The sequence below is a fragment of the Dolichospermum heterosporum TAC447 genome (genome assembly GCF_024584745.1).
In the GTDB taxonomy this organism is placed as follows: domain Bacteria; phylum Cyanobacteriota; class Cyanobacteriia; order Cyanobacteriales; family Nostocaceae; genus Dolichospermum; species Dolichospermum heterosporum.
Genome location: NZ_CP099464.1, coordinates 2857057 through 2972399, shown reverse-complemented (window position 1 = coordinate 2972399; position 115343 = coordinate 2857057). Strand labels below are relative to the sequence as shown.

The following is a 115343-nucleotide window of genomic DNA, read 5'->3' as shown; positions in this document are numbered from 1 at the left end:
GGAGAGGGGTTTGTTTATACATTAAAAACTTCTCAAACACCCTCTAAGTAATTGGACAAAAATATTTACAGTCATTGCGAGGGAAGGGAAGCAATCACAACCCTATTTAAGTAATTGGACAAAAATATTTACAGTCATTGCGAGGGAAGGGAAGCAATCACAACCCTATTTAAGTAATTGGACAAAAATATTTACAGTCATTTCGAGGGAAGGGAAGCAATCACAACCCTATTTAAGTAATTGGACAAAAATATTTACAGTCATTTCGATTCGTTCCATTCCCAATCAATACTGTTCGGTTAACGAAAATTTCTACGTAAACAACCTATTGTATAAAACCAACAAATCATTGAAAATGTTGGGTTTCGTTCCTCAACCCAACCTACGTATTTTTGTTTTTTAGTCTTAACCGAACAGTATTGCATTCCCAATGACATTGTGTAATTAATTCTGTCTCACTACTTACTCCTGCTAATGTTGGGTTATGCCTTCGGCTCCCGTAAGGGATACACTTCGTTCAACCCAACCTACATTAAATTAAAAGGTGAAATTAGATGATGATGAAAATGCTGAAATTGATCCTTGTAAATCAAATCAAAGTTTCTAGATTTATCCATAAATCTGGCGGTTTTACGCTCATTGAATTATTGGTAGCTTTGGTAATTGCATTTTTGATTATTGCACCATTATTCAACTTTATGATTAGTATCATAACCGCAGAGAGAGATGAACAAGCTAAGGCAAATTCTGACTTAGAAATTCAAACTGCACTTAATTATATTTCTCGTGATTTACAACAGGCTGTTTATATTTATGATGCTGCTGGTATTAATGCTATAAAAGCTCAAATGGCTTACCAAAGTGATAATACTAAAACTCCTATATTGGTTTTTTGGAAACGGGAATTAGTTAGTGGTGTAGTTCCCACTGTATCAGGAAATGATGATACTTTTGTCTATTCCTTAGTTGTTTATTATTTAATCAAAGATAGTAATACAACTTGGTCAAAAGCGGCTCGTATTGGTAGATGGCAAATTAAAGATGGTGTAGAACTTTCTAGTGGTGTAATTTGTACCGGATATGATAATAAAAAGTATGTTAATAACAAGAATTGTCCCAGTCCAGGTTTTGCTCCATTTCATGATTATTTTCAAGACTCTGATAGTTTAGAAATAGGAATGAACAAATGGAAGAAAAAACCTGAAATTACTTATACTGCTGATGCTATAGTGTTGATTGATTATGTAGATCAAACTACAGATTCGCCACCAGCAGCTACTTGTCCTAGTGATATCGCAGCTACAACTACAACACAGGGAATTACTTGGTCAGCAATTAAGTCAACGAGTATGACTGGTTTTTATGCCTGTGTAGATAGAGCGAATACAACAGTGCAGGTATTTATTCGAGGCAATACCCTGGCTCGTATTTATAATAGTGAAAATGCAATCAAATATACAGAGACTAGAAAAAAATTTTTTCCTACAACCATTGTGAGAGTGCAAGGACGGGGATTTTTATATAAATAAAGATATCAACTAATTAGTAGCTATAAAAAATCAAATATCAGTAAAAAACCGCTATGTAAAAAGGCATTATATATAGCAACATATGTATAGCAATTCCCAAGCTAAAAAATACACCCCACTCGCGCCGTCGGGTATCCTCCCCTTGGTAAGTGGAGGGTTGGTGAGGCAATACTTGTCGGTTAAGGAAATGTAGGTTGGGTTGAGCGACAGCCAAACCCAACAAAATCCTTGATAATGTTGAGTTATGGCTGATGCCTCCGGCGATAGCGAAGCGCTGCTGCAAGCAGTTCGCATGGGATACGTAAACGTTCCCCAACCTACCGGATAATAACTTTTTAGGCTTAACGGAGCAGTATTGGTTGGGGAACGGAATTTTGTATCTCATTAGAGTGGGTTAAACCAGTGCTTTTAAGATAGTTACCGACTTCTAACATTGTCATTCGCGCCAGCGTGCCGGAGGCATCTAGCTAACATTACCCCAGAAATGGGAGGCTCTTCGGAGCAAAATATTATGTCCAAAGTATTTGTTTTAGACACTGAAAAAAGACCACTAGTACCGCAAGGCGGAAGTCAAAAGTCAAAAGTCAAAATGAAGACATCCTGGAGGTTTAGATGATTTATTTATTAAATAGGCGATTTCAGGATGGGTTTACTTTAATAGAAATGATTGCGGTGGTGTTAATGATAGGGATATTATCAGCGATAGTTGCACCAAACTGGTTAGCGTTTATGAAAACTCGCAACTTAAATGTTGCCCAAGATCAAGTTTATCGAGCCATGCGTGAAGCCCAAAGCCAAGCCAGAAAGGAAAAGTTAACTTACCAAGTTAGTTTTCGAGAACAAAATAATATTGTGCAATGGGCAATTCATCCGGCTACAATTAACCCATCTAATGCTCAATGGAACGACTTAGATACTAGTGTGAGTTTAGATTCAGAAACCACATTAGAAGAAGTAGCTAATGGTGTGAGACTAGTCCGATTTGATTACATAGGTAGTGTAAAAGTTCCATTAGGACGAATCACCTTATCTAGTAAATCTGGTGGCAAAGCAAAGCGCTGTGTTATTGTTTCTAATATATTAGGTGCAATGCGAACCGCAAAGGAAAATAGTAAACCTGAAAGTAGTAAATATTGCTATTGATTTAGGAATGATACTCGGATACCCGACTTGTTAAAAAAGTCGGGTATCTATGACACTTCATTAAAAAAACACTAAGTAGGTGAACACAATAAAACCAAACTGTGTAAAGAAACGTAAAATCGCCCAAACCCTCTTCACTCTTGCCTCTTGCATGAGTGCCTTGCCATAACGACAATTTTCAACGCCAACCTACTTATATGATAGAGCAAGTTATTGCGGCTTTTGAACGGAAAGATTATCAAACAGCAGCCAAATTAATCCAACAAATGTTGGTAGAGTCCCCGGATAATCCTTGGGTACAATTGTATTTTGGTAAGTTAAAAGAAGTTTCTCTTCAATTCCCAGAAGCTGAAAAAGTATATCGTCAATTACTCCGCACCACGACTCATAGTAAAATTATTTCTCAAGCTCGTCAAGGTTTACAGCGATTACAAGAAGTTAAACAAGAAGAAAAACAAAGAGCTATAGTTAAATCTATATCTGCACCTCATAACAATGAACTGGGAATATTAGTTTTAGAACCGATTAATAATGAACTCAAAACCAGCGCCGCCAGCAATTTTGCCCAAATTATGCAAGTAGACGTTTACACAGCAAGAATGATATTACCTAGCCAAAATTGGCGAGTTTATCGCATTGCTCAAGTCGGAGAATTAGCATTCTATGGAACACAATTACAACAGGCTGGTATTCCCTGTTTTTGGGTAAGAATTCCCCAAATTCAACAGATTCAAGTATTTCAAGTTAAACATTTATCAATAAATAAATCTCAAATCAAGGTAGTTTGTCAAAATGAAGCAAATCAAACTGGTTCGATGAGATTTGATTTATCAGAAGTTACTAATAGAGTAATGGGACTTTTACCACTTTTTGAGCAAGTTATAGATGTTAATGCTAGAGGTCAACTAGAACGAAAAACTAAAACTCAAGATTATGCTCAATTTTGTGATTTACATCTACCAAATAGACGGAGTATTTTGCGAATTTATGATCAAGGCTATGAATTTCAACAAGGTTTAGACTCTCAGTCTCAAGCTAACCATAATACTATAAGAATAAACTGGAATAATCTAATGGTATGGATTGAGAAACAGTTACCTGAAGTTAAGGTGTGGTCAGATTTTCAACCCTTTGCACAAATAGTTATAGACCAAACGGACATCCTCAAACAAATCCCATCTCAGATTAATCTATTTCGTAGAGAACAAAGTAATTGGGATGCAGCTTTTCATTTATATAGTGGGATTATCTTTACTAAAAATGCTTCGTAGGGTGGTTGACAGTATTGGAGATTATAAATCGCTACTATAAGTAATTGGACAAAAATACTTACAGTCATTGCGAGCGAAGGGAAGCAATCACAACCCTTGGAATTGCTTCATTTCACTTCGTTCCATATGGCTAACGCCACGCAACGCTTACGCAATGACATTGTGTAACTAATTCTATCTCACTACTTACAAACAAAGTCCACGCAGGTGGACTAATGCAAAATTAGTTTTATCTGTATATACTCAAAACGGTTTGATTGTTTGATTCTAAACGTAGGGGTAAAGCAAGAGCTTCATTGGTGTCAACTTAAGCTCAAATCCCTACCACATCTCGTTCCTAGTCTCTGACTAGGAATGCAGTTGATGAGGCTCTGCCTCTAATATCATTGAAGGCAGAGCCTTCTAGAATTCATTCCCAGTCAGAGCAGGGGAATGAGATGACTTGAGTTCTTTGCGGGATAGAGGTTTTACGTTAAGTTGACACCATTAAGCTTTTGCTTTACCCCTACACATCTGGGTTCTTTGTCATTAGACATCTCCGGTAAAGATTGTAGAGACGTTCCATGGAACGTCTCTACAGGGGTTTCATGTCACGCATATTTAATTTTCACCAGATGTCTATTTGGCAAAAGTTTAAATCTCACCCGTGTTTAGCTTAATCAGCAGAAGCCCCACGTCTCACTCTTAGGAGCGTGGGATGAATGCGCGTGAGTTGAGTTGCGTAGCCCAAATTGTATTTAGCGTAGCGAAAACAAAGAAGGCTACAGCGACGAAACGAACAAAATATTGATTTTATGTTATTATAAAAAAGTAGGTGTAGTCCAATTAAATGCAGAAATGCAGCCTACAAAACAAAAAACAAATCTCAAAACCAAAGAACCGTGGGGCGCACGGTCTTAAAGCTCAGTTAATGTCCTCATAGAGGAGTCACTGAGAAGCCCACACTCACCTGAAAGGGAGTGTGTGGAGTACGTCACTATAGCCCCGATTTATGATCGTTTTGATACTTATCCGGGAGTTTTAACTTGACTTGCCATATCTAAAAAGACATTCATATTTACGCCGGGACGACGACGAGGACTATTGGTAGGAATGAGATATTTGGTGGCAAAATTGGTTTCAGTGGGGACTGATATTTTAACAGGTTCGGGCTTAGTCACTTTTACTGCTGCCGGTGTAGCTTTTGGTTCAACTTTTGGTGTAGGTTGTGCTGCTACTGTTGCTGGAGATTGAGTAACATTAGCTTCTTCCTTTAGTTCTAAGTAGTAGCTATTACCCTTGTTGCTAAACAATCCAGTAATAAAACCCACAATACCCGCAATGATATTTTTGATAAAGCCCATAAAAAATGCTCCTGGTTTGAATAGTTGGGACTGTTACCGAAATTGTTAAAAATTACGGTGTAATATTAAATTTGATGGCGTTATCTGCGGTCAATCGTTAAACCTCATGTTTGCTGATGAAAAGCCTATAATTACTACTGGCAAGTATTTGTAGGTCTTTTTTGTCGAAAACAGTTTTTAGTAAATAACGCAAATTAATTATTAAATTTTATTATAACTATAAGATTATGAGAACTTATTTCATAAATCTTAATAATCTAGATTCAGTCACAAAATTCTCATACATTGTATATCAATACTGCTCGGTTAAGCCTAAAAAGTCATCATCCGGTAAGTAATTGGACAAAAATATTTACAGTCATTGCGAGGGAAGGGAAGCAATCACAACCCTTGCGATTGCTTCATTTCACTTCGTTCCATTTGCAATGACATTGTGTAATTAATTCTGTCCCATTACTTAGGTTGGGTTGTGGAACGTAAACGTATCCCTGCGGGACACTGCGTGAACGCGAAACAATCGGAACGTCCACGCAGTGTGGCGTATCCCTGCGGGAGCCGGAGGCATCAGCCATAATCCAACCGAATCCTTGATAATGTTGGGTTTCGCTGTCGCTCAACCCAACCTACATTTCCTTAACCGATAAGTATTGCATTGTATATTTAAGATTGTAATACTGAGTTAAATTATTGATAATATTAACTAATTAAGATGATGGCAACAAAACAGCAAAATCCCGTTTTATTAGTGCATGGTATTAACGATACTGGGGCGGTTTTCAATAAAATGGCGTTTTCTCTGCGACAACAAGGGTTGTCTGTGCATACGGTGGATTTAATCCCTAATAATGGTTCTGAGGTTTTGGAGAAATTAGCCCAGCAAGTAGCTAATTATGTAAATGATACTTTTGCAACAGCGCAACCACTGGATATAGTGGGTTTTAGTATGGGAGGAATTGTCAGCCGTTATTATATTCAGCGGTTGGGGGGAATAAATAGAGTCCAGCGATTTATTACAATTTCTTCACCTCATCATGGAACTATAGTTGCTTATGGTACTTGGCTGGCTGGTGCTTTGCAAATGCGTCCTCATAGTGATTTTCTCAATGATTTAAATTCTGATGTCGAGATGTTAAAGCAGTTGGATTTTACATCTATTTGGACACCTTATGATTTAATGATTATCCCAACAGAAAGTTCACAACTTGGTATAGGCAAAGAAATAACTTTACCAGTGTTATTACATCCTTTAATGTTAACAGATTCTAGAACTTTATCAATAGTGGTAAAGATATTAACAAAATCAGTGAAATCATGAATGTTTCTTTACCAAAAAATACACTTCTTTTGTGATTCTGAAAGGTATTTACTCAATATACTCAAAACGGTTGGAACCTGGACTTTTGTAAAATCACGAAAAACCTAGATTAGTAGGAAAATTGTCGTTATGGCAAGGCAAAAGGCAAGAGTGAAGAGGGTTTGGGCGATTTTACGTTTCTTTACACAGTTTGGTTTTATTGTGTTCACCTACTTTTGTAGGGGTAAAGCAAGAGCTTCATTGGTGTCAACTTAACGTAAAACCTGTAGCCCACCTGGGAATGAATTCCCAGTCTCATAGCAAAAGTTGTCTTTTGATGACTAAAAATCCCTAAAAATCCCTAGTTTACTTTAGTAAACTTTAGCTATTAGCCTGGAACTTCAGTTCCAGGTGGGGCTGTCAGCCAAACAAATAAGCTAGACTGAAAACGGTTCATAGTTTAACTATTATCATCTGTAATTCGTTATGGACAGCTAATTTCTATCACCAATTTGGGTATGTTCAGTATTGCCAAAAATTGCTTCTGGATGACGATAATATTTAAATTCTATTAAATTATAAAAAGGGTCTTCTAAGAAAAAAGTCCGATGCTCTAGAAGGGAATCGGTAAAGCGGTATTTGGGTTCTTCTCTAAATTTTAAATCTTTGTTGTTTGCCCTTTCTAGTAATTCTTGCCAATCTGCTTCTTGGGTGAAAATTAGTCCAAAGTGTCGGGGATAAATTGCTTTTTGAGGTGTGAGGATGTCTTTCGTTGTATGTGCTACTAATTGATGTCCATAGAGGTTGAGAATCAAAGCGTGGGGGTTTTCGCGTCCGGGAATGCAGCCTAAACCGTCAACATAATAGGCTTTGGTGTCGGGGATATTGGTGACGGGGAAGGCGAGGTGAAATGTGGTTTGGTTCATGGTGGAGTAAGATGAATAAAAGAGGGTTTGATAACTAGTTATGGAATTAGTATCAGTTATTTACAAAGATTGAATTTGAATTTCTGTTTGAATTTCTGTTTCAATTTGAGCTTCAACCATTGGTGTATAAATGGGAATATCAGCTTGTATTGCTTCAAAACTTACAACTAGAGAGTATGGAACTTCAGCAAAAGGATCGTTATTCCAGCCTTCGTGTCCTACTACTGCTATGCAAAATGCCTCTCTTAAGTTATAAGATTTTACAACAGCCCAATCTTTTTGGATAGTTCCTATACTTCTGGATACATTTTTAATGCTTCTATAACGTTTTTCTTTACCAAGAGTCCAGGTAAATAATTCGTCTCCTTTTTCAGCATCTTCTGGAATCTTATGATTAGCTAACATTCTACCTAAAAAATGTTTTGAATCTTCACCTGCTTTGCTACAATCCCAATCTAACCAAGTTGATAAATACTTTCTTTTATTACGCCTTGTTCTGCGAGGTTGGGCTTTATATGATAATGTAATTTCCAATAAAATCTCAAATTCTTCTCCTGGTGATCTGAGACTGTCTGGTAATTTTACTTGATAAATGTCAACCTCTCCAGCTTTAATGAATTTCTCTCCTTGTGTGATTAGTGTGATACGATTAGGAGTATTACTAATGGCACGTTCAAGATTAGAAATACCATAGCCTATTTGACGGATTACATTATATTTTTCTTCATTTGTTTTTGCTAATGCCCAATCTGGCCAACGTGCTGATTGAACAATTAATGCTCGATATAGCAAACAACTTTCATTAGGGAACTCAGCAGCAAGTCTGGCCGCAATATGTGTTACTCTTGGTGCTGCAAAGGAAGTTCCAAAGGCATCCGCAGCAACTAAAGGACTAGGAGTAGGACTTAAAGTTGATCTTACTAATTCTGGACTGGTATTGGAATTACAACCCAAGGTTGGGGGTTGATTATCATCTTTCAAAATATCACCGCCATACTCTACTACTTCTGGTTTAACCGTGTCCCATATTCCCAAACCAGAACATGAAAATGGTGAGGGTTCATCTTTTTCTCCTAATGAAGACCAAGATAAATCACGAAAAGAATTTAGGGTAATTGAACCGACTGTTAAGGCTTGAAAACTTTGTGACGGGTTGGCAATTCTACAAGAATTTTCTGTCAGATAATCTGGGTATTCTCTACCAGCTAATAAGTGATATTTAACGGATAATCTTGGTGAAGTTCGATAGCTATCTAAAGGAATATTCCCAGCAGCTACTATAAAAAGAATATCTTTTTCATAACTTAATTGATCTATAGTATATGCCCAAGCACTCATATATCTAGTCCGACAAGGAGCATCACTAGCAAGTGAATGATTAAAGATTCTCGTTGCTGTTTGACTATAGTAATATTCAACTATCCTTTCTAATAAGTCTGGTGGATACAATTTATTTAATAATCTGCAATTTTTATCTAGTATTCTGGCGTTTTGTAACCAACAAACTGCTTTATAGATTCCTTTTCGGGGAATAGTTCTTGGATATAAAACTGCTCCTGCAACCCTTGTTCCATGTCCACCATTAGTAACCATGTCAGCAGTTAAATTGATTTCTGAAGGTATCAAAGATATTGAGTTAGCAGCATCAATAGCATTCTTTAGTAAAGGATGTTCCTGTTGAATGCCACTATCAATAATACACACTTTAGGAGCATTTTTATCAGGAGATTCTAATATAAATGAGTCATTTTCATATTCAGATATTTCATGATTAGGTAAAACTGTTTCATAAATATTCTCTTGTTCTGTTACTTCAAAAACATAAGGAAAATTAAATACTAAATCCTTTAATCCTAAGCCAGAGATTTGAATTAGGCATGAAAAACTATCAGGTACTCTAGAGAATTGAGGAGTAATACCATCTACAATACTTAAAATTTCACCATGATACTTAGGATTTGCCAGAAAATTTGATAAATCTTCTTGCCTTTCTGATGCTAATTCATCCCATTCTTGATAGGTTAGCTTACGATCTTCAATCCATTTATTGATTGCTTTTACATAATTTTCAGGATTTTTGTAGTTTTTTTGCTCAGGATATTCAGGTAATTTTGTTTTAGTTCCTAAACAGGATATACCTACTTCAACTATATAAATTTGGTCATCTCTTATTTGATCCCATTTCTCTAATAAACTGGGAGATAAAATAAATTCTGGATGTTGATTTTTATCAAGAACATTCAAAATTTTGGCGATTACACCGCCACCTTTTTGATTATTTATAAAATTTTCTATTTTCTTTTGTAGTTCACTAAGGTTAGTATCTGCTGATGCACCAATAATATATCCGTCTTCTAATTCGGATATGATCGCTATATCTGAAGTTCTCAAATCATCTAAATCAAAGGTTTCAGGATCAATTTCTAATATTAAACTTATGGCATCGGGAAGAGTAGCTTGCTTATTTTCTTGTTCTTCTTTCTCTTTTTCTTCTTTGAATGTTCGCCAATCATCCACTACGGAAGAAACTATGTTTTTAATTTTGCTTCCATGTCCTTGACGATTGTTTTTATTAATCTCTGTTTGAGTTTCTTTACTACCACCGCCACCACCTAGAGATTTAGCTGTTTCTTTGTGTGTAAGCGTAAGCTGAATATGTGGAAAACCTTGAGAACTTTGAACCATTTTTTTCTCCAAACACCAAAAATTTAACTCTCAAAAAACTAGGAAACCTTGATTTCCGCGATCGCTTCTTCTAAGTGTTCCTGAATCACTAATCCCTCTCGCTCTAAAATCGCTCGTTTAGCTGCATCTTGTGCAACTCTGACAGATTGAGCCGCAGAAAAATCTCTCATCTGCTCAATGATTCTTGTCCAGTTGATAGATCCCACTTCAATTGCAGATAGTGTTTCTTTTAGTATAAATTCTAGCTCCTGTTCTCCCGGTTTGGGTACTGCAATCAAATCATCAAATCTTCTCCATAAAGCTGTATCCAAAGATTTATTCAAATTTGTAGCTGCTACTAACAGACCAGAAGAAGGTTGATACTCATCCAGAATTTGCAAAAATGTATTTACAACTCTCTTAATTTCTCCTACTTCTTGATTGTCCTCTCTTGACTTAGCAATTGAGTCACATTCATCAAGGAACAACAAACATGAACTTTTTGCAGCATCCTCAAATACAAGTCTCAAATTACTGGCAGTCTCCCCTAAAAAAGACGACACCATTGCATCAAACCGCACTTTCAAAAGTGGTAGACCAGTATTCCACGCTAAACGTTCTGCTCCCAGCGTCTTTCCACAGCCAGGAGGTCCATAGAGAAGAATTTTTTGTCTGTAACGCAGTCCATGATGCGCTAGTCTGTCTCTGGCTGCATATTCACGTTCAATTCTTTGAAAACGTTTTTCGATGTTTTCAGGCAATACCATGTAATGACGTAGTTTATCCCTTGGTATAGTCGTTACCAGGGGAAGATTAAAACGCTTACTAGTTGGTAGTTCACTTAAACCTTGTAAGTTTTCTGGTGCAGAATAAGTAGGTTTAATGGAGTTGGGAGATTGATCTTTAGGTTTCTTTTTAGTAATGTTCTCTAACTGATCAGCAAGGAGAGTATGTCCTTTGCTGCGTTCTTCTTCTATAACTAGATATGTTAATTTGTCAATCGCTTCTTGATCTGAACTAGCGATCGCCCTAAAAAACCTTTTGAGAAGCTCTCCTTTCATAAAAATACCCGGTAAGTGGGAAACTCAGACACTTCAGTGCTGAGAGGGAAACGACTCGTGCGGTTTTAACCGCCTTGAATATTTTTTCATTACCGCCTTGGAGTTGGTAAATTCGGTGTACTTTTGTAATGTACTTTCAACGGGACAATTACCGATTCAAAATTCCCAACTCTGTACGCATAATGTGTTGCTCCGAAGAGCCTCCCATTTCTGGGGTAATGTTAGCTGATGCCTACGGCACGCTGCGCGAACGTCAATGTTTTAAGAGCTTTTTAGACTTGCAACACTGTTTCAGGGACTTTAAAACTGTTTAATTGCAAATGACAGAGCAGGGAACTAGCTACGCATTCCGGGGTGTCGTGACTCAAAAAACGTAGTCAGTGAAGACTTAGACTGGTCAGTACAGCTTGCAATTTCTTACAAGCTCAGTCCCTTTAGGGCTGAGTTACTGACATTGTCTCTCTCCGCAAAAATAGCAATTTCTTATTTGTGTAGTACAATTATACTGTTAAACATGGTGCATTGCAAATTATAACGCAATCACAACGTTTATATTAATTATATTAAGTTTTACAAATTCAATTTTGTTGATCTGACCTGACCACAAATGAAGACAGACACGATATTTTACACCCTCCTGCAAAATCTCCCCAGCGTTTTATTTGAACTGCTGGAAAAACCACCCCAACTAGTAGTCTGTCAACCCGAAAATGACGGGTGAAGGCAAGCAGAGGGAGAAGAGAGGCACCGGGGGCAGGGGAGGGAAGAACAGAAGTTTTTTCCGATCATTACCCGTCAAAATAAATTTGACGAACCACTAGCTACACACTACGAATTTTCATCAGTCGAAATCAAGGAACTAGCACGACGCATAAGTAGGTGAACACAATAAAAGCAATCTGTGTAAAGAAAAGTAAAATCGCCCAAACCCTCTTCACTCTTGCCTCTTGCATGAGTGCTTCTTGCCTTGTCATAACGACGATTTTCAATGCTAACCTACTTATAGCCGTCAGGAGTTAGAAGCGATGTTTGGATTAACAGAATGGCAACAAACCAGATTTTATCAAGAAGTTAAGGAAGAAACTAAGTTAGAAGCAATTCCTCGTCTTTTGAAAATGGGTTTGAGTGTAGAACAAATTGCCGAAGCACTGGAATTAAAAATTGAAGTAGTACAACAAGCAATAGAAAAGCAAGGGAGAAAGGAATCTTAATATGAATGTGGTAAAAGAGGATAAAATCATTTCATTAGCATGGAAATCTGAAAATACTCATAATTTATCACAGATGTTATCTTTAATAGGTTCTATTAATCCCTGGTTAATGGGAGTAGGCTTAAATGCAATTTTACTAGGAATAGTCGCAATTATTCCCAAAAAGTTGCTCACCCCGGCAGGTATACTTAATGCTGGATTATTAGGAGTAATCATTTGGGGAACACTAGGTTGGCAGGGATATCTAGTGGTGGTATTTTATTTTATTGTCGGTTCCGGGGTAACGCGCATTGGTATGGCAGAAAAAGAAGCCGCCGGAATTGCGGAAAAACGTGCTGGTGCAAGAGGTCCAGAAAACGTTTGGGGTTCAGCATTAATAGCGGCTTTATGTGCGTTGGGAGTGTTGTTTTTACCTGATTTTAAATATTTGTTATGTTTGGGTTATGTTGCCAGTTTTAGTACCAAACTATCTGATACTACAGCCAGTGAAGTTGGTAAAGCTTATGGTAAAAGGACATTTTTAATTACGACACTACAACCAGTTCCCAGGGGGACAGAAGGGGCGGTAAGTTTAGAAGGGACTTTAGCTGGTATGGTAGCATCAATAGCGATCGCCCTCATTGGTTGGGGAGTAAATTTAATTAATCCCCTTGGCATCTTATGGAGTGTCATAGCCGCATTTATCGCTACAAATTTAGAAAGTGTCATTGGTGCGACTTTGCAATCTAAATATACTTGGCTGACCAATGAGGTTGTCAATATCTTTAATACCCTGATTGGTGCAACTGCGGCGATAATATTGGCATTAATTTACCAAAGTGTTTTTGTTTAACTATTGACTAAAATCACTCCATGTAGGTTGGGTTGACACAAGGAAACCCAGCATAATCATTTTAGTCATATTGCTTACAGATTGAAAAATAGTTATCGCCTAAAATCATTTAGTTCACTATTTATAAAAAATTAGGATATTTTATTACCAGATATTGATTACATATTTAATTTATCGAATCTTTATTATTGCTAGATATAGTTTTCTACTGTTTTCCCCATTATTTAATGGAAAGTCTTATAGATGTTTTAGTATTATCCTGAGAATCACTTCATGGAATCTTCATCTTTTTTAACTGTAAATGATCAGGAAATTACCCTAACTGAAGTAGTCAAATACTTACAAATATCTGGTAGACTAGGAAATTTCATGAGTGACGTACTGCGTCAGCACGTAATTGAAAAAGAAATTAGTGCTAGAACAGATATTGAGATTAGTTCCACCTTAATTGAGCAGACAATTATTGATTTTCGTCTAAAAAATCAACTAACTGATGCCCAAAAATTTCAAGAATGGCTAATAGGCAATGGTACAGATTATACAACTTTTCATACATCTATTACCTTTAGCTTTCAGTTAGAGAAACTCAAAGAATTAGTCACAGAATCAAAATTACCAGAATACTTTATTGAAAAGAAAATTTATTTGGATAGAGTTATCCTGTCGCGGATTCTAGTTGACAGTCGGGAATTAGCAGAAGAACTACAAACTCAAGTTGAAGAAGGAAGTAGTTTTGAACAACTGGCAAAAGAGTATTCATTAGCCGATGAAAGAGTATTTAATGGCATGATGGGACCAATTAGTCGGGGGACGATACCAGACATATTACGTGCGGCTGTAGACTCAACCACCCCTGGAAAATTGATCAATCCCATAGAAATAGAAGGACGTTTTGCTTTATTTAGATTAGAACAAATTCTTCCAGCATCTTTAGAAGATACTCAATTACAACAATCACTAAAAAATGAGTTATTTGAGAAATGGCTAGGGGATAAGATTCAAAATCTGACAGTCAAAATTCAATTGGATTAAAACTTCTAAATAATCAATTTTAACGAATAAATGTGTTAAATAATTTACCCTGGAATGAACCGCCACTATCCTGGCTAAATGCTGAAGAACAAAATGAATTAAAACAGCAAGCAGAAATACATAACTACAAACTTGGCGAAAAAATTTGGTCACAAAAATTAGGTAGTGATGCTTTTGGCAAGCGAAACTATCAATTTTTGATTGTCGCTGGTAAAGTGCGTTTACGAGAGGAAGAAGAAAATAAAACCGTAGCTACTTTACAAACAGGAGATTGGTTTGGCAACTGTCAACCATTATTTGCTGATTGTAAAGCTGTAGCTGCTAGTAAGGAAGTTATAGTTGTGTGTTGGAATTCGGCTTTGTGGAAAAAGGTTTTAAATCCTCAAGTTAATGAATTTTGGAATAATTCAGCAGAGGTAGAAGAAATTGAAACTATTTTACCAGTTCCTAATTCTCCCATTTCTTCACCTTCACATCCTGCGAAATGGGAACAACCCACAATTTCTAATTATCCCTTTGTGGGAAGTGGAAATACAGGTGCAGCTTGTTTAACAATGGTGGCGCAATATTTACAAAATCCTGTGCAATTAGAATGGGTACAACGTCAGTTGCGAGGACAAAAGCCAAAAAATCTGGTAGAAGCAGGGGAGAAATTAGGGTTAGTATTGCGGAAATTACAGGTTAATTGGCATGAATTACGCCAATTAACTTTTCCCGCTGTATTGTTGTGGAATCAAGGTAATCAGGAAGATAAAAATCCCCAATTTAATTGGGTTGTAGCTTATGGCATAAAAGGCAATTTTTTAATTATTGCCAATCCTCAAAATCCTGATTACATTTGTGAACATTTACCTCAATCTGTGGTGGATAATTGTTGGGATGGTACATTATGGCAAACTGAATTAATTTCCCAACAAGAGAAATTTAATTTAGCTTGGTTTACTCCTGCGGTTTGGAAATATCGAGGTTTATTAGGTGAAGTTTTATTAGCTTCCTTTACCTTGCAATTATTGGGTTTAGCTTCTCCATTAATTACTCAAGTCATCATTGATAAGGTGATGGTACAGGAGAGTTTAGCTACTTTGGATGTGATGGCGATCGCCCTCTTGTTTGTGGCGACATTTGAATCTATCCTGGGTATGCTGCGGCTATTCATCTTTACCCACACAGCCCGGCGTTTAGACTTGAGTTTATCGGCTCAACTTTTTCGCCATTTAATGCGTTTACCCTTGGCTTATTTTGAGTCGCGGAGAGTGGGTGATACAGTTGCTAGAGTCCAAGAATTAGAACAAATTCGCCAATTTCTCACAGGTACAGCTTTAACCGTCATTCTTGACAGTATCTTCGCTGTAGTTTACCTGGGATTAATGTTTTATTACAACATTCCTCTAACATTTGTAGCCTTAGCCGTCTTACCATTATTTGCCACATTAACTATTATCGCCACACCGATTTTGCGAACTTGGCTAAATGAAACCTTTAACCGGAGTGCGGACAGTCAATCATTTTTAGTAGAGACAATCACTGGCATTCATTCTGTTAAAGCCCATGCCGCAGAACCAGTAGCGAGAGAACGGTGGGAAGGTTTATTTGCCCGCTTCATTCGTACCAGTTTTAAAGCTTCCACCACATCTAATATTAGTAGTAACATTGGTGACTTTCTCACTAACTTTTCTACCTTAATTATCCTGTGGTTTGGGGCAAAATTAGTAATTAATCATCAACTAACCATTGGTCAATTAATTGCCTTCCAAATGTTATCAGGAAGAGTGACAAGTCCCCTATTACGGTTAGTTCAGTTGTGGCAAAACCTCCAACAAGTGCTATTATCAGTAGATAGAATTGGTGATATTCTCAACGCTGCCCCAGAAACAGAAGCCGGCACAGGATTAGTATTACCACCCCTCAAAGGTGAAGTTGATTTTGATCAAGTTTTCTTTCGTTATCATGCCAATACCGAACCAGTATTAAAAGGCATCTCTTTTAACATTAAACCAGGACAATTTGTAGGCATTGTCGGCAGAAGTGGCTCAGGAAAAAGTACCCTTTCTAAACTTCTCCAAAGACTCTATCAAATTGAGTCAGGACGAATTCTAATTGATGGATTTGATATCAAAAGTGCTGACTTAGCATCTTTAAGACAACAAATAGGCGTAGTTCTCCAAGAAGACTTTTTATTTAATGGTTCAATCTTGGAAAACATTACATTAGGCAATCCAGATATCACCTCCGAACAAGTTGTCGAAGCCGCCAGATTAGCAGTAGCCCATGACTTCATTAGTCAACTACCTTACGGCTATGAAAACAACGTAGGAGAAAGAGGAACAGCATTATCTGGAGGGCAAAGACAACGCATAGCATTAGCCAGATTATTCCTAGCATCTGCACCAATTCTCATCTTAGATGAAGCCACCAGTGCCTTAGATAGTGAAACCGAACAACAAGTATTGCAAAACCTCAAAAATGTTTCCTCTAACCGCACAGTATTCTTAATTGCCCACCGCTTTGCCCCCCTCAAACGAGCCGATTTAATCTTAGTCATGGAAAAAGGAGTCATAGCCGAAAGAGGAACACATTTAGAACTCTTAAAACAAAAAGGGTTGTACTGGTCACTTTATCAAAGACAACAAGCGAATATTTAAGATATCTCTCCGCGTCTCTGCGCCTCTGCGTGAGAAAAAGAGTTTAATCCAAAACATTCAAACCCAAAGCCACAGCCCCCCATAAAGGGGCATCATCACCCAATAATGCCCGCACAACCTCAAAATTTACCTCTGGGAGTGCGGTTTCCCTAGCCACCTTTCGCACCACAGTCCAGAAATTATCCCCAGATTTGGTAACACCACCACCTAAAACAAACCGTTGAGGATTCATGAGGTTGGCGACATTACCAATACCGACCCCCAAAGCCCATGCACCCCTGTATAATACTTCTTGTGCTATTTCATCTCCGTTGGCTGCTGCGGTGCTGACGACTTTGCCTGTAAGTAAGTTGAGATCATTACCAGTCAAATACCTGAGTACGTCTCCTCTGATTTTACCGTTAGTGCTAGGTGGTTCTTTCTCCAACATTTCCCGTGCATTTTGCGCCATGTAGGGACCAGAAGCTAAACGTTCTACACATCCCCGTTTTCCACATAAGCATAAGGGACCTCTAGGATCTACCACAATATGTCCAACTTCTCCCGCCATGCCTAATGCACCTCGCCAGGGCTTACCATCAAGTATCCAGCCTCCACCCACACCTGTACTAATGGTAATGTAAAATAGGCTATCATATCCTTGACCAGCCCCAAAGCGATGTTCACCAACGGCAGCAACGTTAGCATCATTATCTATACTGGCAGGTGCGTGATAATCTTCTTCGAGTATTTGTTTAAGGGGAACATTTTCCCAGCCAGGAACGTGATGAGATAAGCGGACTAACCCGGTGGTGGCATCCACTGGACCACCAAAGCTGACACCAATGGCATCCGGCTTTCTTCCTTTTAGCACGGAATCAATGAGCGATCGCATAATTTCCAAATCAGTCAAAGCATCACCATTTGTAGGAGAAAATCGTGATTCATGATCCAACCACTCCTTACCACCAGCCTTAACTGTTGCTGCTGCCAATTTTGTCCCGCCAAAGTCTAGAGCTAAAATTAATGTCATATAATTAAAAATAGGGAATTTACGAAACAACTATCAAGCATTCACCATTATTACTGAATAAAAATTTTGCTGTAGTTCATTATAAGGAAGAACGCCGAAAACCCTTGAAAATGTAGGTGACTCAGGAAGCCACATTTGGGCTTTAGACAAGGGATGAAGGCTAGTACCGCAAGGCGGAAGTCAAAAGTCAAAAGTCAAAAGTCAAAATGAAGACAGTATAGGCTTTTGGAGGATTTAGAATGGTTGGTTTATTTACGCCGTTTTGTACTAGAGGCAGGATAAATCCTGCATTGATTTTAATCCATATTCGTGATACGATTAAATTGTCACTAAAGACATAAAAAGCTACCGAGGGACTCTCGGAAAGTTACGCTTGTCAGATATGATTTCGCCCGCCAGGGCTAACGAAATCAGGGCAAGAACCCAAATATTTAAGGCAGTGCCTGAAACTGGGATAACTGAGGGATATAGACTGAAACTCTCTATAGAATCTCCGCGTCTAAAGACGCGGAGAGTGTCAAGAAACCGTCTTCACTATTTGGATATAAAATATTTCTATAGGAATCCGGTTTGATTCCTGATAGCGAAGCGTGGCGTTAGCCATATTTACTTGTGTGGTCAGGGAACAGGAAAGACAGAATTGATACCTACTGAGTCTTGTATGGCTACGCCACGCAAGCTATCAAAAATCAAATAGGAGTCCTATATATTAATCATGCTTATTTTTGTAGAATTCACCTAACTAGTAATCTGTCAACCCGAAAATGACGGGTGAGGGCAAGTGGGGGGCAGGAGGTAGGGGAGGTAGGGGAGGTAGGGGAGGTAGGGGAGGTAGATTAGGCTGGAATTGAAATACATGATTAGTTCAAGATAAAGATTTACATCTTTATATTTTTTTATCAGACAATTGAGAATATTTCGCAATATAGATAAATTAAGATATAATTTACTAACTAAGTAGGTGAACACAATAAAACCAAACTGTGTAAAGAAACGTAAAATCGCTGAAAACTTCTTGCCTCTTGCCTCTTGCCTCTTGCCTCTTGCCTCTTGCCTCTTGCCTCTTGCCTCTTGCCTCTTGCCTTGCCATAACAACAATTTTCAACGCCAACCTACTTAGCGAATGTATTTCATTCGGTATCCATCAAATAAGTCATAAATTAGCCGTAACCATTTTAAAAATAACTCCTGTAAATTATAAAATAATGCTGTATTTTTAATTATTGTATATTTTTGAATAGTTTTTGAGATAATTTTTTCAATAGGATTTATTTAAGCAAAAGCAATTTAAAAAATCAGGATTTTATCTAAACATTGACCATTAACTTTCTACTTGAGTAAGTCTAAATGAATAAACTTTTTTGTGCAGATAATTCACGAGAAATCCGAGAAGATATCATTGGTAGTGCTACCAACTACCAAACTTACATTTTAATAGAATGTCCTGCCCCTTGGGTTTATGAAGCCTTTGAATCTAAATGGGTACCAGATAACTTACGCAGTTTAGTAGAAAATATAACCCGCGATCAACTACCAATTCGGTTTCTATTAATTGCCAATGATGAATCCCATAGACGACAAGAAACAACCCTATTAATTTATCAACAGCAACAGGGATTAAGTCAAGGATACCGAAAACAAGAATTTAAATTACCAAATATTGAACAAGTCGCCGGAATTGTCAGTAAATGGTTAGCAGGAATAAGTGTTGATTATGAAATAGAATCTAGTATTACCAGAGATATCTTAATATGTACTCATGGAAGCCATGATCAATGTTGTGCTAGATATGGCAATCCTTTTTACTTTTACTCTCAAAATACAATTGCTGATTTACAGTTAAATCACACCAGAATTTGGAAATCGAGTCACTTTGGAGGACATAGATTTGCTCCCACAGCCATAGATTTTCCCCAAGGAAGATATTATGGCATCCTCGATCAAGATACCTTTAAATCAATTCTTACTCACACTGGGGATATACAATGTTTACATAAAGTTTATCGTGGTTGGGGAATATTGCCAAATCCCCTCCAAATCTTGGAAAGAGAACTCATGCTGCGTTTAGGTTGGGATTGGTTTAACTATCAAGTAACAGGTAAAATCATCGAAAAAAGCTTAGATAATCATACAATTATTGGTGAGTTGAGTTTTGAACAACCTCCCGGTACTCTCTACACTTACCACGCCAAACTTATAAAAGATGATGTGAAAACACAAACAGTTAAGGTTTCTTGTCATGCTTCCAAAGAAACAGTATGTTTGAAATATGCTATATCTAATCTTTGGCTTGTAGCGAAGAAAGTGGCAACTTATAAGTAGGTTAGCATTGAAAATCGTCGTTATGGCAAAGCAAGAGGCAAGAGGCAAGAGGCAAAAGGCAAGAGGCAAGAGGCAAAAGTGAAACAGACTACTAGTAGTCTGTCAAGCTTGAAATTGTGAGTTATTAAATTTTATAACCGTTTGTTAGCAATACTTTCAAACTTCGTTAACACAAATATTGACAGACTACTAGTACCGCAAGGCGGAAGTCAAAAGTCAAAAGTCAAAAGTCAAAAGTCAAAATGAAGACAGTATAGGCTTTTGGAGGATTTAGAATGGTTGGTTTATTTACGCCGTTTTGTACTAGTAGTTCGTCAAATTTATTTCAACGGGTAATGATCGGAAAAAACTTCTGTTCCTGTTCTTCCCTCCCCCACCCCCCTACCTTCCCCACCCCCCCCACCTCCCCTACCTCCCCTACCTCCCCTACCTCCCCCACCCCCTAGTCAAAACGAAGACCGTATAGGCTTTTTAACGATTTAGAATGGGTGGTTTATTTACGCCCTGTGGTACTAGAATCCTGTATAAAATTAAATTTTATGGAGTAGAAAAATAAAAAAATGTCTAATAACCGTTCTGGAATCTTTATTGGTGGTTTGATGTTAGGAACAGCTATCGGCACTTTAGTCGGTTTACTAGTTGCTCCGCGAACAGGACGTGAAACCCGTAAACTGATTAAAAAATCTGCCAATGCTATCCCCGAATTAGCGGAAGATATTTCTACCAGTGTCCAAATTCAGGCAGATCGTCTTTCTAGTAGCACCCTAGATAACTGGGAAGAAACTGTAGATAGATTGCGGGAAGCGATCGCTGTTGGCATAGATGCCACCCAGCGCGAAAGCCAAAGTTTCCACAAACAAAATACTGTTGATATCAGCAGCACCCCAGACGACACCGATTCCCTGACTGAAAAACTAGAACGTTCATAAATGCCATAATCGTGATTGATCCTTTATTTTGGCTGGGACTATCCATCCTCCTAGTTACTGTCAGTCTAACAACCGTTTTAGTGGCAGCCATCCCCGCTTTGCAGGAATTAGCCCGTGCTGCTCGTAGTGCCGAAAAATTCTTTGACACCCTTTCACGGGAGTTACCGCCCACTCTCAACGCTATCCGCGACACCAGCATAGAAATAACAGACTTAACCGAGGATGTCAGTGAAGGTGTCAAAAGTGCCGGTCAAGTTGTTAAACAATTTGATCAAAGCCTGGATAATGCCAAGAAACAAGCAGAAAGTATGCAAATCGGCACTCGTAGCGTCTTCATTGGCTTTAAAGCCGCTTGGAAAAGTTTCACACGCCAAAAAAATCCCAGGAAAAATACAAAAACACTTGCCAATCCGAAAACCGAATGAGAAACTACCGAAACATACAGCAGAAGTCAGGACTCAGGAGTAAAATTGGCTTTGCAGTTATACTCAAAACGGCTAGAAGCTGGACTTTTTTATCATACAAAGAACAAGGTTCAAAGCCTCTCCAGTATTAAATATTATTCCTTTTCCCTCTCCTCTTAGGAGAGGGTTAGGGAGAGGTGCAAAAGAGAGGTTTACCAGAGGGGTTTCATATTTGGTTAAACTATGAACCGTTTCAATTTGCCGTATCAAATTTAACTATGTGCATATTTAAGTGTTGATACCATCAAAAATCAAGCATTTTTGTGGAGTTTATTCCTGACTCCCGACTCCTGTTCCCAATTTCTTGATCAGATTTTGTTAAGATACCTAAATATTAGAGTAAAGTAAAGAAGTGTAAAGAAATATCACTTTTACATTACGCTTTAACAAGCACTTGTTACATTATCCTCTTGATTCTATAGTATAAAAACGTTCATGCACCTGTGTCTTTGGCGACGAATTTTAGTATCAATTGCCGTATTTTGCTTTGTTGGCTCAATTTTAGTAATTGATTCCCCATCAGCCCTAGCTTATGAAAATCCCGATTTACTACCCAGCTTTGTAACACCAGTAGTAGATTTAGCAAAAACTCTCCCTGACCCCCAAGAAGAAAAGCTAGTTAAAGAATTAGAACAGTTTGAAACTGACACCGGTTGGAAACTGCGTGTTTTAACTCAGTACGACCGTACCCCAGGTAGAGCAGTGATTAAATATTGGGGTTTAGATGATAAAAGTATTCTTTTGGTAGCAGATGCCCGTGGTGGTAACATCCTCAGCTTTAGTGTGGGTGATGCAGTTTATGAATTCTTACCTCGCACGTTCTGGATTGAACTACAAACTCGCTTTGGTAATTTATACTTTGTTCGTGAAGAAGGAGAAGATCAAGCCATTCTCCAGGCTCTAAATTCAGTTAAAGGTTGTTTACTCAAAGGTGGTTGTAACGTCGTTCCAGGACTACCTAGAGAACAATGGATACTCACCCTTGTTACCTCCGCTGTTGGCGGGATTATTTGTGGTTTTGCTGGCCAACCCCGTGGCGATAAAAAAATAGTTGCTTGGCAATGGGCATTAATTTTCTCACCTTTATGGGGAATGTTATTTATTGCCTTCGGTATTGCTCCAGTTATTACCCGGACAACCGATTGGTTGCCTCTAGTCCGCAATATTTCCGCTTTTGCCATTGGTGCTTTAGTAGCTTATTTATCTCCCATGCTGAATCGGATTTCTCCCGATGCTGAATCCTGAAAAGTGACTGGGGAATAGGGATTAGGAAGGGAAATTTGCAATTTTACAGTTCAAACTCCAAAATACTGATAAGCTGAAAGCTAATATATAAGAAGCTAAATAGCAATGGAATGGCACGTAACTGATGCTCAAAGTTTGGCAATTATTGATAATGAAATTGGTGATCATATTTTTTCACCAGCAGAGTATGAAATCGTCCGTCGCGTAGTTTACGCTACAGCCGATCTTGAGTATAAATCCTTGATTCGGTTTTCAGAGCAAGCATTACAAGCTGGAGCAGCCGCCTTAGCTACGCGAACTACTATTGTGGTAGATTCGCCAATGGTGCAGGTGGGTATATCCCACGATATTCAAAATACTTTTGCTAATCCAGTGTATTGCAGTATGGAAGCAATAACACGACCCCAAAAGGAAAAAACCCGTGCAGCTTGGGGCATTGAAACTCTGGCTAGGCGTTATCCAGAAGGGATATTTGTAGTTGGTCAAGCACAAACAGCCTTAACTGCACTGGTGGAATTAATTGAAGCGGAAGAAATTAGACCCGCTTTAATAGTTGCTACCCCAGCAGGTTTTATCAATTCAAAAATTGTAAAAGAACGATTACAAGAATCCTTAGTTCCTTATATTACTGTTGAAGGTCGCAAGGGTAACGCTGTCGTAGCTGCTGCTATTGTTGATGGTTTAGTGGATTTGGCTTGGCAAGCCTATGGACAGGATAGAAGTGTAGGCGGATGATCTAGGGCGGGGAGTTGGGGAGTTGGGGGAGTTGGGGGAGTTGGGGGAGTTGGGGGAGTTGGGGGAGTTGGGGGAGTTGGGGGAGTTGGGGGAGTTGGGGGAGTTGGGGGAGTTGGGAGCAATTTTCCTTCTTTCTTCTTTCTTCTTTATTCCGACTCCCTTCTTCTTCTTTCTGACTCCTGACTCCTGACTCCTGACTCCTGACTCCTATTTCCCGAACGACGGCGGGGTCTTCTCTCCTGATTTGCACGCAAGCGCACACTAACCTCGTTGAAAAAGTCTCTGCGGACATAGGGGTAATCACTTACCCATAAATCACGACTAGGAATATATATATCGCTGAATTCTTCAATAGTGCTTAAATCAGAACTATTGGACATAACCACCATTTCAGCTATTTGTCCACGAGCAATGACTTTATGAGCGTTACGTAGTGGAGCTTCAAACTCCACTGTAAATCCTGTATCGTCGCCTATTTCTAAGTTAATCCGCTTTTCGCGGTTTTCGATGATGACTAACTCACCTTTACTATTCACGGTTTCCTGTTTACCCATTAACCGATCCGTAATCCACCAGTCTAACACTCGTCCCCGAAAAAAGCCACTGTATTTGTAACGGCGGCATTTTCTATTGCGTATACTTGCTTGGAATATGGGATACCAAAGCCAAAAGAAAGCACCAAATACCCCAAAAAAGAATATTAATCCAAATTCTAATCTAAACAAGAATTGTATCAGCAGTAGTACAGCTAAGATCACCACAGAAATTAGTATCCGTTGCACAAAACTGCTTACTTTCCCCCAATAGTATTTATATTGTGGTCCAGAGGCAATTAGAGGGATGATTTGTTCAAATTTTTGGCGAGTTAAGGGAACGAGCATATTTTACATTTTGGATTTTGGATTTTAGATTTTGGATTGGAAAATCACCAATCGAAAATTGCTAACAGTTAAAGTATTTTTTCTAGCCCATATACTAATGACTTTAGCTGATTAACTTTGCGAATGGCTAATATTACTCCTGGCATATAACAGGCGCGATCGCTTGTATCATGACGTAAGGTATAAATTTGTCCTGCTGCGCCAAAAATTACTTCTTGGTGGGCAATTAGTCCTGGTAAGCGGATACTATGAATTCTAATCCCTTCGTCTGCTAAACTGCCTCTAGCTCCGGGTATTTTCTCCGTTTCTTCCACAATAGCAGTATTAAAAGTTTTGCCCATTTCCGCTAATAGTTGAGCAGTTTGAATGGCTGTACCGCTAGGAGCATCAGCTTTTTGGTTATGATGGAGTTCGATAATTTCTACATGATCAAAATACTGGGAAGCTCTGAGGGCGGCTTCTTGGAGTAGTACCATACCAATGGAAAAGTTAGGAATAACTAAACAACCGGTACTGGCTTTTTCGGCAAAATCAGCTAATTCTTCGAGTTGTGCCGGACTTAAACCCGTAGTTCCCACAACTGGACGAATTCCATAGGCGATCGCACTGCGAATATTGCTATAAACTGCATCAGGATGAGTAAAATCAACTAATACCCCCGGCTGCATCTGTCTCTCCCCAGCCACATACGCCAACATTGGCTCTAATTGATTCGTAATTGGTACTTCCAAGGGTTCACTTAAACCCGCCAATTCCCCCGCATCTTTACCTTGATGTTCAGGAGTTGTGTCAATTGCACCCATTAAAGTCAAATCAGATGCTGCTGCTACTGCTTTAATTACCTCTCGTCCCATTTTACCAGCCGCACCGTTGACAATAACCGGAATAGAAGTTTGATTGCTCATAGATTTAAGAATTATTTTTAATTCAACAAAGAAATTGTCTCACAAGAGATAACCAACGGCACAGAAGCCACTTAATCTTCTTGATTTTGAGGATTTTCGCTTTGCCAAGCTAGATAATTTAACAAGCTAAGAACCTCTTGTAATTTATCATCAGGGATGACTTCCAAAGGTTGTACTACCTTGTTTCTGAGTTTATTCATCTCTGTAATGCTCTGAATAGTTTTTAGTATGGATTAATCTCAGAACGCTTTTTAGAAATGTAGAATATCACACAAAATATCCACAATTAAGGTTTGAGTCTTTAATGATAATGAGCCTAACTCACGCTGAATAAGTGAGGATCGAAGTGTTACCAAATAATCAAGTCTGATGGTTGATGATTTACGAAGACCACTCATAATAAAATCTGGATTTTCTGGTCTGAGAATAATATCTGTATGAAGGGGATTTTCGGGAATACGGCTGGTGATTAGGGCAAAAATAATGTGCTGATATGCTCAAATTGTATTGGTTAGACAATAGGCAGGACGGACTTTACTGGAAGATAAATCGTCAAAGGGAAATTGAATTAAAACGATTTTACCCTTCATAACCTACAGGTTGTCCATCTTTCAGGGTATAAATATCTTCTTCTGGATCATGCAGAAAAGCAAAACTAGGGTTATTTGCAACAGTATCTAACCAAGTTTGTTCATTAAAAGGACGTTTATAGGGGGGATGTAAACCTAAAATAATATCTGACGCGGGAACTCCTTTTTCAACTAATTCTTGACCAATATCAGCTTCAGTCATATTATGTTGAATCCAGATTTTGCCGTCTTTAATATCTAAATGAATATAACAAGCATAACTACGATTTAGTCCTTGCCAGCCCAGATCGAGAATTTGATAATGATCATGTTCTGTATCAAAAATGAGTTGACATTCAATATTTGGCTCATTTGTGGTGGCATGAGAAATTAGTAACTCGCGGACAATTTGGCGATATTTAGCTAGTTTTTCCATGAGATAATCTCCTCTTTATTTGGTTCGTAAGCTATGATTTTTAGGTCATACTGTAAAATTGCTGCTTGAGTAAAACGTAGTTATTTGACCTTGATTTGATAATTTAGTAATTTCCATTCTGTTTAATTCTCACTTTAAAACATTAATAATAGGATATTGAAGAATTTTTTGATCAACTGTAATGATTGTTAAGTCATGCTGAATCGCTTGACAAATTATCAGACGATCAAACGGGTCACGATGTAGAGGTGGTAATTTAATTAATTGTGCAACACTTTCTTCATCAATAGATAGGCTATCAATTTGATGACGGATACGTTGTTTTGTTAAATAGATTTCTGGAGATTGAGGAAAGAAAAGTTTTCCTATTTGATATTTAATGATGGCTTCCCAAATAGATGCAACGCTTAAAAATATCTTATTGTTAGGGTCTTTAATCTCTGCACAAAATTGATTTGAAAGTTGAGAATCACCATTCAAAAACCAGAGAAAAATATGAGTATCGAGTAAAAGTCGCATAATTTTTATAAAGGGTTTTCAAAGTCCTGTAAGATTTCATCGGGTAAGGGATCATCAAAGTCAGCAGGAACAGTAAATTCTCCCTGACAAAGCGCGTAAGGTCTGGGCGTTTTTTGTTCTTTTTGTTGATTTCTTCGAGTTTGGGTAAACAATAAAAAATCAAGCAATTCTTCGACTATTTCTTCAGGGACTTGGTAGATTTCTTGGATGAGTCTTTCTCTTGTTGTCATTAGATTGTCTCCTGTGATCGTGAGATTCTACGTTTTTGGTTTTTAATTCTGAAAATGATTTTAGCGATCGCACTACTATCATTTTTACCTTTGAAATGTTGGGTTTCCTATTGTCAACCCAACCTACAAGATCGCACTAATCGCTTTTTGATGGGGTTTTAAAGGGGCGCATAAATGACAATTTTAACTCAGTTTGATAATTTTATTATAGCGGTTATCGGTTAAGTGAAATACAAGAACCCCACCCCCAACCCCCTCCCCGCTCTTCGAGAGGGGTCTTATGACTGTATCTCACTCAAGTGCATACCGCTATATAACTTGAAATGTTGGGTTTCCTTTCGTCAACCCAACCTACAAGATCGGCGATCGCACTCGCGGACAATTTGGCGATATTTAGCTACACAAGTATCAAGTAAATATTGCATAAATTCAATTAAAAATATTAAACTGAAAATATGGTTTCATCAGGTGGCAGCAATTCGTTTCGATAGGACTCAAAGGTAATACTATCTGCAAAACCTTGATGTTGCAAAATTAGATTTGACCAAGTTCTAGTTTTGTTTTCTAGAAATGTAACTAATACAGTGCCTTCGTGAATGTCCTTTGGTATTTCAGCAAGTTGGATCTTTCCATCCTTATAAATTCCCTGAACGGTTTTTAGCATGGATTAACCTCTATCAATTGTGCCACAAGAAACCGCTTGTTATTATCCAAGAAAATAAATGTTACTCATAAATCTTACTACGATGAGCGATCAGAATAATATTAACCAAAACTACTTCATCATCAATGGAATAAACAACTCGATAATCTCCAACTCGATAACGATAATAACCTGAATAATTACCTTTTAATGGCTTAATATTAGGATGAAAACTAGGATTTTCTTCAAGTGTTTGAAAACATCTTGCTAATTTTTTCGCTAAGGTTTTATTGCTTTTAGCAAAAACTTTTTCTGCCTCTAATGATAATTGAACTTTATACGTCATCTCTAATCATCCGCCAATCTTTTACCTTCCCTTCTTGAACTTGTTGTTTTGCTTGTTCAAAAGCAGATTCAAACCCAGAAATTTTTAATAATTCTTCTGTTGCATCTTCATTTTCATCATTAAGTAAATCACGTAAAAATTCAGCAATAACTATTAGTTTTTCTGGAGATAATTTATCAATATTTTGTTTGACTTGATTACGCATTTGAGTTGTATTCATAATCTATATGCCTCATGACTATTCTTAGTATATCATGACTCGCTGTAATAATCGTGAATTTCGCTTAACTTGCTGATAATTTAGTAAACTAAACTAAGATTATAAGTATCAGGACAAAGCAATATTAATTTTTCTGATTCTAGGGAAACTAACGCTTAATTTTGTAGCAAATTGGAGACAGGCATAAATATCTTCTCTGGAGAGGGAAGGATATTCTTCTAAAATTTCTTCAATGGAATCTCCTGCTGCCAAAAACTCCATCACTGTTTGTACAGAAATTATTGTGCCAGCTATAATGGGTTTTCCATTGAAAATATCTGGATCAACTGTGATAGAACTTTTCATGGGGTTTTCTTCATTTTGATCTAATAATAATGGAGATAATGAAAAAAGTGATTTCATTCATTTTATTTGACGGAAAATTTTGAAGAAATAATAATTTTAACTCGGTTTAATAGCTTTATTGTAACTTTAATTGACCTTCTGTGGCAAAAATACTAGGACATAATGGTATTATGTCCCTACGATGAGATAACAGGTAATGAAATGATGTAAGCCTTATCCCATTGTACCTTAACTTTTCATAAATAATATTAATTTGACTGAAAATTCTTTATAAGTTATAACTTAGAGAAGAAAAAAGAGTAACGCATCCCAACTACTCGAAAACCCCAGACAACTCACCAAACAAACAGGGAGGTGTCCTTTTTTACTGATACTAAAAGAAAGGTCAGAATAACCCAACCAATCTCCTCCTTTTCTCCAGCCGACTTTATCTCCTAGTTTACAGTAGGTATCGGAATCATAGCTTCCATCGAGTTTACCACCTAATTCAATCCAGATTTGTTTCTGTACAGAAAAACCAAATCTGTTCTGAGAATACTTTAACCACAATTGGTCAATTATGCGTAACTCCTCTTGGGGAAAATTACGATAACTATCAATATCTAACCAACCTTCTTTTTCTCTATTAGTGCATTTGACCATTAATCGTGTGGTTTCTTGATCTGCTTCCTTCCATTTCTTGGCAAAAAGTAAATCCGATAGATTAGTATAATCAATTCCTAAACCTGACTTTAATTCTACCAGTCTTCGGGTAGGTAAAGCGAGGGAAATAGGCGGAAAATCGCTACTATCAACCCGAATATCTTGAGGATTGTTAGCATATTTTGTCGCATTCTCAGCAATTATATCTAATTGATGTTCTAACTGTCTTTTCCCATTTCTCAAAACATCTTCTTCCACACCATGAAACTGCATCGGATTCAAAAGAATCTGGTCAATTTGAGCAATAGTTTGAGATTTTTGTTGAAATATATCAAAAAGGTCTTGCAATGGCCGTTGTTGGCGTTGTAAAGTCATCATATCAATCGCCTTCAACCCCCTCGGAAAAGACAGTAAATCTTGATAAGGCTTACAAATCACTTGCAAAATACTGGGCGACTGCCGTAGGTAAGCCGGAAAATTGAGGGCATAATTAAGGGCATCTTCAGGGTTTGTCACCAACAAACCATCACCGCCTTTACGATAACATCGCGCTTCAATCTGCACCTGGCTGTTTTTTGCCAATTGTGAAAATGTTGATTTTAGCTCAAGATTAGCCTCAAGAGAGCCATTACCAGGAACAGGCGAACTAAAGGACATTTGCGCGTTGAGGGTGGCATCAACTTTTTCCTTAGTTTCCCTGTTACTAGAAACAATCTTAATGGTACTGATAAACTCACCACCAGGAATAATCCCAGCGATATATTCATAACCAGCCACCTGATAAAAGTCATCTAGTCCATTTTCTTTAAGAAAATTACGTATTCTGGGACTTAAATCAACTTCCTCAAGCATTATTGGTGCTTCGCGTACTTTCACATACAACACCGAAAAAGTAGCAAATTCCTCAGTTTTTTCGCTAGATTCCAGAGAAACCTTCGCTTTGAGAGAAGCTTGTCCCGTAAACCAAGAAGCATTCAAACTCGCGCTGGCATCTATGCCCAAAACGCTATTTAATTCAGCAGTAGATGTTACTCTTTTGAATGATAACTCAGCGATCGCACCTTTTTTTTCACCTGCAACAACCTTTCGTTCATAAGTAACATATTTATCGTAAATCTTGCCTGTAAGCGGATTATAGCCGAATCCTTCGATCATTCCCTCACAATAGTCTCTGGTGATTTGCAGCATTTGGTTTTTAATATTTTGTAAGGTTAAAATAGTGCAATATTATGATTACCAATTATCAGCATAACTATGTCCACAGCCTTTTCAAAACTAGGCGTTTCAATATAGCTAGAATTGTGCAAGTGATCAAAATTAGACTGGAAATCAGCACTAGAAAAAAACGCAATCGGAAATAATCTGCCAAACCCTAAATACTGGTAATTATACACAAAAATAACGCTTTAGTCCAGCCCATAGCGATCGCCATTCTTGTCTGTTAGCTTAATAATTCGTTGTCTTCCTTAACATAATCTATAGGAATAATGGTGATCTTTATATTACACTGCAATAATTGGCGATCGCACTAATAACTTTGAGCCTGAAAATTATTGGGAATATCCAACTCGAAAACTTGATCATGAATACGAGCCACATAAAGCCCTTCTTGCAGAATTTTCTCGCGTAATTCGTTAGACAAATCAACAGAGGCTAATATGCCATAAAGTCGTTTGTCTTTGTGTTCAGGAAAAAAGTTACGAAACCGTTGTAAAATACTTTTTAATTGAGTAATAGAATCTTCCCTTGCATGACTTTTAACCTCAACAATATAGGCAGTATTTAGCTCACCATTAGCATAGGCAAGAACATCAATTTCCATGTGTTGTCCTCCCTTACTAACTCGCACACTGGGACTGATAACTTCCATCCCAAATTGTTGTCCCAAAATAGTTTCCATTGAAGGCAGGGCAAGACCTTCTGTAAAACTGCCAAATTTTGCACCAAGTCCCCCAATTTGTTTACCTAATTCTTTGAGTTGGCGGTCAGTTTCTTTTTGAGCAGTAGCTAATTCTGCCAACAGTTGCCATACGTCTTCTGATGTGGTTGCCATAGATGATTTTTCTCCGTAATAATGTTTATATTACCCTGGACTGGCGATCGCACTAATAACTTTGAGCCTGAAAATTATTGGGAATATCCAACTCAAAAACTTGATCATGAATACGAGCCACATAAAGCCCTTCTTGCAGAATTTTCTCGCGTAATTCGTTAGACAAATCAACAGAGGCTAATATGCCATAAAGTCGTTTGTTTTTGTGTTCAGGAAAAAAGTTACGAAACCGTTGTAAAATACTTTTTAATTGAGTAATAGAATCTTCCCTTGCATGACTTTTAACCTCAACAATATAGGCAGTATTTAACTCACCATTAGCATAAGCAAGAACATCAATTTCCATGTGTTGTCCTCCCTTACTAACTCGCACACTGGGACTGATAACTTCCATCCCAAATTGTTGTCCCAAAATAGTTTCCATTGAAGGCAGGGCAAGACCTTCGGTAAAACTGCCAAATTTTGCACCGAGTCCCCCAATTTGTTTACCTAATTCTTTGAGTTGGCGGTCAGTTGCCTTCTGTTGTTCGGCATTCTCCTTCTGTTGCTGACTAACTTCTTTCAATAGTATGTCAGTTTCTTTTTGAGCAGTAGCTAATTCTGCTAACAGTTGCCATACATCTTCTGATGTTGCCATAAACACTTTTTTTCCGTAATAATGTTTATTATAATCTGCCAAATTTAAAAAATCTGGTAAACCCTAAATACTGGTAATTATACACAAAAATAACGCTTCAGTCCACTCCACCACAGCCCCATAAGTATCTCCTGTATGTCCACCTAACTTATAATTAAACCAAGCTGCGGTAACAACAGAGATCACACTTCCAGCTAAAACCATCCCCACAGATAAAACTAACTTTTGGGGATAAATTAACCAAACAACAGCACTCAAACCCAGCAATAAAAAGAAGCTTGGTAATAAATCTAAATAAGAACGTATCGCTTGTTTATGAACCGCACCTTTACCAGTCGGTTTCAGATAAGGGTATTGACAAATAGCCATTTGTTGTCCCCAACGTCCCCACCCACAAGCAGCCATTAATACAAAATAATGGTTTTCAGCTATCTCTGTTAAAGCTGTTGTTTTCAAAATAATAATCACAATAGCAGACATTGCCCCAAACGCACCAGTAGCACTATCCATCATTACCTCTAACCTGCGTTTCGGATCACCTACTGCTAAACCATCAGCCGTATCCATCGCACCATCTAAATGTAACCCTCCCGTAATTGCTATCCACGCACCTACTACCAAAGCATTACGAGTTAGCACGGGGACACCCAAATAATTCATTCCCGTATCTAATCCACCTAAAATCCCCCCAATCATCAACCCAATCACCGGTGCAAAACAAGCAACCTTCTGGAAGTCCAAATTTTGCAGATAGGGTAAGGGAATAGCTGTATAGAAAATCACAGCCGCAACTAAATTTAGCAATTGCTGTTGCCACCAGCGCAAAACATTAGCCATACTTTAGAAAGAGTTCAATTAGCTAAATACTTCCAGTATTCATGAATATAAATGTTCTCATCATAAATCACTCCCAGGCTGACAATCTACCTCAAAAGATGAGACGATCGCCTCCTAAACTTGATATTTTGGAACTATGGGAAATTAACAATCCATCTCATTGATTGTCTGGCTGCGTTGTCACTCACCTTCCATAACCCGCTATTTCTCTGTCAGTAACCCAGCCCTAAAGGGACTGGGCTTGCAAGAGTAATCAAGCAAGCCGTACTGACCAGACCACCCTGAGCGAAGTCGAAGGGTAGCCGTTATTTGAGTCACGACACCCCGGAATGCGAAGCTAGTTCCCTGCTCTGTCGCTTGTGATTAAACAGTTCTAAGGTCACTGGAACAGTGTTGCAAGCCTAACAAGCTCTTATAACAGGTCGAAGCTAACATTACCCCAGAAATGGGAGTTGGTTTCCAGGTTCCAATCAAAAATCTGGCTTCAATTTTAATATCCACAGCGGTTAAAACCGCTCGTGTCGTTTCCCTCTCAGGTCTAAAGACGCGCTTGTTTCCCACTTACCGGGTATTCTTATGAGTCATCATCTACCCCACACCAAAATACCAGCCCCGTGCATAGTCAACATGGGCATAGTTGTTAATAAACTCGATATCCGCCAATTGCTGCGTGATTTAGGTAGAGTCCACTACATTTACACCCAAGAAAACAAGCTACTAAGTGAGGGTGACGGAGATGTAATGGAAGTATTCGCTAATTCCCATCGGTCTACCCTAGTCACTAACCATGCACTATATGTGAATGTGGATAGTTTTGATTATCTGGAATTAAAACAATCTCCACAGCAAGAAACCTACTTTGACTTGATTCAAGAGCAAATGTGTTTACGCTTGATTCCTCTTTCCACACCTTTGCAAGCCCGACGCGATCGCCAATTTAACGTTACGGTTATAGAAGCGATGATGGATCAAGTCTTAGCAGCTAGATGGGATGCGGAAATTGATGACGACTGCTGTGATTCTTTTTAAAGGAGTCAGCACTATGGCTAACGCCACGCTACGCTATCGACTTCGCTCAGTGACCGTCAGGAGAAAGAATGAGGTAGAAGTAGGACTTACGCATAATTCATGGAATAACGAACCACAGAGGCACAGAGAAATGAGGGTTTGAGGGATATTTTGCGTAATTCCTGAGAAGAAAGGCGGTATCACAAAACCTTAACTAAAGAAATCATATCCTCTTTGGGGTCATAGTGGATTGCGGGGTATGACCCTCACAAGACAAAAACCCCCACGAACGCCCTAAGTAACACCAAAAATGTTAAGTTGATGGATAAATTTAGCTAATTAGTATTTTTGCCTTGAGCGCCAATTTTTCCTTTGAAAGTCTCGCTACCTGTAGCCAGACCAAAGCTAGAGCCGGAATATTTTCTACTCCCCACGGAATTGTAGAAACACCCAGGTTTATGCCTGTGGGAACATTAGCTAATGTCAAAACTATCACCCCTGCCCAACTGGGAGCAACAGGAGCGCAGATGGTTTTAGCTAATACCTATCATTTACATCTCCAACCGGGAGAAGCTATTGTTGCTGGTGGTGGTGGATTACATAAGTTCATGGGTTGGTCTGGTCCCATGCTCACCGATTCCGGTGGATTTCAGGTTTTCAGTCTGAGCGAAATGCGGAAAATTACTGAAGAAGGTGTAACTTTCCGTTCTCCTCATGATGGGCAAATCATTAAATTAACGCCAGAACGCTCTATTGAAATTCAGAATATTTTAGGGGCGGATGTGATTATGGCTTTTGATGAATGTCCCCCCTATCCTGCCACTCGTCAAGAAGTAGAAGCCGCAACAGACCGAACCTACCGCTGGTTAAAACGCTCTATATCCGCCCATCAACGCCCTGATCAGGCATTGTTTCCCATTGTCCAGGGGGGAGTATATTTAGACTTACGCGCCCGTGCTGCTCAAGAATTGGCGCAGTTGGATATGCCGGGATATGCCATTGGTGGGGTGAGTGTGGGTGAACCAACGGATTTAATGGCGCAAATTGTCCAAACTACAGCCCCGCTGTTACCAGTGAATAAACCCCGCTATTTGATGGGTGTGGGGACTTATCGAGAAATGGCGATCGCCATCGCTTCTGGTGTAGATTTATTTGATTGCGTTATTCCCACCCGCTGGGCTAGACATGGAACAGCTATTGTGTCCGGTGAACGCTGGAATATCAAAAATGCTAAGTTTCGTGAAGATTTTACACCATTGGATACAACTTGCCCTTGTTATACCTGTGAAAATTTCAGTCGTGCTTATTTATCTCATTTAGTGCGATCGCAGGAAATATTAGCTTATACTTTGTTGACTATTCATAACATCACCGAACTGATTCGCTTTACCCAAAAAATTCGCGCATCTATTTTGAGCGATCGCTTTGTCACAGATTTTGGTCATTGGTTAGAACCATCAGAAATTGAACTAGCAGTCTGTCAATCCGAAGATGATCGGTGAAGGGAAGCAGGGAAGTGGGGGAAGTGGGGGAAGTGGGGGAGGTGGGGAGGGAAGAACAGAAGTTTTTTCCGATCATTACCCGTCAAAATAAATTTGACGAACTACTAGAAAAAACCGATAACTGAATCAACACAATCCCTTTAAAACCCACCTGCGTGGGTTTCGCCTGTGTGTCCGTGACTTCTAGTCGCCCGGATTCTCAATCAATCCAAAATCCAAAATCTAAAATCTAAAATCGGATCACCTAACCATGTTAAAATGGATATCGCATATAAAAGATATTTGATTATTAGGTGGATTTAAACAAACATGGAAGCAGCACTATTACTAGCGAAATTGCCTGAAGCTTACCAAATTTTCGACCCCTTGGTAGATGTATTACCTGTTATTCCCGTCTTCTTCTTGTTACTTGCATTTGTTTGGCAAGCAGCAGTGGGTTTTAGATAAATTACCCATCTCCAATTTTTTGGACAGGTAACATCCACCTGTCCTATTTTTTTGTAAAATTAATATTTCTTAATATTTTGCAATAAATCAATATAATTAATCCAGTTACATCCTCAATTACCAGGAAGCTACGATGGGAAACATCAAATTTGTCAAAGAGAATAAAGAAATAATCGCCGCAGATGGTGCTAATCTCCGACTCAAAGCTGTAGAAAATGGCATTGATATTTATAAATTTTTCGGCAAAATGACCAATTGCGGCGGTGCTGGACAATGTACTACTTGTGTTGTCCAAATTGTCGAAGGACTAGAAAACCTATCTCCCCGCACAGATTTAGAAAACCGCAAATTCAAAAACAAGCCTGACAACTACCGTCTAGCTTGTCAAACCGTAGTGAACGGACCTATTACAGTCATCACCAAACCTTAAGAGCTTTTAAAAAATTTGGCTTCACTCTGTCATCTAAGTAGGTTGGCGTTGAAAATTGTCGTTATGGCAAGGCAAAAGGCAAGAGTGAAGAGGGTTTGGGCGATTTTACGTTTCTTTACACAGTTTGGTTTTATTGTGTTCACCTACTTATAATGCTATTCTGGAATAGTTGACTCGAAATTAAACAAAAGGCTATCTTGCTATGCAAGTTAATGATTTGGGTTTCGTAGCGAGCATTTTGTTCGTACTAGTACCCGCCGTGTTTTTAATCATGCTTTACATCCAAACTTCCAGCCGCGAAAGTTAATTAACAGCTTTGCGAACAGCTATTAGCTTTTGTGAGCAATTTAAAATCGGTGGAAAAGATAGATAAGATAAAAACCCCCCTAAACTAAATATAGTGCAGGGGTTTTTATTTATGAATCGCTAATATAAAGACACTACACAGTAGTACGCGCCAGAAGCACTGGACAGGTAGAGTTAACACGAACATAATCAGATAAAGATGAGCCAATTAGCCGATCTATATCAACAAAACTCTTAGCAATAGATGGGCGACGGTCCGGAGAACCAATCAATAATAAGTCTATATTCAACTCATTAGTTAAACGACAAATTTCTTCTCCTGGTTTACCACTGCTGGTAACACAACGGACTGCTACAGATTGTCTTTGAGCTTCTGCTAAAGCCATTCCCAAAACAGAATTCTTCTCGGGTTTAAGGTCAGTAATACCTGATAATTTACCACCTAAATCTGCATTAATATTAGCTAAAACCAATTGTCCACCCGTAACACCCCGGAGTAAGAACAAAGCTAAATTTAAGCAATTTTTAGCAGCATCAGAATTATCCATTGCCACCATAACGCGCTTAATGTTCTTGACATAAATGTCATCTTTCACCAGCAACATGGGACGAGAAGACAATTGAAAAACGTACTGACTGACGGAATTGGAGAAAATTGATTGTAGTCGCTTCATTCCCCGTGAACCCATAATAATCAAATCAGCTTCCATTTCGTCAGCGACTTGACAAACCACATCCTTGGGATCACCCTGACGTAAAATTGAAGAAACTTGGCTAGGGTCTAAGTTTAAATACTGAATAGCCTTAGCCAGAATTTTGCCCCCTTCTTCCCATTTGTCAGTCATTACAGACGCGGTGCTTTGTGGAGTAACAACGTGGAGAACTGTAACTTTTGTGCCTCGAAATGAAGGTAGTTCTTTCAAGTTCTTGAGCATTTCTTCCGCGTGTCCCAAACCGGAGACAGCCAACAAAATTTTTTGGATCATATTTACGTCTTTGTCGTGAGGGTTTCTGTGGTTTATTGCTGCTAGTATTGAGCCATGGCTGTGCCACGCAAGCTATCAGAATGTTTTTCTGATATGCTGAACAACCAAGTTAAGTAATTAAGCATAAATTAACTGATTAGCAGTCAAACTAATACCAACGAGCAAAAAAGTGATGGAATATTAAGTTTCTTTACGCCTAATTACGTGAAGTTACAACTAGGTTGCCTATCATTAAGCATACTGCTAATTTTGCCTGATAAAATTAATAAAATCTGATGTTAGTTATTATTTGTAATCTATATTAATTTTTTTTAATTTAAGTTAATTATTACTGAAAAATAGTTATATTTATCTTCAGGGTTAGAAAATTACTATATTTTTTATGATGATTAAATATTATTTAATATCAACTCATAGTAAAAAGTTTCTGTTAATACTGTAAAAGCTCAAATTCCCATTCCGTGCAATATATCAGAGAACTTTAACTTTATGTACCCAAATTATAATTCCATAAAAATAATTAGCATTGCCACAATAGTATTATCCTTAATAGCTTGTAACCACAACCCAAATACACCCCAATTAAAAATAAATAGCGAGTCTTTAAAAGTTGCCATTCCTAACAATCAAGTCAATCTCAAATCACAACCACCAGCTAAAGTTGAAACCCTGAATTTTACCGTTCCTGCTAAATATCAGGCAAAAACCGTTTATAAAGTCGCTCCCAGCAACAAAGAAAAAGTCATTGCTTTAACGATTGATGATGGTCCCTGGCCAAAAACTACCGCAGAAATGTTAGATATCCTCAAACAAAATCATGTCAAAGCTACATTCTTTTGGGTAGGAACTGCCTTACAAGAAAATCCTGAAATTGGTAAACGAGTTGTTGCTGAAGGTCATGCTATTGGTAATCATACTTGGCATCATTGGTATCGAAAGATGGATCAAGCTACAGCCAAAAGTGAAATTGAAAAAACGAATGAGTTAATTTATCAAACTACAGGTGTAAAAACATCTTTTTTTCGTCCCCCAGGCGGCTATTTAAACAACGGATTAGCTGCTTATGCTAAAAGCCAAAAAAACTCTGTTGTCATGTGGTCAGTGACTTCAGCAGACACCGATCCTCATGCAAAATATCAAGTATTTATTAAAAATGTTCTCAGAGATGCTAAACCAGGGGCTATTGTCTTAATGCACGATGGTGGGGGGAATCGAGAAAGAACCGTGAAAGCCTTGCCAGAAATCATCAGCGGACTCAAACAACAAGGCTACCGATTTGTTACAGTTCCTGAACTTTTAGAAATGCCGTAATGACGGGGAATTTTAGATTTTGGATTTTAGATTTATTCCCCGAATAAATTCGGGGCTTCAGACCTTTTTAAATTTTGGATTTTGAATCTTCAATCCAAAATTTAAAATCTAAAATTCGGTGACGACAGAAGCACAGACTTGAGACTCTTGCCAAAGTTTATACAAAAAAAACTCCGCACTATAGCTCATAGTGGTGACAAATACACCTACAGCATCATCATTACCATCAGATAACCAAGAACCATCTAGGGTAACTTCTAAGTATTCAGCATCGCACTTACATAAGCCCATAATTTCACTATCATGGCGATTTACTTCCGTCTTCAGTCTTTCTACTCCTGGTAAATTAAGAGGTAGCAAAAAGGAAGCTGTGGTGGGTGCAACACGCAAAGATTGACTGACACGCAGTGCCAAAATCACTCTTTGCGCGACCCATTCTTCGAGAGATTGAGTGAGACACTCTAAATAAAAACTGTTATCGGTGTAAGTTAATTTCAGCATTCCTTTTGCTCTCCTGTTATTCCAGGTTTGCTTGCATATTCATCCAAAACTTCTCAGCAAATGTCACAGTTGGGTGAACAGGTGCTTTAGGTAATTTACGTAGAAGCATCCCAGCTTCAGCGGGTGTTTTATCGCCTTTGCGAGAATTACATTTTTCGCAAGCTATGACTACGTTATCCCAAGTATGTCGGCCACCTTTAGATCGGGGGATGACATGATCTAGGGTGAGATGTTTGTTAGTACCGCAATATTGACAACTGCTATGATCTCGTCGTAAAATCTCCCGACGATTCACTGGGGGAGTGTCAAATTCGTTCCGTCGCAGCAATTTTTAAGCGAATGTGTTTGGGTACAGAGAGGACGAATCTAGATGAGTGAATTAACCAGTCGTCTTCTGTAGAAAATTCCAATGGTTCGGCTTTATTGCTGACTAGCAACACTATCGCCCGTTTAATATTTACTCGACACAGTGGCAAGTAATTCTGGGAAAACACGACCACAGATTGCTCTAATACTTGGATTGCGCTTGTCACAGCCTAACTCCTTATAAAAAAACCCCCGCTTGTTGTCTGAGACACTGCGGGGGTTAATAACTGACCTGATGGTTTTTAGTCTTATTTTGGTACAGCATTTTTTAGCTTGTACCTCCCGCGTTTGATCTCTATTTGTGGTTTTGTATTCAGCAAATTCATGCTGGGATATTTAAAATCATAATTGCCTTGATGTTGGCTATCCTCGCCCATAAATAAATTCTCCACGTCCGCAGCAGCAAATTCCCAACTGCCGAGGCATTTGGTTGCTTGTGAAGAGGTAGAGATGGGATAAATGGATTTCACAGAAAATTTCACCTATTGAACATTCTTTTAAACATACTACACTTGTATTACTATCCTGTCTATATCTATAAGGAGAAAAAATCATGCAGACCATTACACGCACCCCAACAACTGAGATGGAAGTTACTAGTATTCGTCTAGAACGGGAACTGAAGGAAAAGCTCAAAGATATCGCGGGCAATCGGGGATATCAGTCTTTAATTCGGGATATTCTCTGGAATTATATCCAGCAAAAATCAGGTGAATGGAAACCCCGTTTTTCTAAATCTGATATTCGCGCCAGTATTTCTGCTGTGGCACAACAAGATGAGTGCTGTGTACTTACAGGTAAATTAATTGAATCGCAACAATCAATGTTATTAGGACTGACTAGGAATGGTGATATGGTTCCTCTGAGTCTTGAGAGTTTGGTTGATTAGTCGGCAGTTTTAGTTAATTTTACCCGGGAACTACCTTAGTAACTGGGTAAAATCCTAATCTTTAAATTTATTTAAGATAATTGTACTGATTAGGTCAGGTTTCCCGTGTTAATTCGGATGTAAAAGTTGATATTTCTAGGTTAATTATAGAGGGATTACGGTTTATATCTAGTTAGAGACAGGATATCCTAAATGCCAGATTCACACAAGATCAAAATTTCAAATATTATTTTCACCATCACTTAAGTAGGTTGGCGTTGAAAATTGTCGTTATCGCAAGGCAAGAGGCAAGAGTAAAGAAGTTTTCAGGTAACACAACGCCACGCTGCGCTAACGCAATGACATTGTGTAATTAATTCTGTCTCACTACTTAATGTAGAAAAACTACATACAGTTCCTAGTAATCTCATGCAGCAACCAGAAGAAATTGCCCATGTTTATGCCAACTCCTATTTACAGATCCGGGAAAACCAATTATGAGTCATAATTGTGAAGATGAAAATACTAGTAATTCTGCTCCTTTATTTGCCATTAAAGAGGTTACTCATGGGATATTAATGCCATTGGAAAGTCAAGGTAAGGTTTTAGGATTTGTAGTTTTACAGCCAGCAACTACTCGTAACGGGGAAACAACAGACGTAAATTTAATAGAAATACTTTGCGCTCAATTAAGTGATGCTGTTATTCAATCCCAAAGATTGCAACAAGTCCAAACTTTAGTAGATGAACGGACTGAACAACTCCAGCGCAGTTTAGAAGTCCAAGCAAAATTGTATGAAAGAACTAGGCAATACGTAGAACAACTACAACAATTAAATGAACTTAAAGATGAATTTGTCAGCAATATTAGCGATCGCTTGCGCTATCCTCTGACAAATATGCTTATGTCTATCCGTAATTTACGTTTACCAGGAATATCTCCAGAACGTCAAGACCGGTATTTAAACATCTTAGAGTCAGAATGTACTAAAGAAATTAACTTAATTAACGACCTGTTAACCCTGCAAAAACTAGAATCTCATCAAGAATTACCGCAATTTGAAAGTCTAGAGTTAAACACTAAAATTCAAGAACTGCTCACGTCCTTTGATCAACAACTTACAGATAAAGAATTACGTATTGTAGTAGAATTACCGAATCAGCCTTTAAAGTTACAAACAGAAGTCGAGATTTTTGACCGGATTATACAAGAACTATTAACTAATGTCTGTAAATACTCGGAGCATGATACAACCGTCCGCGTACAAGTCACTCCCCAAGTGATAGGGAAACTTGATCAGGTTATTATTAAGGTGACAAATACTGGACGGGGAATATCTCCAGAAGAAGCAGCTTATATCTTCGATAAATTTCGGCGTGGTAAAGGGCGCTGGATTCCCGGAACTGGTTTAGGACTGGCTTTGGTTAAGTCTTTAGTGCAACATCTCAATGGTGTAATTACTGTTGAGAGCATTCCTATCCTCAATTCTCAACTCAGTGAGATTACTTTTACACTCACTCTACCTCTATCTTTCTCACCAATTAACTGATATGTGAGGAGCGTAGGGCCTGCGCCCCTCAGTCACTTTTTGCCCAGTTTTTCTATTTTTTCGATAATTGCTAATTTTATGAGGGATTTAACTAATAAATATAGACAGAAAGCACATATACAAAAAATGGCGATCGCCCAATTATGATACTTAGAGATGATTAAGATTAACCCCGTCAATAGACTAAATCCTGTTAAACAAGCATAAATTAAGGTTTTGATGGCTAGATAAATTTGTCCTAAGATGCGATCGCTTTCAACATTTTTAACTCTTAATTGTAACTCTCCCCTTTCAACTCTTTCTGCTAATTTTTTCACTAAAACTTCAGTTTTATTCGGTTTTGTCAATTGATATTGAATAAAATCCCTAGCTTGATGGCTTAATTGAGCGATAGTATTTCCTTTACTTTTTGTGACTGCTAGACTTTTGATAAATGATTGGGATAATACTGTAGGATTATATTGAGGCTCTAAAGTTCTGGCAATTCCATCTAATGTGGTTATGGATTTTAAAATAAATGTCATTTGAGCAGGTAAGCGAAATGGTTGCTGTTCAAACATTTCATAAAGTTCAATTTTTACCTCACTCAATGCTTTAATATCTAAAGGTTTATCGGTGAATTTATCTAATAAAAATGTGACTAATCTTTTTACTGGAGTCATGTCTGGGATCGGTTCAAGTAATCCCATATTCATCAAAGTATTTACTACCTCATTACTATCCTTTTTTAAAATAGCAAAAAAAGTTTTAATCATCTCCTCTTTGTCCAAAGTTCGGACTTCTGCCATCATGCCAAAATCATAGAAGATAATACTACCATCTGAATTGACTGCCATATTCCCTGGATGGGGATCAACTTGAAAAAACCCATCTTGTAATAGTTGCTTTAAATAACAACAAATTCCCGTTTCATTTACTTTATGAATATTGATTCCGCAAGCTTCCAAAGCCGCCTTATCATTGATTTTAATTCCTGGTTTATATTCTAAAGTTAATATCTTCGTTGTCGTATATTGCCAATAGACTTTAGGGACAATAATTCGCGGATATCCACGAAAATTTTCTCTAAATTTATCAGAATTTTTACCCTCTTGAATATAATCAATTTCTTGAAACAACAAATCAAAAAACTCATTATAAATTGATTGTAAATTATACTTTCTTAATCCAGCAAAATATTTATTACAAAATTTAATTAACTGTAATAATATTTTAAAATCTAAATTAAATAAAGCATCTAAACCCGGACGTTGGACCTTAACAACCACCTCTTCATTAGAGTATAATGTCGCCTTATGAACTTGACCTAAACTAGCAGCAGCCAAAGGATTAAAATCAAATTCTTTATAGATAAATTGGACAGGTTTACCTAATTCTAATTCAATCATCTGAATTGCTTCTTGACTACTAAAAGCCGGAACCTGATCCTGTAAAGTTCCCAAAGCTTCTATATATTCTAAGGGCAATAAATCGGCACGAGTGGACAAAGTTTGACCAATTTTAACAAAAGTGGGACCTAAATCAATTAAAGTATTCACCAGCCAAGTAGCGCGGGTTTTCTTATGTTCTAAAGAATCTTGAGGAAAAATGCTATCCCACCACAGAAATGACATAAATTTAGCCGCAGCCCTGAAAATGTCCATTTTTCGGGCTAAGGTAGAATATTTAGTTTTTTGCCAACGAAACTTTTTAGACTTTGCCATCATAAATATAAACGAAAATTGATGTCTGCATGATTGATTTTTTATAATAACTTTTTTTAAACCATACGGACTTCCGTTCCATATCACTTAATTTATTCGGCGTTGCTGAATTGAGGTATGAAATTCCCAAATTGAACCTTTAAAACTCAAACCTCAGTGCGTCTACTCTTCGAGATCACGAAGCGTGATTGCGCCTTTGCGTGAGACTAAAATTCATACCCTTAATCAGCAACGCCATTTATTCTTATATCAGTAGGGTGCGTCAGATAGAGGAAATTTGTTTTTTGTCAAATTATCGGGTCTGACGCACCCTACAAGAGATAAAATCCACATTACATAAGTAATTGGACAAAAATATTTACAGTCATTGCGAGGGAAGGGAAGCAATCACAACCCTTGGAATTGCTTCATCTCACTTCGTTCCATATGGCTAACGCCACGCAACGCTCACGCAATGACATTGTGTAATTAATTCTATCTCAATACTTAAAAGGGATAGAAAAAAACTATTGTTCTTTTTCTATCCCTTTCATAATACCCCCAAGGGAATTCGAATCCCTGTTACCTCCGTGAAAGGGAGGTGTCCTAGGCCTCTAGACGATGGGGGCTTGTTTCTCTTCACTTTTAAGAATATAGCGGTTTTTTTTGAGAATGTCAATAGGGTTAGGAAAAATTTTTTTAGCCGTAGGATCAAGGGGTACAAACAGGTAGGACGAATATCTAGTAGTTCGTCAAATTTATTTTGACAGGTAATGGGAAAAAACTTCCCCCTCTACCCCCCTACCTCCCCTACCTCCCCTACCTCCCCTACCTCCCCTACCCCCTCCACCTCCCCTACCCCCCCACCTCCCCTACCCCCTCCACCTCCCCTCACCCGTCATTTTCAGGTTGACAGACTACTAGCCATTACCTCTTGCCTTTTGCCAAAAAAAATAATCAGACTACAATTTTTGTAAACTTAATGTTTATGATTCTTTAGAGAGGATTTTGAAATCAATGGCTCAAAATCTACAACATGGAAGCACCTTTTGAAATCACCCTCCAGATGGTGATCACTGTTTTTGCAGGCATTAGCGCCCAGGTAATGGCTGCATATTTCAAATTACCTAGCATCGTGTTACTACTCTTATTAGGCATCCTGTTAGGTAAAGACGGGCTGGGAATATTGCAACCCCATTTACTAGGAACAGGATTAGAAGTGATTGTTTCCCTAGCAACAGCAATCATTTTGTTTGAAGGAGGACTCAAATTAGATCGACAGGAGTTAGGCAAAGTTTCCCTCAGTCTCCAGTTACTCGTCACCTTGGGAACTCTGATCACCCTACTAGGGGGAAGTCTTGCCGCACACTGGCTAGGGGAGTTTCCCTGGAATATAGCAGTGCTGTATGCGTCCATTGTTGTTGTCACCGGACCGACCGTAATTGGTCCTTTAATTCAACAAATAAACGTAGATAGACAAGTCGCAACGCTATTAGAAGGCGAAGGAATTTTAATAGATCCCGTGGGAGCTATCCTGGCTTACGTTGTCTTGGATACAATTTTAAACGGTGATACAGACCCAATTAATGCCATTATTGGTCTAATTTTACGTTTCGCTGTGGGTGCGGGCATTGGTGGCGTTGGTGGATATTTAATGAGTTGGATGTTCAAACGCGCCAATTTCATCTCTTTTGAACTGAAAAATCTGGTTGTACTGGCAGTTTTATGGGTGTTATTTGCCCTAGCGCAAATGATTCGCTCTGAATCAGGAATCATGACCACAGTAGTAGCAGGTGCGGTATTTGCTAACTCTTCAGTTCCCGAAGAGCGGTTATTGCGAAGCTTTAAAAATCAACTGACAATTCTCAGCGTTTCTGTATTATTCATCCTCCTAGCGGCTGATTTATCCATTGCCAGTGTCTTGGCTTTAGGTTGGGGGAGTTTATTCACCGTTTTGGTGTTAATGTTTGTGGTTCGCCCCATTAACATTATTTTGTGTACTTGGAATAGTGATCTAAATTGGCGACAGAAACTATTTTTAAGTTGGGTTGCACCCAGAGGCATAGTTTCCGCCTCTGTAGCGTCTTTATTTGCGATTTTACTGACCCAGAGGGGCGTTAATGGTGGTGATTCGATTAAAGCCTTAGTCTTTTTGACAATTATCATGACAGTTTTTTGTCAAGGTTTAACCGCTGGCTGGTTGGTTAAATGGTTGCGAATTACTTCTAAAGATGCAACTGGGGCGGTAATTGTCGGCTGTAATCCCCTGGGTTTATTAATTGCCCGCTTTTTTCAAGAACGGGGAGAAAGTGTAGTGATGATTGATACTGACCCGGAACGTTTAGCCCAAGCTGAAGCCCAAAATCTGCGAGTGATTGCTAGTAGTGCTTTAGATGGGGAAATACTGGAAGAAGCTGGTATTGGTTCGCTGGGGACTTTTTTAGCTATTACTAGCAATGGTGAAGTGAATTTTGTCTTAGCTCAACGGGCTGCTGAGGAATTTAATCCTCCCCGGGTTTTAGCTATATTTCCCCATCATCCCCAAGGTTCTCCCTTGGTTAATAGTAAGGTTGAGCAAGCCTTTGTCTCTGATTTCCCGGTAAAAACTTGGAATGAATATTTGATAAATGGACAGGTGAAATTAGGAACAACTACATTAAATGCGGCGGAATTTGACTCTCAACATGAACATATCCAAGAAAAAATTCGAGAGGGGATCTTAGTACCACTATTGTTAGAACGAGAAGAACGGTTACAGGTGATGTCTGCAAGCCAACAGTGGGAAATGGGCGATCGCATTATCTATCTATTATATGATGCCCGTCCTAATTTGTTAAAACTTCTCTCTGGTGCTAGTCAATCTACACCCCTAACTATGGAAACATTGGCAGAAGTTGAGGAAGTAAGAGTTAAAGAAGCTTAGATTTTTGGCAAATATGAATATGTCAGGCTTCGCCCCGCTTCGCTAACACGCAAAGGCGCAAAGAATCAAGGTTAAATTTTCAATTTATCCCCATAATCTTCTTCCTGCTTTCCCCTCCAATCTTTTATGGGTATCTTTTAGCAAAGTAGGAATATCTAAATTTTCTGGACATTTGGGCAAACAATCACCACATTCTGTACAACGGTTAGCTTTCATTCCTGGAAACCAATGACCGGCATTTTCAAACATTCCATAACGATATTTACCATAATCTGTCATATCATAAGCTACGGCTAGATTTCGTAATCTTAAAACTTCGGGAATATGAATATTTTCCGGGCAAGGTAAACAGGCATAACATTGACTACATTTATCGGTTAATAACACATTATTTTGCTGATTTTCTAATTTTTCAAAAATATCAATTTCGGCTTTTGTTAATTCATTTTTCTTCTCAAAAAGTTCTGGAGATATTACTAATTCTTCCTGGTTTGCCGGTCCTATACTCAAAGTATGAATGTGGTTATCACTCAGCAAAAACCGATAATTTAAGTCTAATGGTGTCAATGGGTGACAAAGTTCCTTTAAAGTTTGGGGTGGAGTATATAATTTTCCGCCCTTATCCGCAGGAGAAATAATAAAAACGCCCATATCTTTCTCTTTTGCTAACTTAATAGCGGGGGCATTATGTTGAAAAAAATAGTAATAATGGAGATTAACAAATTCAAAAAGATTTGTATTTATCGCTGCTAAAATTACATCTAATGAACCGTGAGTAGAAAACCCAAGATGTCGCACTCTCCCATCATTAATAGCTTCCTCAACAGCTTGCATACAGCCATTTTTAGCTTGTACCCATTCTAAATGTTGCCAAGTATTTAATCCATGAATTCCTAAACAATCCAGATAATCTAAATTCAAGCGATTTAAAGATTCATCAATATACCGACGCATAGAATCAGCATCAGGTGTTGGGGGAATTTTGGTAGTAATGTGAATTTGACTGCGAGGTACTGATAAACCAGCTTTTATAGCCTTACCTAAATATGCTTCACTGTCACCGTAACCTCTAGCAGTTTCTAAATGATTAATTCCTAAAGATAAAGCTTTTTCCAGAAGTTGTTGGACATTCTCCCTATCAATTAAACAGCGCATTGTTCCCAAAGAAAAAACAGAAAGATATAAATTAGTTTTACCAAAACGACGATATTGCATATAGTAACGTAAGTTGCTAGTTAGAGAAATTGTCAGAATCAGGATGTCCAGGATTTAAGGATGTACAGGATGAGAACTGGAATTTTATCACCTATTACCAGCCTCAACTAGATAACTATACTCAAAACGGCTAGTACCGCAAGGCGGAAGTCAAAAGTCAAAAGTCAAAAGTCAAAATGAAGACAGTATAGGCTTTTGGAGGATTTAGAATGGTTGGTTTATTTACGCCGTTTTGTACTAGAAGCTGGACTTTTTTATCATACAAACTTTTTTATAACAAGTTCAAAGCCTCTCCCCGTTGCGGGGAGAGGTTTGGAGAGGGGTTTCATATTTAGTTAAACTATGAACCGTTTTCAGATAAGTAATTGGACAAAAATATTTACAGTCATTGCGAGCGAAGGGAAGCAATCACAACCCTTAGAATTGCTTCATTTAACTTCGTTCCATATGGCTAACGCCACGCTGCGCTAACGCAATGACATTGTGTAATTAATTCTATATCACTACTTAGCAACTTGAGTTAGTAGGTAACAAAGCAACAATTATTTGTCTATTTACTCCGTAAAAATAGCACAGAAAACAGATTTCTGTGCATAACCGGGAAACGCTATAATTAACCTGGAGGCCAGGACATAGGACGACGACCAAGGATGTGTATATGTAGATGATGGACTGTTTGACCGCCATCAGCGCCAGTATTCATAACGACTCGATAACCGTTTTCTAGTCCCGCTGCTGCTGCAACTTTCTGGACTGTTAATAATAGATGTCCTAAAAGTGCTGCGTCTTCAGGTTCTGCGGTAGCTAGACTAACTATGGGTTTTTTGGGAATAACGAGGATATGAACTGGTGCTTGGGGGTTAACATCTGTAAAGGCTAGGGCTAAATCGTCTTCATAAACAATATTCGCGGGAATTTCTTTACGAATGATTTTACTGAAAATGGTTTCTGTGTTCGGACTCATGCAGTTTTTACTTACTCATCTGTTAAAGATTTTAAGCGATCGCTCGAACAAGCGATAAAAAGTTAAGCTATTGTGTAGTTAGTGCATCTATAGTTTTATGGCCAAGCCTGCGGATGTTAGTACCAAACGCTTAATTAGTCTTGCACCCAATAATTGGGTAAAATGGGTAACGCAAATCCCAGATGTGATTGCTGGAGAAATTCTCAATTCTGAATTTCAATGGATTAGTAGAGAAAGTGATGTACTTATCCGTGCTGAAAGTAAAGAATATGGGCAATTTATGGTTCTTAATGAATTGCAATTGCGGTACAAATCAGAACTGCCGCGAAGGATGCGAGCTTATACAGGATTAGCTGAAGAAAAATATAAATTACCCACATATCCTGTATTAATTAACATTCTCAAAACAGGTGATGCTGAAATCCCCACGCGATTTGAATCTAATCTTGCTGGTTTACAAGTTCGTCAAGATTACCGTGTAATTAACCTGTGGGAAGTAGATGTTAACATTGCCTTAGAACAACCTTTAGCATCTTTACTGCCTTTTGTGCCGATTCTCAAAGGTGGTGAAGATGAATCTATAATTCGGGAAGCATTGCGTTTATTGCAAGCTGATGAACAATTAAATCAACTAGAAACGGTTCTTGCTTTTTTTGCTACGTTTGTATTAGATAGTTCCTTAGTTCAAGAAATTATGAGGTGGGATATGACAGTTTTACGCGAATCACCTTGGTATCAGGAAATATTGCAACAAGGAATGCAACAAGGAATGCAACAAGGTGAACAACAAGGAGAAAGAAAAGACAGACTCTCTAGCATTGAGTTATGTTTAGAAGTAAAATTTGGTAATGAAGGATTAAGATTCATACCGAAAATATCACAAATATCTGATCTTGAGACACTAAAAACAATTCAACGTTCAATCCTCACGGTTGAAAGTTTAGAGGAATTAAGAGGATGTTTGAAAAGTTTTTAATGTATAAATAAACCCCTCTGGTAAACCTCTCCCCGCACCTCTCCCTAACCCTCTCCTCTTAGGAGAGGGAAGCAGAAAAACTTTTTTTAGCTGGAAGGGGGGTTTCAAAGCAGCAATTCTCATTTTAAGGTTTCATGACATTTTAATCCTTACATTCTTATGGTTTTACAATTCTTAACGAATCCGGCGATGTGCCTCCGGCAAAGTCAGAATCGCGGATTATAGGGATTAAAAGATGGGGCGGATTAGGTTGTTTGCTATGATAAAAGTTACTAAAATCCGTGAAATCAGCGCAATCCGTCTAATCCGTGATTCAGACCAATATTACCAGCTTGAAAAATCTGTTGGGCAGTCAAACTCAAATCTGGAAAAGTTGGTGATATGATCTTTTCATCATTTCTAAACTGCCTTACTTGATACTCACCTTCAATTAATAAGTAAATAGATATAGTAGGTTGTTTAGGACTACCTATATAACGAATACCTCCTAAAGCTAAATAATCAATAATCCAATATTCAGGAATGCCAATCTCTTCATAATCTCGTAATTTAGTTAAGTAGTCATCACGCCAATTTGTACTAACAACCTCAACAATTAAGGGAATAGAAGCAGCTTGAGTTACAGTTGATTGTTTTTGCCACAGAGGTTCATTGACTAAATTAGTTTTGTTTAATAATAGAATATCTGGTACATAACCTGATTCGCTTTTAGGTGGTTTGACTAATGCTTGCTTGGGAATGGAATAAGATAACTTCAGTCTTTTGTATTCAGTTACTAATTCTTCTATCAATAATCCTATGACATCTTCATGTGGTCCTGTTGGTTGTGACATTTCCACAATTACTCCATTATGCAGTTCATAGGGTTCTCCATCTGGTTTCCAGTCTGCAAATTCTGCAAAGGTTACTGGTTTTTGTAAAACTTGAACCATGATTTATATACCTTAACTTCACCGTTATGGTTGATTTAATTATACTTGATAGAAAATGAATTATCCCAACTATCAACACCAGGGCATCACATCATCTAAGCTCAGTTGCAGGGAGTGTAAAAGAGGCTTAACGGGTGACAATGTGGCTAAACAGCTTATTTCATAAGGGATAGAGCCTGAAAGCCCCGTTGAAAAAAGAGGCGTTTATGTGTTCAGTAACTTTATTTACTTATTCTGGAATATATGTAAATGTTTAAGTAAGTAGGTGAACACAATAAAACCAAACTGTGTAAAGAAATGTAAAATCGCCCAAACCCTCTTCACTCTTGCCTCTTGCCTTTTGCCTTGCCATAACGACAATTTTCAACACCAACCTACTTAATTGGACAAAAATATTTACAGTCATTGCGAGCGAAGGGAAGCAATCACAACCCTTGCGAACTGCTTGCAGCAGCGCTTCGCTATCGCTTCATTTCACTTCGTTTCATATGGCTAACGCCACGCAACGCTTACGCAATGACATTGTGTAATTAATTCTGTCTCACTACTTATTTGTAATCAATGCAGCTAAATAAAATTGGAGGTTGCTAGTAATTTAATTAGTGGTGGTTCTAGTCTAACCACTATCCTGCCCTTTGGGGCTTTAGGACTATCCCTAGCCGCCAGTAGTGAATCAGGAATACCGGGGGCTGCGGCTGCTCTGACTTATAGCTATTCTCGTCGTAATATCGGTTTTGGTGGTTCGGTGCGGCTGTTGAGTGACCGATATGCTAATTTAAGTTTGACAGCATTAGATGACAGAGCTAAGTTAGAAAATAATGCTTTTATTTCTATATCTCCTACCCGTAATTTAAGCTTAGGTTTGCAGTATGCGTCCTCTGACTTCCGTGACAAAGGACAGAATAACCGTCTAGGTTTCACTAGTAGTTTGCGTCTCAATTCCCGTGCAGATTTATCTATAAATCTCACCCAGTCTAACCAACCTACACAACCAACCACAAATGCACTATTTATCGGTTTCAATTATACTTTAGGTAATGCTAGAGCCAGTATTAATCGGCAAAATACCAATGGTAAAACTGCAATTAACTCCACTGTATCTGTGCAGAAATCTCCACCGACTGGTAATGGCTTGGGCTACCGTCTTCAGGTTAACCCCAACGGGGAAAAAATTCCCGCCAATGGTAGTATCCAGTATCGCGCTCCCTTTGGTGTTTATGAGTTAAACCTCAACCGCAGTAATGGTACAAATAGTGGCTCTGTTAATGTCTCTGGTAGTATTATCGGCATAGGGAATAATGTCTTCTTTGCCCCTCCTGTTACCCAAAGCTTTGCAATCATGCAAGTTCCAGGGGTGAGGGGTGTGCGTGGTTACAGTAATAATCAGGAAGTTGGACGCACTGGTTCTCAGGGTAATTTAATGATTACTAATCTGCGCCCTTACAATGGGAATAATTTGAAAATCCAAGATGAGGATATTCCTTTAAACTACAAAATTGATGCTAATGAAAAAGTAATTACCCCACCTTTTCGAGGTGGGGCGGTTGTGCGTTTTTCTGTGCAACTAATTCAGAGTCTTGTCGGTACTTTGTCGGTAGAAACATCAGGAAAAACTGTAATTCCGTCCTATGGTCAGTTAAATATAACTGTGAATAATCAAATTATTAACTCACCTATTGGTAAGGAAGGAGATTTTTATTTAGACAGTGTTGCTCCGGGAAAATATGCAGCTAATGTGGACTATGAAGGAGGTATTTGTTATTTTCAGCTAACTATTCCCCAGTCTCAGGAACAAATGGTTAATTTAGGTAATTTAAAGTGTATCATTCCTTAGGGATCACCAAAAAATAAATTACCCAATTTTGTGGGATGGGCATCCTGCCTGTCCTTGGTAATTAGCGGGCAATTCGTCCCGCACCACAAGAAACTTTTGGGGATTTTTTTAATTGGAAGTCCCTTGGAGGTTGTTTTAAAAGTTTTTAATAACATTTTTATTCAGTGATTTCACTCATTGTTAATTTACCTAAAAATCTGCTTTGATATCCTCAAGGTTTATTCATATAGAAAAATGCTGGCAAGAGTTTGGAGTGCATCTATCATCGGGATTGACGCTGTAAAAGTGGGTGTGGAAGTTGATGTTTCCGGTGGTTTACCGGGAATTGTGATTTTAGGTTTACCAGATTCGGCTATTCAAGAATCTAAAGAACGGGTAAAAGCCACTTTGAAAAATGCAGGTTTTGCCTTTCCTATACGGAAGATTGTCATTAACCTAACTCCCGCAGATTTAAGAAAGGAAGGACCTGCTTTTGATTTACCAATTAGTGTGGGTATTTTAGCAGCTTCTGAACAAGTTAATGCCGATTTGTTGGGAGATTTTTTATTTTTAGGTGAAGTTTCTCTAGATGGTAGTTTGCGTCCGGTTGCTGGTGTTCTTCCTATTGCTGCAACTGCAAAAAAAATGGGAATTACAGGTTTAGTTGTTCCTATTGATAATGCCCAAGAAGCTGCTGTTGTTGAAGGTTTAACGGTTTATGGTTGCAAAGATGTTGCTGATGTAGTGGACTTATTAAATAATCCTCAAAAATACCAACCTGTCCAGTTAAATCAAACAATTGAAACTTCCCAGTCAACATCTTTGAATTTAGCAGATCTACAGGATGTCAAAGGACAAGCGCACGCCCGCAGGGCTTTAGAAATTGCGGCTGCGGGGGGACACAATTTAATTTTTGTTGGACCACCAGGAAGCGGAAAAACGATGTTAGCAAGGCGGTTATCGGGAATTTTACCACCTTTAAGTTTTCCTGAATCTTTGGAAGTAACACGCATTCATTCTGTGGCTGGATTGTTGAAAAATCGGGGTTCTTTAGTTAGAGAAAGACCTTTTCGGAGTCCCCACCATTCCGCATCTGGTCCATCTTTGGTTGGTGGTGGTACTTTTCCCCGTCCTGGCGAAATTTCATTATCTCACAGAGGTGTACTTTTTTTAGATGAATTAACGGAATTTAAAAGAGATGTTTTGGAGTTTTTGCGTCAACCGTTAGAAGATGGTTTTGTGACTATTTCTCGAACTAAACAATCTGTGACTTTTCCCGCACAATTTACATTAGTAGCCAGTACAAATCCCTGTCCTTGCGGTTATTATGGCGATACAATTCAAGGCTGTACTTGTTCACCTCGACAACGGGAACAATATTGGGCAAAATTATCTGGACCATTAATGGATAGAATTGATTTGCAAGTAGCAGTAAATCGGTTGAAACCAGAGGAAATTACCCAACAACCAACAGGAGAAGCATCGAAATCTGTAGCGGAACGAGTGGAAAAAGCTAGAGAAAAAGCTGTAATTCGGTTTCAAAAAGAAGAAAATTTACAATGTAATGCCCAAATGCAAAGTCGTCATTTACAAAAATGGTGTAAATTAGATGATGCTAGTCGGACTTTATTAGAAGCTGCAATTAGGAAATTAGGCTTATCTGCAAGAGCGAGCGATCGCATTCTTAAAGTATCCCGAACTATAGCAGATTTAGCAGGAGATGAAAACCTCAAAACCCACCACGTAGCCGAAGCAATTCAATATCGGACAATTGATAGAATGCAGTAAGTAATTAGAAAAACATGAATAATAAAATGCTATATCATATTGGTTTTAGCAAAGCAGATTTAGGTGAATTTCCTCCCGAAATTGCTTTATTATCAGGTGATCCTGATCGGGCTAATTTTATCGCCCAAACTCATTTACAAAATGTGCAGTTACTATCAGAAAATCGGGGACTGCATAGCTATTTAGGCGATTTACCCAATGGAAAAAAGATCTTATCTGCTACTAGTGGTATGGGTGCGCCTTCTTTGAGTATTGTGGTTAATGAGTTAGTACAAGTAGGTGTTCAAAAAATTATTCGCATTGGTACTTGTGGCTCAATTCAACCATATATATCTGTTGGGAGTATTGTTATTAGTAAGGGAGCTTTGTGTCGTCAAGGTGCAGCTAATGATATTGCACCTGTAGAGTATCCAGCCACAGCAGATCCTTTTCTCACAGTAGCTTTAGTGAAAGCAGCACAAGAATTAAAAATTGAGCATTATTTAGGAATTACAGCATCAGTTGATACCTTTTATGAAGGACAAGAACGGACTGATTCAGCTAATCCTTATTTAATCCGATCTCTTAATGGAATTACCGAAGAATATCGCCGCTTAAATATTTTGAATTACGAAATGGAAGCAGGAATGTTATTCAAAATGGCAGGTGTTTATAACTTTGCCGCTGCGGCTGTTTGTGCTGTCGTGGCTCAACGTACAATGTCAGAAGATGTTATTTTATCAAAAAAGGATTTAGCTATCAACAATGCCATTTTAACTGCTATCTGTGCGGCTGCAAATATCTAGTTAAGCATCTTTAGGCAAATTATTGGGGTCAATTCCCTGCGATCGCAAATAAGCTATTAGCCGTTCTTTTTCCTCCCGTTCTTGTTCCGCCCGTTGATGTTCCTGTTCCGCCCGTTGACTTTCCTGTTCCGCCCTTTGGCGTTCCTGTTCAATCAATTCCACAGCCCAAGGTAACAAATTACCTGATTGATCCCACCATCTTAACCAATACCCAGAACGACCTTCCTTTTCCCCTCGCCAAGTTCCTAAAAACAGTCCCATTGCGTCAATCCAATGACGACCATTCTCATCTGGTTGTTTTAATTCATAACGTCCATTTTCCAGTTGATAATATTCTAATAATCCCCCATTTGGCTCAAATATGATGTAAATGGCAACTTGTAAAATTTGTTCGTAAAAAAACCATTTTCCCAGCGGATAGGTACGCTTAACTGAATATTCTCCACCGTCTTTATCTGATAAAAACTCCATCACTACAGCAGGTATATCCCCTTCCAAATTGGGTGTATAGCTTTTCCGTTCTGCTAATATCTCTTTAACAGAAGGCACATATACCCAATCAGGTGCTTTAGCCACAAATTGCTCATTTAATGTGGCACACAGCCCGAAATTGGCAGCGATTAACATCTGTGGTTGAATAAATCCACTGATTTCTAAACTTTCCCGCAAAGCCCCCGCTAAAAGTGGCTGTCCTGTATTTTCCACTGGTTCATCCTCTAACTGAAAATCATCGGGTAAGGCTTCCCAAGAGATGACCAGTCCAGTCTGTGATTTGATTTCACTGAGTAGGGTTGCCATAAACGCCACCTTTGGTTGATTTATTTTTATTGTATCCTAATATATTTTTATTGTAAATCTCAGAAAAAATATTGTATAATTTTCTCAGCCAAAAAACATTTTTATATAGTTTAAATTAAAAAATATGGATCAACCAATTCTTAAATTTATTTTTACCCAAAACTATAAAAATCTCTCGTTATCTCAATCTGTAGAGTTAAAAAATCTCAATATTTTTATAATATCAAATGGTTCTGGAAAAAGTATAGTCCCAGAAAATTTACAAAAAAGATGTCCTTTATTTCGTGAACTTTATAATTATCTACATGATTTCTGTAGTAATTATTAGTCATCATCATTCACCTAATCTAAAAACTCTCCCAAACTTGGTACATTTACCCAACTTCCTCTTTCATGAGATTCATGGGATAAATCCATTAACAATTGCGAATAAACCCCTTCTTTTAGAGAAGGTGTAGTTTGTTGATGATTAGTAATTCCTTTTACCCATTCATCAACAACCCGAAGAAAAGCACAAATTCGCCCATCATGATAATTTTGAGGAAAGAGAAATTGTTGCGGAACTGCTATTTCTTTTAAAGATTCACCCGGTTGAGAACCCCAAACTTGAAAACCATGAATATAGTCTTTTTGATTTTTGCTACCTAAAACTAATGTTCCCTTATCCCCATATACTTCTATCCAATGAGTTCTTTCTGCATGAACAACTGCACTAATAGAAACTTGACAAGGTGTACCATTTACTAATTCCAAAGATAATAAACAAGTATCATCAGTATCAACTGCTTGTAATTCTCCATTTGCAGGGTTCACTCTTTCAGAAATAGCAGTAGTTAAATGAGCATTTAATTTACCAACTGAACCGAATAACCAATTAATATAATCGAAAGCATGAGAACCTAAAGAACCTAAAGCACCTCCACCTTTTTCTTTACTAGAATACCAATTCCAAGGACGAGAAGTATCAGCGCGAGAAGAACCCAACCAATCAATTTTAATTAATCGGATGTTCCCCACATAATTTGCAGCCAGAAGTTGAGCGAAAAATTGCCATTCTGGGACAAACCGAAATTCAAAATCTACAGTTGCAATTACACCTTGACTCTTTGCTAAGTGATATAATTCTTTAGCTTCGGTGACATTTAAAGTTAGAGGTTTTTCTAACAAGAGATGTTTACCAGCTTGCAAAACCTGTTTAGCCATTTCATAATGCAAAAATGGCGGTGTGGAAATGCTGACAGCTTCAACTGTGGGTAAAGCTAGAATTTCTACTAAATTAGCACTTGCATAGGGGATATTATGACTGGTAGCAATAGTTTTTGCTTTATTAATATCTCGATGATAAACAGCGACGATTTTAGTATTATGATGTGCTTGAAATGTAGGAATATGAACTTTTTGACCAAATCCCGTACCAACAACTGCTACCCCAATCATGTTTAGTTTTTATAAAATTTACTTAATAATAATTGTACAGATTAATTGGATTTTTAGAAAGTTAATGGCGAAAATTATTAATAAATAAAAATAATCGCCATTAAATTCACAGAGACAAAATACTCAAACCTTAGATAGAAACTGAGGGTGGGGTAATAGTGTTATTAGCAAGTAAATCTACATCTTTCGATGCTTCATTTACGCGCAGAATTTTCGCTCCTAACTGCTGCAACTTTAGATCCAGACGATCATAGCCTCGATCTAAGTGGTGTAATCCTTGAACAATGGTTGTTCCCGTCGCTGCTAATCCGGCTATGACTAAAGCTGCGGAAGCTCTTAAATCCGTGCCTATGACTGGCGCGCCCGATAATACTGGCACTCCCCGGACAAAAGCAGTATTACCTTTAACACGGATATCCGCGCCCAGACGATTTAACTCAGAAGCATGACGCAAGCGATTTTCAAAGACTGATTCGTTAATGATACTGTCACCTTCAGCTACAGTTAGTAAAGCCATGAAAGGTGCTTGCATATCCGTAGGAAAGCCAGGATGGGGCAAGGTATCAATATTTATAGCTTTGAGAGTTTTCGCTGGCAAAATCCGTAAGCAATCTTTCCCTTCCTCAATAATAGATATACCAATCTCCTGTAACTTGGCAATAACGGGGATTAAATGATCTGGTACAACAGGAGATAGAAGTAGTTCAGAACGGGTAATTGCACCAGCAATTAATAATGTTCCTGCTTCAATGCGGTCAGGAATAATAGTATAATCAGTAGAGTGTAATTTAGGTACACCGACTATCGTAATTGTACTTGTTCCTGCACCTTGAATTTTTGCTCCCATTGAGTTACAGAAGTTAGCTAAATCAACTACTTCTGGCTCTCTGGCAGCATTATCAATGATGGTTTCTCCATCTGCTAGGGTAGCAGCCATCATCAAGGTTTCTGTCGCACCAACACTGGGAGTATCTAAATAGATTTTTGCTCCTGTTAATCTGCCATTATTCCCAGGAACATGAGCATTGCAAATACCGTGTTCAATTAACACTTCTGCGCCCATTGCTTGCAGTCCTCTGACGTGCAAATCTACCGGTCTAGCACCAATGGCACAACCCCCTGGTAAGGGCATTTGTGCTACTCCTAGTCGAGCTAAAATTGGACCAATGGCAAAAAAACTGGCTCGCAGTTGGGTAACTAGTTCATAAGGGGCTTTAGATGTGGTAATTTCTCGCGCATCAACATCTAAAATGTCCCCTTCTCTATTTAAACGTAATCCTAAAGCTGATAAAACTTGTCCCATCCGTTCTACGTCCGCTAATAAGGGAACATTGCGAATGCGACAATCACCGGAACAGAGGAATGTTCCAGCCATGATTACCAGGGCGGAATTCTTAGCTCCGCTAATTTTTACATGACCCCCCAAAGGATGCCCTCCACTGATTTGCAAGACTGAGGAGTCTGTTGCCAGTGAAGACTTGGCATCTGGTAAGCTGCTAGAAGAATTAATAAGCCTACCTCCAAAAGTACGTAATTATAAAGGTTTGACGTTGCTTTTTATTCTAAGTCGATTATCTTCTGGCTAAAAGCAAAGAAGAGTCTTCTCTAAGTTGTCAAATGCCATAAATGCCGTTAGATTCTATCATGCAGTATGCCAGCTTGATTGGAAAAATGGGGATTGGCTAGATGTGAACAAAATTTTAAAATTGTTCTGTCTCTATTCTGGCAAATCTTTTCTTGACAAATCAAAAAAATTAGGCAATAATGATGGACTGTTAATAAAATTCGATGCCTGCGGAACTGGCGGAATTGGCAGACGCGCTAGATTCAGGTTCTAGTGCCTTCACGGGCTTCCGGGTTCAAGTCCCGGGTTCCGCATATTAATTCTGGATGTAGCTTTTTACTAAGCGTAAGCCACAAAATAAATGATCCTGTTTTGTCATGCTGAATGTAGCGTTCGCCGAGCGTGGCGTTAGCCATAGCGAAACGAAACATCTCAAGAGATTATTCACTACACTTCGTTTCGTAATGCCTCTGGCACGCTGCGCGAACAGAGTGACATTGGGCATTTCTTTTTGTGGAGTTCTCTAAAACGTTCTTGTATAGTTAGCGGGCAAGATGCCCGCACCACAAGAAAATTTGGGATACTTTTTAAATTGGATAACTCTAAGAGGGTGTTTGAAAAGTCATAATTGCTGTATCAAATGTTCTACCCCTTACCTTATAAAGGCTATCGTGTACACACAAGTTAAATTACCCCCCTTAATCCCCCCGATGCTTTGGGGGAAACCGGAAAAATCAGTCCCCTCCCCAAAGCATCGGGGAGGGTTAGGGTGGGGTAATTTGAGGAATAATGGTGACTCCTGCTGTAAGTAGGTGAACACAATAAGGGACTTCCAAGAAATAAATTATCCTGATTAACGAACCACAGAGGCGCAGAGGACACAGAGGAATAAGGGTTTGAGAGATTTTTGCGTTAGGTGGTTGAGTATTTTTTTATTTGGAAGTCCCTAAAACCAAACTGTGTAAAGAAACGTAAAATCGCTGAAAACTTCTTTACTCTTGCCTCTTGCCTCTTGCCTTGCTATAACGACAATTTTCAACGCCAACCTACTTATCAATGTTCAAATAAATCCTTGAATTGTAATAAATCTAAAGTAACTATTGTGGGTAAAACTTGAAAACATTCTTGGGCAACTTGCGAACGTTCTTCCCGTTCTAACATAGTTGTAAGCTTTTCTCGTACACTTAACAAATAACGGACATCATTAGCCGCATAACTTAATTGTGCATCAGATAAATTACTAGCATTACCCCAATCAGAACATTGGGAACTTTTGTCTAATTCCACCTTTTCCAACTCTAAAACCACATCTTTTAAACCATGACGATTTGTATAAGTTCTAGCTAACTTACTAGCAATTTTAGTACAAAAAATTGGCTGTACAATAATATCTAAATTCTGCCGTAAAGTAGCAACATCAAATCTAGCAAAGTGGAAAACCTTGACAATATCAGTTGCTTCCATTAAAACTTTCAAATTTGGTGCTACCGTTTGTCCTCTAGAGATCCGAATGGCTGTGACTTGTCCTTCCGGGTTGCAGAGTTGAACTAGACATAAGCGATCGCGCCCAGGTAAAAGTCCCATCGTTTCCGTATCAACAGCGATCGCCGGAGATGTTAAATACTCAGCTAGAATTTCATCACTTAAGTCGCGATCGCTAACCTGAAAATCTTGTAATGTCATGAACTTATCAAATATAAATTATCTTTATTTTGCCAGACAACATGACCCAAAATTTCTTTCTTCCCCCTGACTCCTACCCCATCAGCAACCCCTACTTATTAGCATTCAAAAATATTTGCGTTAAATACACTTCCCCCTTCTGATTAGTAGCCACACCAACCCCAGTTAAATTATATTTACCCTGAAGATTCTTCAGATGACCGGGACTTTTTAACCAACCAGAAACCGCCTCATTGGCAGGATTGCTATATCCAGTATTATAAGCCACATTTTCTGCCGCACTAGTGTATTTAAGAGGAATCGCCATCACCCGCTGTTCAAATCCTTGATGGCTAAAAGGAACTTCACCCGTCGCCATATTTTGACTGTGAATCCTGGCTTGCTGACTGATTTTTTCGCTTAAATTTAGTTGTTTTAGCCCGCGTTTTGCCCGATATTGATTAATTTGAGTAAAAACCGATTTCTCTAAATTAGTAGTTTCAAACCCAAGATTAGATATTTTGGCTTGACTTGTCACCAGTGATGAAGGCTGATATCGGCCAGGTTGTTTAGCAGAACTATTATCTGGATTCGCAGCAGTCATATAGCCACTAGCGATGACAAGCGTACTTAAAGCGATGCCAAAAGCAGTTTGTCGTAACATAGATTTTTAAGCTAAGTAATGTATGGATTTACTGGATATATACCCTATCTTCTGATTATCAGAATACTTACCAGGATACTATTTGCCGAATATAAACTAAAGAATCATCAAATTTTCACAATTCAAAGCAGTCATATCTCACTCATGACTATAAAATTAATAAATGTTATTTACACTACATTATTAATCAAAATTATTAGCAATAAGTAGTATCCAATGATAGATGTCATAGATACTATTTTTATTAATCAATTATTTTTGACAAAAACTTGTAGCAGGAGTCACCGAGGAAGAGTTAGATCAAGGTAGGAATAGCAGTAGGGGTAAAGCATGAGCCATTGGTGTCAACTTAAGCTCAAATCCCTACCACATCTCGTTCCTAGTCTCTGACTAGGAATGTAGTTAATGAGGCTCTGCCTCTAATATTATGGAAGGCAGAGCCTTCTAGAATTCATTCCCAGTCAGAGCAGGGGAATGAGATGACTTGAGTTCTTTGCGGGATAGAGGTTTTACGTTAAGTTGACACCAATGAGCATGAGCTAAACCCCTACCTTGTGAATCAAACAATCAAGCCGTGTTGGGTATAATTAGTGAATTAAGAACTTAGCCGCCGTTTGCACATCCTTATCGCCGCGCCCAGAACAGTTAATAATGAGCTTAGGACTACCTGCAAGTTGAGGACAGAGAGTTTCCAGGTAAGCGATCGCATGAGAAGTTTCCAAAGCTGGTATAATGCCCTCCAACTTCGACAAGCGTTGGAACGCCTCCAAAGCCTCAGCATCCGTCACACTGTAATATTCAGCCCTGCCAATATCCTTCATATAACTGTGTTCAGGACCAACACCAGGATAATCCAATCCAGCACTAATAGAATGGGGTTCAATCACCTGTCCATCATCATCCTGCAAAAGATAACTCATCGAACCATGTAACACACCAACCTGTCCCTTTGTCAGAGTAGCTGCGTGTTTGCCAGTATCCACACCCTCACCAGCAGCCTCCACCCCAATTAACCGCACAGATGATTCTTTCACAAACTCGTGAAATAGTCCCATAGCATTAGAACCACCACCCACACAAGCCAACAGAATATCAGGCAACCCACCCCATTTTTCCAGAGCTTGAGCGCGAGTTTCCTCACCAATCACCGCATGAAAATCCCGAACCATCATCGGGTAAGGATGGGGACCAGCCACAGAACCCAGGATGTAATGGGTCGTTTCCACATTCGTTACCCAGTCCCGGATGGCTTCAGAAGTGGCATCTTTGAGAGTTCCCGTCCCCGCAGACACCGGACGAACTTCCGCCCCCATCAGCCGCATTCTGAACACATTTAAAGATTGGCGTTCCATGTCGTGAACACCCATGTAAATAATACATTCCAAACCAAACCGAGCGCAAACAGTCGCCGTTGCTACACCATGTTGTCCTGCACCAGTTTCCGCAATAATCCGCCGTTTACCCATACGCTTGGCTAATAATACCTGACCGAGAGCATTATTAATCTTATGTGCGCCAGTATGGTTCAAATCTTCCCGCTTCAAGTAGATTTGCGCCCCTGTACCATCAGGACGAGCATAATTAGCAGTCAGCCTTTCAGCAAAGTATAAAGGAGTAGCCCGTCCGACATAATCTTTCAATAAACCTTGTAATTCAGCTTGAAAAGCCGATTCATGGCGATACTTCTGATATGCTGCTTCTAATTCAGCCAACGCCGGCATCAAAGTTTCAGGAACATACTTACCACCAAAGCGGCCAAAACGTCCTAGAGTATCAGGTACTGAAGCCGTTTGTGAGAAATGAGGAGAGAGAGGAGTAGTAGTCACGGATTGGGTAAAATAAGAGAACAAAGTTAATTGTAATTCTAGAACAATATTGTAGTCAGGGCTTCTAGCTAGTCCCCCCTTCCCAATCTCCACAATTCTCGTTCCCAGTCTCTGACTTTCTCGTTCCCAGTCTCTGACTGGGAATGCCATTTTCGAGGTTCTACCTCCAGTTATAATTGAGGCAGAGCCTCTTAACTGTATTCCCACGCGGAGCATGGGAACTAGAGAGTTCTCTATTTAAATAAGAGAATTTCATCTTATTCCCTCGTTCCCAGTCTCTGACTGGGAATGCCATTTTCGAGGTTCTACCTCCAGTTATAATTGAGGCAGAGCCTCTTAACTGCATTCCCACGCGGAGCATGGGAACTAGAGAGTTCTCTATTTAAATAAGAGTTAAATAAGAGAATTTCATCTTATTCCCTCGTGAGCAATCCCTCGTTCCCAGTCTCTGACTGGGAATGCCATTTTCGAGGTTCTACCTCCAGTTATAATTGAGGCAGAGCCTCTTAACTGCATTCCCACGCGGAGCATGGGAACTAGAGAGTTCTCTATTTAAATAAGAGAATTTCATCTTATTCCCTCGTGAGCAATAGATAATTACTATAAATTACTAGGTACTGTTTTAAATTTATCTATTGAACCTAGAGAATAATCCTCTAATTTAAAATCAGCGAAAGGCTTTTTCTCTAATCTATCTCTTAAAGCTTCATCTAATATTACCCCTTCAGCTTGTTTTTTGACACCAATGATAATAATACTACGTTGATAAGCTGTTGAATCAAGGCTTGCTTGACAATCTTTTCTCTGAAATTGTCCCAGATTTAATAAGCGATAACCTTTAACACTGGGTGTACTACTAAATATCTTTTTTCCTAATAATTGGATTTGCTGAGAACGTTCTAAAGCACGTCTTTGTTCGGCGGTAATATCACCTTCACAAGAGGCTGTGCCTACGGAAATAATCTCGCTGGGATTTTCCATAATTTTCTGAATTCCTTCTTGTTCTAAATTAGATTTTAAGGAATCAAGGGTAATAGTTTGATCATTATATTTAATTTGATATGTACTGCCTAATTGCCATTTATATTCTACTGATAAAACCGCAATATTAAATTCGGCAACTCTCCCTTGACTATCTTTTCCTTCTTCATAGGGAAAATAATCAACCTTACCTTGTTTAACTGGTGCTTGTCCATAGTCAGGAGGTAAAGCCGCAAATTTGGTATTTCTAAATGCTAATGATACCCACCAAAGTAGTAATAAAGAAAATATTAAAGCTGCAAACCAGGATAATAATGGTAATTTTTCAGGTTGTTTTAGCGGGGTAATAACGGTATTATTGGTGGTTGGGTTATTAATTATTTCCGTTTTTCCTAACCCGCCAATATTCCTGGTTGTGGATGCATTTTCTGTGAGTTGATGTTCAATTTCTGCTAATCTTCTAGAAATTTCTTCAGCATTGCTAGGACGTTGATTGACTGCCATTGACATTAACCAATCAATGAAATCTAATAATAATGGAGAAATATGATTGGCATGATGTCGCCATTGTAAAATATCTAAATGAGGATCATACAATTGTTCGGAGGAAAATCCCGTTAATAAAAATACAAATGTCCGTCCTAAAGCAAAGAAATCTGATGAAGGTATGGCTTGTCCTCGCATTTGTTCTGGGGGACTATAACCTGATGATGAAATTGCTGTCATTCCCCCACCATTGGCTAAATAGGTTCTGGTAATTTCTCTGGCTGTACCAAAGTCAATTAATACTAATTGTCCATCTGGACGAATCATAATATTTGATGGTTTAATATCTCTATGTAGGTATTGTTGGTTATGAACTAAATCTAATATTTCTAATAGTTGTTTTAACCAGACTATGGCTTGGGCTTCAGAAATGGGACGGTTTTGTTGTTGTTTTAACCATTGTTCTAAATTTGGTCCTGCAATTTTTTCCATCACCATACAATGCAAGATGAGATTATTTCTGGTTTGATAGGGAAAATAACCTTCTGTTTGGGGAATTCCAGGATGATTTAGTTGTTGTAAAACGTTGGCTTCTTGTTGAAATAGTGCTAATGCTTTACTATCATTTGTTAATTCTTCTTTCAGGACTTTGAGAATTTTTGGGGTGTCTTGTTGGTAGGCTTCGTAAATTTTGCCAAATCCAGTTTTATCACTCAATAAACGTAATACTCGATAACGTCCTATCAATTCCAATTGAGAACCACAACTTTGACAAAAACGGTTTTCGTCATTATCTGGATGGTTGGGTTGAGGACAAACTGGATTAATGCAAAGGCTCATAATAGGGAACAGGGAACAGGGAATAGGGAATAGGGAATAGGGAATAGGGAATAGGGAATAGGGAATAGGGAATAGGGAATAGGGAATAGAAAATAGGGAATAGGGAATAGGGAATAGGGAATAGGGGTAAATATGTATCTTTAATTTTGCTTTCTACCAATTACCAATTACCAATTACCAATTACCAATTACCAATTATCTGATGTTTGTGATGCTAAAAAAGTGGCAACTGTTTGATTAAATTCTGTGGGGTTGGTTAAAAATGGCCAATGATTTCCGGGAACTTGACACAAACTTAAGTTCTTGAGGTTGGTTTTGTAAGGTTGAATTTGCCAATTTTGGCGGTTTACACCTTTTTCTGGTTGTATAAAGAGAGCAGGTGTATCAACTGGGTGAATAAAACCTGGTACTTCCATAACTGCGTCAAAAATGCCATCACGGGCGGCTATGGTAAATTTGCTACCCCAAGTCCCGTTGGGTTTTTGTTCAATTGCGGCTTGAAAAACTTGCTGTTGCAAAGAACTCCAATTTTGATATTGACTGAGTTGTTTAATTTTGTGTTCAGCTTCTTGGTAACTGGTAAAGGGTCCCATACTTTTGAGGAAAGGTAAGACGCGATACAAGAGAGGAAATGTGATTTTTAGGAAACTGGGCATTTTCCAGATAAAAATGGGATCTACTAAGGTGATACTTTTTAATCTGGTTGGGTTCTCTCTAGCCCAAATAGCGGCTAATTTCCCTGTCCAGGAGTGGCTGACGATATGAGCCGCAGACCATCCTAGTTTGTCCATTAATGCTTCCAAATCAGCGATCGCACTGGCAAAGCTATAATCTTGTTCTGGCTTACTACTCTCACCATGACCACGCATATCTGGCGCAACTATATGGTAATTTGCTGCTAAATAATCTCCCAAACTAGACCAAACCAAGGCATGATCAGCCATACCATGTAATAACAGTAATGGTTCTTGACCTTGACTCCATTCTAAATAAGAAAGTTGAATATCAGATGTTGATAGAGTTTGACGTACAGGCATGATTTTGTCAATCTTTTCCAGGACAGGGGAAGAGGGAATTTTACCAGAAAAATAACTTTTTTGGGATTAATTTTTAATTTTGATGATTGTACTGATTAGCACGAATTAATGGAACTAATAAATGTCAAAATCAAGAGTAGAACTACAAGGATATTAAAATTACTATGCCAGAAATAGAACAATCCATTGCCCAACACTATCACGACCGGACTAAGTACCACCCTGAAACCCTGGCTTCTAAAAGTCGTAATTTAGACTGGAATAAACAGCCAGTACCGTTCAAAGAGTATAAAATTGGCTCTGACATTGACCTTAAACCTTATCTGCAAGAAACAGCGGCAACTGTTGCCAATCAACAAGATACCAAATGGTGGTGGCGGCTTTCTCAACTATTATTTCACAGTTATGGACTCACTGCAAAAATGCCTTCCTTGGGTAATACAGTATACTTACGTTCTGCGCCTAGTGCGGGGGGCTTATATCCGGCTGAAGTATATTTAGTTTCTCGCGGGACACCATTATTACCGCCGGGACTTTATAACTATCAATGTCGAACTCATTCGTTAATGCACTTTTGGGAAAGTGATGTTTGGCAAAGTTTACAATCTGCTTGTTTTTGGCATCCTTCCCTGGAAAGTACCCAATTAGCTATGATTACAACTGCGGTTTTTTATCGTTCGGCTTGGCGTTATGAAGACAGGGCTTATCGGCGGATTTTTCTGGATACGGGGCATCTTTTAAGTAATATTCAGTTAGCTTGTAATATTGCTGATTATCGCTCTCATTTAATTGGCGGTTTTGCTGATGAGGCTGTTAATGAATTACTTTATATTGATCACGAACAAGAAGGAACAACTGCTGTTTTAGCTTTGGCAGATTTGTTAGATGTGCGCCAAAATTTACCACTAGGACGGACTGCTTTACCTTCGACAACTGCAACTAATTATCCATCTATTCCTGATGGTGAATTGCTGAAATATTTTCATCTAAATACCCAAATTCCTGTGAATAGTAGTAGTAAGTTAAATTTACCAAATGTGGAACTAGAAAAGTCTTTGGAAGATAAGTATAACTTCCCTTTTTGTGAAAAATTTTCGACTCGAACTACACCAATTTATTGGGGCGCAGATTTAGCAGATTTATCGAATACTCTCTATAAACGCCGTTCAACTCGTGCTTATACTGGTGATGATTTAAGTTTTGATGAATTGAAGGCTTTACTTGATTTTACTTATCAACCCCAAAATTATATTGACCAAAATTTAGATCCTCACCCTGATTATTTTGATTTGAATTTAATAGAAACATTTGTAGCTGTTTCTGGAGTGGAAGGATTAGATCCGGGTTGTTATTATTACGCACCTAAAGCCCAAGAATTACGGCAAATTCGGTTTAAAAATTTCCGTCGAGAATTACATTTCTTATGTTTAGGACAGGAATTAGGCAGAGATGCAGGTGCAGTATTATTTCATACTGCTGATTTAAAAAATGCGATCGCTCAATATGGAGATCGTGTTTACCGTTATTTACACTTGGATGCAGGTATTTTAGGACAAAGGCTTAATTTAGCAGCCATTCGTCTTAACTTAGGTGTTAGTGGCATCGCTGGTTTTTTTGATGACCAAGTAAATAATGTCTTAGGTATCCCTATGGATGAAGCAGTGATCTACATTACGACATTAGGAAAACCCAGGTAGAAGTAAAGGAGTCAGGAGTCAGGAGAAAGAAGAAAGAAATTATTCCCCTGCTTACAATATCAACCATAATCACAACATCATCATTAAACTTCCGGTTCAATACCAAGGGACTTTAATTGGGCAATTAGACGATCATTTTTCTGATGTTCTAATTCCGCCCTTTCCTCACCACTTAATAACAAATTACCCTGTGAATCCCAGAACCGTAGCCAAGGTAATTCCAAATTTTTATATTTACCTTGCCAAATCCCTAACTCAATTCCTAAAACGGCAATCGGATAATGTCCACGTTCATTGGCTGCTAATAATTGATATTGTCCTTCCATAAAATGATAAACTTCTATACTGGCTTTGTTCACTCCATAAATACAATAAAAAGCCGGATGAATCACCTGTTCATAAATCCAAAATTTACCTTTCCAGAGAGTTTTATCTCGTTCTTTATCACCATTTCCAGAAACAAATTCCAAGACAATTAGTGGAGCAATAAATTCCTGCCAAAGTACATAAGACTGTCGTATTTCACCATTGACAATAGGTGGCACGTTCGGCACATAAAACCATTTTGGAAATTCTGCACCGCATTCTGGAGTGTAAGTCATTTTCCAATAGATACCTAAATCCTGTCCAATACAATATTGACCATCTGGGTGGTATTTTTGTAATATGGGTTTGATAGATTCTGTTAGTAAAATACCTTGAAAATGTTCTTGCCAATTTTGACCTACGGTACGCTTTGCTAACACAGGCGTACTGTCAGACTCAGGTAGTTGAGTATGGTCTGGAAAACCATTTTTAGCCGTAGAGTCGCCGCTAACCATTATATACTTTCACTTTTTTGCTGAGTGTATAAACTATTGTATACCAATCTTCAACCATTACTTAATCAATATCAAATTCTCAACACATCTCCAGCAACTGTATTTGATGAAATTGCCCAACTAGTAGTCTGTCAACCTGAAAATGACGGGTGAAGGTAAGCAGGGGGTGGGGAGGTAGGGGGGGTGGGGGAGGTGGGGGAGGTGGGGGAGGGAAGAACAGAAGTTTTTTTCCGCTCATTACCTTGTGGGTTGGGTTTCGCTATCGCTCAACCTGACAAAATTCTTGATAATGTTGGGTTATGGCTGATGCCTCCGGCGATAGCGAAGCGCTGCTGCAAGCAGTTCGCAGGGATACGCCACACTTCGTGAACTTGATTGCTTCTCGTCCCTCGCAATGACTGTAAATATTTTTGTCCGATAAAAGTTACTAAAATCCGTGAAATCAGCGCAATCCGTCTAATCCGTGATTCAGACCTTTTTCTCTGCGTAATGCATATAATCCGCAATTCTAACCTTATTTTTTTCAAAATGAGAATTGCTGGGCAAATACGGGCGGTTGCCCCTATGGATTTTTAATTATCTTGACGGATTACGCCACCAACAACGGGTTTAATTTCTCCACTGGAAAATGGATCTGTGCCACCTGTCCAATTAAAGTCACTAATGCGAATACTAAAACCGCCTAATTCTAGCACCGGATTATAACGCAGAGTAATACCGTAGGTGCGGCGGCTGTATTCGACTATGTAATCAGTGCTGGTGCTTTTACCTGTATCTAGATTAATGGATGTTTGCAAACCTAACTTAAGTGATCCATAGATTTGCTGATAAAGTCCTGCATTCAGGACTCTGTTATCCACTGAACGATCAAAAAGAAAGGGTGATAAACCGCTATTAGTTCCTTGGGAGTAGGTGAGATTAAAGGCGGTATAATCTAAGTAAGGGCGAGAGAAGTTACCAATCTGTCCTACTAAGCCAATAGTCCCAGTTAAGGTAGTTTGGTTATCACTGCTACTATAATAGCTAGTAGTTCCTGTGACACCTGCGATCGCCTGCAAATACGGTACGATAGGAGTAGGGGTATATTTTAATCCCTCACTAGCTGTAGCTGCCAATGGTTTCCCTTGCCACAAATTGATACCACCACTCAAGGCCACAGTTCCTTGTAAACGACCCAGAGAAATGCGATCGTTTTTTCGTCCTGGTGAGAGTAAATCTTGACGGTCAGTATTTGCATCTATATATTGAGCGCCGCCTTGATAACTAAGATTAATACCGGTTTTGCCTAAAGGAATAATAGGAGAACTGATGATGCCACCGAGACTACTTTGGACAGTTTGATAGCCAAGGCTACCATTATATAGGCGATCGCGGTAAATAGACTCCAAACTCAATATATAAGGATTAACATTACCCAAATTTTGGCGTAACCGCAAACTTCCGCGCAAGTTATTTTCTAACTGATTGAAATCAAAACTAGTTAACTCCCCCGCACCTTCCAAAATAGTTTTCGGACTAAAAACAGCATTTAGCCTAGTCTTCACCCCAAATAAACTAGCCACATTCTCCCTATCTTTAAAAGTCCTTTGCAGATAAAACTGGGGCGTAATAGTCCAACGTTTTTGATTAACATTAATCGGTTCAAAATCCCGTTCTAAATACAAACCACCTCGTTTACTCGTATCAAAACCAGGAGAAACAATAGTCGGATTTACTTTACGTGGACGACGATCTATTGTCCGACTATTAACAGGCAAAGGGATAACAACCTTTTGATCAAAAACCACCCTTTGACGCTGGGTAGTAATTTTATCTATCAAAGGCGCTTCCCGCGTCACATTTACCTGCTCCGCTCTTAATTCTAATTCTGGTGGTGAAAAAGGATCATTAGTAATTCTCACATCTTGCGCTTGAAAACCTCGCGGATAAAATTCAATCCGTTGAGCTTCAAACCTGAATCGTTTCACCGTACCCCCAGACTTAGGCGCAGGGACGTTTCGCGCATCTGATTGACCACTAGCACCAAATTGGATACCCCCTGAACTGTTCACACTCGTCAGCGGCTGATTAGCGCGAATGCGATTACTTAACGGCTGGCTAGATACGCCCCCTGCCGTAATATCTGTAGGTAGAGTTGGTGAAAAAGCAAAATCTGTACTTGCTGTGGGGATATAAAGTTCACCTTTACCGGTTTCTAAATCCCCATTATCTTGAATAAAATTATAGGTAAACCGTTGTCCCTGGAGTACCTGATTACCTCTAGTTAAAACCACATTACCTTCCCCCACCGCAATCAAATTATCCAAATTAATTTGTAGGGTATCGGCATCAATCACAGCCCCATCAAATCTGACGACAACATTACCATCAGCAGTGACAACTCGCCTTTGCTCATCATACTCCTGGCGATCGGCAATTACTTCCACAACTCTGCCTTTCCCCACAGGAATCTTCTCTACTGTCGGCGGTTGGGGTGACGGCGGAAATTCTACAGTCCTAGGTGTAGACTCTTGATTTTCGGGATTGCGAAGCTTGAATTCAATAATATTTTGGATTGGTGCAGCAGGTTTCTTATCACCAACAGACAGCCGTAATTTCCCCCCCGATTCCTGTAAATTCACATTACTGGGCTGATTTGGGGGGATAGATGTTTCCGCTAAAACTGCCGATTGTTCAGGATAGCTAGGTAAAGAATTGGGTGCTAAATTTTCCGGTGGAGATAACAGAGAAAAAGACTTCTCAACAACATTTGCCTGGAATAGGCTGGTACTTGATTGATATTTGTCATCCTGATTTTTACCAACAATTATCAGTTTTCGCTCATCAGTTTTCACCTTGATAATAGGAGCAGAAGCAGCATCATCAACTGGTTTTAAAGATTCAAGACTTGGAGGTAGCTGAGGCGGTAATACTGGATGAAACATATTTTCAAGCTGACCAAAAAGCAAAAAATAAGTAGTGAGACAGAATTAATTACACAATGTCATTGCGTTAGCGCAGCGTGGCGTTAGCCATATATAACGAAGTGAAATGAAGCAATCGCCAGGGTTGTGATTGCTTCCCTTCGCTCGCAATGACTGTAAATATTTTTGTCCAATTACTTAGCCGGAAGGTTAAATCACATCTTAGCCTGTTTCTACCTTCCAGCCACTAGCGCTAATTTATTGGCTATTTATTCTGCATCCCGACGACCAGGGTTACGGGCTGGGTCATTAGACAAAAACCCGAATATGAAAATGCTAACAAACAAACCGACGACAATATAAACAGCGATTTTTAAACTCAACATAGAACTAACTCCCAGGGGTTTACCAAATAGTAATTAACTTATCTTACCCATATCTTGTTCCTTTTGCGAAGGAATAGGAAGAGGCAGGGGGCAGGGGGCAGGGGGGCAGGGGGCAGGGGGCAGGGGGCAGGGGGCAGGGGGCAGGGGGGCAGGGGAGTTGGGGAAGTTGGGGGAGTTGGGGGAGTTGGGGGAGTTGGGGGCAGGAAAAATATTTATTACCTATTACCTATTAGCTATTGGCTATTACCTATTACCTATTAGCTATTGGCTATTACCTATTACCTATTACCTATTACCCATTACCCATTACCTATTACCTATTATATTGGCAACACGATGTTTGATAACTTTTGCTGGTACACCTACCGCAATGGAATAAGGGGGAATATCTTTATTGACTACTGCACCTGCACCAATAATGCTACCTTCACCAATGGTAACTCCATCTAATACAGTCACACCATGTCCTAGCCAACAGTCATCTTTAATAGTAATTCCTTCACGAGTCACACCCTGCTGTTTCATGGGTAGTAACAAGTCTGTAAAAACATGATTATTGGCATAGATGCCACAATGAGAAGCTATCATGCAGTTCTTACCAATGCGGATATCTCCCTGACCAGCAATACATACGCCAGGAGCTATATAAGTATTTTCATCAATATATATAGATGTGTTATCCATGCATCCAATGTCCACATTTCGCTCAATTGTGACTTGATTACTAATATACATTCTATTGTTTTGATGTCCTTTGGCATCTAAACGCACACCCTTGAAGATATTCACTCCATTCCCAATTTCAATAAATGAACTTCCAGTTATTTCCACTCCATGTTGAATAAAAACTTTATTACCCATGCTGCCAAAAATATTTTGATATACCAATCTTCTTAGCTGTGGTCCCATTGCAATTGTTGGTAAATCTCCCAATAAAGTAGTGATTAATAGTTCTTGAAATCTTTGAATTTTTGCAGGATATTTTTGTTCAATCATGATACATATCTCATCAATAAATTATTTCTAAGACAGAAGGAATTCAGGAAGATCAAAAATAATTTTCCTCGATACTAGAAGCAAGCAAATTCATCCATAGGACTCCCAAAATATCTACAAAATTCCCAATTATGGCAATACATAAGTTTGCCTACAGTTGTCAATTGTGTACTCAATTACTGAAAAAATTTCGATTTAAACAGTTTTGCAATGATGTCTAAATAAGTTATTTGATCTAAGTTTAGACTCATTTTTATATGCACCTCTATTGAATTAATCAGCAACGTTAATCACCTTTTTCTGGGTTGCATAAATTCACTAGCTAATATCAGTGCATAGCAGTAGTTAGTCTCAGTTAATCTCTCGGCAAGTAATGGGACAGAATTAATGACACACCCTGTTTTTTGTTCTCTGATAACCTGATTGAAGTTAATTTTGTCAAACTACTGATGAGATTAATTTGGTAAACATATCAACTTTTACTGTATCGGGAAAGTTGAGACAGTTGGTAATGCAACTACGAATACAGAAATATTCATGCAGATCAATTACCAGGAATTTTTGCTATGTTTTTTCCACAAATTGTCTTAAATATTTGTGTTTTCACAACAATGAATTTCCGTAGGTATTAATAGTGCTAGAATCACTTCTTTTGTGTCACAATTTGATTTTTATTCAATTGGGATGATTATTTTTAAATAAAAACTACTATGGTGGAGTGTCTCCCACATCTGCCATGATGTTAAAATTCACCATTGGTGCAAACAAGAAGGCACTACCGCGACTGCTGTGGCGGCTTTCTTGTAAATAACTTGTAGAGTATACGGCTCTAATCATGTTGCACACAAATGATTTATAGACTAAGTAAATTACATTTTCAATTACAGAATTGTTGTTTGGAACAATTGCTATTAAGCATAACATATTTTTGATTGGGTGAACAAGTTTTATCAAAAAAGATTAAGGTAATAAATACAGCAGAATTCAGCAGTAAAAATGGGTTACTGTTCGGCTTTGAATTTAGAGCGTGTACTTCATTAATCTGCAATTTTCTGTAATATATTTAGATCCCTGACTTGTGAAAGAAGTTGGGAATCTTGGATTTAGATTTACTCAATCAATAAAATTTAATTTGTTTTAATTAAGTTTGGACAGAACTGTGAAGTGATCTACTGGTAGCAGTGCTTTGTGACCTGTTTGCATTAGCACTTTGCGATCGCTATTTTGCCTACATACACAGCAGATAATTAAATTTTACTAAAACTTTAGCCATAAATCAGGAAACCCCGTAGACTCATGACACCTTTTAGTTTCATGTTTATCTCTAGAAATTAAATAGTTGCCAATTCTTAACAAAGTCATCAAACGTTGACAAATACGGTATAAAGAGTTGGCAATATTAGGTAAAAACAGTAAACAATATCCATAGCTGAACTTAAAGTTTTTCTAAACTATGCAGCCAATTCGTACTTTTAATGTATCTCCTTCACTACCATCCAGACTAGAACCCCTGCGGAAACTAGCCTATAATCTCCATTTTGATTGGAATGTGGAGAGCAAAGACCTATTTCGGCGTTTAGATCCTGATTTATGGGAATCTACCCACCATAATCCAGTATTGATGCTGGGAACTATTAGTCAAAGCCGACTACTAGAAGTTGTTGAAGATGAAGGCTTTTTAGCGCAAGTAGACCGAGCAGCGCGGCAGTTAGAAGATTATTTGCAGGAATACACTTGGTATAAAAAACAAAGAAATCAGCACCAGAAGGAATGTTACGCCTATTTTTCTGCTGAATTTGGGTTAGTAGATTGCTTACCTATCTATTCAGGTGGTCTGGGTGTACTCGCAGGAGATCACCTGAAATCTGCGAGTGATTTAGGATTACCTCTGGTGGGTGTGGGCTTATTATATCAACAAGGCTACTTTGCCCAGTATCTTAATGCTGATGGTTGGCAGCAGGAACGCTACCTCATCAATGATTTCTATAATATGCCTTTGCATTTGGAACGCAACCCCGATGGTACAGAATTACGGATTGCGGTAGATTATCCTGGACGCAAGGTATATGCACGGGTGTGGCGTGTTCAGGTAGGGACAGTACCTCTGTATATGCTTGATACTAATATTGAGCCGAATAAGGCTTATGACCACGATATCACCGATCAGTTGTATGGTGGTGATATAGATATGCGTATCCATCAGGAAATTATGCTGGGGATAGGTGGGGTGCAAATGCTTAAAGCCTTAGGCTATGAAGTTACTGCTTACCACATGAATGAAGGTCATGCAGCTTTCTCGGCTTTAGAACGCATTCGCATTCTGATTCAGGAAAAAGGACTGAATTACAGAGAAGCTAAACAGGTGGTGTCTTCTAGTAATATCTTCACTACCCACACTCCAGTTCCCGCGGGAATTGACTTGTTTGCTCCTGATAAGATGTTGCATTATTTGGGTTACTATGCAGATATCTTTGGTTTACCGAAAGAGCAGTTTTTAGGCTTGGGACGAGAAAATACTGGTGATTTGTCTGCACCTTTCAGTATGGCAGTTTTAGCACTGAAGATGGCGACATTCTCTAATGGTGTGGCACAATTGCATGGTGTTGTTTCCCGGCAGATGTTCCAAGGTTTGTGGCAGAAAGTTCCTGTGGAAGAAGTGCCAATTGCCGCTATTACTAACGGTGTCCATGCCCGCAGTTGTGTAAGTAAATCTACGCAAGAGCTATACGATCGCTATCTTGGTCCAAATTGGTCATCAGCACCACCTGATAGCCAATTGTGGGAACGCATGGATGCAATTCCCGATGAGGAGTTATGGCGGAATCACGAGCGCTGCCGTTTGGATATGGTGTTGTATGTTCGAGAACATTTAGTCAAACATTTGCGCGATCGAGGTGCTTCTACTTCTGATATTATTCAGGCACAAGAGGTGCTTGATCCTAACGTTTTTACCGTTGGCTTTGCCCGTCGTTTTGCTACTTACAAACGCGCTACTCTATGGATGCGTGATTTGGAAAGAATTAAAAAGATTTTACTCGCTAACAAACACCGCAAGGTGCAGTTTGTGATTGCTGGGAAAGCACATCCTAAAGATATTCCTGGTAAAGAATTGATTCGGGATATTAACCACTTTATCCACGAACACCATTTAGAAAAACAGGTGGTATTTGTCCCTAACTACGATATTCACATCGCTCGCTTGATGGTAGCAGGTTGTGATATCTGGTTAAATACTCCCCGTCGTCCCCGTGAAGCTTCGGGAACAAGTGGCATGAAAGCTGCTATGAATGGTTTACCAAATCTCAGTGTTCTTGATGGTTGGTGGGATGAAGCAGACTATGTTCGCACAGGTTGGGCAATAGGACATGGTGAAAACTATGATGATCCTAATTACCAAGATGAAATAGAAGCTAACGCCCTCTATGAGTTGTTAGAAAAGGAAGTTATTCCCCTATTCTATGATCATCGTGATGGTGATGGTTTGCCTCGTCCTTGGGTAGCAAAAATGAAAGATGCGATTCGCTTGAATTGTCCTTTCTTTAATACAGCCCGGATGGTGCGAGAATATGCAATGAGAGCTTATTTCCCGGCGAGCGATCGCTATCATACCCTCACCGTTGATAATTATAGCCCAGCCAAGGAATTAGCCGCCTGGAGAGCAAAATTAGGTGAACACTGGTTTAGCATCAAAATCAAAGATGTTGACGTATCCGCAGCATCAGACATTGAAGTTAATCAAACTGTAGCGGTGAAAGCTAAGGTAGATTTAGCAACTTTGAAAAATGATGATGTGCAAGTAGAACTATATCAAGGCTCTATTGATGCTAACGGTGATATTGTCAATGCTGTACCTGTGATCATGGATTATCAAGGCCAAGATGCGGAAAATTCCAGTCTTTATACCGCAAATATCACCTACACAACTTCTGGTTTGCAAGGTTTATCTTTGCGTGTCTTACCTCGAAATCAATATCTCTCTAGCCCTTATGAACCCAGATTAATCGCTTGGGCGGAATAAGCAAATAATGTAGAGATGTTCCATAAAACGTCTCTACAAAAATTGTTAAAAATATAGATTTCACCGTTTAGGGGGGTGTTTGAAAAGTCATGATTGCTGTATCAAATATTTTACCCCTCCCTAACCCTCCCCTTTATAAGGGGAGGGTTAGGGATTTTTATTGTTTCCCCCTCAAGGGGAAAGGGGGGGTAACAATGTGATGAAAATTACGGGATACCACTTTTAAAACAACCTCTTAGGGTATAGCCCGGAGTAGACGATTCAAAACGATCTTACCTCTATCAATTACCTGAACACGAATATAATTGGGATCATTTGGTTTCCAAACAACTTGATATTTTGTCCCATTATTATTCCAAGTGTAAATTTGACGTTCATGAGAACCAGAAGCAACAGCACCAGATAAATTAATAGAAGTATTTTTGGGAATATGCTTCCCATAGTATTGATAGGAATTATTGCTAAACTTTAAAGTCACCGTCCACTCTTGATCACTAAATGTATTATTTGGATAGTTAAACTTTTGCACAGCCATAGCTTGGTGAGGAATAGCTATATCAATCATTGCAGGTGTAGAAATTCCTAAAATTGCCGATAAAATAATAGCTTTAGTGTTCATAATCTTCCTATTTGTAAACCTAATGTTATCTTATTGTGTGTTTAGTCGTGAGCAAAATTAAGCTGTTGTGCATTTAGTTTGTATAATTCTAGCGGGCAAGATGCCCGCACTACAAAGTTCAAGTAAATTATGGTTATCAAATTTAGCTGCGTAACAGCTTATTGACGTTATGCTGTAGTTTATTCGTTCCGATAACTTCTGGAATTAAACAACTTAGGAAAAAACAAACCAGAATTTTCTTTGTATTCCGCAAACTCAGGATATCGAGATAAAGATTGATCTTTTTTCCGCATATTGGGAACAAATATCATGGCTATAAATAACCCCAGAATCAAGAAAGGTAGCCAATGTTGACTTAACATAGCAAAAGCCAGATAAATCAACACTTCTCCTAAATAATTAGGATTACGACATTTAGCAAAAAAACCTTCTGTAATTAATCCAGTTTTGTACTTCAGTGTATAGTATTTTTGAGCATCACTAGCAAAATGTAAAAACACTCCCGCAATATTCAAAGAAATAGCAGCAGCTACTAAAGGTAGAGGGGGAACAGTACCACTACTAATGAGAATGAATGGTGCTACCCAGTACAAACAAAGGAGAACAAAGGTAATAATTCCTTGAGAAGTAGGAATTTCTTGCTCCCATTGCTTATCTGGAAATATGCGATCTTTTAGTAACCAAAGAAAACCATAAGTACCATGAAGGGAAAGATAAACCCAAGCTCCAATAGTAAAATTATGGTATAAAACCATTAGTCCTAAAACGATAGCGAATGTTAGACCTTTGTGAAAATTAATGGGATACTTTATTTTCATATCCTGCTTCTTTTTTTAAAGGGCTGAAAGTTAGGGAAAGAAATAGAGAGATAGTCCAGTTTCCTCTATCTCTCTGAGATCATTACTTCTTCGCAATTATCCACACTGCATGAACAATACCCAGAATATAAAAACCAAAGATTGTCAAAAGCAAATTAATCCAAAAATCCTTACCAAACCCGACCTGCAAAAACACTCCTAAAGGTGGGAGAAAAATTGCAGCTATAATTCTGACTACATCCATATCCATGTTATTCTCCTGTTGATGTTCTATATTTCTAGAGTTAACATCACCTAATGTGGTGACGATTCCTGAAAAATTTGGTAAACCACACCTTTTAACCACCGCTGATTTTAGCTTTATAACCCAACTTCACCAAAATCTCTAAAATCTTCTGTTTGTGGTCTCCCTGAACTTCAATTTCATTATCTTTCACAGTTCCACCTGTACCGCATTGGGCTTTTAACTGTTTTAATAAAGTAGCTAAAGTTTCCGGTGTCGTTTGAAAACCAGTAATCACTGTGACAGTTTTCCCCTTTCTTCCCGCGCGAGTGGCTTGGATTCGCACATTTTGCTGATTGGGGGGTAAGTCTTGGATTCCCCGTTCTACAGCGCGTTCCAGTGCGGGTGAACTACCGTTACCAAATTCTTGGTAGACAAAGCCTTTGTCAGATTTGGGATTAGCCATAATATTTAATGCAGGAAAAATAGACTTTTATTGTAAACAATTTTAGCCTACCCATCTATTTATTCACAATTCAGGTGGAAGAGGTGGTCATTAAACGCAGATAAACGCAGATAAACGCAGATAATTTTATATTTCATTAATTAAACTATCACATCCTGTAAATCTTTAAATCCTGTACTTCAACTATGGCTACGCCACCCAGGCGATTCGCTCAGTAACCGTATATCCTGATTCTGGCATGGTTTTAAATTATCTGCTATTATTTATGATAATAAGATAGTTTCAAAAAGAAGAGTATGATTTCAATAAATCAAGCACAACAACAACTACAAAATTTAATTGATTCAGTTAATCAATCTCATCAACCTATTGTTATTTCAGGAGACAATAGCAACGCAGTCTTATTATCTGAAGCAGACTGGAAATCTATCCAAGAAACTCTTTATCTTCTTTCTATTCCAGGGATGAGAGAATCAATTAAAGAAGGATTAGCAACACCGATAGAAGAATGTAATGGAGAATTAGATTGGTGAATTGGAATTTAGTTTACACCAAACAAGCTCAGAAAGATGCTAAGAAATTGGCTGTGAGTAATTTAAAAGATAAAGCACAAATTTTACTTAATATTATTCAAATCAATCCGTTTCAAAATCCCCCACAGTATGAGAAATTAGTCGGAGATTTAGAAGGTGCATATTCACGACGGATTAATATTCAACATCGTTTAGTGTATGAAGTAATTGAATCTGAAAATACGGTCAAAGTTTTGCGAATGTGGACGCATTATGAATAGTATGTTTTTTAGGCGTTGTTGATTAAGAGTATGATTTTATTATGCCTACGGCACGCTGCGCGAACACGCAGAGGCGCTCCAGTCGCAGAGAGTAAGAGTTTCATTTTTTTGATTTTTCAATTTCATACCTCAATTCAGCAACGCCTTATTTTGGCGTTGCTGATTAAGGGTATGAATTTTAGTCTCACGCAAAGGCGCAAAGACGCAAAGGTAAGAGTTTTAAAGATTCAATTTGGGAATTTCATACCTCGATTCAGCAACGCCATTATTTTCATCCCTAAAATCAGCAACGTCATTAATTCTTTAAATACTTCATGAAAACATCCATAGTTAAATTATAAAATATCATGGCAGGTGAACAAAACCAAAAGAATATCTTCTCTGAAAAAACATTTGAAGTCATGTCTGAATTTTTAAAAGATTCCAGGACTTACAGGTTTTTCTCTAGAAAGAATGTTTAGATTTCTCAATGCTTTTGAAATTGATGTAGAAATTAGAGTAAAACCTAAATCTAGCCATAATGCACGCATAACTGTAGTTTAAAGATTCCTTCAATGACAGAAAATATTGATCCAAAAACCAGTACCAGCAACGTAATTATCGTCTTAGTAGAACCAGCCGGTCCATTGAATGTCGGTTCAGTGTCCAGAGTTATGAAAAATTTTGGCTTATCTAAACTAATATTAGTCAATCCTCAATGCGATCGCACATCAGATGATGCCTTAAAAATGGCAGTTCATGGTAAAGATATTTTAGAATCTGCGGTGATAGTAGACACATTACCACAAGCCTTACAGGGCTGTGTCCGTGCTGTTGCTACTATGGGACGGGAATACAGTGGAGAACTCCCCCTAGAAACCCCTCACACCGCTTTACCCTGGTTATTAGCAGAAGCAGAAAAGCCTGTAGCTTTAATTTTCGGTAGAGAAGATAGAGGATTAACTAATGAAGAATTAAATTATGCCCACAAATTAGTTTTTATTCCTACCAATCCCGAATATCCATCTTTGAATTTAGCTACAGCGGTTTCTATTTGTTGTTATGAATTATCACAATCTACTAACTTATTTACAGATCAGAATATACCCGATTCAGAAATTGCCCCATTAGATGCTATGGAAGGATTCTATCAGCAATTAGAATCTTTGTTGCTTTCTATTGGTTATCTTTATCCCCACACCGCAGCTAGTCGCATGGAAAAATTTCGCCATTTATATAATCGTGCTTATCTACAAACTACGGAAGTGGGAATGTTACGAGGGATTTTACGACAGGTAGAATGGGCAATTAATAGAAAAAACTCCGAAAAGCTGGATTAATTGTGAGAATTTGCTCAGAGGATGTTTTAAAAGTGGTATTCCGTAATTTTCATCACATTGCTACCCCCCTTTCCCCTTGTAAAGGGGGGTTGTGATTGCTTCCCTTCCCTCGCAATGACTGTAAATATTTTTGTTCAATTACTTAACACAATTTTTGCTACTGTATTCGACAAAATCAACTTATCAATTCAACTGCAACTTCCTGTGCTTCCAACACATTAATTTCATCTAAAATCCGCCAAATTTCCTGCATCATGGGATCTAAACCAGTGCGAGTTACAGCAGAAATTATGAAAACCGGCGCAAAAGCCAGATGATTTAATTGAGTAGCTAAAGCCTCCAAATCAACAGTTTCTCTATCAACAGCATCTATTTTATTTAATGCCAAAATTTGTGGACGTTTAGCTAAACCTCGTCCATAGGCTTTAAGTTCTTCTTGAATAGTATGGAAATCAGCGATGACATTTTCACTTGTGGCATCAATTAAGTGTAATAAAACCCTTGTCCGTTCAATGTGACGCAAGAAATCATGACCTAAACCGGCACCATGAGAAGCACCTTCAATTAAACCCGGAATATCAGCGAAAACTGTACCATCACCTGTGGGTTTTTTGACTACACCCAAATTAGGAATTAAGGTAGTAAAGGGATAATCGGCGATTTTTGGACGTGCCGCGGATAAAGAAGAAATTAAAGTTGATTTTCCCGCATTTGGTAAACCAATAATTCCGACTTCTGCTAACAATTTTAACTCTAAACGTAATACCTTTTTTTCCCCTTCTAAACCAGGGAGGGCATATTCGGGAACCCGGTTGCGGTTACTCAAAAAATGTTGATTTCCCAGTCCACCTTTGCCACCTTCTGCGACTCGAAAACTTTGTCCGGGTTCAACTATATCACATAGTAAAACACTCGTTACCGCATCATATACAGAAGTACCACAAGGAACTTCAACAATTAGATCTTTCCCACCTGCACCAGTGCAATTATTTGGACCGCCACGTTCTCCATTTTGTGCCTTAAATAAATGCTTGTATCGAAAATCTAACAAGGTTTGCAGATTAGTATTACCTACAAAAATTATTGAACCGCCTTTTCCGCCATTCCCACCAGATGGACCACCTGCTGGGACATATTTTTCTCTACGAAAAGCGACAATACCATCGCCTCCGTTACCTGCTTCTACTTCAATTACTGATTGGTCTATAAATTGCATAATTTAGTCATTAGTCATTAGTTATTGGTCATTAGTTATTGGTTATTCTTCCTTTGGAAGTTTACCAATTGAGTTTAGATAGGCGTTTAATTGGGGTGCTAAGTCATTGATGATAACTTTTAGTGTGTTTACTTGTTCATATTTTAAGAGGTTACGGCTATATGCTCTTCTTAGCCAGTGTTGAGTCTCATATAATGACCCTCGTGCTATTCTAATAAATCGCCGATTGTCTTGATAACTCCCTCTGCCTACACCTTCCGCTATGTTCGCACCAATGCTATCTGCTGAACGAATAATCTGTTTACCCAATGTATTTTGCGGTAATGACTCCCATTGGTTAACGATTTTCCAAATATCATCAGCCAATTTTTCTGACAGTTGATATACTCTTAATTCCTGAAACCTTCCACGCCCCATTATCTCACCTAACTAGCAACTAATGACCAATGACCAATGACTAACAACTAATTTAAATATAAGGTGTAACATCTTCCCCACAGTCATCTGCTAGGTAGGAAAGGGCGCGAAAGCGTAACCCTACCATTTGTTCATAAAGGGGGTTAATTTTACACAGGGGCGGAATATGAACTATTTTCCGGCCAAATAAGGTTACATCTCTTTCAAAGGGACATTGGGAAGGAATCATCTTACACAAAAATTTCGCCACTCTGGGGTCTTGAATATCTAATCCGTCTAACCATTGACGCAAGGGAGTTAAAGCGTCTGGGTGGGGGGCTTGAAGTCCAGTAGGGGGGAAATCAGTTGTTTGTGCGGTATCTTCTAGGGTATGACGTAAGGCTGTGAGTAAACTCTCTTGCAGTTCTAATTTTTGACACAATTGCTGAAGTAGGTCATCTTCACTAGGTGAGTATATACCATCAGCGATCGCTACCATTACCGCTGTCCGCAAGAAATTTTCCGCTATAGGTGTACCTTTACCTAATATAGCCGCTAATTCATCTGGTTCAATTATCTCTAGAGTATCCCAATCAATGGCAGGGGCTAATTCATCTTTGGTAAGATTAGTAATTAATTCCTGTTCTTGAGCATCAAAGTTACCATCAGCCCAAGCAATGGTCAGTAATCCCCGTAACCAAGCAATAATTTGTTCGCTACTGTAAGCAGTTTGAGCAGTATTTGTCATAAAAACTCACGCCTTGTAATTTTCTATTAGATAATCTTAAACTACCTTGAAAAGAACTATATTTCTGTACATTTAATTGGCAAAAATAAAGGGAATTTAGTTTGAGTTGAGCGACTCTTAACCCAACATGACCAGGATTTTTTTGAGTTTCCTCGCGTTAAATCAACCTACGATATAAATACTTTTTAGCCTGAACTCAACAGTATTGATTCACAACGGCATAAAATATAGATATAATTGATTATATTTGTCATTAATTAGGTATAAAGTATGTTCTGCTTTGGTATTGAACATGAAGTTGCTTTTCTCAATAATCAAGGAAAGTTTGCAGATTTCCATAATACAAAATTTGGAGATTTTCAGCAAATTGTTGACAAATTACCTATCTATACTACTGATTACCCACAATTAAGAGTTGGTGATGCTGGGATTAAGAAAAAGCGTTGGTATATTGAGGGCTTTGAAAGATTTAACGACTCTGAAGAAGTAATTGACTGTGTAGCTAAAGGCATCGAAATTAGAACAACTATCCACCCTACTATTCAAGGAGCAATTGATGAATTAACCGCAAGTTTTATTTTATTAAGTGATGTTGCTGCCAATTTTGGTTTTTCACCTGTTTTAGCCAGTTTTAATCCCTATACTTGCGTATTTGAGCCACAACCTCCATTAAATGATTTTGAAATTAGACAATTACAAGCTTATCCAGATGAACAAACTGCTCATATTTATATGGTTTCTTATGGACCAGATTTAAATATTTCTTTGGCAAATTTGTCTACGGAAAGGTTAATTGATATTGGGAAGAAGTTAACTTATTACAGTCCTTACATCATTCCTTTTAGTTATAGTTCTCCTTTTTATAATGGTGGTTTATGGGGAGGTTTATCAGTGAGGACATTTATCAGAACGGGAAAAAGATCCGCAACATTAGTTTTTTTGGATAAAACAGAAGAATTAATCAAAAGTGTGCCTTCCTTAACAAAAATTGCCCGCATTCCTTCAGAAGTAGGACGGATAGAATTTAAAGCTTGTGATAGTTGTGATAATTTCGCTATTTATGCAGGTTTATTAGCTTTATTAAAAGGTCTAGTATTGGATCAAACTTTACCAGGTAGAGCGATTATACCTGATGCTAATTTACACCAGATTTCGGCAAAGTCAGGCTTTGAAAATGAAGATGTTTTTGCCAATTCTCAGCAACTTGTACAAGTTGCTGAAATCGCCCTTAAAGATGATCCTGATCTAGAATTTTTAACCCCACTGAAAGGAATTTTATCTGAGAAAAAAACAAAATCTCATGAATTAATTAAGTTATTCCAAAATTCAGGTTCAATTGAAGCCACTCTCAACCAAACTTATGGCAATTTTGGATTTTAGATTTTGGATTCTAGATGACCAATTTCCTCTATATATTCGCTAGTAGGGCAAACACAGGGCAACACGGGGGCATTGGTGTCAACTTAACGTAAAACCGATAACCCAACTAGGAATGAATTCCCCTACCCTCCCCACTGTCCCCCTACCTCCCCCACTCCCCCTACCTCCCCCACTCCCCCTACCTCCCCCACTCCCCCTACCTCCCCTACCCCCCACCTCTCTTCTCCCCCTACTTGCCTTCACCCGTCATTTTCGGGTTGACAGACTACTAGGTGGAATTTGTTCAATAGGAATTAGTGATTCCATTACAGTTTTAACAATTGGTGCAGCTACAGTAGAACCATAGGCATTTTCTCCCTTTGGTTCATCCACAACTGCAAACACCACATAACGGGGAGATTCCACAGGCAAAATAGCGACAAAACTGGTAATTCTTGCACCTTTAATATATCCACCGTTAGGACTAGCTTTTTGCGCTGTTCCTGTTTTGCCACCAATCCGGTATCCTGAAATTCTGGCTGCTTTACCAGTACCTGAACTGACTACTGTTTCCATCATTTCCACAACCTTTTGGGTGGTTGTAGGTGAGAAAATTTGTCTTGGTTCTGGAAGAGTACGTGAATAGTGCATTCCGCCCTTGGTATCAATCAGTCCTCGGACTACATGAGGTGTGACTAATTTGCCACCATTAGCTAATGCGCCGTGTAGTTGTACCAGTTGTAATGTAGTTAGAGAAAAGCCTTGTCCAAAAGATGTGGTAGCTGGTTCAATGGCTGAAGAAATAAATTGTTCTTGACTTTTTAATTGACCACCAACTTCAAAGGGTAAATCTGTTTCAACTTTTTGTCCTAACCCTAAACGTTCTAGCCAGTTGTAGTATATGGATGGTTTTATTCGTTGAATGATTCTGACCATGCCAATATTACTAGAAGTTTGTAAAATTTCAGGAATAGTTAATCGGCGATAACCAGTTTTTTCGGCATTTTTGATGGTATGTGTGCCGATTTTAATAGAACCAGGATCTTCAAAAGTGTCATCTGGTTTGATTGCACCATTTTCGAGAGCGATCGCCACATTCACCGGCTTAAAAGTTGATCCCGGTTCATAAAGATCAGCCACAGTCCAATTTTTGAACAGAGAAATATCAGACTTAGCATATTGATTCGGATTATAGGTAGGCTGAGAAACCAAAGCCAATAAAGAACCATCCACTGCATCCATGACAATCACTGCACCCCGTTTGGCACTAAATTTAGTCATCTGTTCTTTTAAGGCTGCACGGGCTACCCGTTGCACACGATTATCAATAGTCAATTGCATTTTTAAATCATCAGAATTCAGAAATCCCTCGGTCACATAATTCGGCATCAACGACCCATTTCCCGACTTACTCATCCGCACTGTTTGTCCAGAACGTTCTAGTAACTTCTCCTGACTATATTCCACACCAGCTTGACCACGACGGTCAAGATTAACATAGCCCACGACATCCGCCACTAAATCATCTTGGGGATAAAATCGGGAGTATTTTTGAATAAACTCAAACCCATTCAAACGCAGTGATATTAACTTATCAGTAATATCTTCAGAGACCCCAGAAGCTAGTAAAATTCCACTCCGTTTACTTTGGAATGTTTTGACCAAATCAGCCTTTTCTTTGCCGATAATTGGTGCGATTTTCTCCGCGATTTCTTCCTGGGATAGCTCGAATAACTTAGGATGACTATATACAGTATAAACGGGACGATCAATAGCCAACACATTATTATCCCGATCCACTACTGGACGACGAGGCATATAAGGGCGCACATTCACCATTTGCTGATTTCGCGCCTTCTTAGTCAGCTTTTTTCCCTGAATAATTTGTAATTGATATAAATTAAATGCCAAACCTACCATAGCAATCATTAACACACCCCATACAGCAAACAGTCGTAATTGAATGTTAGGTGGAGTTTCCGGTGTTTTTGGCTCAATATTTTCTGATTGAGTCTGTCTAGAAAACTTTCGTTTGCGTCTGAATTCTAAATTACGTAGATTTCTAAGTTGTGTTTTAAGTGATGACTTTAGCATGAGTCAGGAGTTCAGTAGGTAGGGGCGCAGGGACTGCGCCCATTCAAGAGTATGGCTAACGCCACGCTATCAGGATTTCAGGAGAAAGAAGAAAGAAGAAAGAATGAAAAATATTAACTAACGACCAATGACCAATGACCAATGACCAATGACCAATTAATATCCTAATGGAGAAGGGGGTTCAGGTTGCGGTTCTGGTTGAGAAGTTGAGAATGACGACCGGGGATAATTATTAGATGTTGGTGGTAAGAAAATTGTCCCCTTAGAAGTTGGTGATACCAGTTCCGTACCGGGCTGTTCTGCTTCCTGTGCCATTTTGCTAGTTAGTGTCGCATTGGCAGTATTTAACTGTCGTTCATGACGTTGTAAGCTTTGTAGCTTACGGTAAGAATCACTCCAAAGCTCTTGTGAATATACAGTCCAACCATAAACTATTAATGTTGCTACCACTAATAAAAATGCTAAAATTGACGAATAGCGATTGACCATATACATACGTAGTAACCATTCAGGCATGGATGGAGTATGACTCATCCTATAAGCAGCAGTATTTGATTGTCTATTAATATCAGTAGTTTGTTGTTTACCCGCGTCTAAACTTGAGGTGCGAATTGCTGTTTTATTTCGGCGAGAACCTAAGAAATTCAGCCAAGCATTTCGGGGACTAGACGATTTAACTGCGATCGCTTCACTGTCTAATCGGGAGGAACTCTGGCTTTTTTTATTCAAATTTCGAGAACGTCGCTTATTCAATGACCCAGGAGAATTGCCCCAGAACCAGGTATTTTTTGCGAAAACTGCTGATTTACGTTCAAAACCCATGATTTTTCTGATAATAAATACTTTATTTTTGACTTAATTAGATTTTGCCCAAAGTTACAAAAAAAGGGAACAGGAAATATCCAAGTTTTCAATTTCTCTCTTTTCAGGGGGATTTCACCCTTCTCTCTAGCAAATTTTTAGAACAATGATCGATATCATTCTAACCGTTAATTACACACTGTTTGTGTTACATATAATCTACAAGAATGTTACAAAAAAGAATGGGTTGAAATATGTAATCAGAAAGTCCTTAAAAAAAATCAATAAATAAGGTATCTTATTCAACAGGCGAAAGATTTTATTGCCACAATTGGTGAAAGAGGAGTTATGAAGACAAAAATTTTTGGTTTGGCTCTAATGTTAAGTCTGGCTACCATGCTTGGAGCTTGTGACGGTGGTAGTCAACCAGCAGGTACTACCAGTTCTCCAGCAGCAACAACAGGTGGCGAACCAGCAGATACTGGTGCTACCCCCGCAGCTACCACATCTCCTGATGCGGCGACATCTCCTGCTGCGACCACATCTCCCGCAGCTACCACATCCCCTGCTGCGACCACATCTCCTGAGGCTACTCCCAAAAAACCTTAGTATAGGGTAGGATATTAGCCTTTCCTGGGTAGTTGATATCTTTAAAAATTATTTTCTACAAACCTCTACTGAGAAAGTTAAGATGGTTTGTAGATTAAGGAATAAAGATTCAACTGCCTAACGGCGTTAAGTTGGGTAAAAAAGGCAACATTCATCAGGTTTTGCTTCTGGGCTAGATTCAGTTCTCGCCCAGTTTGATTTTTTTTTATTTGTTTTGTCAGTAACCAAAGTAATCTCAATATATGCTGTTACTGCAATTTAGTACATCTCATTATTGTCGCAAAGCCAGATTGGCATTGGGTTATAAAGGAATTAGTTATCAAACCGAAAATCTCACTCCAGGGCTGCACATCTTGAGGCTAAAGTCCTTAACTGGATTGACAACATTACCTGTCCTGTTACCCCAAATTGTCGGACAACCCCAAGCTATTGGCGACTCTACGGAAATTTTTAAATTTTTAGAAAGCTATCAACCCGAACCTACCTTGTTTCTACCCAATTTAGAACAGCAAACTCAAGCTGCGATGTTAGAAGACTGGTTAGATGAAAGTATAGGCACGGCTACTAGATTTGTATATTATCAATTTCGCGCTGGTGAAGGTAAGGCAATTGACCCGTCACTATTTAGCCAAATGGTGATTAAAGTAGTCAGACAACAATATGGTATTAATGATACTACCGTTGAATTAGCTAAAAAAAGACTCGCTAATGCCTTGTCATTATTGTCTATGTATTGGCAAAAAGGTGATTATTTAGTGGGTAGCCGCTTGAGTATAGCTGATATTGCAGCGGCGGCTTTGTTGAGTCCTTTAGCACTAATTCCCGATTATCGTCAGGCATATCCACAGATTTTTGCACGAATTATCAATATCCACCAGTTATGTGGTGAACCATTGCCACCAGGACTTGAGGACGTAGGGGCGCAGGGACTGCGCCCAATCAGGAGTTAAGATGAAACGGATACTACTAGCTATTTTGAGCGTTACTACTAGTATTTTAATCGGGTTTAGTGGTCATAGTAGTAAAGTCGTGATGGCATTACCACCACAAGCAGATATACCAGAGGAGATATTGCGAACAGAGATTATTCTAGCAGCGCGATCGCCCATTGATGGCAGAATCCTCACGCCCGCAGAATATGCCGAATTGCAAGCACAAATGCAAATAAGTCCACCACCACGTTTAGCCTCCGGTATCCGCGACAAAATATTCTTGCTGCAACTACGCAAAACATTATTACAATTTTTCCCATTTTTAAGTATTTAATTAGGGGAGGTGGGGGAGTAGGGGAGGTGGGGGAGGTAGGGGAGGTGGGGGAGGTGGGGGAGGTGGGGGAGGTGGCGGAGGTGGGGGGAGAAAGAATTTTCCCAATGACCACTGACCAATGACCACTGACCAATGACCACTGACAACTAACAACTGACAGTGGCGACAAAGATGCGAGAATATGAATAGATGTTAAAAAGTAGATTTAGTTAATCCCCATATATCACATAGGTAGCTTCATGTCCACAACCACAGTCGCCCCTGAACAGGTTAATCGCATTGTTGGGAATCAACATCACGATCCCTTTGAAATTCTGGGTTCTCATCTCATAGAGCAAAATGGTAAAACTGTCTGGGCTGTGCGAGCCTACCTGCCAAATGCCAGTGCTGCTTATGTAGTATTTCCAGAGGAACGGAAAGAATACCCAATGGACACAGTGCATCATCCTCATTTTTTTGAATGCACCATTGAAACCACAGAACTGAAAAATTATCAGTTACGCATTAAAGAAGGAGAACATGAGCGGGTAGTTAATGATCCCTACGCTTTCCGTTCTGCCCACTTAACAGAATTTGATCTACATTTATTTAGTGAAGGCAACCATCACCGCATTTACGAAAAATTAGGAGCGCACCCCACAGAAGTAGATGGTGTTAAAGGCGTTTACTTTGCCGTCTGGGCTCCCAATGCCCGCAACGTTTCTTTGTTAGGAGATTTTAACCTGTGGGATGGACGCAAACACCAAATGCGGAAAGGACACACAGGAGTTTGGGAATTGTTTATTCCCGAAATTGGTGTAGGAGAACATTACAAATACGAAATTAAAAATTTTGAAGGACATATTTACGAAAAATCTGATCCCTACGGTTTCCAGCAAGAACCGCGTCCAAAAACAGCATCTATTGTTACCGACTTAACTTCCTACACATGGAATGACGAAGACTGGCTGGAAAAGCGGCGACATACTGACCCCCTGACCCAACCCATTTCCGTATATGAAGTACATTTAGGTTCTTGGTTACACGCTGCTAGTGCAGAACCTCCCAAATTACCCAATGGAGAAACCGAACCTGTAGTTGTCGTTTCCGAACTAAAACCCGGTGCGCGGTTTCTGACTTATCGGGAACTAGCAGACAAACTCATTCCCTACGTCAAGAAATTAGGATATACCCATTTAGAACTGTTACCAATTGCCGAACATCCCTTTGATGGTTCTTGGGGTTATCAAGTAACCGGTTATTTTGCACCTACTTCCCGTTTTGGTACACCCGAAGACTTCATGTACTTTGTGGACGAATGCCATAAAAATGGTATTGGTGTCATTGTAGATTGGGTTCCTGGTCACTTCCCTAAAGATGGTCATGGTTTAGCCTTCTTTGATGGTAGCCACTTGTATGAACACTCTGATGCTCGCAAAGGTGAACATAAAGAATGGGGGACTTTAGTATTTAACTACAATCGCCATGAAGTCCGTAATTTCCTAGTGGCTAATGCCCTGTTCTGGTTCGATAAATACCACATTGACGGAATTCGTGTTGATGCGGTTGCTTCTATGCTCTACCTGGACTATTGCCGAGAACCAGGAGAATGGTTGCCTAATGAATACGGTGGTCGAGAGAATTTAGAAGCTGCTGATTTTTTACGTCAAGTTAATAGCTTGTTATTTAGTTATTATCCTGGTGTGCTTTCCATTGCGGAGGAGTCCACATCTTGGCCAATGGTATCTTGGCCTACCTATACGGGCGGATTGGGCTTTAACTTAAAGTGGAATATGGGCTGGATGCACGATATGCTGGATTACTTCAGCATGGACCCTTGGTTTCGCCAATTCCATCAAAACAATATTACTTTTAGTATGTGGTACAACCACAGTGAGAACTTCATGTTAGCTCTGTCCCACGATGAAGTGGTACATGGTAAGAGTAATATCATCGGCAAAATGCCCGGTGATGAATGGCAGAAGTTAGCTAATATCCGCTGTCTGTTTACTTATATGTTCGCTCACCCCGGCAAGAAAACCATGTTTATGAGCATGGAATTTGGACAGTGGAGTGAGTGGAATGCTTGGGCTGATTTGGAATGGCATCTATTACAGTTTGAACCACACCGACAGTTGAAGGATTTTTTCCAGTCTCTTAACCATTTTTACCGTTCTGAACCAGCTTTATATACTCAAGATTTTGATCAAGCGGGGTTTGAGTGGATTGATTGTACTGATAGCCGCCATAGTGTGGTTTCCTTTGTCCGTCGTGACAAGAATTCTGACGATTTTATGATTGTGGTTTGTAATTTTACACCTCAACCCCATTCTCATTACCGCATTGGTGTGCCAGAAAAGGGCTTTTATACTGAGTTGTTCAATAGTGATGCTCGTCAGTATGGCGGTAGTAATATGGGCAATTTAGGTGGTAAGTGGACTGATGATTGGTCTTTACACAATCGTCCTTATTCCTTGGATTTATGTTTACCTCCTTTGGGCGTGTTGATGCTCAAGTTGGATAAACAGAAATCTGCACAGGTGATGGAATAATCCTGTAGGGTGGGCAATAGACATCTCCAGAAAAGAATGTAGAGACGTTCCATGGAACGTCTCTACAAAGGTTCTAGGAAACGCATATTTAATGGGACAGAATTAATTACACAATGTCATTGCAAATGGAACGAAGTGAAATGAAGCAATCGCAAGGGTTGTGATTGCTTCCCTTCGCTCGCAATGACTGTAAATATTTTTGTCCAATTACTTATTTAATTTCTGGAGATCTCTAATGCTCACCCTGTGTGCTTGTTAGGGATTTTATTTGTAAACATTAATGTACTATGAATTGACTATAAGTATGCTACATGGTAATATGCTAAAATCTGTAGCCCGCCTAGGAATGATAGCGTAGCGTGGCGTTAGCTATATTCCCAGTCTAATAGCAGAAGTTGTCTTTTGATGACTAAGGAACACCAAAAAATAAATTACCCAATTTTGTGGGATGGGCATCCTGCCCGTCCTTGATAATTAGCGGGCAATTCGTCCCGCACCACAAGAAATTTTTGGGTATTTTTTTAATTGGAAGTCCCTAAATAACTCGGAAATTTTTGAGTAAACTTTAGTTTACTTTCGCTATTAGCCCGGAAATTCATTTCCGGGCGGGTATGGAAGCCAACAGATAAGCCATTTTCAACTTAAGTTGACATCTATGAGCAGTGCTTTACCCCTATCCGCTTAAATTAAATAATTAAGCAGTGTTGAGTATACCATTTAAATTTGTTTGTATGAGTATGATTTTGGTAACAGGGGCTGCTGGACTAATTGGTTCTGAATCAGTCAGGTTTTTTGCTGATCGCGGTTTTACAGTTGTTGGAATTGACAACAATATGCGGCAGGTTTTTTTTGGTGAGGATGCGTCAACAGAATGGAACCGCGATCGCCTTTTACAAGATTATGGTGATAAATATATCCACCATAATGTTGATATTCGTGATCACAAGGCCATCTCCCAAATATTTCAAACCTATAGTCAAGATATAAGTCTAATTATTCATACTGCGGCTCAACCTTCCCACGATTGGGCAGCTAAAGACCCTTACACCGATTTTACAGTTAATGCCAATGGTACATTGGTGTTATTAGAAAATACCCGTCAATATTGTCCAGAAGCCGTATTTATCTTTTGCTCTACTAATAAAGTCTATGGTGATACTCCCAATTTATTGCCCCTAATTGAACAAGAACTGCGCTGGGAAATTGCACAGACACACCCCTACAACCAGGGTATTGATGAAGGCATGAGTATTGATAACTGCAAACACTCGCTATTTGGAGCTTCTAAAGTAGCGGCAGATATCTTAGTCCAGGAATACGGGCGTTATTTCAGCATAAAAACAGCTTGTTTTCGGGGAGGATGTTTAACTGGTCCTGGTCACTCTGGGACTAAACTCCATGGCTTTTTATCTTACTTGATGAAATGTACCATGACTGGCCAGCCTTACCAAGTATATGGCTATCAGGGTAAACAAGTTCGTGATAACATCCACAGTTATGATTTAGTTAATGCTTTCTACCACTTTTATCAAGCTCCCCGTGTAGCTGAAGTTTATAATATTGGCGGTAGTCGTTTTAGTAATTGTTCAATGTTAGAAGCAATTGGGCATTGTGAACTTATCGCTGATAAAAAGTTAACCTGGAGCTATGAAGAATCCAATCGAATTGGCGATCACATTTGGTGGATTAGTGATGTTCAGAAATTCAAAAATCACTACCCTAACTGGGATTTAACCTATACAGTGACAGGTATTTTGAAAGAAATTTTTGCCGAAAACATCAGCCGATGGAGCTAAGGATACCCTAGTTTTAAGCGCTTGTTATTTTGGGATTTGCTTACCATGTTGAAAAAGCTATTTCGGCAAAAAGTTTTTAAGTTTCTCATCGGTGGTGGTGTTGCAGCAGTCATCAATTTATTGTTGATATTTGGTCTGATTGAGTGGCTAGGATTTAACACCCCTACTTTACGCAATGTCGCTAATGCAGTATCAATTGAATTATCTCTGTTAGCAAGTTTTTTCATCTACCGGGTTTGGGTTTGGCCGGGAGGTGTTTGGACAATAAGAGAAGTATTATGGCGACAAATTCCCCTTTATCATCTGTCCGCTGGGGCTGCTGTAATTACTCGGATCTTCATTCTCTTTCCTTTGTTAGATAGGTTAGGAGTTAATTACGCCATTAATACCTTAGTAGGTGTATTATTAAGTGCGGTTATTAACTATTTGATTAGCGATCGCTTAGTATTTAAAACCCCAGTTCAATCTGATCAAACACCAACACAATTTACTACAAAAATCTATTATCCTGAAGGATTAGCTCCTGGATTAGAGAATAAATCTTCTCACCCCAAATACCCTAAATTAGACAATTTAACAGGAATTAAAATTTTCTCTATTGTCATTCCTGCTCATAACGAAGAAGGTTGTATTGTCCCAACTATTGAGTCCATTAGCAAAATATTAGAACAAGAAAAGATTGCTTACGAAATTCTAGTTGTTAATGATAACAGTCGGGATAAAACAGAAGAATTATTGCAGCAGCTAAATTCTGAAAATAGTCAAGTCCGTTATATCAATAACTATTATCCCAACGGGTTTGGTTTTGCTGTACGCTGTGGCTTAGAGAATTTTCAAGGTGATGCGGTAGCCATTGTCATGGCAGATAGTTCTGATGCACCAGAAAATATTGTTGATTACTACTATAAACTGCAAGAAGGATATGATTGTGTATTCGGTTCTCGGTTTATTAAAGGAGGTAAAGTCATTGATTATCCGATGCACAAATTATTAGTGAATCGGTTGGCTAATTTATTTATTCAAATCCTATTTGGCTTGAAGTTTAATGATACAACCAACGCCTTCAAAGCATATCGTCGGGAAGTAATTGAGGGTATTTCGCCTCTACTATCGCACCACTTTAATTTAACAGTAGAAATACCTCTCAAGGCTATTATCAGGGGATATTCCTACACAATTATGCCCATTACTTGGCAAAACCGCGCCACGGGAGTATCTAAACTGAAGCTGAAGGAGATGGGTAGCCGCTACTTGTTTATTGTTCTTTATGCGTGGCTAGAAAAATATCTTTCTAGAGGAGATTATCGGCGTAATCAGGCTCAGTTGGTAAATAGAAAGCACAAGATAATTTAAAAGGTAATTTAAAAGAAGTTAATTTTATGAATAATCATCCAATAGTAAGAGAATTTGATAAGTCAATTAGATGGAAACTTTTGTTCCCCAGTTTTATCTTATTTATCTATGTTTTTATTGCTTTTCTCCCTCTACCTAGTCCTATACAAATGGGATTAGATCCGTCCTGGTCTTATGCAATTAGCCAAGCGAACCAAAAACAATTGATTTTTGGAAAAGAAATTATATTTACTTATGGACCATTAGGATATTTAATTACTGGTGCGGTATTGCCCGAAAATTTCTTCCAGATAATAATTTTTCGTTGGCTAATTTATTTATTTTTATTTATTATTTCAATTGTCAGAATAGTATCTCTAAAAAATCATCTTCAACAACTATTCATAGGTTTAAGTATTTTATTTGCATTATTTACAGGCTCTGCTTATGCATCGGTAGGCATTGGTGCATCAACAGATTATCAAATTTTGTTTATATTATTAATGATATTGAGCTTTGACGATTTTATTAAAAAATATCCTCGTTTAATATTTCTCTTGCTGGGTGCTGTGTCAGGTTTCTGCGCTCTTACTAAATTTAGTTCAGGGATTTATACATTTGGTTTAATTAACTTATTTTTATTAGTCAATATTTATCAGTCCTTTAAAAACAAATCAAGAACAGATATAGTTAATTATGTTTTTGCAATCATAAACTCTGGTTTAGGATTCATTTCTATAGCTTTCATATTTTTATCGCCATATCAATATATATTATCTTTAAACAAGATAACTATTAATCTTCTTATAGCAGGGTTAATAGGAGTATCAGTTGGGTTAGTTCAAAAGCAAATTAAAGAGCAATTTGAGTCGAAAGCAGAAATAGTAGCTAAGTTACTCAATATATTTATAAATCAGATATTATTACATTGGTTGGTATTTTACGTTATCTACTTCTTGTTACTAGTACACACAATCTCCTCTAATGAATATCCTTCTTTAATAGAGTTCCTGAGAAACTCTTGGGAGATATCATCAGGTTATTCTAGCGCAATGAGTATAATTGGTAGCAAAAATGAAATAGCACTTGCTATATCAGAATTATTTTTAATACTTTGGCTGATGTTTTTCATAACTAAAGAAGGATATTTAAATTTATCCTTGTCCTTCTTGTTTGTTCTTCTTATATCCTTTAAACATGGCTTTGTTCGCCAAGATCTTCATGTTATAGTTTTTGCCATAACGGTTCCCCTAATTACTTCACTATTAATTCTGAAAATTTCCAAATTTCGCCATCAAAAAATATCTTACTATTTCTTTACTTATATATTGATAGCTTCTCTAATCATTTCATTTCCTGTTATTAACTTTAGCAAAGTATATACAATGGCGAGACTACTGCCTAAATATATTGTCAACAGCGTTATAAATTTAGTAGGAAAAATGCCAAATCAATCCATTCTGGATCAACTCAGTTATGAATCGGAAATAAATAGTAACAAGTTTAATATAGGAAAATTACAGTCGATAATAAACCAGAAATCTTTAAGCAATTTAGCTAATATGCAACTTCCTGACAATGTTAAAAACTTAGTTAATGGCAAAACAATAGATATAATTCCTTGGGAAATTTCATTAGTTCCCGCTAACCAACTTAACTGGAAACCTAGACCAATATTCCAATCTTATTCAGCATATACAAATACCCTCGATAATTTCAACTTTGAAAGTATGTCAAAATTACCAAGAGATTATATTTTTTATAATTTCACATCAATTGATGGTAAAAATCCTCATCCTTTCTTTGATGAACCTAAGACTTTTTCTTATGTTTTCTGTAATTACGAACCATCAGGAGATGTACCTGATTTTATCAAGACTCCTAAACTCTCAAATATAGTCCTTTTAGAAAAGCGTCAGGTGAGCCGATGTTTGCCAGATTCTTTGGGTGAAATATCATCAATTCCTTGGAATAATGCTTATTCTATAGAAGTTGGTAATGGGAAGATAATTAGGGCAAAAGTTAAGTTTCAATATTCCCTTTTAGGAAAAATTTATAAAACTCTCTTTAGATCACCACCTGTAATGATGAAAATAAGTTATGTAGACGGATCTCAAAATACTTATAGAATAATTCCAGAAAATTCAGAAAATGGCGTTATAGTCAGTCACCTCCCCAAAGATGATAATGAAGCTTTGTCATTCTTGCGAGGACAATTACCAGCAAAAGTTAAGTCATTCAGTTTCCAAACAAGCAACTCTCTTTTGTACGCACCGAAAATAGAACTAAGTTTTCTATCAAATAAATTACGTTATTAACTAATACAAAATAAATCCCATGAGCAAACAGATTTTAATCACAGGTGGAGCAGGATTTGTAGGTAGCGCTTTGGGTCTAGGACTTGCCCAACGCTATCCTGACTGGAAAATTACCGCTTTAGATAACTTAAAGCGACGAGGTTCAGAATTGAATTTACCCCGACTCAAACAAGCAGGGATTCAGTTTGTTCATGGTGATATTAGAAATCAAGAAGATTTATATCTGGTAGCACTTCAACCTGATTTAATTTTAGAATGCTCCGCTGAACCTTCAGTATTAGCTGGGTATACTTCTCCGGGTTATGTGCTGCAAACTAATTTGGTAGGAACAATTAACTGCTTAGAATTAGCACGACAAACTCAAGCGGATTTTATTTTTCTGTCTACCAGTCGGGTTTATCCCATTGCTTACCTCAATGCTTTGGAATTTACAGAAACAGAAACCCGTTTTCAACTCTTAGAACAACAGCCTTTAGTAGGGGCATCAAATCATGGTATCTCTGAGGAATTTCCATTAGATAAAGCCCGCTCTCTTTATGGCTCAACTAAACTCGCTTCAGAATTACTGATTGCTGAATATGCTGATGCTTATGGAATCAGAACTTTGATTAATCGTTGTGGAGTGCTAACTGGTCCTTGGCAAATGGGCAAAGTAGATCAAGGTGTGTTTGCTTTGTGGATGGCGTTTCACTACTTTCAAAAACCTTTAAAATACATTGGTTATGGGGGGACTGGTAAACAAGTTAGAGACTTTTTACACATAGCAGATTTATTAGACCTAATTGACATCCAGATTTGTAGTTTGGAGGAATTAAAGGGGCAAACTTTTAACGTTGGTGGTGGAGTTAATAACACCCTTTCACTGTGGGAAACAACTCAGCTTTGTCAAGAAATTACCCAGAATCAAATTCCCATTACCCCTATTCCCGAAAATAGAATTGGTGATGTACCAATCTTTATTACAGATTCTCTCAAAGTGATGAATGCTACTGGATGGCAACCTCAAAGAGATGCCAAAAAGACCCTAACTGAAATTTATGAGTGGATTTGTCAATTTGAGTCCCAAGTCAGTGATATTTTTAATTAAGAGTTGTTTTTTCACTCAAACTTGGGCAAATAGCCATAGGAGTGAAAATTATCGTAGGGACAATTCATGAATTGTCCCTACAAGGGTTTGGTGGTTATGCACATTTAATTACCACCAGATGTCTATTACCAAAGACTCAAGTACCGCAAGAACCTCATGTTTTTTCTCGTAATGAATGGGGTCAAGTCCAGGGGAGAAAGAGAACAATACAGTACATAACGTATTAAATTCAACAAATATACTCATTCCTAACTTTTCGTTACATAGTTATAAACTTTTCCGCAGACCTACTTACTTACTTCTTCTTTAAATTGTTTTTGGCAAATCAGAAGGTAAAAGAAAGCAGTAATCCAAATTGTACTTTGAATGATTTGTACAAATGGTAAATCCGTGACTTTTGAAGGAATTAATAAACTCAATAAAACTAAGGTTAATATCAAAACATTTGATTTATTTGGCTTATTAAAAGTCAAATCAATTACTGCTAATAACAAGAAAACTAACATGACATTATCATGAACTAGATGATAAGTCCATAACCGACCTATGACAGAAGCAACAGCAAAGAGAAACAACAAAGAATGATCCTTAAATAAATAAAATAACCCGATAATTACAACAGTGGCCACTACAGCTAATAATATTGTTGCTACAAGTGGATTAATTCCGAATTTCATTAAAACATTGATTCCCGAAGTTCCTGTATCAACATAGTATTGGGAAACTTTAATCATTTTCTCAACCATATAAATAGGAGAAACTTTCACCAACATTCCTATTATTGAACTAGAAATAACAATATACAAACAGCAAGCTATGACCGCATTAATTCTTTTTTTGATAACGGGGATAAAAAAGTAAAGGGCAGAAATATTTGGTTTGAGTAAAGCTAAACCTAAAATTAACCCTGCTGATAAATTATAATTTTTCTGCAATAACCAAAACATAACAATTAACAAGGCATTAATAATAATGCCATATTGTCCAGCACTCAAGGTAGTAGAATGACTAGCAAGTGAGAGACAAGCACTGACTGTAAACCAGGTTTTTAATTTTCCATAACGTTTGCCTATTTGATAAGCAAAAATAGCTAAAATAACTAAGGCTATGGTATTTAATAAAGCATGATACCAGCGAGTTAATTCCAAAGAAATAGGTGGAAAAAATATCAAGCCTGAGAAAAAAGCCCAAGGTGGATATCCCCCAGAGGTTACAGCACCTAGTTGGGGGTCTATAAAAGGTGAATTTCTAGTAATATCGTAGGGATATAAACCCCGATAAATATATTGTTGTTCTTTCCAGCGACTATATAAATCTGCTGCACCAATTTCCTGATCTACAATTAAGTAATAATAGCCTTTGATAAAGTAAGCAAAACAGAGTATAGTTAAAACTGTAGATAGACCAAAGATAATTTTTGCAGGAGTCAGCTTTTTGAAAAATACTGGGTTATTCATTTGAAATAGTATCTGATGTTTTTGCTTAGTGTTGCTATTAGTTCAAGAGAGTTATTATGAAATTGAAAGATATCCCATTTCTTTTAGATAAAATATCACCTTACTTGTACTTTCGTCAACAGTTTCATATTCAGTATGACAAATAATTTCAGCATTGACAGGTTCTTCGTAGGGATCATCAATACCTGTAAATTGTTTAATTTCTCCACTTCTAGCTTTTGCATATAAACCTTTCACATCTCTTTTTTCACAAGTATCTAAGGATGCTTTGACATAAACTTCTACAAAGTTTTCTGTCATTTCTCTTACTTCTTCTCTAGTTTTTTGATAGGGACTGATAGCGGAGACAATCACAATTACTTGATGACGACTCAATAAACTAGCCACAAATCCAATCCGACGAATGTTACAATGTTTTTCAGAGTTAAATTATGAAAAATTTGGGAGCGATTAATCTATTATTCATTCGATTACAAAAGTTAGCTACTATTACCCGATCTAATGAATGGTGGGCATCTAAGGGATCACCTGTACTAGCTACAGCCTATGCTACAGCGTCAATTCTCAATATTCCACTTGTTTCCCTATGGAATTCACTCATATTTCTCCTGATATCTTTAACAGTGGTCGCAATTTATGCTCACCTCCTAAATGATATCTCAGATCAAGATGAGGATCTCATAGTGGGTAAATCTAATGGTTTAGCCGGTCGTTCAAAATCCTTCAAGGGCATAGCAATTATATTATGTCTATTTCCAGGGCTTTTAGTAATAGGATGTTTAATTAAATTACCTTTAGCTCTTGCTATTTATATCAGTAACTGGCTGATTTTCATTTGTTACTCAATTCCGCCTATACGGTTAAAACAAAGGGGATTTTTAGGTGTCTTAGCTGATGCAACTGGGGCGCATTTGCTGCCAAATTTATTTGCAGTGGTCTGGATAGCTCATGCTTCGGAGCAAAAGATTCCATTACTATGGATAATTCTAGTAGGCATTTGGTCACTGGCGACTGGGTTACGAGGGATTCTCTGGCATCAGATAAAAGATATAGAGAATGATCGTTTAACTGGAGTTAATACTTTTGCAGTTCAAACATCCATCAAAACCTTAAAAGGCTTAGGTCAATGGGTTGTTTTTCCACTAGAAGTTATAGCCTTCACTGGCATGGTGATTATTTGTGGCAATTACTTACTTATTATTTTTCTGCTAATTCATTTGGTAACACAATGGCTAAGATACCATTTTTGGCAAATTAATAGTATTATTGTTGCGCCTGTTTCCTCAGATAGTATGCTCCTAGAAGAATACTACGCTTTATTTTATCCCTTAGCCTTTTTAGTCTCAGCAGCCTGGCAGAATCCACTTAATCTAATCTTTTCAGGAATTCATTTGATACTTTATCCAAATCATTTACGGTGGTGGCTTAGAGATATTCATGGTCTGCTAAGATGGGAGATTCCTAATTATTTCAGTAAGTTTCAAAAAAGTTAATCTAGTGAACTACCCACACTGACTTGGAGTACTAAGTACAGTGTCGGCTTCTGTACTCATAGGGGAGTGCCGCAACTTAGACTTTCGACCAAGTTTTGGTCTTATCTCCCCTCCTACAGCAGAAACGGCTGCACCTTCCGCCTTGATGATTCTGATACCCTCTACTCTAATATTTATCGCTGCGTTTCCATCTCTATCATGATGACTACCACAATGAGGACAAGTCCATTCACGGACATCTAGTGGCATATCACTCACTTGATAAAAACAATTAGAACAGAGCTTAGAACTGGGAAACCATCTATCAATCTCAACTAATTTACCACCTTTACGTTCTAGCTTATAGGCTAAAAAATTAGTGAATGTCCCCCATCCAACATCAGATATTGATTTTGCCAAATTGTGATTACGAACCATGCCTTTGACATGAAGATTCTCTACTATAACAGCTTGGCTATCGCTGACTAACTTATAACTAAGTTTATGTAGAAAATCTTGCCGAGAATTACTAACCCGTTCGTACACTTTGGCAACAACTTTTCTATATCTATTTCTTGATTTACTTCCCTTTTGTTTACGTGCTAATTTTTTCTGTTTGCGTTTAAGGTTTTTTTCCTGCTTGGCAAGGTGTTTAGGGTTATCATATAAGACAACCTTTTCACCATCAGTGACAACAGCAAAATGTTTTAATCCTAAATCAATACCATAAATCTTCCCTTCGGAAATAGTTGGATTTTCCCTTGTGTTGAGCGGAGTCGAAACACCTTCTACTTCAGTCAGGATAGATGCAAAATATTTACCTGATGGAGTTTTACTAATAGTGACAGTCTTAATTTTGCCATCAATAGGTCTATGTATTTTGGCTTTGACTATCCCTAGATTGCCGGGAAGTTTGATATTACCATCTACAACCTTGACGTTTTGAGGATATTGGATAGACTGTTTACCGTGCTTAGATTTGAATTTAGGAAACCCCGCACGTTTATCAAAAAAGTTTTTATACGCTGTAGTTAAATTTAGTGTTGTAGCCTGTAAAACTTGGCTATAACAATCACCTAACCAAATAGTATCTTCTGCTTTTTTGAGAACAGGAAGTAATGCGTTGAGTGCAGCACGGCTAAGTCCTTTACTCGTCTCTTTGTAAGTCTCAATTGACTTATTTAGAGCATAATTCCACCACCACCTAGCACATCCAAAAGATTGCGCTAGTTGTGCTTCCTGTTCTTTTGATGGATATATACGAACTTGAACAGCCTTGTGTATCACCCAAATTACCTCCTGGATACCTCTATTTTAGCATGATATATTATTTTGAGTAATGGCATAATACATAATATTGGAAAACCCTCAAATGTTCTTTGCTATTACTCGGCTATGCCTCGTATTGATTGAGAACGATTTCGGTTTTTCCCGCCTTATATCCCGCCACTGATTTGGAGTACCAAATTCAGTGGGGGACTTACGGCGTAGTAGTTAAGCTAAGTAAAAAGTTTTTTGAAAAGTCTAATTTATTACCCACCTGGCGACTCGAAGTCGCGGCTACACAGACGAAACCCACCTTCGTGGGTTCAAAAGCCTTAATTTTTGATTAGTCCACGCAGGTGGACTTTGTTTGTGTAGTCGCGTATCCCTGACGGGAGCCGGAGGCATCTTTCTAATCGCCGGAAACTTTTCAAACATCCTCTAATTCGGCACGATCAAATCAATATACATTTTGTTTTGTAAAAACCCTGAAATAACCTATTTATCAGGTATTTGTTGAATTTACATTTCGTTACATATATTCATTGTTTAACGCCAACTTGTTTATCATGGATTCATATATACTAATCTAGTTTTAGCCATAGCAACAGTAAGTTAAATATTAGGTTCCGCAAATGACGGAGAACAGGGAAATATGAGACAGTTTTTTGCCGACTCAGTATTACAGGATCAGTTCCTACCTGCTGGATATGTCCAGGTTCCGATGCTCTCTGCCAAAGAAATATCCTACTTGATCTCGGAAATTGGGAAATTGCGTCCTGATGATAACTTTAACCCACCACCTGGTGAAAAATATTGGACTTCTTATCACTGCTCTTTTCTTGATAAAAACGTCGACTACAAACGTCAGGCATTCGGCTTGATTAAAAAGGTCTTTAATCCCTATTTAAAGCGGTATATGCCAGACTTCGAGATTGTCAATGCCAACTTCTTTGTTAAGCCGCCGCATAGTGGAGCAATGAAGATCCATCAAAACTGGACGGCGTTAGAGATGGAGGATACGACAGTAACCCTCTGGTGTCCTTTACAAGATGTAGATGCTCATAATGGCGGAATTCACGTTGTTCCCGGTAGCCATAAAATTATTCCTCACGTTGAAAGTGTTATGTGTTCCCCCTATTTTAAAGACATTCAGGAAGCCCTGATGGAAAAATACCTTCAGCCGATACCAATGCGGGCTGGGGAAGGGCTGATATTTGACGATGGACTTATCCACTGGACACCAGTGAATAACTCTGAGGTGGCAAGAATTGCTGTCCAGATTTTTTGTGTGCCAAGTGACGCAACGCCCTTTCTATATCTCTTTGATCAGAATCATCCAGAACACTTTGAGAAAATTGAGGTGGATGAAGAGTTTTTCCTATCTCAGTCAATAACCGATATGATTGTCCGTCAGCCCCACTGGAAAAGTCTGGGCTTTGTCGAGAACAAGAACCGTTATATTTCTGAAGAAGAATTTATTGAACTCCTCAAAAAAGGGGACGAAATCCGTCAGAAAATCTACTTTCCGAACACAAATCCTAACTCGTGAGTAATTACCATGCGAAAAATACTTAATAATGAAACCCAAAATAGCTTGTTGATCAAAAGAGGTTATATTCAACAGCAAATTTTGTGCGAATCCGAAATTCAGTATTTGTTGGATCAGGTTCGTAAAGTCTGTCCTGAAAGTAATTTTCAGCCCCATAGCGATGCTTCTTCACACCCCTACATCTTTTCCAGTTATACACATACTCAGAATCTACGCGAATTTGGTTCCAGGATTGTACAGGAAGTTCTATTCCCTCACGTTGAGCAAATTTTTGACAACTACCGTATGATTAGTTGTGGATTGTTTATTAAGGCTCCAAAAGGTGGATGGCTTGACATTCATTATCATCACCAGATAATCATTGATGTAGAGAAATATTGGCTGATGGACATCTGGTGTCCTTTAATCGACACAGCCGTTGCTAATGGCACGTTCCATGCTGTTCCAGGAAGCCACAAAATCTTTCCAAAAATTATTCATCATACGGACGGTTACGGTCCTTTTTTTCAAAATTATACCCAAGTTATTCGAGATAAATACTCAATTCCGCTATCATCAAAGGCAGGGGAGGCGGTCATTTTTGAAGATAGTATGCTGCATTGGTCGCCGAATAATATGACAGGCTACCCACGATATGTTATTCACTGTACCTGTATCCCAAAAGAAGTGATGCCCATTCATGTGCATTTTGATCCTAAGATTCCCCAGCAGTTTGAACTTTATGAGGCAACAGATAAATTTTTAACCGAAACCGTCTTTGATAAATCATTACCAAGACCAAACAATCTAAAACTGCTGGGAATTATCCCTAATAACAATCACGCTTATACTCTGGAAGAGTTTGAGGAACGAATGCAGAATCCTGATAAAATTCGACGTGAACTTTATCCCAATATCCCTAATATTTCTGAGGAGGAGTTTCTGGAACTCCTTGAGAATGAGGACGAAATCCGCCAGAAAATCTATTCTCCGAACGTAACTTTTAACTAGGGAGCAATTACCATGCGAAACATACTTCATAATGAAACTCAAAATAGCTTGTTGATAAAAAGAGGCTATATTCAGCAGCAAATTTTGTCAGAATCGGAAATTCAGTATTTGTTGAATCAGCTTCGTAAAGTCTGTCCTGAAAGTGATTTTCAGCCCCATAGCGATGCTTCTTCACACCCCTACATTTTTTCCAGTTATGCTGCGGTAGATTCTGAGTATCTACGTGAATTTGGTTCCAAGATTGTAAAGGAAGTTCTATTCCCTCACGTTGAGCAACTATTTGACGGCTACCGCATCATGAGTTGTGGATTGTTTATTAAGGCTCCAAAAGGGGGATGGATTGACATTCATTATCACCACCAGATAAACATTGATGAAGAGAAATATTGGCTAATGGACATCTGGTGTCCTTTAACGGATACAGACGTTTCTAATGGCACGTTCCATGCTGTTCCAGGAAGCCACAAAATCTTTCCAAAAATCGTTCATCATACGTGTAGCTACGATCCTTTTTTTAAAGATTATACCCAAGTTATTCGAGATAAATACTCGATTCCGCTACCATCAAAGGCAGGGGAAGCTGTCATTTTTGAAGATAGTATGCTGCATTGGTCGCCGAATAATATGACAGACTACACACGATATGCTATTCACTGTATGTGTATCCCAAAGGAAGTGACACCTATTCATGTCCATTTTGACCCCAAGGCTCCCCAGCAGTTTGAATTGTATGAGGCAACAGATAAATTTTTAACCGAAACCGTCTTTGGTAAACCAATACCGAGACCAAGCGATCTAAAACTGCTGGCAATTACCCCTAATAACAATCACGCCTATACTCTGGAAGAGTTTGAGGAACGAATGCAGAATCCTGATAAAATTCGACGTGAACTTTATCCCGATATCCCTAATATTTCTGAGGAGGAGTTTCTGGAACTCCTTGAGAAGGAGGACGAAATCCGCCAGAAAATCGACTCTCCGAACGTAATCCATAACTTGTCAGCAATGAACCCAGAAATGAGGGTGAGTTTGGACGATACTCAGCAGAAGGTAATGACATCAGGGATAGCAAAAGTGCCTTCAGTTCTGACTCGCATTGCTGCAACTTGTATGGATATCCTGGGTATGAAGCCCCGATCAACAGCAAAGGTGCTTTCCGTTCCTCAGACATCAGGTGTGATTCGTCAAGCTGGCACTCCGATTAAGCAGCATACGGTTGCCGATGTCACCAATTACTACAACGAGTGGACTCAAAGCTATATCGAGGGCTTTGGAGAGGTTTTTCAGGGATCAAGACCTGATTCGACGGATGAACTACTCGATTATATTATTGGCGCGGCTCAGTTAGAGGATGGCATGACAGTGTTAGATGCGGGGTGCGGTGTCTGTGGACCTGCCATCGCGTTTGCTGAACGCCGAAACTTGAGGATTGAGGCCGTCACACTTTCCAAAGTTCAGGTTGCGGAGGGGCAACAACGCATTCAGGATCGAGGGCTGCAAAACCGTATTACTGTGAGAAAAGGGGATTTTCACCAACTTGCAAAAATTTATCCACCCGCCCACTTCGACCGGGTTTTATTTCTGGAATCGCTCTGCCACGCTGAGGATTATCGAGAGGTTATCCGACAAGCAAAACAAGTCCTCAAGCCAGGTGGGTGCATTTACATTAAGGACTTTTACGCGGCAGATTACCGTTCCAGTCCCCATCTGCTCGAAGTGCAGGCAGAAGATTTGCGTGAGTTGAATCGAATTTACTGTCTGATTATGCCAGACCTTCCCAGTACGGTGGACCTGATTAGTGAGTTAGGATTTGGTATCATTTATTTGCGAGAACCCCAGTACACCTATTCTCCGGCAGCTTGGGAAAACTTTATGCGACATACCAATGTTTTCTGGCTTCCGAAATTGGATAACCCAGAGCGGGCAGTCATACGACCGATAGAAATTTTTGCGTACAATTATCATTGATGACTAGACACTACTAATTAAGTTGGCATTAAATAATCAATCTATCTATACAACAAATGTTAAGTTAACGAATATCTTACCAAAGAAGATGTTTCACAGATTTGACAAAGCCAAGTATGTAATAAGTTTATTATGCCAACTTACTTAACTTCAAAATATGAAGAATACTCGTCACGCTTTCAAAGATTCAGTCCTTCAAGAAGAGTTCTCAAACAAGGGCTATGTGGTTGTAAATTTGGCTGAACCTGGTGAATTAAAAAACTTGGCTGAGGCTTATCAAGATCTCTATCCAAACAAAGAGCAAGGCTGTGTATTCTCATGTCATGATACTGATTTCGAGCGTAAGTTAAAGGCACAAAACCTGCTTCGTCGTGTGATTGGGGAAAAGGCACTTAATTTGTTTGATGCTTATAAATTCGTGAGTGGAGCGTTTGTTGCCAAGCACCCTGGAGAGACCAGTGTTGTTTCACCCCATACTGACTTGACCTTTGTTGACAACAAGCAGTACTCAGCCGTGGCTGTCTGGACTCCTCTTACAGAACTTACTTCTGAGGCGGGGCGGTTACACATATTGGCAGGATCTCATCATTACACACCCCTGTGTGGGTCAAATCTTTATAGGAATTATACAGACATCGCCATCTCAAGCATGACTGAGATTGACCTAGAAATCGGACAGGCTGTCTGTTATGATATGCGGACGATTCATGCATCCCCTGCCAACAAATCATTGTCTCCCCGTATTGCTGGAAATTGTGTCTTTATCCCAGACGAAGCCGACCTCTGGCATATAACTCGTCAAGATGGGAAAATCCTGATCTATTCCGTTGACAATGATTTCTACAGTAGACAGTGCGGTGATGAGGCAAGCAATCAAGAGCTATTGAGGAATTATCGAGTTATTCATTCTGAACCGTTTGAATCAGATTTACTTGAAAATGAGTTCCAAAGGAATAATTCTCAACCCTTTGGCTTCTTTCAACGGGTAATCAAGCGGTTAGGCATTGTTTGAAAAGTCAACTATTTTGCATCGCAGGATCGGTAAAATCAAAAATAAGAGTAATTTCTACTCCCATTGTACTGGAATATGAAATAGGCATTTAGCACTTCGAGAAAAATTCAAACTAGGGTCTGCCAAACCTTTAACCTCAAAGCTGTAAAGTTGATCTCTGATCCCTTTCCATCCTAAAAAGTCATGGGTGTCATACTCTACCACATGTACTTCTAACTGATATTTTCCTGGGAGGAGTGGCAATTGATTAATTGTGCATCTAAATTCATTTTGTCCTGCTTTTATTTGATAACGGTGATCTCCATAACTACCAGTCATATTCGCCATCTGAAAAAGTCCATCTTTTCTTAAAGAAAAACCAATAAGGATCGGGTGGTTATCAAGTTGTGAATGACAAGTTAATCGAATTTGAACTTGACTACCTGGAAAAATTTCTTCCCCGTTTGTAGCAACTACCTCTACTTGTTCAATTTTGACTGTACCTAGTTTCTCTCCTGTTATTAGATATTCATCTTCATTTGCTTGTTCGTATGGATTATTAACTATTGATAGGGAATAATTCTGCTCCATCAAATCATTGTAAGCGTGAATTATATCATCAGGTTTACCAGTATTATGTACTTGTCCCTGATTCAAAAGAACAACTTGATGACATAGTGATTTGATTTGATACATTTGATGAGAAACCAATAATATGGCTCCACCTTTTTGAATATAATCTCTGAGATAAATTTGAAACTTCTGCTGGAAGTGAATATCACCACCTCCTAAAGCTTCATCTATGATAAAAACATCTGGTTGCAGTTGAGTATAAATAGAAAATGCTAACTTTAATCGCATTCCTGTACTATATGTACCTACGGGAGCATCAATAAAGCTTTCAATACCTGAATAATCAATAATGTGATTGATCTTTTGTTTGATTTGGGATTCACTGAAGCCATATCTTGATAGTTGATTATAGATATTTTCTCGCCCTGTTTGAAAAGTATTTAATCCAGCTTGAGCATCTATCATCACTACTTGATTAGTATGCCATATTACCTGACCTAATGTGGGACGTAAAGTCCCCATAATTAAATTAATCAATGTGCTTTTACCAGCACCATTATGTCCAATTAAGCCTAGCACCTCACCTGCTCTCAATTGTAAATTGACATCATAAATAGACCAAAATTCGCCAGGACGTAAACGATTTTCCCCCTCGGATTTACGGCGAAATTCCCAGAAAATATCTGCAATTGTATACCGGATTGATAACTTGGGATTACGACAAAATCGTTTTGATAAATGGTTTGTTTCTAAAAGTATCTTTTCCATAATTTAATTTAGCGATCGCTCGATTATATAAGGTAAACATAAACGACAAAATAACCAACTTACTAAAAGTAATATTACAGTTAGAGGTAGTAATGTAAATAAAGCTAAAGTATTAACTGTACCCACACCATAGGTTAAAAATCTTATTCCTTCAAACAGATAAGTTAGGGGATTAAATTGCTGTAGAGAATAAAGCCAATTTCCGGGTTGTACAATTACAAATACAGGAGTAACAAGAAATACCAACCAAGGGAAAAACTGCATAACATTTTCTAAATCTTTACTTAAAGCATTCCAAGGAGCTAATAATAAACCCAAACCAGAGCCGAAACTTATAATTGAGGCAATCCCCAAAAAAGCCAGAGGAAATGTTAAAGCAGGATTGATATTAAAAACTAAAAGAATAGCAATCAACACTGGCAACCGCATCAAGAAGTTAAAGGTAGTTTCTGCCAAACCAGCCATCATAATAGCTTCTAAGGGAACTTTTTGTCTAACCAATATGTGAATGTATTGGTTAAGTGAAACCCGCTGAATATTTAAAGCTTCCAGAAACGTTTGTGCCATAATTAGCCCAAAGATACCATAAACTTGTGGTGGCACTGTACCTGCAATTAAGATGGGAAGGCGATCGCCAAAAGTGGGCATTTGATCGCGCTGTCCCAATGTTAGTAAGATAGCTATTAAAGCTGAAGGAACAAATGCCCAGAATAGTCCAAGAGATGAATAACGATAACGTTGGGCTATATTTTGCAAAAACAGTCGTTTAGCAAATCCCGACGATGAGCGTAAATCCAGCCATGCACTTGTCAAAAATGCTCTAATTGAAAATAACTGACTTCTAGCACTGTTAATCCTTACAGAACTAGATAAATCACTACTGGTTTTTTCAGACGGAGAAGAAGGCAAATTCACATTCTATCTCCCATAGACGCGGAATTAACTGGCAAAGTAGATAACTGAAGCAACTTATCAGCAAATATCTGTTCTGGGTGGGGAGGAATTAGCTCCCTAATGGATATAGATGCTTCCTTGCCAATATATTCCCATTCATAACGACGCTGCCAAGCTCGTTCCAAAGCTTCATCAATTGCTGCAAAAAAAGCTCCCTTAGCTATAAACCCAGTTAGATCATCTTCTACAACCTCGGAAATACCTCCAACATCTGTAACAATTCCTGGTCTACCACACATCATCGCTTCTACTAAAGCTATGGGTAAACCTTCCGCACGAGAAGGCATAATCAGCGCGTGATGATCATGCCAAATATCTAGAATATTCTCTACAAACCCAGGGAAACTAACGTTTTTTAGGCCTAAAAGTTTGGTCATGTCAATGAGTCCATCTCTATCAACTCCCTGTCCGAAAAAGGAGATATGTAAATTGCGATTTTGCCACTTATCTTCAGCGAGAACTCTTAATAAAACATCTTGTCCTTTATCTAAAATCCACAAACGGCCAACACAAGCAATTTTAAAATAATCATTTTCTGGTTGGGGATAAGGTAAAGCCTCTGGAATTATAGCTCGATGGGGATTTCTGACAACTTCAGCATTGGTCAGACTGTAACCAATTTGAGCTTCTGTTAAAGACAAATTGTGTTTGGAGACAAAGAAACAATATTTGGCTTGAGCATAGACATCTCGCATTAGTTTACGAGTAATACCATGTTTCCAAACTGCATCAGATGCTTTCTGGCTGATGATCACATAGGGTAGATTGAGTCTAAGACAAAGCTTGGCAATTTCTACTCCATCGAAATTTTCCCCCTGAGAAATTACTACCAAAGATACTTGTAGATATTTGAGTAGATATTTGAGTAGATATTTATTGAAGACTATGAGCAGGGATAAAACAGGATGATTAGAAACCAGTAAAAAGTCTAGTTTGCGTAGGAGATTAACTAAGTATTTTATATCTTTGACCTTAATTCCATCTGCTTTTAATTGTTTAAATTGAGTACTTGTGTTTACCCCATTCTTATAAGCAGTAACGACATAACCCAATTTTTTTAAATATTTTGCAGATTCAGACCATAGTTCTTCACTACCTCCCCAATGTTCGTAGCAAGAACTGATAAAAACAAATTTTTGAGTATGGCTTTGATGTTTATTGTTCTTAGAGTGAGACAACATTTCCCTATCCTATGTATAAAAAAATAGCTTGTTACAGTGTTGCTTAATTTGTGACTTGAGTCAATTAAGTAATTGGACAAAAATATTTACAGTCATTGCGAGGGAAGGAAAGCAATCACAACCATTGGAATTGCTTCATTTCACTTCGTTCCATATGGCTAACGCCACGCTGCGCTAACACAATGACGTTGTGTAATTAACTCTGTCTCACTACTTATCTTGGATTTTTGACATCAGTTTATGTAATGGTGTCTTGTAACTTGTCAACATATATCTGGTAAGTTTTATCTGCGACCTCTTGAATAGTTAAGCGTGGTGATATTCCATTAGATAAATTTTCCCATAAACCCTCTTGAGTGACTGCTCTAGTGATACATTTAGCTAAATCCGTAGAATCCCCAACCCCAAAATGTAAGCCTGACTTTTCATGTTCAACTTTTTCAGCCATGCCACCGATATTACTACATATTATTGGTCTTTTGTGCATGAAAGCTTCTTCTATCACTAAAGGAGCATTCTCCCACCAAATTGATGGAACAATTACCCAATCTATGTTTGCTATTAATTTAGCTAATTCTTCGGATTGATAAAGTCCATGGTAGTGGACACAGTCTTGCGTTTTGTCCAGCAATACCCAAAAGCTATCTTGGAAGGATTTTGGTTGCAATTCCAAATTAGATCCATAAATATCTAAAGAGATAGTTGTTCGTATTTCTGGTGTCAGTTTTTCTATAGCTTCTAGTAGTACAAGCAGTCCCTTATATATATTGAGTTGTCCAAAGTAAGCAAAGTGATTTCTGGGTTTACCAATAGCTAGGTTTCTGGGTGGGGTTGGAAAACTTACTGGTTGACCATAATCTAAATAAATTATTTGTGTTCTAGATATACCCCAGTTTACGTATCTTTCCAGCAAAAAATTACTAGGAGCGACGAATAAATCAACCAATCTGAAGAAGGATTTGATATAAAGCTCTCTAAGTTTGAAGTCTTCCGCGCTCTTATTGGGAAAGCATTTATGACAATTATCAGGCTCATATTGGTAGCATAACTGGTTGTTAGATGTTTTTACCATTTGTCCATCATTATTACAAATTGCTAAATATTCATGTAGTGTCATCAAGATTGGGATATTTTTTGAGTATTTACGAACTTCTCTAATAAATTCAAGTCCCAGATGTATGTAATGGTGAAAATGAATAACATCAGGCGCAAAAGATTCTAGAAAACTGCGAAATTCCCAATGGTGTAATCGAGTATTTAACTGAGAAAAATTATAATAATCGAAGTATCCTCCCGTTATTAATATCTCAGAACCATCAGATTTAAAGGTTTCAAAAACGCTAGAAGAATAAATAGGTTTGCCTTGTTTATAGGCGAGAAAAACAACATCACAATTATCACGTTTTTTTAATTCTTTGAAGAGGTTATAAGCAGCAATTTCTCCACCTCCTTTGATTATTGCCGGATGTCCATGAGAAATGATTAAAATTTTGATTCTGTCTAGCATTTTATTTACATAAATTGGTAATTAAAGATGATTCTCACTGATATATTGTCCCCACTTTTGATTAAAAAGCCAACAATTATACTTGGTGCAATTTGCTCGCCATAGTTCCTCATTTTTATGATGAATAGATAAGGATTGTCTTTCCAAATGAAATAGTTCTATATCAGGTATATAATAATTATCAAATCCCTGAGTATGTAATTTTAAGCAAAAATCAGAGTCTTCAAAGTCACCAATAATATATTCTTCATCTAGACCGCCAACTTGCTCATATAATTGCCGGGAGACCAGCAGACAAGCCCCTGTTACTGCTGCTAACTTTTGTGGTTTAGAATCAAGCCCAGAAAAGTTAGGTTGTTTTTTACGTGGATGGTCATTGATCAATAAATTACCCCAAGGGCTACATTTGATAAATTTCATGCCAGCATGTTGAATACTACCATTTGCATAAAGTAATTTGGGTCCTATTGCTCCTACATTATCAAGGCTCTTATATATATTGACCAATGATGAAAGCCAACCCGATCCCATTGGCATCACATCTGAATTTAAAAGAAGGATTAGCTGTCCACTAGAAACAGATACCCCTAAGTTATTTGCCCCTGAGTACCCTAAATTTACCCCTGAATAGACTGTTTTAAATGGTACTAGGAAAGTATTTGCTTGTGCATAACAATAATCAACAAAATCTTTATATAGTTGAGGATCATCAAGAACATAGATCAACTCATTATTTTGAAAATTGGGATCATCAGCAAATAGAGCTAATTGATACTTCATGAAGTCTATTCTGCCGTAAAGAGGAATAATGATAGAAACTTCAGGATGAATAACTCTGCTTCCATATTCTTTGACAACTTTGATAATTTCTGGCTTTCTTCGATTCTTCCAGATGTTTCTAATAGTAGTTCCCAGATAACCATTTAGAGTCGAACTCATATGATAGCCTGGGAGAGGGTAAATACTTAATAAAAATTTGATTATTTGTGGAAAATTCTTATTTTTTTTTAAGCTCATTTTATCTTGCAAAATTTCTTGCGATCGCCCAAGAAAGTAAAAGAAAAAGTTGATCAAAAGCTTTAGTAGCTCTAGGAGAATTTGAAAATTTAGAAAACCTTGTTTAATCATTACTATTGTTTCAATATGTAAAAAAATGACTAACTTTTTTATTAACTACTAAGCAGGTTGGCGTTGAAAATTGTCGTTATGGCAAGGCAAAAGGCAAGAGGCAAGAGTGAAGAGGGTTTAGGCGATTTTACATTTCTTTACACAGTTTGGTTTTATTGTGTTCACCTACTTATGCACTTGAATGAGATACAGAATTTACCTAAAAAACTATACACTCTCATGACTTTCAACTCTGTTCCCTGTTCCCTGTTCCCTGTTCCCTGCTATAATTAGCATGAAGGATTTGGTATAACTCAAGGAAATTGTCGACATACTTATCTTGACGGTATTGGTCAATAGCCAACTGTCGACCTCTTTGACC

At 38.3% G+C, this 115343-nt stretch carries 99 protein-coding genes, 2 tRNA genes and 5 pseudogenes (1 of these 106 running past the window's edge); 47 read left to right on the top strand and 59 right to left on the bottom strand.

All coding sequences use genetic code 11. The features are described from left to right. The first annotated feature begins 566 nt into the window (after nucleotides 1–566). From hpsC to NG743_RS13495, 3 genes are all read left to right on the top strand, one after another. Nucleotides 567–1529 carry a hormogonium polysaccharide secretion pseudopilin HpsC gene (gene hpsC / locus NG743_RS13505; protein WP_306459767.1) on the top strand — a complete coding sequence of 321 codons (963 nt, stop codon included), beginning with the start codon at nucleotides 567–569 and terminating at the stop codon, nucleotides 1527–1529. A gap of 612 nt (nucleotides 1530–2141) precedes the next feature. Beyond that, complete coding sequence (locus NG743_RS13500; RefSeq protein ID WP_027403275.1) at nucleotides 2142–2672, top strand: type II secretion system protein; 531 nt, start codon at nucleotides 2142–2144, stop codon at nucleotides 2670–2672. A gap of 197 nt (nucleotides 2673–2869) precedes the next feature. Further along, entirely contained in the window at nucleotides 2870–3943 is a 1074-nt protein-coding gene (locus NG743_RS13495; RefSeq protein WP_027403274.1) for a cyclic nucleotide-binding protein, read from the top strand. A gap of 1007 nt (nucleotides 3944–4950) precedes the next feature. Here NG743_RS13495 and NG743_RS13490 read toward each other — a convergent pair. Continuing rightward, nucleotides 4951–5286, bottom strand: coding sequence for a hypothetical protein (locus tag NG743_RS13490; RefSeq protein WP_027403273.1), 336 nt, complete (start codon nucleotides 5284–5286; stop codon nucleotides 4951–4953). A 712-nt stretch (nucleotides 5287–5998) separates the two neighbouring features. Between NG743_RS13490 and NG743_RS13485 the strand changes: the two genes are divergently transcribed. Further along, the gene (locus NG743_RS13485; protein WP_257122152.1) at nucleotides 5999–6601 is read left to right on the top strand and encodes an esterase/lipase family protein; all 603 of its coding nucleotides are present in this window, start codon (nucleotides 5999–6001) and stop codon (nucleotides 6599–6601) included. Between the two features lie 473 nt (nucleotides 6602–7074). Here the strand turns inward: NG743_RS13485 and NG743_RS13480 are convergent, their stop codons facing one another. From NG743_RS13480 to NG743_RS13470, 3 genes are read right to left on the bottom strand one after another with little or no spacing between them, the layout of a single operon-like run. Further along, a complete protein-coding gene (locus NG743_RS13480; RefSeq protein WP_257120241.1) occupies nucleotides 7075–7506 on the bottom strand; it encodes a VOC family protein in 432 nt (143 codons plus the stop codon). Between the two features lie 60 nt (nucleotides 7507–7566). After that, nucleotides 7567–10191, bottom strand: a complete 2625-nt coding sequence (locus NG743_RS13475; RefSeq protein WP_257120240.1) for a S8 family peptidase — start codon at nucleotides 10189–10191, stop codon at nucleotides 7567–7569. 38 nt (nucleotides 10192–10229) lie between these two features. Next, nucleotides 10230–11231: an ATP-binding protein gene (locus NG743_RS13470; protein ID WP_257120239.1), complete on the bottom strand. Its 1002-nt coding sequence runs from the start codon at nucleotides 11229–11231 to the stop codon at nucleotides 10230–10232. Nucleotides 11232–11838: 607 nt separating this feature from the next. Between NG743_RS13470 and NG743_RS26905 the strand changes: the two genes are divergently transcribed. The 5 genes and pseudogenes from NG743_RS26905 to NG743_RS13450 all read left to right on the top strand — a co-directional run bounded on the left by NG743_RS26905 (nucleotide 11839) and on the right by NG743_RS13450 (nucleotide 16948). Next, nucleotides 11839–11952, top strand: a complete 114-nt coding sequence (locus NG743_RS26905; RefSeq protein WP_235335305.1) for a DUF2887 domain-containing protein — start codon at nucleotides 11839–11841, stop codon at nucleotides 11950–11952. A gap of 277 nt (nucleotides 11953–12229) precedes the next feature. Then, nucleotides 12230–12442 (top strand): annotated as a pseudogene (locus tag NG743_RS13465) (Rpn family recombination-promoting nuclease/putative transposase); the annotation flags it as partial. Nucleotides 12443–12515: 73 nt separating this feature from the next. Continuing rightward, complete coding sequence (locus NG743_RS13460; protein ID WP_027403269.1) at nucleotides 12516–13274, top strand: TIGR00297 family protein; 759 nt, start codon at nucleotides 12516–12518, stop codon at nucleotides 13272–13274. A gap of 273 nt (nucleotides 13275–13547) precedes the next feature. Continuing rightward, nucleotides 13548–14306, top strand: coding sequence for a peptidylprolyl isomerase (locus NG743_RS13455; protein ID WP_257120238.1), 759 nt, complete (start codon nucleotides 13548–13550; stop codon nucleotides 14304–14306). A gap of 32 nt (nucleotides 14307–14338) precedes the next feature. Next, entirely contained in the window at nucleotides 14339–16948 is a 2610-nt protein-coding gene (locus NG743_RS13450) for a type I secretion system permease/ATPase (protein WP_371316421.1), read from the top strand. 43 nt (nucleotides 16949–16991) lie between these two features. Here NG743_RS13450 and NG743_RS13445 read toward each other — a convergent pair whose 3' ends face one another. After that, complete coding sequence (locus NG743_RS13445; protein WP_257120237.1) at nucleotides 16992–17960, bottom strand: ROK family protein; 969 nt, start codon at nucleotides 17958–17960, stop codon at nucleotides 16992–16994. Nucleotides 17961–19307: 1347 nt separating this feature from the next. Here NG743_RS13445 and NG743_RS13440 point away from each other — a divergent pair. The 5 genes from NG743_RS13440 to NG743_RS13420 all read left to right on the top strand — a co-directional run bounded on the left by NG743_RS13440 (nucleotide 19308) and on the right by NG743_RS13420 (nucleotide 23655). Beyond that, nucleotides 19308–20282 (top strand): ferredoxin family protein, encoded by a 975-nt coding sequence (locus tag NG743_RS13440; protein ID WP_257120236.1) that lies wholly within the window; start codon nucleotides 19308–19310, stop codon nucleotides 20280–20282. Between the two features lie 560 nt (nucleotides 20283–20842). Then, nucleotides 20843–21211 (top strand): YtxH domain-containing protein, encoded by a 369-nt coding sequence (locus NG743_RS13435; RefSeq protein WP_027403264.1) that lies wholly within the window; start codon nucleotides 20843–20845, stop codon nucleotides 21209–21211. 11 nt (nucleotides 21212–21222) lie between these two features. Further along, on the top strand, nucleotides 21223–21636 hold the full coding sequence (locus NG743_RS13430; protein ID WP_035082915.1) for a hypothetical protein: 414 nt from the start codon (nucleotides 21223–21225) through the stop codon (nucleotides 21634–21636). Between the two features lie 474 nt (nucleotides 21637–22110). After that, nucleotides 22111–22920 carry a TPM domain-containing protein gene (locus NG743_RS13425; protein WP_027403263.1) on the top strand — a complete coding sequence of 270 codons (810 nt, stop codon included), beginning with the start codon at nucleotides 22111–22113 and terminating at the stop codon, nucleotides 22918–22920. A 105-nt stretch (nucleotides 22921–23025) separates the two neighbouring features. After that, nucleotides 23026–23655 carry a precorrin-8X methylmutase gene (locus tag NG743_RS13420; protein WP_027403262.1) on the top strand — a complete coding sequence of 210 codons (630 nt, stop codon included), beginning with the start codon at nucleotides 23026–23028 and terminating at the stop codon, nucleotides 23653–23655. 146 nt (nucleotides 23656–23801) lie between these two features. On the opposite strand, the gene NG743_RS13415 is transcribed toward NG743_RS13420, so the two are convergent. The 14 genes and pseudogenes from NG743_RS13415 to cobS all read right to left on the bottom strand — a co-directional run bounded on the left by NG743_RS13415 (nucleotide 23802) and on the right by cobS (nucleotide 32918). Beyond that, nucleotides 23802–24536, bottom strand: coding sequence for a DUF8619 family protein (locus tag NG743_RS13415; RefSeq protein ID WP_027403261.1), 735 nt, complete (start codon nucleotides 24534–24536; stop codon nucleotides 23802–23804). Between the two features lie 68 nt (nucleotides 24537–24604). Then, nucleotides 24605–25441, bottom strand: a complete 837-nt coding sequence (gene dapB / locus NG743_RS13410) for a 4-hydroxy-tetrahydrodipicolinate reductase (RefSeq protein ID WP_027403260.1) — start codon at nucleotides 25439–25441, stop codon at nucleotides 24605–24607. A 71-nt stretch (nucleotides 25442–25512) separates the two neighbouring features. Beyond that, the gene (locus NG743_RS13405) at nucleotides 25513–25641 is read right to left on the bottom strand and encodes a hypothetical protein (RefSeq protein WP_255549990.1); all 129 of its coding nucleotides are present in this window, start codon (nucleotides 25639–25641) and stop codon (nucleotides 25513–25515) included. A 496-nt stretch (nucleotides 25642–26137) separates the two neighbouring features. Continuing rightward, nucleotides 26138–26446: pseudogene (locus tag NG743_RS13400) on the bottom strand (XisI protein); the annotation flags it as partial. A gap of 129 nt (nucleotides 26447–26575) precedes the next feature. Then, nucleotides 26576–26965, bottom strand: coding sequence for a type II toxin-antitoxin system VapC family toxin (locus NG743_RS13395; RefSeq protein WP_027403259.1), 390 nt, complete (start codon nucleotides 26963–26965; stop codon nucleotides 26576–26578). A 5-nt stretch (nucleotides 26966–26970) separates the two neighbouring features. Further along, nucleotides 26971–27195: a DUF2281 domain-containing protein gene (locus tag NG743_RS13390; protein ID WP_027403258.1), complete on the bottom strand. Its 225-nt coding sequence runs from the start codon at nucleotides 27193–27195 to the stop codon at nucleotides 26971–26973. Between the two features lie 442 nt (nucleotides 27196–27637). Continuing rightward, the gene (locus NG743_RS13385; protein ID WP_027403257.1) at nucleotides 27638–27859 is read right to left on the bottom strand and encodes a hypothetical protein; all 222 of its coding nucleotides are present in this window, start codon (nucleotides 27857–27859) and stop codon (nucleotides 27638–27640) included. A 61-nt stretch (nucleotides 27860–27920) separates the two neighbouring features. After that, nucleotides 27921–28184, bottom strand: a complete 264-nt coding sequence (locus tag NG743_RS13380) for a type II toxin-antitoxin system RelE family toxin (protein ID WP_053540729.1) — start codon at nucleotides 28182–28184, stop codon at nucleotides 27921–27923. After that, entirely contained in the window at nucleotides 28174–28404 is a 231-nt protein-coding gene (locus tag NG743_RS13375; protein ID WP_039200252.1) for a hypothetical protein, read from the bottom strand. The genes NG743_RS13380 and NG743_RS13375 overlap by 11 nt, the downstream gene beginning before the upstream one ends. 108 nt (nucleotides 28405–28512) lie before the next feature. Then, entirely contained in the window at nucleotides 28513–28806 is a 294-nt protein-coding gene (locus NG743_RS13370; protein WP_257120235.1) for a DUF433 domain-containing protein, read from the bottom strand. A gap of 225 nt (nucleotides 28807–29031) precedes the next feature. Continuing rightward, a complete protein-coding gene (locus tag NG743_RS13365) occupies nucleotides 29032–30579 on the bottom strand; it encodes a GUN4 domain-containing protein (RefSeq protein ID WP_257120234.1) in 1548 nt (515 codons plus the stop codon). Nucleotides 30580–30919: 340 nt separating this feature from the next. Beyond that, nucleotides 30920–31444, bottom strand: coding sequence for a DUF3782 domain-containing protein (locus NG743_RS13360; protein WP_027403254.1), 525 nt, complete (start codon nucleotides 31442–31444; stop codon nucleotides 30920–30922). Between the two features lie 52 nt (nucleotides 31445–31496). Next, nucleotides 31497–32081 carry a DUF3782 domain-containing protein gene (locus NG743_RS13355; protein ID WP_168696031.1) on the bottom strand — a complete coding sequence of 195 codons (585 nt, stop codon included), beginning with the start codon at nucleotides 32079–32081 and terminating at the stop codon, nucleotides 31497–31499. 63 nt (nucleotides 32082–32144) lie between these two features. Next, nucleotides 32145–32918, bottom strand: coding sequence for an adenosylcobinamide-GDP ribazoletransferase (cobS, locus tag NG743_RS13350; protein ID WP_257120233.1), 774 nt, complete (start codon nucleotides 32916–32918; stop codon nucleotides 32145–32147). 576 nt (nucleotides 32919–33494) lie between these two features. Between cobS and NG743_RS13345 the strand changes: the two genes are divergently transcribed. The 5 genes from NG743_RS13345 (at nucleotide 33495) to psbM (ending at nucleotide 36612) form a co-directional block, all read left to right on the top strand. Continuing rightward, a complete protein-coding gene (locus NG743_RS13345) occupies nucleotides 33495–33947 on the top strand; it encodes a hypothetical protein (protein WP_039200255.1) in 453 nt (150 codons plus the stop codon). A 332-nt stretch (nucleotides 33948–34279) separates the two neighbouring features. Further along, nucleotides 34280–35428: a tRNA guanosine(34) transglycosylase Tgt gene (gene tgt, locus NG743_RS13340; protein WP_027403250.1), complete on the top strand. Its 1149-nt coding sequence runs from the start codon at nucleotides 34280–34282 to the stop codon at nucleotides 35426–35428. A 309-nt stretch (nucleotides 35429–35737) separates the two neighbouring features. Further along, on the top strand, nucleotides 35738–35875 hold the full coding sequence (locus NG743_RS13335; RefSeq protein WP_006195022.1) for a photosystem II reaction center protein K: 138 nt from the start codon (nucleotides 35738–35740) through the stop codon (nucleotides 35873–35875). Nucleotides 35876–36008: 133 nt separating this feature from the next. Continuing rightward, a complete protein-coding gene (locus NG743_RS13330) occupies nucleotides 36009–36305 on the top strand; it encodes a 2Fe-2S iron-sulfur cluster-binding protein (RefSeq protein ID WP_027403249.1) in 297 nt (98 codons plus the stop codon). A gap of 202 nt (nucleotides 36306–36507) precedes the next feature. After that, nucleotides 36508–36612 (top strand): photosystem II reaction center protein PsbM, encoded by a 105-nt coding sequence (psbM, locus tag NG743_RS13325; RefSeq protein WP_071992815.1) that lies wholly within the window; start codon nucleotides 36508–36510, stop codon nucleotides 36610–36612. Nucleotides 36613–36745: 133 nt separating this feature from the next. Here psbM and NG743_RS13320 read toward each other — a convergent pair whose 3' ends face one another. Continuing rightward, nucleotides 36746–37597, bottom strand: coding sequence for a universal stress protein (locus NG743_RS13320; RefSeq protein ID WP_027403248.1), 852 nt, complete (start codon nucleotides 37595–37597; stop codon nucleotides 36746–36748). A 489-nt stretch (nucleotides 37598–38086) separates the two neighbouring features. Here NG743_RS13320 and NG743_RS13315 point away from each other — a divergent pair, with 489 nt between their 5' ends. Further along, the gene (locus tag NG743_RS13315; RefSeq protein ID WP_027403247.1) at nucleotides 38087–38908 is read left to right on the top strand and encodes a polysaccharide deacetylase family protein; all 822 of its coding nucleotides are present in this window, start codon (nucleotides 38087–38089) and stop codon (nucleotides 38906–38908) included. Between the two features lie 108 nt (nucleotides 38909–39016). Here the strand turns inward: NG743_RS13315 and NG743_RS13310 are convergent, their stop codons facing one another. From NG743_RS13310 to NG743_RS13300, 3 genes and pseudogenes are all read right to left on the bottom strand, one after another. Further along, complete coding sequence (locus NG743_RS13310) at nucleotides 39017–39409, bottom strand: alr0857 family protein (protein ID WP_257120232.1); 393 nt, start codon at nucleotides 39407–39409, stop codon at nucleotides 39017–39019. A gap of 16 nt (nucleotides 39410–39425) precedes the next feature. Further along, nucleotides 39426–39942: pseudogene (locus NG743_RS13305) on the bottom strand (HNH endonuclease). Between the two features lie 81 nt (nucleotides 39943–40023). Next, nucleotides 40024–40245 (bottom strand): hypothetical protein, encoded by a 222-nt coding sequence (locus tag NG743_RS13300; RefSeq protein ID WP_257120231.1) that lies wholly within the window; start codon nucleotides 40243–40245, stop codon nucleotides 40024–40026. 83 nt (nucleotides 40246–40328) lie between these two features. Here NG743_RS13300 and NG743_RS13295 point away from each other — a divergent pair, with 83 nt between their 5' ends. Beyond that, the gene (locus NG743_RS13295) at nucleotides 40329–40664 is read left to right on the top strand and encodes a ribbon-helix-helix domain-containing protein (protein ID WP_027403244.1); all 336 of its coding nucleotides are present in this window, start codon (nucleotides 40329–40331) and stop codon (nucleotides 40662–40664) included. A gap of 437 nt (nucleotides 40665–41101) precedes the next feature. Continuing rightward, nucleotides 41102–42193: pseudogene (locus NG743_RS13290) on the top strand (sensor histidine kinase); the annotation flags it as partial. A gap of 32 nt (nucleotides 42194–42225) precedes the next feature. Here NG743_RS13290 and NG743_RS13285 read toward each other — a convergent pair. After that, nucleotides 42226–43899: an ABC1 kinase family protein gene (locus NG743_RS13285; RefSeq protein WP_027403243.1), complete on the bottom strand. Its 1674-nt coding sequence runs from the start codon at nucleotides 43897–43899 to the stop codon at nucleotides 42226–42228. A gap of 532 nt (nucleotides 43900–44431) precedes the next feature. Beyond that, nucleotides 44432–44504: transfer RNA gene (locus NG743_RS13280), tRNA-Glu, on the bottom strand. Between the two features lie 407 nt (nucleotides 44505–44911). Between NG743_RS13280 and NG743_RS13275 the strand changes: the two genes are divergently transcribed. Continuing rightward, nucleotides 44912–46798 (top strand): cation:proton antiporter, encoded by a 1887-nt coding sequence (locus NG743_RS13275; RefSeq protein WP_257120230.1) that lies wholly within the window; start codon nucleotides 44912–44914, stop codon nucleotides 46796–46798. 84 nt (nucleotides 46799–46882) lie between these two features. Here NG743_RS13275 and NG743_RS13270 read toward each other — a convergent pair whose 3' ends face one another. Together NG743_RS13270 and NG743_RS13265 are read right to left on the bottom strand one after the other, a co-directional pair. Further along, nucleotides 46883–48013 carry an aldo/keto reductase gene (locus tag NG743_RS13270; protein ID WP_193962913.1) on the bottom strand — a complete coding sequence of 377 codons (1131 nt, stop codon included), beginning with the start codon at nucleotides 48011–48013 and terminating at the stop codon, nucleotides 46883–46885. 613 nt (nucleotides 48014–48626) lie between these two features. Continuing rightward, nucleotides 48627–48977 carry a histidine triad nucleotide-binding protein gene (locus NG743_RS13265; protein WP_027403240.1) on the bottom strand — a complete coding sequence of 117 codons (351 nt, stop codon included), beginning with the start codon at nucleotides 48975–48977 and terminating at the stop codon, nucleotides 48627–48629. Between the two features lie 97 nt (nucleotides 48978–49074). On the opposite strand from NG743_RS13265, the gene NG743_RS13260 reads away from it, so the two are divergent. After that, nucleotides 49075–49953: an RpnC/YadD family protein gene (locus NG743_RS13260; protein WP_257120229.1), complete on the top strand. Its 879-nt coding sequence runs from the start codon at nucleotides 49075–49077 to the stop codon at nucleotides 49951–49953. A 287-nt stretch (nucleotides 49954–50240) separates the two neighbouring features. Here the strand turns inward: NG743_RS13260 and NG743_RS13255 are convergent, their stop codons facing one another. Next, nucleotides 50241–50885 (bottom strand): Uma2 family endonuclease, encoded by a 645-nt coding sequence (locus tag NG743_RS13255; protein ID WP_257120228.1) that lies wholly within the window; start codon nucleotides 50883–50885, stop codon nucleotides 50241–50243. Between the two features lie 577 nt (nucleotides 50886–51462). Between NG743_RS13255 and NG743_RS13250 the strand changes: the two genes are divergently transcribed. The 3 genes from NG743_RS13250 (at nucleotide 51463) to NG743_RS13240 (ending at nucleotide 55271) form a co-directional block, all read left to right on the top strand. Further along, entirely contained in the window at nucleotides 51463–52719 is a 1257-nt protein-coding gene (locus NG743_RS13250; RefSeq protein WP_228043829.1) for a fimbria/pilus outer membrane usher protein, read from the top strand. A 234-nt stretch (nucleotides 52720–52953) separates the two neighbouring features. Continuing rightward, nucleotides 52954–54486 (top strand): YifB family Mg chelatase-like AAA ATPase, encoded by a 1533-nt coding sequence (locus tag NG743_RS13245; protein ID WP_027403237.1) that lies wholly within the window; start codon nucleotides 52954–52956, stop codon nucleotides 54484–54486. Nucleotides 54487–54500: 14 nt separating this feature from the next. Beyond that, nucleotides 54501–55271: a nucleoside phosphorylase gene (locus NG743_RS13240; protein WP_257120227.1), complete on the top strand. Its 771-nt coding sequence runs from the start codon at nucleotides 54501–54503 to the stop codon at nucleotides 55269–55271. Here NG743_RS13240 and NG743_RS13235 read toward each other — a convergent pair whose 3' ends face one another. The 3 genes from NG743_RS13235 to murA form a co-directional block, all read right to left on the bottom strand. After that, nucleotides 55272–56069: a Uma2 family endonuclease gene (locus NG743_RS13235; protein WP_257122112.1), complete on the bottom strand. Its 798-nt coding sequence runs from the start codon at nucleotides 56067–56069 to the stop codon at nucleotides 55272–55274. A gap of 342 nt (nucleotides 56070–56411) precedes the next feature. Beyond that, nucleotides 56412–57506 carry a Gfo/Idh/MocA family protein gene (locus NG743_RS13230; protein WP_027403233.1) on the bottom strand — a complete coding sequence of 365 codons (1095 nt, stop codon included), beginning with the start codon at nucleotides 57504–57506 and terminating at the stop codon, nucleotides 56412–56414. A gap of 130 nt (nucleotides 57507–57636) precedes the next feature. Beyond that, nucleotides 57637–59016 (bottom strand): UDP-N-acetylglucosamine 1-carboxyvinyltransferase, encoded by a 1380-nt coding sequence (gene murA, locus NG743_RS13225; RefSeq protein ID WP_257122151.1) that lies wholly within the window; start codon nucleotides 59014–59016, stop codon nucleotides 57637–57639. 284 nt (nucleotides 59017–59300) lie between these two features. Here murA and NG743_RS13220 point away from each other — a divergent pair. Further along, nucleotides 59301–59384, top strand: a tRNA-Leu gene (locus tag NG743_RS13220). Nucleotides 59385–60123: 739 nt separating this feature from the next. On the opposite strand, the gene NG743_RS13215 is transcribed toward NG743_RS13220, so the two are convergent. The 5 genes from NG743_RS13215 to NG743_RS13195 form a co-directional block, all read right to left on the bottom strand. After that, nucleotides 60124–60753, bottom strand: coding sequence for a ribonuclease D (locus tag NG743_RS13215; RefSeq protein ID WP_027403231.1), 630 nt, complete (start codon nucleotides 60751–60753; stop codon nucleotides 60124–60126). Between the two features lie 91 nt (nucleotides 60754–60844). Beyond that, a complete protein-coding gene (locus NG743_RS13210) occupies nucleotides 60845–61396 on the bottom strand; it encodes a CAP domain-containing protein (RefSeq protein WP_027403230.1) in 552 nt (183 codons plus the stop codon). A 587-nt stretch (nucleotides 61397–61983) separates the two neighbouring features. Further along, on the bottom strand, nucleotides 61984–63222 hold the full coding sequence (trpB, locus tag NG743_RS13205; protein ID WP_027403229.1) for a tryptophan synthase subunit beta: 1239 nt from the start codon (nucleotides 63220–63222) through the stop codon (nucleotides 61984–61986). 600 nt (nucleotides 63223–63822) lie between these two features. Continuing rightward, entirely contained in the window at nucleotides 63823–65529 is a 1707-nt protein-coding gene (locus NG743_RS13200; protein ID WP_257122111.1) for a serine/threonine-protein kinase, read from the bottom strand. A 188-nt stretch (nucleotides 65530–65717) separates the two neighbouring features. Beyond that, nucleotides 65718–66566 (bottom strand): alpha/beta fold hydrolase, encoded by an 849-nt coding sequence (locus tag NG743_RS13195; protein ID WP_257122110.1) that lies wholly within the window; start codon nucleotides 66564–66566, stop codon nucleotides 65718–65720. A gap of 164 nt (nucleotides 66567–66730) precedes the next feature. Here NG743_RS13195 and NG743_RS13190 point away from each other — a divergent pair, with 164 nt between their 5' ends. Next, nucleotides 66731–68263, top strand: a complete 1533-nt coding sequence (locus tag NG743_RS13190) for a SagB/ThcOx family dehydrogenase (protein ID WP_193962907.1) — start codon at nucleotides 66731–66733, stop codon at nucleotides 68261–68263. An 83-nt stretch (nucleotides 68264–68346) separates the two neighbouring features. On the opposite strand, the gene NG743_RS13185 is transcribed toward NG743_RS13190, so the two are convergent. From NG743_RS13185 to NG743_RS13165, 5 genes are all read right to left on the bottom strand, one after another. After that, nucleotides 68347–69084, bottom strand: a complete 738-nt coding sequence (locus NG743_RS13185) for a Uma2 family endonuclease (protein ID WP_027403225.1) — start codon at nucleotides 69082–69084, stop codon at nucleotides 68347–68349. A gap of 572 nt (nucleotides 69085–69656) precedes the next feature. Continuing rightward, complete coding sequence (locus tag NG743_RS13180) at nucleotides 69657–72008, bottom strand: DUF3769 domain-containing protein (RefSeq protein ID WP_027403223.1); 2352 nt, start codon at nucleotides 72006–72008, stop codon at nucleotides 69657–69659. 248 nt (nucleotides 72009–72256) lie between these two features. Next, nucleotides 72257–72373: a photosystem II reaction center protein I gene (locus NG743_RS13175; protein WP_035082549.1), complete on the bottom strand. Its 117-nt coding sequence runs from the start codon at nucleotides 72371–72373 to the stop codon at nucleotides 72257–72259. A gap of 306 nt (nucleotides 72374–72679) precedes the next feature. Beyond that, entirely contained in the window at nucleotides 72680–73369 is a 690-nt protein-coding gene (locus tag NG743_RS13170) for an acyltransferase (RefSeq protein ID WP_027403222.1), read from the bottom strand. Nucleotides 73370–74077: 708 nt separating this feature from the next. Beyond that, on the bottom strand, nucleotides 74078–74293 hold the full coding sequence (locus NG743_RS13165) for a hypothetical protein (protein WP_257122191.1): 216 nt from the start codon (nucleotides 74291–74293) through the stop codon (nucleotides 74078–74080). A gap of 529 nt (nucleotides 74294–74822) precedes the next feature. Here NG743_RS13165 and glgP point away from each other — a divergent pair. Next, complete coding sequence (gene glgP, locus NG743_RS13160) at nucleotides 74823–77387, top strand: alpha-glucan family phosphorylase (RefSeq protein WP_027403221.1); 2565 nt, start codon at nucleotides 74823–74825, stop codon at nucleotides 77385–77387. A gap of 235 nt (nucleotides 77388–77622) precedes the next feature. On the opposite strand, the gene NG743_RS13155 is transcribed toward glgP, so the two are convergent. From NG743_RS13155 to NG743_RS13140, 4 genes are all read right to left on the bottom strand, one after another. Beyond that, nucleotides 77623–78006, bottom strand: coding sequence for a hypothetical protein (locus NG743_RS13155; protein WP_027403220.1), 384 nt, complete (start codon nucleotides 78004–78006; stop codon nucleotides 77623–77625). Between the two features lie 179 nt (nucleotides 78007–78185). Beyond that, entirely contained in the window at nucleotides 78186–78824 is a 639-nt protein-coding gene (locus tag NG743_RS13150; protein ID WP_027403219.1) for a methyltransferase family protein, read from the bottom strand. A gap of 82 nt (nucleotides 78825–78906) precedes the next feature. Beyond that, nucleotides 78907–79068 (bottom strand): YqaE/Pmp3 family membrane protein, encoded by a 162-nt coding sequence (locus NG743_RS13145; protein WP_035082904.1) that lies wholly within the window; start codon nucleotides 79066–79068, stop codon nucleotides 78907–78909. A 94-nt stretch (nucleotides 79069–79162) separates the two neighbouring features. Further along, on the bottom strand, nucleotides 79163–79513 hold the full coding sequence (locus NG743_RS13140) for a translation initiation factor (protein ID WP_027403218.1): 351 nt from the start codon (nucleotides 79511–79513) through the stop codon (nucleotides 79163–79165). Nucleotides 79514–79809: 296 nt separating this feature from the next. On the opposite strand from NG743_RS13140, the gene NG743_RS13135 reads away from it, so the two are divergent. The 3 genes from NG743_RS13135 (at nucleotide 79810) to NG743_RS13125 (ending at nucleotide 81625) form a co-directional block, all read left to right on the top strand. After that, on the top strand, nucleotides 79810–80046 hold the full coding sequence (locus tag NG743_RS13135; protein WP_027403217.1) for a type II toxin-antitoxin system Phd/YefM family antitoxin: 237 nt from the start codon (nucleotides 79810–79812) through the stop codon (nucleotides 80044–80046). Beyond that, complete coding sequence (locus NG743_RS13130; RefSeq protein ID WP_027403216.1) at nucleotides 80043–80306, top strand: Txe/YoeB family addiction module toxin; 264 nt, start codon at nucleotides 80043–80045, stop codon at nucleotides 80304–80306. The genes NG743_RS13135 and NG743_RS13130 overlap by 4 nt, the downstream gene beginning before the upstream one ends. Before the next feature lie 554 nt (nucleotides 80307–80860). After that, nucleotides 80861–81625: an RNA methyltransferase gene (locus tag NG743_RS13125; RefSeq protein WP_027403215.1), complete on the top strand. Its 765-nt coding sequence runs from the start codon at nucleotides 80861–80863 to the stop codon at nucleotides 81623–81625. A gap of 175 nt (nucleotides 81626–81800) precedes the next feature. Here the strand turns inward: NG743_RS13125 and obgE are convergent, their stop codons facing one another. The 3 genes from obgE to NG743_RS13110 are packed head-to-tail and all read right to left on the bottom strand — an operon-like array spanning nucleotide 81801 to nucleotide 83985. After that, nucleotides 81801–82841 carry a GTPase ObgE gene (gene obgE / locus NG743_RS13120; RefSeq protein ID WP_193962778.1) on the bottom strand — a complete coding sequence of 347 codons (1041 nt, stop codon included), beginning with the start codon at nucleotides 82839–82841 and terminating at the stop codon, nucleotides 81801–81803. Nucleotides 82842–82883: 42 nt separating this feature from the next. Further along, on the bottom strand, nucleotides 82884–83258 hold the full coding sequence (locus NG743_RS13115) for a four helix bundle protein (protein WP_027403213.1): 375 nt from the start codon (nucleotides 83256–83258) through the stop codon (nucleotides 82884–82886). Between the two features lie 52 nt (nucleotides 83259–83310). After that, complete coding sequence (locus NG743_RS13110) at nucleotides 83311–83985, bottom strand: Mo-dependent nitrogenase C-terminal domain-containing protein (protein ID WP_027403212.1); 675 nt, start codon at nucleotides 83983–83985, stop codon at nucleotides 83311–83313. A 270-nt stretch (nucleotides 83986–84255) separates the two neighbouring features. Between NG743_RS13110 and NG743_RS13105 the strand changes: the two genes are divergently transcribed. Continuing rightward, entirely contained in the window at nucleotides 84256–85365 is a 1110-nt protein-coding gene (locus tag NG743_RS13105) for a hypothetical protein (protein ID WP_027403211.1), read from the top strand. A gap of 246 nt (nucleotides 85366–85611) precedes the next feature. Here NG743_RS13105 and NG743_RS13100 read toward each other — a convergent pair whose 3' ends face one another. Both NG743_RS13100 and NG743_RS13095 read right to left on the bottom strand, forming a co-directional pair. Beyond that, complete coding sequence (locus NG743_RS13100; protein WP_027403210.1) at nucleotides 85612–87438, bottom strand: peptidoglycan D,D-transpeptidase FtsI family protein; 1827 nt, start codon at nucleotides 87436–87438, stop codon at nucleotides 85612–85614. A gap of 156 nt (nucleotides 87439–87594) precedes the next feature. Further along, nucleotides 87595–88260: a hypothetical protein gene (locus tag NG743_RS13095; protein WP_257122109.1), complete on the bottom strand. Its 666-nt coding sequence runs from the start codon at nucleotides 88258–88260 to the stop codon at nucleotides 87595–87597. Nucleotides 88261–88587: 327 nt separating this feature from the next. Here NG743_RS13095 and NG743_RS13090 point away from each other — a divergent pair, with 327 nt between their 5' ends. From NG743_RS13090 to NG743_RS13055, 8 genes are all read left to right on the top strand, one after another. After that, entirely contained in the window at nucleotides 88588–88848 is a 261-nt protein-coding gene (locus NG743_RS13090) for a hypothetical protein (RefSeq protein WP_053540770.1), read from the top strand. 242 nt (nucleotides 88849–89090) lie between these two features. Further along, on the top strand, nucleotides 89091–89798 hold the full coding sequence (locus NG743_RS13085; protein WP_027403207.1) for a glutathione S-transferase: 708 nt from the start codon (nucleotides 89091–89093) through the stop codon (nucleotides 89796–89798). Between the two features lies 1 nt (nucleotide 89799). Continuing rightward, a complete protein-coding gene (locus NG743_RS13080) occupies nucleotides 89800–90114 on the top strand; it encodes a hypothetical protein (RefSeq protein ID WP_257122108.1) in 315 nt (104 codons plus the stop codon). A 239-nt stretch (nucleotides 90115–90353) separates the two neighbouring features. After that, a complete protein-coding gene (gene glgB, locus NG743_RS13075; protein WP_027403205.1) occupies nucleotides 90354–92645 on the top strand; it encodes a 1,4-alpha-glucan branching enzyme in 2292 nt (763 codons plus the stop codon). 731 nt (nucleotides 92646–93376) lie between these two features. Further along, nucleotides 93377–94441, top strand: a complete 1065-nt coding sequence (locus tag NG743_RS13070) for an NAD-dependent epimerase/dehydratase family protein (protein WP_027403204.1) — start codon at nucleotides 93377–93379, stop codon at nucleotides 94439–94441. Nucleotides 94442–94486: 45 nt separating this feature from the next. After that, nucleotides 94487–95794 (top strand): glycosyltransferase, encoded by a 1308-nt coding sequence (locus NG743_RS13065; protein WP_257122107.1) that lies wholly within the window; start codon nucleotides 94487–94489, stop codon nucleotides 95792–95794. A 26-nt stretch (nucleotides 95795–95820) separates the two neighbouring features. After that, entirely contained in the window at nucleotides 95821–98091 is a 2271-nt protein-coding gene (locus tag NG743_RS13060) for a hypothetical protein (RefSeq protein ID WP_257122106.1), read from the top strand. Nucleotides 98092–98110: 19 nt separating this feature from the next. Next, nucleotides 98111–99178, top strand: a complete 1068-nt coding sequence (locus tag NG743_RS13055) for an NAD-dependent epimerase/dehydratase family protein (protein WP_257122105.1) — start codon at nucleotides 98111–98113, stop codon at nucleotides 99176–99178. 287 nt (nucleotides 99179–99465) lie between these two features. On the opposite strand, the gene NG743_RS13050 is transcribed toward NG743_RS13055, so the two are convergent. Beyond that, nucleotides 99466–100635, bottom strand: coding sequence for a glycosyltransferase 87 family protein (locus NG743_RS13050; RefSeq protein WP_257122104.1), 1170 nt, complete (start codon nucleotides 100633–100635; stop codon nucleotides 99466–99468). Between the two features lie 54 nt (nucleotides 100636–100689). Further along, nucleotides 100690–101043: pseudogene (gene cysC, locus NG743_RS13045) on the bottom strand (adenylyl-sulfate kinase); the annotation flags it as partial. 23 nt (nucleotides 101044–101066) lie between these two features. On the opposite strand from cysC, the gene NG743_RS13040 reads away from it, so the two are divergent. Continuing rightward, nucleotides 101067–102128 carry a UbiA family prenyltransferase gene (locus NG743_RS13040; protein ID WP_027403200.1) on the top strand — a complete coding sequence of 354 codons (1062 nt, stop codon included), beginning with the start codon at nucleotides 101067–101069 and terminating at the stop codon, nucleotides 102126–102128. 9 nt (nucleotides 102129–102137) lie between these two features. On the opposite strand, the gene NG743_RS13035 is transcribed toward NG743_RS13040, so the two are convergent. Further along, complete coding sequence (locus NG743_RS13035; RefSeq protein WP_257122103.1) at nucleotides 102138–103394, bottom strand: RNA-guided endonuclease InsQ/TnpB family protein; 1257 nt, start codon at nucleotides 103392–103394, stop codon at nucleotides 102138–102140. Between the two features lie 631 nt (nucleotides 103395–104025). Between NG743_RS13035 and NG743_RS13030 the strand changes: the two genes are divergently transcribed. The 4 genes from NG743_RS13030 (at nucleotide 104026) to NG743_RS13015 (ending at nucleotide 108892) form a co-directional block, all read left to right on the top strand. Continuing rightward, nucleotides 104026–104922 (top strand): phytanoyl-CoA dioxygenase family protein, encoded by an 897-nt coding sequence (locus NG743_RS13030; protein ID WP_193962451.1) that lies wholly within the window; start codon nucleotides 104026–104028, stop codon nucleotides 104920–104922. Between the two features lie 9 nt (nucleotides 104923–104931). Further along, nucleotides 104932–105912 (top strand): phytanoyl-CoA dioxygenase family protein, encoded by a 981-nt coding sequence (locus NG743_RS13025; RefSeq protein ID WP_257122102.1) that lies wholly within the window; start codon nucleotides 104932–104934, stop codon nucleotides 105910–105912. Between the two features lie 12 nt (nucleotides 105913–105924). Then, complete coding sequence (locus NG743_RS13020; protein ID WP_027403197.1) at nucleotides 105925–107880, top strand: class I SAM-dependent methyltransferase; 1956 nt, start codon at nucleotides 105925–105927, stop codon at nucleotides 107878–107880. A 157-nt stretch (nucleotides 107881–108037) separates the two neighbouring features. Beyond that, nucleotides 108038–108892 (top strand): phytanoyl-CoA dioxygenase family protein, encoded by an 855-nt coding sequence (locus NG743_RS13015; protein WP_027403196.1) that lies wholly within the window; start codon nucleotides 108038–108040, stop codon nucleotides 108890–108892. A gap of 54 nt (nucleotides 108893–108946) precedes the next feature. Here NG743_RS13015 and NG743_RS13010 read toward each other — a convergent pair whose 3' ends face one another. The 6 genes from NG743_RS13010 to NG743_RS12985 form a co-directional block, all read right to left on the bottom strand. Continuing rightward, nucleotides 108947–110212, bottom strand: coding sequence for an ABC transporter ATP-binding protein (locus NG743_RS13010; RefSeq protein WP_257122101.1), 1266 nt, complete (start codon nucleotides 110210–110212; stop codon nucleotides 108947–108949). 3 nt (nucleotides 110213–110215) lie between these two features. Further along, nucleotides 110216–111127 carry an ABC transporter permease gene (locus NG743_RS13005; RefSeq protein WP_257122100.1) on the bottom strand — a complete coding sequence of 304 codons (912 nt, stop codon included), beginning with the start codon at nucleotides 111125–111127 and terminating at the stop codon, nucleotides 110216–110218. Next, complete coding sequence (locus tag NG743_RS13000) at nucleotides 111124–112347, bottom strand: glycosyltransferase (RefSeq protein WP_027403194.1); 1224 nt, start codon at nucleotides 112345–112347, stop codon at nucleotides 111124–111126. Before NG743_RS13000 ends, NG743_RS13005 begins: the two co-directional genes overlap by 4 nt. 238 nt (nucleotides 112348–112585) lie before the next feature. After that, nucleotides 112586–113854, bottom strand: a complete 1269-nt coding sequence (locus tag NG743_RS12995; protein WP_257122099.1) for a glycosyltransferase family 4 protein — start codon at nucleotides 113852–113854, stop codon at nucleotides 112586–112588. A 21-nt stretch (nucleotides 113855–113875) separates the two neighbouring features. Continuing rightward, on the bottom strand, nucleotides 113876–114982 hold the full coding sequence (locus tag NG743_RS12990) for a glycosyltransferase family 2 protein (RefSeq protein WP_257122098.1): 1107 nt from the start codon (nucleotides 114980–114982) through the stop codon (nucleotides 113876–113878). 226 nt (nucleotides 114983–115208) lie between these two features. Further along, a protein-coding gene (locus NG743_RS12985; protein WP_257122097.1) for a glycosyltransferase family 4 protein crosses the window boundary here: on the bottom strand, nucleotides 115209–115343 show its 3' portion. 1083 nt of this gene lie beyond the right edge of the window; 135 of the gene's 1218 nt are visible here — the last part of the coding sequence; its start codon lies off the right edge, out of view; the stop codon is at nucleotides 115209–115211.

What these genes read in the sequence shown, in the direction of transcription:
- hpsC (WP_306459767.1), top strand. Translation starts at nt 567, where the DNA reads ATGCTGAAATTGATCCTTGTAAATCAAATCAAAGTTTCTAGATTTATC.
- NG743_RS13500 (WP_027403275.1), top strand. Translation starts at nt 2,142, where the DNA reads ATGATTTATTTATTAAATAGGCGATTTCAGGATGGGTTTACTTTAATA.
- NG743_RS13495 (WP_027403274.1), top strand. Translation starts at nt 2,870, where the DNA reads ATGATAGAGCAAGTTATTGCGGCTTTTGAACGGAAAGATTATCAAACA.
- NG743_RS13490 (WP_027403273.1), bottom strand. Translation starts at nt 5,286, where the DNA reads ATGGGCTTTATCAAAAATATCATTGCGGGTATTGTGGGTTTTATTACT.
- NG743_RS13485 (WP_257122152.1), top strand. Translation starts at nt 5,999, where the DNA reads ATGGCAACAAAACAGCAAAATCCCGTTTTATTAGTGCATGGTATTAAC.
- NG743_RS13480 (WP_257120241.1), bottom strand. Translation starts at nt 7,506, where the DNA reads ATGAACCAAACCACATTTCACCTCGCCTTCCCCGTCACCAATATCCCC.
- NG743_RS13475 (WP_257120240.1), bottom strand. Translation starts at nt 10,191, where the DNA reads ATGGTTCAAAGTTCTCAAGGTTTTCCACATATTCAGCTTACGCTTACA.
- NG743_RS13470 (WP_257120239.1), bottom strand. Translation starts at nt 11,231, where the DNA reads ATGAAAGGAGAGCTTCTCAAAAGGTTTTTTAGGGCGATCGCTAGTTCA.
- NG743_RS26905 (WP_235335305.1), top strand. Translation starts at nt 11,839, where the DNA reads ATGAAGACAGACACGATATTTTACACCCTCCTGCAAAATCTCCCCAGC.
- NG743_RS13460 (WP_027403269.1), top strand. Translation starts at nt 12,516, where the DNA reads ATGTTATCTTTAATAGGTTCTATTAATCCCTGGTTAATGGGAGTAGGC.
- NG743_RS13455 (WP_257120238.1), top strand. Translation starts at nt 13,548, where the DNA reads ATGGAATCTTCATCTTTTTTAACTGTAAATGATCAGGAAATTACCCTA.
- NG743_RS13445 (WP_257120237.1), bottom strand. Translation starts at nt 17,960, where the DNA reads ATGACATTAATTTTAGCTCTAGACTTTGGCGGGACAAAATTGGCAGCA.
- NG743_RS13440 (WP_257120236.1), top strand. Translation starts at nt 19,308, where the DNA reads ATGAATAAACTTTTTTGTGCAGATAATTCACGAGAAATCCGAGAAGAT.
- NG743_RS13435 (WP_027403264.1), top strand. Translation starts at nt 20,843, where the DNA reads ATGTCTAATAACCGTTCTGGAATCTTTATTGGTGGTTTGATGTTAGGA.
- NG743_RS13425 (WP_027403263.1), top strand. Translation starts at nt 22,111, where the DNA reads ATGCACCTGTGTCTTTGGCGACGAATTTTAGTATCAATTGCCGTATTT.
- NG743_RS13420 (WP_027403262.1), top strand. Translation starts at nt 23,026, where the DNA reads ATGGAATGGCACGTAACTGATGCTCAAAGTTTGGCAATTATTGATAAT.
- NG743_RS13415 (WP_027403261.1), bottom strand. Translation starts at nt 24,536, where the DNA reads ATGCTCGTTCCCTTAACTCGCCAAAAATTTGAACAAATCATCCCTCTA.
- dapB (WP_027403260.1), bottom strand. Translation starts at nt 25,441, where the DNA reads ATGAGCAATCAAACTTCTATTCCGGTTATTGTCAACGGTGCGGCTGGT.
- NG743_RS13405 (WP_255549990.1), bottom strand. Translation starts at nt 25,641, where the DNA reads ATGAATAAACTCAGAAACAAGGTAGTACAACCTTTGGAAGTCATCCCT.
- NG743_RS13395 (WP_027403259.1), bottom strand. Translation starts at nt 26,965, where the DNA reads ATGCGACTTTTACTCGATACTCATATTTTTCTCTGGTTTTTGAATGGT.
- NG743_RS13390 (WP_027403258.1), bottom strand. Translation starts at nt 27,195, where the DNA reads ATGACAACAAGAGAAAGACTCATCCAAGAAATCTACCAAGTCCCTGAA.
- NG743_RS13385 (WP_027403257.1), bottom strand. Translation starts at nt 27,859, where the DNA reads ATGCTAAAAACCGTTCAGGGAATTTATAAGGATGGAAAGATCCAACTT.
- NG743_RS13380 (WP_053540729.1), bottom strand. Translation starts at nt 28,184, where the DNA reads ATGACGTATAAAGTTCAATTATCATTAGAGGCAGAAAAAGTTTTTGCT.
- NG743_RS13375 (WP_039200252.1), bottom strand. Translation starts at nt 28,404, where the DNA reads ATGAATACAACTCAAATGCGTAATCAAGTCAAACAAAATATTGATAAA.
- NG743_RS13370 (WP_257120235.1), bottom strand. Translation starts at nt 28,806, where the DNA reads ATGAAATCACTTTTTTCATTATCTCCATTATTATTAGATCAAAATGAA.
- NG743_RS13365 (WP_257120234.1), bottom strand. Translation starts at nt 30,579, where the DNA reads ATGCTGCAAATCACCAGAGACTATTGTGAGGGAATGATCGAAGGATTC.
- NG743_RS13360 (WP_027403254.1), bottom strand. Translation starts at nt 31,444, where the DNA reads ATGGCAACCACATCAGAAGACGTATGGCAACTGTTGGCAGAATTAGCT.
- NG743_RS13355 (WP_168696031.1), bottom strand. Translation starts at nt 32,081, where the DNA reads ATGGCAACATCAGAAGATGTATGGCAACTGTTAGCAGAATTAGCTACT.
- cobS (WP_257120233.1), bottom strand. Translation starts at nt 32,918, where the DNA reads ATGGCTAATGTTTTGCGCTGGTGGCAACAGCAATTGCTAAATTTAGTT.
- NG743_RS13345 (WP_039200255.1), top strand. Translation starts at nt 33,495, where the DNA reads ATGAGTCATCATCTACCCCACACCAAAATACCAGCCCCGTGCATAGTC.
- NG743_RS13335 (WP_006195022.1), top strand. Translation starts at nt 35,738, where the DNA reads ATGGAAGCAGCACTATTACTAGCGAAATTGCCTGAAGCTTACCAAATT.
- NG743_RS13330 (WP_027403249.1), top strand. Translation starts at nt 36,009, where the DNA reads ATGGGAAACATCAAATTTGTCAAAGAGAATAAAGAAATAATCGCCGCA.
- psbM (WP_071992815.1), top strand. Translation starts at nt 36,508, where the DNA reads ATGCAAGTTAATGATTTGGGTTTCGTAGCGAGCATTTTGTTCGTACTA.
- NG743_RS13320 (WP_027403248.1), bottom strand. Translation starts at nt 37,597, where the DNA reads ATGATCCAAAAAATTTTGTTGGCTGTCTCCGGTTTGGGACACGCGGAA.
- NG743_RS13315 (WP_027403247.1), top strand. Translation starts at nt 38,087, where the DNA reads ATGTACCCAAATTATAATTCCATAAAAATAATTAGCATTGCCACAATA.
- NG743_RS13310 (WP_257120232.1), bottom strand. Translation starts at nt 39,409, where the DNA reads ATGCTGAAATTAACTTACACCGATAACAGTTTTTATTTAGAGTGTCTC.
- NG743_RS13295 (WP_027403244.1), top strand. Translation starts at nt 40,329, where the DNA reads ATGCAGACCATTACACGCACCCCAACAACTGAGATGGAAGTTACTAGT.
- NG743_RS13285 (WP_027403243.1), bottom strand. Translation starts at nt 43,899, where the DNA reads ATGATGGCAAAGTCTAAAAAGTTTCGTTGGCAAAAAACTAAATATTCT.
- NG743_RS13275 (WP_257120230.1), top strand. Translation starts at nt 44,912, where the DNA reads ATGGAAGCACCTTTTGAAATCACCCTCCAGATGGTGATCACTGTTTTT.
- NG743_RS13270 (WP_193962913.1), bottom strand. Translation starts at nt 48,013, where the DNA reads ATGCAATATCGTCGTTTTGGTAAAACTAATTTATATCTTTCTGTTTTT.
- NG743_RS13265 (WP_027403240.1), bottom strand. Translation starts at nt 48,977, where the DNA reads ATGAGTCCGAACACAGAAACCATTTTCAGTAAAATCATTCGTAAAGAA.
- NG743_RS13260 (WP_257120229.1), top strand. Translation starts at nt 49,075, where the DNA reads ATGGCCAAGCCTGCGGATGTTAGTACCAAACGCTTAATTAGTCTTGCA.
- NG743_RS13255 (WP_257120228.1), bottom strand. Translation starts at nt 50,885, where the DNA reads ATGGTTCAAGTTTTACAAAAACCAGTAACCTTTGCAGAATTTGCAGAC.
- NG743_RS13245 (WP_027403237.1), top strand. Translation starts at nt 52,954, where the DNA reads ATGCTGGCAAGAGTTTGGAGTGCATCTATCATCGGGATTGACGCTGTA.
- NG743_RS13240 (WP_257120227.1), top strand. Translation starts at nt 54,501, where the DNA reads ATGAATAATAAAATGCTATATCATATTGGTTTTAGCAAAGCAGATTTA.
- NG743_RS13235 (WP_257122112.1), bottom strand. Translation starts at nt 56,069, where the DNA reads ATGGCAACCCTACTCAGTGAAATCAAATCACAGACTGGACTGGTCATC.
- NG743_RS13230 (WP_027403233.1), bottom strand. Translation starts at nt 57,506, where the DNA reads ATGATTGGGGTAGCAGTTGTTGGTACGGGATTTGGTCAAAAAGTTCAT.
- NG743_RS13215 (WP_027403231.1), bottom strand. Translation starts at nt 60,753, where the DNA reads ATGACATTACAAGATTTTCAGGTTAGCGATCGCGACTTAAGTGATGAA.
- NG743_RS13210 (WP_027403230.1), bottom strand. Translation starts at nt 61,396, where the DNA reads ATGTTACGACAAACTGCTTTTGGCATCGCTTTAAGTACGCTTGTCATC.
- NG743_RS13200 (WP_257122111.1), bottom strand. Translation starts at nt 65,529, where the DNA reads ATGAGCCTTTGCATTAATCCAGTTTGTCCTCAACCCAACCATCCAGAT.
- NG743_RS13195 (WP_257122110.1), bottom strand. Translation starts at nt 66,566, where the DNA reads ATGCCTGTACGTCAAACTCTATCAACATCTGATATTCAACTTTCTTAT.
- NG743_RS13190 (WP_193962907.1), top strand. Translation starts at nt 66,731, where the DNA reads ATGCCAGAAATAGAACAATCCATTGCCCAACACTATCACGACCGGACT.
- NG743_RS13185 (WP_027403225.1), bottom strand. Translation starts at nt 69,084, where the DNA reads ATGGTTAGCGGCGACTCTACGGCTAAAAATGGTTTTCCAGACCATACT.
- NG743_RS13180 (WP_027403223.1), bottom strand. Translation starts at nt 72,008, where the DNA reads ATGTTTCATCCAGTATTACCGCCTCAGCTACCTCCAAGTCTTGAATCT.
- NG743_RS13175 (WP_035082549.1), bottom strand. Translation starts at nt 72,373, where the DNA reads ATGTTGAGTTTAAAAATCGCTGTTTATATTGTCGTCGGTTTGTTTGTT.
- NG743_RS13170 (WP_027403222.1), bottom strand. Translation starts at nt 73,369, where the DNA reads ATGATTGAACAAAAATATCCTGCAAAAATTCAAAGATTTCAAGAACTA.
- NG743_RS13165 (WP_257122191.1), bottom strand. Translation starts at nt 74,293, where the DNA reads ATGTTATGCTTAATAGCAATTGTTCCAAACAACAATTCTGTAATTGAA.
- glgP (WP_027403221.1), top strand. Translation starts at nt 74,823, where the DNA reads ATGCAGCCAATTCGTACTTTTAATGTATCTCCTTCACTACCATCCAGA.
- NG743_RS13155 (WP_027403220.1), bottom strand. Translation starts at nt 78,006, where the DNA reads ATGAACACTAAAGCTATTATTTTATCGGCAATTTTAGGAATTTCTACA.
- NG743_RS13150 (WP_027403219.1), bottom strand. Translation starts at nt 78,824, where the DNA reads ATGAAAATAAAGTATCCCATTAATTTTCACAAAGGTCTAACATTCGCT.
- NG743_RS13145 (WP_035082904.1), bottom strand. Translation starts at nt 79,068, where the DNA reads ATGGATGTAGTCAGAATTATAGCTGCAATTTTTCTCCCACCTTTAGGA.
- NG743_RS13140 (WP_027403218.1), bottom strand. Translation starts at nt 79,513, where the DNA reads ATGGCTAATCCCAAATCTGACAAAGGCTTTGTCTACCAAGAATTTGGT.
- NG743_RS13135 (WP_027403217.1), top strand. Translation starts at nt 79,810, where the DNA reads ATGATTTCAATAAATCAAGCACAACAACAACTACAAAATTTAATTGAT.
- NG743_RS13125 (WP_027403215.1), top strand. Translation starts at nt 80,861, where the DNA reads ATGACAGAAAATATTGATCCAAAAACCAGTACCAGCAACGTAATTATC.
- obgE (WP_193962778.1), bottom strand. Translation starts at nt 82,841, where the DNA reads ATGCAATTTATAGACCAATCAGTAATTGAAGTAGAAGCAGGTAACGGA.
- NG743_RS13115 (WP_027403213.1), bottom strand. Translation starts at nt 83,258, where the DNA reads ATGGGGCGTGGAAGGTTTCAGGAATTAAGAGTATATCAACTGTCAGAA.
- NG743_RS13110 (WP_027403212.1), bottom strand. Translation starts at nt 83,985, where the DNA reads ATGACAAATACTGCTCAAACTGCTTACAGTAGCGAACAAATTATTGCT.
- NG743_RS13105 (WP_027403211.1), top strand. Translation starts at nt 84,256, where the DNA reads ATGTTCTGCTTTGGTATTGAACATGAAGTTGCTTTTCTCAATAATCAA.
- NG743_RS13100 (WP_027403210.1), bottom strand. Translation starts at nt 87,438, where the DNA reads ATGCTAAAGTCATCACTTAAAACACAACTTAGAAATCTACGTAATTTA.
- NG743_RS13095 (WP_257122109.1), bottom strand. Translation starts at nt 88,260, where the DNA reads ATGGGTTTTGAACGTAAATCAGCAGTTTTCGCAAAAAATACCTGGTTC.
- NG743_RS13090 (WP_053540770.1), top strand. Translation starts at nt 88,588, where the DNA reads ATGAAGACAAAAATTTTTGGTTTGGCTCTAATGTTAAGTCTGGCTACC.
- NG743_RS13085 (WP_027403207.1), top strand. Translation starts at nt 89,091, where the DNA reads ATGCTGTTACTGCAATTTAGTACATCTCATTATTGTCGCAAAGCCAGA.
- NG743_RS13080 (WP_257122108.1), top strand. Translation starts at nt 89,800, where the DNA reads ATGAAACGGATACTACTAGCTATTTTGAGCGTTACTACTAGTATTTTA.
- glgB (WP_027403205.1), top strand. Translation starts at nt 90,354, where the DNA reads ATGTCCACAACCACAGTCGCCCCTGAACAGGTTAATCGCATTGTTGGG.
- NG743_RS13070 (WP_027403204.1), top strand. Translation starts at nt 93,377, where the DNA reads ATGAGTATGATTTTGGTAACAGGGGCTGCTGGACTAATTGGTTCTGAA.
- NG743_RS13065 (WP_257122107.1), top strand. Translation starts at nt 94,487, where the DNA reads ATGTTGAAAAAGCTATTTCGGCAAAAAGTTTTTAAGTTTCTCATCGGT.
- NG743_RS13060 (WP_257122106.1), top strand. Translation starts at nt 95,821, where the DNA reads ATGAATAATCATCCAATAGTAAGAGAATTTGATAAGTCAATTAGATGG.
- NG743_RS13055 (WP_257122105.1), top strand. Translation starts at nt 98,111, where the DNA reads ATGAGCAAACAGATTTTAATCACAGGTGGAGCAGGATTTGTAGGTAGC.
- NG743_RS13050 (WP_257122104.1), bottom strand. Translation starts at nt 100,635, where the DNA reads ATGAATAACCCAGTATTTTTCAAAAAGCTGACTCCTGCAAAAATTATC.
- NG743_RS13040 (WP_027403200.1), top strand. Translation starts at nt 101,067, where the DNA reads ATGAAAAATTTGGGAGCGATTAATCTATTATTCATTCGATTACAAAAG.
- NG743_RS13030 (WP_193962451.1), top strand. Translation starts at nt 104,026, where the DNA reads ATGAGACAGTTTTTTGCCGACTCAGTATTACAGGATCAGTTCCTACCT.
- NG743_RS13025 (WP_257122102.1), top strand. Translation starts at nt 104,932, where the DNA reads ATGCGAAAAATACTTAATAATGAAACCCAAAATAGCTTGTTGATCAAA.
- NG743_RS13020 (WP_027403197.1), top strand. Translation starts at nt 105,925, where the DNA reads ATGCGAAACATACTTCATAATGAAACTCAAAATAGCTTGTTGATAAAA.
- NG743_RS13015 (WP_027403196.1), top strand. Translation starts at nt 108,038, where the DNA reads ATGAAGAATACTCGTCACGCTTTCAAAGATTCAGTCCTTCAAGAAGAG.
- NG743_RS13010 (WP_257122101.1), bottom strand. Translation starts at nt 110,212, where the DNA reads ATGGAAAAGATACTTTTAGAAACAAACCATTTATCAAAACGATTTTGT.
- NG743_RS13000 (WP_027403194.1), bottom strand. Translation starts at nt 112,347, where the DNA reads ATGTTGTCTCACTCTAAGAACAATAAACATCAAAGCCATACTCAAAAA.
- NG743_RS12995 (WP_257122099.1), bottom strand. Translation starts at nt 113,854, where the DNA reads ATGCTAGACAGAATCAAAATTTTAATCATTTCTCATGGACATCCGGCA.
- NG743_RS12990 (WP_257122098.1), bottom strand. Translation starts at nt 114,982, where the DNA reads ATGATTAAACAAGGTTTTCTAAATTTTCAAATTCTCCTAGAGCTACTA.